94 protein-coding genes and 1 pseudogene (2 of these 95 running past the window's edge) are annotated in these 115343 nt (G+C 67.7%); 32 read left to right on the forward strand and 63 right to left on the reverse strand.

Features of this window, described 5'->3' with window-relative positions; translation table 11 throughout:
• From AB0M15_RS22015 to AB0M15_RS22030, 4 genes are all read left to right on the forward strand, one after another.
• A protein-coding gene (locus AB0M15_RS22015; RefSeq protein WP_363821907.1) for a thiolase family protein crosses the window boundary here: on the forward strand, positions 1 to 540 show its final stretch. It extends 666 nt beyond the left edge of the window; only the last 540 of its 1206 coding nucleotides appear in the window; the start codon falls outside the window, past its left edge; its stop codon occupies positions 538 to 540.
• Entirely contained in the window at positions 537 to 2654 is a 2118-nt protein-coding gene (locus AB0M15_RS22020) for a 3-hydroxyacyl-CoA dehydrogenase NAD-binding domain-containing protein (RefSeq protein ID WP_363821911.1), read from the forward strand. Before AB0M15_RS22015 ends, AB0M15_RS22020 begins: the two co-directional genes overlap by 4 nt.
• A gap of 144 nt (positions 2655 to 2798) precedes the next feature.
• Entirely contained in the window at positions 2799 to 3704 is a 906-nt protein-coding gene (locus tag AB0M15_RS22025; RefSeq protein ID WP_363821914.1) for a DUF929 family protein, read from the forward strand.
• A gap of 4 nt (positions 3705 to 3708) precedes the next feature.
• Positions 3709 to 4176, forward strand: coding sequence for a vitamin K epoxide reductase family protein (locus AB0M15_RS22030; RefSeq protein ID WP_363821918.1), 468 nt, complete (start codon positions 3709 to 3711; stop codon positions 4174 to 4176).
• On the opposite strand, the gene AB0M15_RS22035 is transcribed toward AB0M15_RS22030, so the two are convergent.
• The 5 genes from AB0M15_RS22035 to dxs all read right to left on the reverse strand — a co-directional run bounded on the left by AB0M15_RS22035 (position 4173) and on the right by dxs (position 11849).
• Positions 4173 to 5471, reverse strand: coding sequence for a hypothetical protein (locus tag AB0M15_RS22035; protein ID WP_363821921.1), 1299 nt, complete (start codon positions 5469 to 5471; stop codon positions 4173 to 4175). The two genes, AB0M15_RS22030 and AB0M15_RS22035, sit on opposite strands and share 4 nt — an antisense overlap.
• A gap of 116 nt (positions 5472 to 5587) precedes the next feature.
• Entirely contained in the window at positions 5588 to 7066 is a 1479-nt protein-coding gene (locus AB0M15_RS22040) for an amino acid permease (RefSeq protein ID WP_363821925.1), read from the reverse strand.
• A 72-nt stretch (positions 7067 to 7138) separates the two neighbouring features.
• The gene (locus AB0M15_RS22045) at positions 7139 to 8521 is read right to left on the reverse strand and encodes a hypothetical protein (protein ID WP_363821928.1); all 1383 of its coding nucleotides are present in this window, start codon (positions 8519 to 8521) and stop codon (positions 7139 to 7141) included.
• Between the two features lie 99 nt (positions 8522 to 8620).
• Positions 8621 to 9898, reverse strand: coding sequence for a hypothetical protein (locus AB0M15_RS22050; RefSeq protein WP_363821937.1), 1278 nt, complete (start codon positions 9896 to 9898; stop codon positions 8621 to 8623).
• Between the two features lie 58 nt (positions 9899 to 9956).
• Positions 9957 to 11849 carry a 1-deoxy-D-xylulose-5-phosphate synthase gene (gene dxs / locus AB0M15_RS22055; RefSeq protein ID WP_363821941.1) on the reverse strand — a complete coding sequence of 631 codons (1893 nt, stop codon included), beginning with the start codon at positions 11847 to 11849 and terminating at the stop codon, positions 9957 to 9959.
• A gap of 198 nt (positions 11850 to 12047) precedes the next feature.
• On the opposite strand from dxs, the gene AB0M15_RS22060 reads away from it, so the two are divergent.
• Positions 12048 to 12554, forward strand: coding sequence for a DUF402 domain-containing protein (locus AB0M15_RS22060; RefSeq protein ID WP_363821946.1), 507 nt, complete (start codon positions 12048 to 12050; stop codon positions 12552 to 12554).
• 413 nt (positions 12555 to 12967) lie between these two features.
• Here AB0M15_RS22060 and AB0M15_RS22065 read toward each other — a convergent pair whose 3' ends face one another.
• The 9 genes from AB0M15_RS22065 to rfbB all read right to left on the reverse strand — a co-directional run bounded on the left by AB0M15_RS22065 (position 12968) and on the right by rfbB (position 27049).
• A complete protein-coding gene (locus AB0M15_RS22065; RefSeq protein ID WP_363821949.1) occupies positions 12968 to 13405 on the reverse strand; it encodes an SUKH-3 domain-containing protein in 438 nt (145 codons plus the stop codon).
• 478 nt (positions 13406 to 13883) lie between these two features.
• Positions 13884 to 14222: a hypothetical protein gene (locus tag AB0M15_RS22070; RefSeq protein ID WP_363821953.1), complete on the reverse strand. Its 339-nt coding sequence runs from the start codon at positions 14220 to 14222 to the stop codon at positions 13884 to 13886.
• A gap of 45 nt (positions 14223 to 14267) precedes the next feature.
• A complete protein-coding gene (locus AB0M15_RS22075; protein ID WP_363821958.1) occupies positions 14268 to 14705 on the reverse strand; it encodes an SUKH-3 domain-containing protein in 438 nt (145 codons plus the stop codon).
• Positions 14706 to 14805: 100 nt separating this feature from the next.
• On the reverse strand, positions 14806 to 15168 hold the full coding sequence (locus AB0M15_RS22080; RefSeq protein ID WP_363821963.1) for a hypothetical protein: 363 nt from the start codon (positions 15166 to 15168) through the stop codon (positions 14806 to 14808).
• Positions 15161 to 18472: an RHS repeat-associated core domain-containing protein gene (locus tag AB0M15_RS22085; RefSeq protein WP_363821967.1), complete on the reverse strand. Its 3312-nt coding sequence runs from the start codon at positions 18470 to 18472 to the stop codon at positions 15161 to 15163. Before AB0M15_RS22085 ends, AB0M15_RS22080 begins: the two co-directional genes overlap by 8 nt.
• Positions 18469 to 21534, reverse strand: coding sequence for a hypothetical protein (locus AB0M15_RS22090; protein WP_363821971.1), 3066 nt, complete (start codon positions 21532 to 21534; stop codon positions 18469 to 18471). The genes AB0M15_RS22085 and AB0M15_RS22090 overlap by 4 nt, the downstream gene beginning before the upstream one ends.
• Positions 21535 to 21620: 86 nt before the next feature.
• Positions 21621 to 25121, reverse strand: a complete 3501-nt coding sequence (locus AB0M15_RS22095; protein ID WP_363821975.1) for a LamG-like jellyroll fold domain-containing protein — start codon at positions 25119 to 25121, stop codon at positions 21621 to 21623.
• A gap of 175 nt (positions 25122 to 25296) precedes the next feature.
• Positions 25297 to 25908 (reverse strand): hypothetical protein, encoded by a 612-nt coding sequence (locus AB0M15_RS22100; RefSeq protein ID WP_363821979.1) that lies wholly within the window; start codon positions 25906 to 25908, stop codon positions 25297 to 25299.
• A 145-nt stretch (positions 25909 to 26053) separates the two neighbouring features.
• Positions 26054 to 27049, reverse strand: coding sequence for a dTDP-glucose 4,6-dehydratase (gene rfbB, locus AB0M15_RS22105; RefSeq protein WP_363821983.1), 996 nt, complete (start codon positions 27047 to 27049; stop codon positions 26054 to 26056).
• A gap of 64 nt (positions 27050 to 27113) precedes the next feature.
• Between rfbB and AB0M15_RS22110 the strand changes: the two genes are divergently transcribed.
• Together AB0M15_RS22110 and AB0M15_RS22115 are read left to right on the forward strand one after the other, a co-directional pair.
• Positions 27114 to 27608, forward strand: a complete 495-nt coding sequence (locus tag AB0M15_RS22110) for a DUF402 domain-containing protein (protein ID WP_363821987.1) — start codon at positions 27114 to 27116, stop codon at positions 27606 to 27608.
• Between the two features lie 53 nt (positions 27609 to 27661).
• On the forward strand, positions 27662 to 29200 hold the full coding sequence (locus AB0M15_RS22115) for a hypothetical protein (RefSeq protein WP_363821991.1): 1539 nt from the start codon (positions 27662 to 27664) through the stop codon (positions 29198 to 29200).
• On the opposite strand, the gene AB0M15_RS22120 is transcribed toward AB0M15_RS22115, so the two are convergent.
• Entirely contained in the window at positions 29201 to 30697 is a 1497-nt protein-coding gene (locus AB0M15_RS22120; RefSeq protein WP_363821995.1) for a CocE/NonD family hydrolase, read from the reverse strand. It lies immediately after the preceding gene.
• Between the two features lie 129 nt (positions 30698 to 30826).
• Here AB0M15_RS22120 and AB0M15_RS22125 point away from each other — a divergent pair, with 129 nt between their 5' ends.
• Genes AB0M15_RS22125 through AB0M15_RS22140 form a run of 4 tightly spaced genes read left to right on the forward strand, consistent with a single transcriptional unit; the run spans position 30827 to position 36525 of the window.
• On the forward strand, positions 30827 to 32728 hold the full coding sequence (locus AB0M15_RS22125; RefSeq protein WP_363821999.1) for a Na+/H+ antiporter: 1902 nt from the start codon (positions 30827 to 30829) through the stop codon (positions 32726 to 32728).
• Complete coding sequence (locus tag AB0M15_RS22130) at positions 32728 to 33138, forward strand: HIT family protein (protein ID WP_363822003.1); 411 nt, start codon at positions 32728 to 32730, stop codon at positions 33136 to 33138. The genes AB0M15_RS22125 and AB0M15_RS22130 overlap by 1 nt, the downstream gene beginning before the upstream one ends.
• A gap of 60 nt (positions 33139 to 33198) precedes the next feature.
• Positions 33199 to 33468, forward strand: coding sequence for a hypothetical protein (locus AB0M15_RS22135; protein WP_363822007.1), 270 nt, complete (start codon positions 33199 to 33201; stop codon positions 33466 to 33468).
• 27 nt (positions 33469 to 33495) lie between these two features.
• Positions 33496 to 36525 carry a S8 family serine peptidase gene (locus AB0M15_RS22140; RefSeq protein ID WP_363822011.1) on the forward strand — a complete coding sequence of 1010 codons (3030 nt, stop codon included), beginning with the start codon at positions 33496 to 33498 and terminating at the stop codon, positions 36523 to 36525.
• 53 nt (positions 36526 to 36578) lie between these two features.
• On the opposite strand, the gene AB0M15_RS22145 is transcribed toward AB0M15_RS22140, so the two are convergent.
• The 7 genes and pseudogenes from AB0M15_RS22145 to AB0M15_RS22175 all read right to left on the reverse strand — a co-directional run bounded on the left by AB0M15_RS22145 (position 36579) and on the right by AB0M15_RS22175 (position 50325).
• Positions 36579 to 37133 (reverse strand): HEAT repeat domain-containing protein, encoded by a 555-nt coding sequence (locus AB0M15_RS22145; protein ID WP_363822015.1) that lies wholly within the window; start codon positions 37131 to 37133, stop codon positions 36579 to 36581.
• A gap of 33 nt (positions 37134 to 37166) precedes the next feature.
• A complete protein-coding gene (locus tag AB0M15_RS22150) occupies positions 37167 to 37757 on the reverse strand; it encodes a hypothetical protein (protein ID WP_363822019.1) in 591 nt (196 codons plus the stop codon).
• A gap of 148 nt (positions 37758 to 37905) precedes the next feature.
• Positions 37906 to 40692: an aconitate hydratase AcnA gene (acnA, locus tag AB0M15_RS22155; RefSeq protein WP_363822024.1), complete on the reverse strand. Its 2787-nt coding sequence runs from the start codon at positions 40690 to 40692 to the stop codon at positions 37906 to 37908.
• Positions 40693 to 40832: 140 nt separating this feature from the next.
• On the reverse strand, positions 40833 to 41762 hold the full coding sequence (locus AB0M15_RS22160) for an LLM class F420-dependent oxidoreductase (RefSeq protein WP_363822027.1): 930 nt from the start codon (positions 41760 to 41762) through the stop codon (positions 40833 to 40835).
• Positions 41763 to 41772: 10 nt separating this feature from the next.
• Positions 41773 to 46974, reverse strand: coding sequence for a hypothetical protein (locus AB0M15_RS22165; RefSeq protein WP_363822031.1), 5202 nt, complete (start codon positions 46972 to 46974; stop codon positions 41773 to 41775).
• A gap of 158 nt (positions 46975 to 47132) precedes the next feature.
• Positions 47133 to 48301, reverse strand: a pseudogene (locus AB0M15_RS22170) (TRAM domain-containing protein).
• A complete protein-coding gene (locus tag AB0M15_RS22175) occupies positions 48298 to 50325 on the reverse strand; it encodes an APC family permease (protein ID WP_363822035.1) in 2028 nt (675 codons plus the stop codon). Before AB0M15_RS22175 ends, AB0M15_RS22170 begins: the two are co-directional and overlap by 4 nt.
• Before the next feature lie 95 nt (positions 50326 to 50420).
• Here AB0M15_RS22175 and AB0M15_RS22180 point away from each other — a divergent pair, with 95 nt between their 5' ends.
• Together AB0M15_RS22180 and AB0M15_RS22185 are read left to right on the forward strand one after the other, a co-directional pair.
• Positions 50421 to 51083: a TrkA family potassium uptake protein gene (locus tag AB0M15_RS22180; RefSeq protein WP_363822039.1), complete on the forward strand. Its 663-nt coding sequence runs from the start codon at positions 50421 to 50423 to the stop codon at positions 51081 to 51083.
• On the forward strand, positions 51083 to 51751 hold the full coding sequence (locus AB0M15_RS22185; protein WP_328323076.1) for a TrkA family potassium uptake protein: 669 nt from the start codon (positions 51083 to 51085) through the stop codon (positions 51749 to 51751). Before AB0M15_RS22180 ends, AB0M15_RS22185 begins: the two co-directional genes overlap by 1 nt.
• 3 nt (positions 51752 to 51754) lie before the next feature.
• On the opposite strand, the gene AB0M15_RS22190 is transcribed toward AB0M15_RS22185, so the two are convergent.
• From AB0M15_RS22190 to AB0M15_RS22205, 4 genes are all read right to left on the reverse strand, one after another.
• Positions 51755 to 53104 (reverse strand): ferric reductase-like transmembrane domain-containing protein, encoded by a 1350-nt coding sequence (locus AB0M15_RS22190; RefSeq protein WP_363822045.1) that lies wholly within the window; start codon positions 53102 to 53104, stop codon positions 51755 to 51757.
• 157 nt (positions 53105 to 53261) lie between these two features.
• Entirely contained in the window at positions 53262 to 56870 is a 3609-nt protein-coding gene (locus AB0M15_RS22195; protein ID WP_363822047.1) for a S8 family serine peptidase, read from the reverse strand.
• A gap of 139 nt (positions 56871 to 57009) precedes the next feature.
• A complete protein-coding gene (locus AB0M15_RS22200; RefSeq protein ID WP_363822050.1) occupies positions 57010 to 58275 on the reverse strand; it encodes a hypothetical protein in 1266 nt (421 codons plus the stop codon).
• A 59-nt stretch (positions 58276 to 58334) separates the two neighbouring features.
• Positions 58335 to 59222, reverse strand: a complete 888-nt coding sequence (locus AB0M15_RS22205) for a LysR family transcriptional regulator (RefSeq protein WP_363822053.1) — start codon at positions 59220 to 59222, stop codon at positions 58335 to 58337.
• A gap of 74 nt (positions 59223 to 59296) precedes the next feature.
• Between AB0M15_RS22205 and dapA the strand changes: the two genes are divergently transcribed.
• Positions 59297 to 60160: a 4-hydroxy-tetrahydrodipicolinate synthase gene (dapA, locus tag AB0M15_RS22210; RefSeq protein ID WP_363822057.1), complete on the forward strand. Its 864-nt coding sequence runs from the start codon at positions 59297 to 59299 to the stop codon at positions 60158 to 60160.
• Here the strand turns inward: dapA and AB0M15_RS22215 are convergent.
• The 4 genes from AB0M15_RS22215 to dut form a co-directional block, all read right to left on the reverse strand.
• Positions 60129 to 60935 carry a DUF3159 domain-containing protein gene (locus AB0M15_RS22215; RefSeq protein ID WP_363822061.1) on the reverse strand — a complete coding sequence of 269 codons (807 nt, stop codon included), beginning with the start codon at positions 60933 to 60935 and terminating at the stop codon, positions 60129 to 60131. The genes dapA and AB0M15_RS22215 overlap by 32 nt on opposite strands.
• Positions 60928 to 61317, reverse strand: coding sequence for an OB-fold nucleic acid binding domain-containing protein (locus tag AB0M15_RS22220; protein ID WP_363822064.1), 390 nt, complete (start codon positions 61315 to 61317; stop codon positions 60928 to 60930). Before AB0M15_RS22220 ends, AB0M15_RS22215 begins: the two co-directional genes overlap by 8 nt.
• 54 nt (positions 61318 to 61371) lie before the next feature.
• Positions 61372 to 62055 (reverse strand): DUF3710 domain-containing protein, encoded by a 684-nt coding sequence (locus tag AB0M15_RS22225; RefSeq protein WP_363822067.1) that lies wholly within the window; start codon positions 62053 to 62055, stop codon positions 61372 to 61374.
• Between the two features lie 91 nt (positions 62056 to 62146).
• The gene (gene dut, locus AB0M15_RS22230; RefSeq protein WP_343978306.1) at positions 62147 to 62599 is read right to left on the reverse strand and encodes a dUTP diphosphatase; all 453 of its coding nucleotides are present in this window, start codon (positions 62597 to 62599) and stop codon (positions 62147 to 62149) included.
• A gap of 52 nt (positions 62600 to 62651) precedes the next feature.
• Between dut and AB0M15_RS22235 the strand changes: the two genes are divergently transcribed.
• Together AB0M15_RS22235 and AB0M15_RS22240 are read left to right on the forward strand one after the other, a co-directional pair.
• Positions 62652 to 63107, forward strand: a complete 456-nt coding sequence (locus AB0M15_RS22235; RefSeq protein ID WP_363822070.1) for a DUF3093 domain-containing protein — start codon at positions 62652 to 62654, stop codon at positions 63105 to 63107.
• A gap of 23 nt (positions 63108 to 63130) precedes the next feature.
• A complete protein-coding gene (locus AB0M15_RS22240) occupies positions 63131 to 63412 on the forward strand; it encodes a DUF4235 domain-containing protein (RefSeq protein WP_363693496.1) in 282 nt (93 codons plus the stop codon).
• On the opposite strand, the gene AB0M15_RS22245 is transcribed toward AB0M15_RS22240, so the two are convergent.
• The 4 genes from AB0M15_RS22245 to AB0M15_RS22260 form a co-directional block, all read right to left on the reverse strand.
• Positions 63388 to 64188 (reverse strand): DUF427 domain-containing protein, encoded by an 801-nt coding sequence (locus AB0M15_RS22245; RefSeq protein ID WP_363822073.1) that lies wholly within the window; start codon positions 64186 to 64188, stop codon positions 63388 to 63390. The genes AB0M15_RS22240 and AB0M15_RS22245 overlap by 25 nt on opposite strands.
• Positions 64189 to 64333: 145 nt before the next feature.
• Positions 64334 to 64633 (reverse strand): DUF4193 domain-containing protein, encoded by a 300-nt coding sequence (locus AB0M15_RS22250; protein ID WP_012921380.1) that lies wholly within the window; start codon positions 64631 to 64633, stop codon positions 64334 to 64336.
• Positions 64634 to 64911: 278 nt separating this feature from the next.
• Positions 64912 to 65712, reverse strand: coding sequence for an inositol monophosphatase family protein (locus AB0M15_RS22255; protein WP_363822076.1), 801 nt, complete (start codon positions 65710 to 65712; stop codon positions 64912 to 64914).
• Complete coding sequence (locus tag AB0M15_RS22260; RefSeq protein ID WP_363822079.1) at positions 65709 to 66833, reverse strand: ferrochelatase; 1125 nt, start codon at positions 66831 to 66833, stop codon at positions 65709 to 65711. Before AB0M15_RS22260 ends, AB0M15_RS22255 begins: the two co-directional genes overlap by 4 nt.
• A 77-nt stretch (positions 66834 to 66910) precedes the next feature.
• On the opposite strand from AB0M15_RS22260, the gene AB0M15_RS22265 reads away from it, so the two are divergent.
• Both AB0M15_RS22265 and AB0M15_RS22270 read left to right on the forward strand, forming a co-directional pair.
• Positions 66911 to 68110, forward strand: coding sequence for an MFS transporter (locus tag AB0M15_RS22265; protein WP_363822088.1), 1200 nt, complete (start codon positions 66911 to 66913; stop codon positions 68108 to 68110).
• Between the two features lie 40 nt (positions 68111 to 68150).
• Complete coding sequence (locus tag AB0M15_RS22270) at positions 68151 to 68876, forward strand: MerR family transcriptional regulator (protein WP_363822090.1); 726 nt, start codon at positions 68151 to 68153, stop codon at positions 68874 to 68876.
• Here the strand turns inward: AB0M15_RS22270 and AB0M15_RS22275 are convergent.
• Positions 68859 to 69476, reverse strand: a complete 618-nt coding sequence (locus tag AB0M15_RS22275; protein ID WP_363822298.1) for a trimeric intracellular cation channel family protein — start codon at positions 69474 to 69476, stop codon at positions 68859 to 68861. The two genes, AB0M15_RS22270 and AB0M15_RS22275, sit on opposite strands and share 18 nt — an antisense overlap.
• Before the next feature lie 74 nt (positions 69477 to 69550).
• Here AB0M15_RS22275 and AB0M15_RS22280 point away from each other — a divergent pair, with 74 nt between their 5' ends.
• The 4 genes from AB0M15_RS22280 to AB0M15_RS22295 all read left to right on the forward strand — a co-directional run bounded on the left by AB0M15_RS22280 (position 69551) and on the right by AB0M15_RS22295 (position 72909).
• Complete coding sequence (locus tag AB0M15_RS22280; protein ID WP_363822093.1) at positions 69551 to 70660, forward strand: phosphotransferase; 1110 nt, start codon at positions 69551 to 69553, stop codon at positions 70658 to 70660.
• A gap of 17 nt (positions 70661 to 70677) precedes the next feature.
• Positions 70678 to 71505 carry a formate dehydrogenase accessory sulfurtransferase FdhD gene (gene fdhD / locus AB0M15_RS22285; RefSeq protein ID WP_363822095.1) on the forward strand — a complete coding sequence of 276 codons (828 nt, stop codon included), beginning with the start codon at positions 70678 to 70680 and terminating at the stop codon, positions 71503 to 71505.
• Positions 71506 to 71572: 67 nt separating this feature from the next.
• Complete coding sequence (locus AB0M15_RS22290; protein ID WP_363822099.1) at positions 71573 to 72169, forward strand: sigma-70 family RNA polymerase sigma factor; 597 nt, start codon at positions 71573 to 71575, stop codon at positions 72167 to 72169.
• A 5-nt stretch (positions 72170 to 72174) separates the two neighbouring features.
• Positions 72175 to 72909, forward strand: coding sequence for an anti-sigma factor (locus AB0M15_RS22295; RefSeq protein WP_363822103.1), 735 nt, complete (start codon positions 72175 to 72177; stop codon positions 72907 to 72909).
• A 7-nt stretch (positions 72910 to 72916) separates the two neighbouring features.
• On the opposite strand, the gene AB0M15_RS22300 is transcribed toward AB0M15_RS22295, so the two are convergent.
• The 4 genes from AB0M15_RS22300 to AB0M15_RS22315 are packed head-to-tail and all read right to left on the reverse strand — an operon-like array spanning position 72917 to position 78277.
• The gene (locus tag AB0M15_RS22300; RefSeq protein ID WP_363822106.1) at positions 72917 to 73912 is read right to left on the reverse strand and encodes an aldo/keto reductase; all 996 of its coding nucleotides are present in this window, start codon (positions 73910 to 73912) and stop codon (positions 72917 to 72919) included.
• 15 nt (positions 73913 to 73927) lie between these two features.
• Positions 73928 to 74335, reverse strand: a complete 408-nt coding sequence (locus AB0M15_RS22305; RefSeq protein WP_363822110.1) for a MerR family transcriptional regulator — start codon at positions 74333 to 74335, stop codon at positions 73928 to 73930.
• Positions 74336 to 74378: 43 nt separating this feature from the next.
• A complete protein-coding gene (locus AB0M15_RS22310; protein WP_363822115.1) occupies positions 74379 to 77150 on the reverse strand; it encodes an AAA family ATPase in 2772 nt (923 codons plus the stop codon).
• Positions 77147 to 78277: a DNA repair exonuclease gene (locus tag AB0M15_RS22315; protein ID WP_363822120.1), complete on the reverse strand. Its 1131-nt coding sequence runs from the start codon at positions 78275 to 78277 to the stop codon at positions 77147 to 77149. Before AB0M15_RS22315 ends, AB0M15_RS22310 begins: the two co-directional genes overlap by 4 nt.
• A 126-nt stretch (positions 78278 to 78403) precedes the next feature.
• Between AB0M15_RS22315 and AB0M15_RS22320 the strand changes: the two genes are divergently transcribed.
• Together AB0M15_RS22320 and AB0M15_RS22325 are read left to right on the forward strand one after the other, a co-directional pair.
• A complete protein-coding gene (locus AB0M15_RS22320; protein ID WP_363822125.1) occupies positions 78404 to 78961 on the forward strand; it encodes a GNAT family N-acetyltransferase in 558 nt (185 codons plus the stop codon).
• Positions 78954 to 79451 carry an HAD family acid phosphatase gene (locus AB0M15_RS22325; protein ID WP_363822128.1) on the forward strand — a complete coding sequence of 166 codons (498 nt, stop codon included), beginning with the start codon at positions 78954 to 78956 and terminating at the stop codon, positions 79449 to 79451. Before AB0M15_RS22320 ends, AB0M15_RS22325 begins: the two co-directional genes overlap by 8 nt.
• Positions 79452 to 79455: 4 nt before the next feature.
• Here AB0M15_RS22325 and AB0M15_RS22330 read toward each other — a convergent pair whose 3' ends face one another.
• The 9 genes from AB0M15_RS22330 to hrpB all read right to left on the reverse strand — a co-directional run bounded on the left by AB0M15_RS22330 (position 79456) and on the right by hrpB (position 89812).
• Positions 79456 to 81129 carry an ABC transporter substrate-binding protein gene (locus AB0M15_RS22330; protein ID WP_363822131.1) on the reverse strand — a complete coding sequence of 558 codons (1674 nt, stop codon included), beginning with the start codon at positions 81127 to 81129 and terminating at the stop codon, positions 79456 to 79458.
• Entirely contained in the window at positions 81126 to 82142 is a 1017-nt protein-coding gene (locus AB0M15_RS22335; RefSeq protein ID WP_363822135.1) for an ABC transporter ATP-binding protein, read from the reverse strand. Before AB0M15_RS22335 ends, AB0M15_RS22330 begins: the two co-directional genes overlap by 4 nt.
• Complete coding sequence (locus AB0M15_RS22340; protein ID WP_363822138.1) at positions 82139 to 83140, reverse strand: ABC transporter ATP-binding protein; 1002 nt, start codon at positions 83138 to 83140, stop codon at positions 82139 to 82141. The genes AB0M15_RS22335 and AB0M15_RS22340 overlap by 4 nt, the downstream gene beginning before the upstream one ends.
• The gene (locus tag AB0M15_RS22345) at positions 83133 to 84131 is read right to left on the reverse strand and encodes an ABC transporter permease (RefSeq protein WP_363822141.1); all 999 of its coding nucleotides are present in this window, start codon (positions 84129 to 84131) and stop codon (positions 83133 to 83135) included. Before AB0M15_RS22345 ends, AB0M15_RS22340 begins: the two co-directional genes overlap by 8 nt.
• The gene (locus tag AB0M15_RS22350) at positions 84131 to 85060 is read right to left on the reverse strand and encodes an ABC transporter permease (protein WP_363822144.1); all 930 of its coding nucleotides are present in this window, start codon (positions 85058 to 85060) and stop codon (positions 84131 to 84133) included. The genes AB0M15_RS22345 and AB0M15_RS22350 overlap by 1 nt, the downstream gene beginning before the upstream one ends.
• Before the next feature lie 150 nt (positions 85061 to 85210).
• Positions 85211 to 85876, reverse strand: coding sequence for a hypothetical protein (locus tag AB0M15_RS22355; RefSeq protein WP_363822148.1), 666 nt, complete (start codon positions 85874 to 85876; stop codon positions 85211 to 85213).
• 58 nt (positions 85877 to 85934) lie between these two features.
• The gene (locus AB0M15_RS22360; RefSeq protein ID WP_363822153.1) at positions 85935 to 86624 is read right to left on the reverse strand and encodes a hypothetical protein; all 690 of its coding nucleotides are present in this window, start codon (positions 86622 to 86624) and stop codon (positions 85935 to 85937) included.
• A complete protein-coding gene (locus tag AB0M15_RS22365) occupies positions 86621 to 87130 on the reverse strand; it encodes a sigma-70 family RNA polymerase sigma factor (RefSeq protein WP_363822156.1) in 510 nt (169 codons plus the stop codon). The genes AB0M15_RS22360 and AB0M15_RS22365 overlap by 4 nt, the downstream gene beginning before the upstream one ends.
• 99 nt (positions 87131 to 87229) lie before the next feature.
• Positions 87230 to 89812, reverse strand: coding sequence for an ATP-dependent helicase HrpB (gene hrpB / locus AB0M15_RS22370; protein ID WP_363822159.1), 2583 nt, complete (start codon positions 89810 to 89812; stop codon positions 87230 to 87232).
• A gap of 73 nt (positions 89813 to 89885) precedes the next feature.
• Between hrpB and AB0M15_RS22375 the strand changes: the two genes are divergently transcribed.
• Both AB0M15_RS22375 and AB0M15_RS22380 read left to right on the forward strand, forming a co-directional pair.
• Entirely contained in the window at positions 89886 to 91403 is a 1518-nt protein-coding gene (locus AB0M15_RS22375; protein WP_363822161.1) for a TldD/PmbA family protein, read from the forward strand.
• Positions 91400 to 92809 carry a metallopeptidase TldD-related protein gene (locus AB0M15_RS22380; protein ID WP_363822164.1) on the forward strand — a complete coding sequence of 470 codons (1410 nt, stop codon included), beginning with the start codon at positions 91400 to 91402 and terminating at the stop codon, positions 92807 to 92809. The genes AB0M15_RS22375 and AB0M15_RS22380 overlap by 4 nt, the downstream gene beginning before the upstream one ends.
• A 55-nt stretch (positions 92810 to 92864) precedes the next feature.
• Here the strand turns inward: AB0M15_RS22380 and AB0M15_RS22385 are convergent, their stop codons facing one another.
• Both AB0M15_RS22385 and AB0M15_RS22390 read right to left on the reverse strand, forming a co-directional pair.
• Positions 92865 to 93302 (reverse strand): DUF805 domain-containing protein, encoded by a 438-nt coding sequence (locus AB0M15_RS22385; RefSeq protein WP_363822168.1) that lies wholly within the window; start codon positions 93300 to 93302, stop codon positions 92865 to 92867.
• A 119-nt stretch (positions 93303 to 93421) separates the two neighbouring features.
• On the reverse strand, positions 93422 to 94096 hold the full coding sequence (locus tag AB0M15_RS22390; RefSeq protein WP_363822171.1) for a class I SAM-dependent methyltransferase: 675 nt from the start codon (positions 94094 to 94096) through the stop codon (positions 93422 to 93424).
• Between the two features lie 357 nt (positions 94097 to 94453).
• Here AB0M15_RS22390 and AB0M15_RS22395 point away from each other — a divergent pair, with 357 nt between their 5' ends.
• From AB0M15_RS22395 to AB0M15_RS22420, 6 genes are all read left to right on the forward strand, one after another.
• Positions 94454 to 95119, forward strand: a complete 666-nt coding sequence (locus AB0M15_RS22395) for a hypothetical protein (protein WP_363822175.1) — start codon at positions 94454 to 94456, stop codon at positions 95117 to 95119.
• A gap of 75 nt (positions 95120 to 95194) precedes the next feature.
• Positions 95195 to 96064, forward strand: coding sequence for a hypothetical protein (locus AB0M15_RS22400; RefSeq protein WP_363822177.1), 870 nt, complete (start codon positions 95195 to 95197; stop codon positions 96062 to 96064).
• A 158-nt stretch (positions 96065 to 96222) separates the two neighbouring features.
• Positions 96223 to 97728 carry a PfkB family carbohydrate kinase gene (locus AB0M15_RS22405; RefSeq protein ID WP_363822180.1) on the forward strand — a complete coding sequence of 502 codons (1506 nt, stop codon included), beginning with the start codon at positions 96223 to 96225 and terminating at the stop codon, positions 97726 to 97728.
• A 271-nt stretch (positions 97729 to 97999) separates the two neighbouring features.
• Entirely contained in the window at positions 98000 to 98164 is a 165-nt protein-coding gene (locus tag AB0M15_RS22410; RefSeq protein ID WP_363822183.1) for a hypothetical protein, read from the forward strand.
• A 69-nt stretch (positions 98165 to 98233) separates the two neighbouring features.
• Entirely contained in the window at positions 98234 to 99751 is a 1518-nt protein-coding gene (locus AB0M15_RS22415; RefSeq protein ID WP_363822186.1) for a PfkB family carbohydrate kinase, read from the forward strand.
• Between the two features lie 159 nt (positions 99752 to 99910).
• The gene (locus tag AB0M15_RS22420; protein ID WP_363822189.1) at positions 99911 to 100066 is read left to right on the forward strand and encodes a hypothetical protein; all 156 of its coding nucleotides are present in this window, start codon (positions 99911 to 99913) and stop codon (positions 100064 to 100066) included.
• 14 nt (positions 100067 to 100080) lie between these two features.
• Here the strand turns inward: AB0M15_RS22420 and AB0M15_RS22425 are convergent, their stop codons facing one another.
• The 13 genes from AB0M15_RS22425 to AB0M15_RS22485 all read right to left on the reverse strand — a co-directional run.
• Complete coding sequence (locus tag AB0M15_RS22425) at positions 100081 to 100794, reverse strand: hypothetical protein (RefSeq protein WP_363822191.1); 714 nt, start codon at positions 100792 to 100794, stop codon at positions 100081 to 100083.
• A 239-nt stretch (positions 100795 to 101033) separates the two neighbouring features.
• Positions 101034 to 101585 (reverse strand): hypothetical protein, encoded by a 552-nt coding sequence (locus tag AB0M15_RS22430; RefSeq protein WP_363822194.1) that lies wholly within the window; start codon positions 101583 to 101585, stop codon positions 101034 to 101036.
• A gap of 106 nt (positions 101586 to 101691) precedes the next feature.
• Entirely contained in the window at positions 101692 to 102063 is a 372-nt protein-coding gene (locus AB0M15_RS22435; protein ID WP_363822197.1) for a hypothetical protein, read from the reverse strand.
• A 258-nt stretch (positions 102064 to 102321) separates the two neighbouring features.
• Positions 102322 to 104037 carry an IucA/IucC family protein gene (locus AB0M15_RS22440; protein ID WP_363822206.1) on the reverse strand — a complete coding sequence of 572 codons (1716 nt, stop codon included), beginning with the start codon at positions 104035 to 104037 and terminating at the stop codon, positions 102322 to 102324.
• Positions 104034 to 105326, reverse strand: coding sequence for a SidA/IucD/PvdA family monooxygenase (locus tag AB0M15_RS22445; RefSeq protein ID WP_363822211.1), 1293 nt, complete (start codon positions 105324 to 105326; stop codon positions 104034 to 104036). The genes AB0M15_RS22440 and AB0M15_RS22445 overlap by 4 nt, the downstream gene beginning before the upstream one ends.
• A 1-nt stretch (position 105327) precedes the next feature.
• The gene (locus AB0M15_RS22450) at positions 105328 to 105873 is read right to left on the reverse strand and encodes a GNAT family N-acetyltransferase (RefSeq protein WP_363822214.1); all 546 of its coding nucleotides are present in this window, start codon (positions 105871 to 105873) and stop codon (positions 105328 to 105330) included.
• On the reverse strand, positions 105863 to 107521 hold the full coding sequence (locus AB0M15_RS22455) for an IucA/IucC family protein (protein WP_363822219.1): 1659 nt from the start codon (positions 107519 to 107521) through the stop codon (positions 105863 to 105865). Before AB0M15_RS22455 ends, AB0M15_RS22450 begins: the two co-directional genes overlap by 11 nt.
• A complete protein-coding gene (locus tag AB0M15_RS22460; protein ID WP_363822221.1) occupies positions 107518 to 108924 on the reverse strand; it encodes a pyridoxal-dependent decarboxylase in 1407 nt (468 codons plus the stop codon). The genes AB0M15_RS22455 and AB0M15_RS22460 overlap by 4 nt, the downstream gene beginning before the upstream one ends.
• 229 nt (positions 108925 to 109153) lie before the next feature.
• Entirely contained in the window at positions 109154 to 111541 is a 2388-nt protein-coding gene (locus AB0M15_RS22465) for a tetratricopeptide repeat protein (protein ID WP_363822225.1), read from the reverse strand.
• A complete protein-coding gene (locus tag AB0M15_RS22470; RefSeq protein WP_363822228.1) occupies positions 111531 to 112832 on the reverse strand; it encodes a serine hydrolase domain-containing protein in 1302 nt (433 codons plus the stop codon). The genes AB0M15_RS22465 and AB0M15_RS22470 overlap by 11 nt, the downstream gene beginning before the upstream one ends.
• Positions 112829 to 113035, reverse strand: coding sequence for a lanthionine synthetase LanC family protein (locus AB0M15_RS22475; RefSeq protein ID WP_363822301.1), 207 nt, complete (start codon positions 113033 to 113035; stop codon positions 112829 to 112831). Before AB0M15_RS22475 ends, AB0M15_RS22470 begins: the two co-directional genes overlap by 4 nt.
• A gap of 61 nt (positions 113036 to 113096) precedes the next feature.
• Positions 113097 to 113273 carry a hypothetical protein gene (locus tag AB0M15_RS22480; protein WP_363822231.1) on the reverse strand — a complete coding sequence of 59 codons (177 nt, stop codon included), beginning with the start codon at positions 113271 to 113273 and terminating at the stop codon, positions 113097 to 113099.
• 281 nt (positions 113274 to 113554) lie between these two features.
• Positions 113555 to 115343 carry the 3' portion of a lantibiotic dehydratase gene (locus tag AB0M15_RS22485; RefSeq protein ID WP_363822234.1) on the reverse strand. It continues 1109 nt past the right edge of the window, so the window shows 1789 of its 2898 coding nt (coding positions 1110–2898); the start codon falls outside the window, past its right edge; it ends in the stop codon at positions 113555 to 113557.

The raw sequence follows: 115343 nt of genomic DNA on the forward strand, positions 1-115343 counted from the left end.
ACGCTGGAGGACCTCGCCAAGCTGAAGACTCCGTTCCGCCCGCACGGCCGGGTCACCGCGGGCAACGCGGCCGGAATCAACGACGGCGCCACGGCTGCCCTGCTGACGTCGGCCGAGGCGGCCGAGGAGCTCGGTCTCATCCCGAAGATGAAGCTGGTCTCGTACGGCTTCGTCGGCGTCGAGCCCGAGGTGATGGGCTTCGGCCCGGTACCGGCCACCGAGAAGGCGCTGAAGCAGGCCGGCCTGACCATCGACGACATCCAGGCCTTCGAGGTGAACGAGGCGTTCGCCGTCCAGGTGCTGGCGTTCCTCGAGCACTACGGCATCGCCGACGACGACCCGCGGGTCAACCCGTACGGCGGTGCGATCGCGTACGGCCACCCGCTGGCGTCGTCCGGCATCCGGCTGATGACCCAGCTGGCCAAGCAGTTCGAGCTGCGGCCCGAGGTCCGGTACGGCCTGACCACGATGTGCGTCGGCCTCGGCATGGGCGGAACCGTCATCTGGGAGAACCCGAACTTCGAGGGGAACAAGGCATGAGCGACTTGCAGGCGTTGATCGACGAGGCGCTCGCGATCGAGAACGACGAGCTCGTCACGCTGGCCCCGAGCCGCGACGTCGTACTGCCGAACAAGGCCGGCACGCTGGCCCTGATCACCCTCGACAACGGCCAGGACCACACCAAGCCGAACACCTTCGGCCCGAAGGGTCTGGCCGAGCTGAACAAGGCGATCGACGCCGCCCTCGCCCGTGAGGACATCGTCGCGATCGGGGTGACCGGCAAACCGTTCATCCTCGCGGCGGGTGCGGATCTCAGCGGCGTACCGAAGCTGGCCGGGCGGGAGCAGGCGCTCAACCTCGGCAAGATCGGGCACGGCGTCATGCGCAAGCTGCTCGACGGTGGCAAGCCGTCGTTCGCGTTCGTCAACGGGGTCGCTCTTGGTGGCGGCCTCGAAGTGGCGCTGCACGCGCAGTACCGGACGGTCTCGGTCGCGGCCGGGATGATCTCGACGCCCGAGGTGTTCCTCGGACTGCTGCCGGGCTGGGGTGGCAACTTCCTGCTGCCGAACCTGATCGGTGCGGACAAGGCCGTCAAGGTCGTCGTCGAGAACGCCCTGAACCAGAACAAGATGCTGAGCGGTCCCGAGGCGGTCAAGTTCGGCATCGGCGACGTGCTGCTGGATTCGGCCGACTTCCTCGAGCAGTCGCTGATCTGGGCGAGCAAGGTGCTGACCGGCGAGATCGTCGTCGAGCGGCCCGAGATCGACCGCGGCGAGGCCTGGGACGCGGCGGTTGCCCGTGGCAAGGCGTTCGCTGACCTCAAGGTGAGCGGGGCCGCGCCGGCGCCGTACCGGGCACTGGATCTGATCGCGGCAGCCAAGGACGACGACCGCGACCGTGGCTTCGCGGCCGAGGACGAGGCGCTCGCCGACCTGATCATGAGCGAGGAGCTGCGCAGCGGCCTCTACGCCTTCGACCTGGTCAACAAGCGCGCCAAGCGGCCCGCGGGCGCGCCGGACAAGTCGCTGGCCCGCAAGGTCAGCAAGGTGGGCGTCGTCGGCGCCGGCCTGATGGCCGGCCAGCTGGCACTGCTGTTCGTCCGCAGGCTGGAGGTTCCCGTGGTGCTCACGGACCTCGACCAGGAGCGTGTCGACCGCGGTGTCGGCTACGTGCACGGTGAGATCGACAAGCTGCTCGGCAAGGGCCGGATCCGGCCGGACAAGGCCAACCAGCTGAAGGCGCTCGTCACCGGCTCGGTCGATCGCTCGGTCTTCGCCGACGCCGACTTCGTGATCGAGGCCGTCTTCGAGGAGCTGCAGCTGAAGAAGACGATCTTCGCCGACCTGGAGAAGATCATCCGGCCGGACGCGATCCTCGCGACCAACACCAGCTCACTGTCGATCACCGAGATGGCGGCCGACCTGGAGCACCCGGAGCGGGTCGTCGGGTTCCACTTCTTCAACCCGGTCGCGGTGCTGCCGCTGCTGGAGATCATCCGCGCGGACCAGACCGACGATGCCTCGCTGGCGACCGCCTTCGCGGTCGGCAAGACGCTGAAGAAGTCCTGCGTGCTGGTCAAGGACGCGCCGGCCTTCGTGGTGAACCGGCTGCTGACCCGCTTCCTCGGTGAGGTCAGCGCGGCGGTCGACGAGGGCACGCCGATTCCCGAGGCGGACAAGGCGCTGTCGGCGCTCGGCCTGCCGATGCCGCCGTTCGTGCTGCTGCAGCTGGTCGGGCTGCCGGTCGCGCTGCACGTCGCGGAGACGATGAACCGGGCGTACCCGGATCGCTTCGCCGTCTCGGCGAACCTCGCCAAGGTCGTTGCTGCAGGCAAGAGTTCCTTCTACGTCTGGAGCGCCGAGGGCAAGCCGTCCGTCGACCCGGAGGTCGAGGCTCTGGTGACCGTCGGCGACAAGCCGTCGACCGCCGAGGAACTGCGCAGCCGGGTGCTGTCCGCGCTGGCCGAGGAGATCCAGATCATGCTCGACGAGGGCGTGGTCGCGGAGGCGCAGGACATCGACCTGTGCCTGCTGCTCGGTGCGGGCTGGCCGTTCCACCTCGGCGGAATCACGCCGTACCTGGACCGCAGCGGCATCGCCGAGAAGACCAACGGCAAGCGTTTCCTCCCCAAGGGCGTCGCGAGTATCGCCTGACGCCTCAGTCTGCTGGGGGTCGGTCCGGCGCCGGAAGCCCGGTCCGGCCCCCAGCAACCTTTTCGGGTTTGCAACATCCAGCGCGGAACTTCCACCCAGCGCCGTCAGTTGTCCTTCATGGACTGAACCAGAGCTGGGGAGAACATGAGCAAGCGCGTGGAACAGAAGTCTCAGGCTCGCGAGAAGGCGGCCTCGCTGGCCGCCGAGCAGGCGCGGGCCGAGCGCCGCCGGAAGCTGCTGATCGCGATCAGCGCCGTCGTGGTGGTCATCGTGGTGATCGGCGGCCTGGTCGCCGTCCGCCTCGCCGGCGGCGGCAAAAAGGACGAGGCGGCAGGCCCCTCGGGTACGGCGGACACGAACCTCGTCTCCACGCTGGCCAGCATCCCGCCGGCCACCTTCGCCGCGGTCGGCAGTGACGGCGTGAACGCTTCTCCCTCAGCCATCACCGCCCCGCCCCTGACCGCCGGCGGCAAGCCGAAGGTGCTCTACATCGGCGCCGAGTTCTGCCCGTACTGCGCCGCCGAGCGCTGGCCCGTCACGGTCGCGCTCTCCCGCTTCGGCACCTTCAAGAACCTCGGCACGACCCACTCGGCCTCCGCCGACGTCTTCCCGAACACGGCGACGCTGTCCTTCCACGGCGCCACCTACACCAGCCAGTACCTGGCCTTCACCGGTGTGGAGACGACGACGAACGAGCAGGTCAACGGCCAGTACAAGCCGCTGGACACGCCGACCGCCGAGGACCAGAAGACCTTCTCGACGTTCAACCAGCCGCCGTACGTGCAGAGCGGTGGCTCGATCCCGTTCATCGACCTCGGCGGCAAGTTCGTCGGCTCCGGCGCGACGTACTCGCCGGAGATCCTGGCCGGCAAGACGCAGGCCGAGATCGCCGACGCACTGAAGGACGCGAACAGCCCGATCGCGAAGGCGGTCGACGGCTCGGCGAACGTCTACAGCGCGGCCATCTGCGCACTCACCAACAACCAGCCCGCCGCGGTCTGCTCGACGGACGCGGTCAAGGCAGCGGCCGGCAAGCTCGGGAAGAGCTGACCCGGTGAGCGCCGGTGTCACGATGCAGCGCAAGTCGCTCGGCTGGCTCCCCTGGACGATCTTGGTGCTGTCCGTCGCAGGGGTCGCGGTCGCGGCGTACCTGACGTATGAGCACTACACCGCCGGTACGACGCTCGCCTGCCCGGACACCGGCGTCGTGAACTGCATGAAGGTAACCAGCAGCCAGTACTCCAAGCTCTTCGGCATCCCGGTCGCGCTGCTCGGCCTGCTGTTCTTCGTCGGGATGACAGCGCTGTCGTTGCCACCTCTGTGGCGGACGGCGTCCCCGTGGCCGAGCCGGCTCCGGCTGGCGGCAGTCGTCGTCGGAGTCGTCTTCGTCTGCTACCTGATCTGGGCCGAGCTCTTCCAGATCGACGCGATCTGCCTGTGGTGCACGGTCGTCCACGGACTGACGATCGTCCTGTTCGGCCTGGTCGTCATCCGGCAGGCGTTGCCGCCGCTGGAGGACTAGCCGCGGAACTTCTTCACCGCGGTGACCAGCTCGGCCGGCGTCCTGCCCGTGTGCTTCTTGATGATCGCGGCGTCGGCGGCCGGGCTGACACCGTGCTGGGCGAGGTCCGTGTAGAGCGCGGCCATCCCCTTCACGCCCTCGGTGGAGACCACGTACTCCGTGGCCCACCAGGACTGCCCGTACGAGCGGTCGCCGCTGGCGTCGAACTCCTTCTCCCCCGGCAGCACCTTCATCGACGGCAGGTACTTCGTCTTCACCATCGTGCGGTAGGGATCGACGGTCCAGCGCGGATCGTCCTCGATCGAGCGGCACCGGACGTACTCCGCGACGCCCTCGACCAGCCACATCGGCGTACCGAGGCCGATCGGCGTCGTGGCGACATGGGTCATCTCGTGGACGAGCAGATCCTCTTCGAGATCCTTGCGGACGGCCGGGTTGATCACGATCCTGCTGCCCACCGGCGCGGCCGCCTTCACGCTCAGCGGCTCACCGTCGTACAGGGTGACGGCCTTGGCCGCGATCGTCCAGCCGTCGCCGGTGCCGGCCGTCCAGTGCATCGACATCACCCGGGGTTCGGGCATCGCGATCACCATCACCTTGCCGTTCCAGGGACGCGGCCAGTGCCGGCGGACGGCGGCGACGGCGTCCTGCGAGATGCCGGCGATCTTCTTGCCCATCGGGATTTCCTTCTTGTCCACCACGACGGTGACGGTGCCGCGATGGACCACCTTGACCGGCTGGAAGTCCCATGGCTGGCGATGGCCGTCCTCGCTCAGCATCTCCTCGATCGCGTCGTCGGCGACCAGAATCCAGCGGCCGGAGCGGAGTACGAAGGTGTAGCCGAGGTCGGTCTGCACCGGCTTCGGGTCGAGCCCGGTGAGTTCGTAGCGCATCATCACCCGGGTGGTGAAAGCGGTCTTGCCGTATTTCGCGACCATCTTCGGCGCGGCCCGCTCGTCGGCGGCGAAGTACCGCAGATTGGTGAAGTCGAACTGCCGCAGGTTGCCGAACAGCACCCGCTGCTCGGCGACGAGCTTCGGCTGCTTGGGGTCGACCGAGGCGATGAAGGCCTTCTCGTCGTCTTTGAGAACGGCAGTCGCGCGCTTCGCCAGCAGTGCGTCCACCGCAGCCTTCCGGGACTTCGCCGAGGCGACCGAGGTGGTCGCCTCCGCGGCGACCGCAGTGCCGCCCGGGGTGCTGCCGCCGTCCGGCTTGGTCACCACGACGACGCCGACGGCGCTCGCCAGCACCAGCACGGTGGCGCCCGCGAAGAGGCGTCCGCGCTTCATCGTCATCTCGTGCTCCTCGCCCGCCCCGATCCGGCCGGACGGATATTACTCCCCAAATCCGTACTTCGGGGTTGCGAAGAGGCCGCACCCCGGGGGACACGGCCTCTTCATCGGGTGGACGACTACGCCCTGGTGCTCTCGCCAGTGCGCTCCGTCTCGCCGACACGGCTCTTGCGGTAGCCGTAGATGGCGTAGACGGCGAAGCCCAGCACCATCCAGACCAGGAACCGGATCCAGGTCTCCAGCGACAGGTTCAGCATCAGGTAGATGCAGATCACCGCTGCCAGGATCGGCACCACCGGGTTGCCCGGCACCTTGAACGAGCGCTCGATGTCGGGCCGGCTCCGGCGCAGCAGCGGCACCGCGATCGAGACCAGGGTGAACGCGGCCAGGGTGCCGATGTTCACCATCTCTTCCAGCTTGCCGATCGGGGTCACACCGGCCACGATCGCGACCACCACGCCGATGCCGATGGTGAGGCGGTACGGCGTACCGAACTTCGGGTGCGTCTTGCCCAGCGTCGCCGGCACCAGGTGGTCCCGGCTCATCGCGAAGACGACGCGCGCGGCGCCGATCATCAAGGTGAGCACGACGGTGGTCAGACCGGCGACCGCGCCGGCCGAGATCAGCGTCGCGAAGCCTGGCTTGCCGACCGATCGGAAGGCCTCCGCCAGCGCCGCTTCACCACTGATGTCGGTGTACTTGACCATGCCGGTGATGACGATGCAGACCAGCACGTAGAGCACCGTGCAGATCGCCAGCGAACCGAGGATGCCGCGGGGCAGGTCGCGCTGCGGGTTCTTCGCCTCTTCCGCGGTCGTCGCGACCACGTCGAAGCCGATGAACGCGAAGAACACCAGCGACGCACCGGAGACCAGGCCCATCACACCGAACGTCGACGGCGCCCCGAAGATCCACTGGACCAGCGGGGTGGTGATGGAGGCGTCGTCGTTCGCGGCCGGGATGCTCGGCGGGATGAACGGGGTCAGGTTCGAGCTCTTGATGTAGAACAGCCCGGCGATGATCACGAACAGCACGACGAACAGCTTGACCGCGACGAGCGCGAGGTTGACCCGCAGCGACTCCTTGATGCCGACCGTCGCCAGGATCGTCAGCACGATCACCAGCAGCATCGCCAGCACGTTGACGTTGGCGTCCGGCCCGATCGAGTCGGGCCAGCCCAGTCCTATCTCGTCGAGGAAGAGCTTCGCGTAGGTGGACCAGCCCTGTGACACGACGCTTGCCCCGAGCATCAGCTCGAGCAGCAGGTCCCAGCCGATGATCCAGGCGAAGATCTCGCCGAGCGAGAAGTACGAGAACGTGTACGCCGAACCGGAGACCGGCACGGTCGACGAGAACTCCGCGTAACACAGCGCCGCCAGCGCGCAGCAGATCGCCGCGAACACGAACGACAACGCGATACCCGGACCCGCGTAGGCCTTGGCGGCCCGGCCGGTCAGGGTGAAGATGCCGGCGCCGATGATGACGCCGATGCCGAAGACGGTCAGGTCGAGGGCGGTGAGGCGTTTCTTGAGCTGGTACTCCGGCTCGTCGGTGTCCGCGATCGATTGCTCGATCGTCTTGGTTCGCAACAGACTCATCTGTACGCCTCCTCAAACTCGGACGGAACCCTCCGAGCCTGCCAACCTGACGGGTTGAGGTCAAACCGCCACTCAGCGTTGAGGCTCGTAGGCCTTAAGGTAGATCCAGAGTGTCGCCTCGGTGAACCCGGTGCGAGTCAGCAGGATCCGGTCCCGCGACGCCTGATCGGTGCCATGCCTGGCCAGATCCTCGTACAGGTCCTCGACAGCCGCCAACCCGAGGCGTTTCACCAGGAACCGGACGGCCAGCCAGCTCACGCCGTACACGTCGGCGTTGTTGTTGTAGAAGCCCTGATCGGACGGCAATGCGCTGAGCAGCGGCAGGGCGTCGTCGATGACCTCCTGCTCCCACTTGCCGACCTCGCCGGGTCCGCTGATCGCCTCGATCCCCCGCCAGGACACGTACTCCGCCGCGCCCTCGGCCAGCCACAACGGTTCGTACCCGCCGAGGTCGGCGGTCGCGACGTGGGTGATCTCATGGGAGAGCAGGATCTCGTCGACGCGGTCGCGTTCCTTGGGGTTGACCACGATGTAGGCGCCGGCCACCGTACCGTCGGCGGTGTCCTGGCCGGGCAGCGACGAGAAGGTCGAGCCGGCGCTCGCGGCGGACTCCACGTCCTCGTCGTTGAACCGCGCGTCGCGGACGTCGGAGTCGTCCAACGCGGCGATCAGCACCGAGCCACGCCACTTGCGCGGCCAGTACGCGGTGACCTCGCCGAGCGCCTCGGTGGCTTCGGTGACGATCGAGCGACCGCGCTGGGTGTCGCCCTTGTCGACCAGTACGAGCACGCGCGGGCCGCGATGCACCTCGAACCGGCCGAGGTCCCAGGCTTCCTGATGCGCGCCTGGGCCGAGCTCGTCGTCGAGGTCGTTGTCGTCGGCCATGATCCAGCGGCCGCCGCGGTGCACGAACGTGTAGCCGAGCTCGGTCGTCACCGGCACCAGGTCGACCTCGTGGATCTGGTACCTCATCAGCACCCGGACCAGGTACGTCGAGGCGCCGTGCGCGCGGACCGCCTTCTGGTCGAACCGCTCCTCGGCCTGGCTGTAGCCGATCTCGTCGAGGCCGAGCTCGACCAGGTTGGCGAACAGCGCCTTCTGCTCCTGCCGCAACTTCTTGTTGGCCGGGTCGACGTCCTGCAGGAACATCTTCTCGTTGACGGTCCGGACGGCCTTGGCGCGGCGGAGCAGGATCGTGTCGACGGCCAGCCGGCGGGCAGCGACGGCCGCGGCCGTCTTGGAGGGTGGCTTGGTGCCGTTGTTCGGCTGGGTCGTCGGCGGCTTGGTGAGGGGCGCGCTGGGCCTGGCCCGGGCATCCTGCTCCCGGTCCTCGACCGCGTAGACGACGCCCGCGGAGACCACGGCCACGGCGACAAGCAGGCCCAGCCAGCGGCGGGGCCCGTGGGGCGGAACCTCAGTGCCGGACGGTGCGGCACTAGGTGGTGTCGAACTCACGTCGGGTCGATTCCTCCGGTCCGCCCGTCTGCTACAGCCCAGCTACCCTACTCGGTCCTGGAGTTTCCACCACCGACACGCCGGGTATACAACTTGCCCCTAAATGCCCGCCTCTTTTTTCAGGGCTAAGAAGAGGCGGCCCTCGGTCAGGTTGAGGTGCTCCAGCATGATCCGGTTGCGGTCAGGCTGGGTGCTTCCGAGTGAGGCCATCTCCTGGTAGAGGGTGCCGACCTCGATGCCGCCGAAGTGGCGGAACAGGTAGTCGACCGCGAGCCACGACATCGGGTACGAGCTGTTCGAGTCCTTGAAGAACACGTTGTCCGCGGGCAGCCCCTTCGCCTTGGCCAGGTACTTCGTCTGGACCTCTTTGCGGTACTTGTCCAGCGCCAGATTCTCCTCGCCGGCCATCGGCAGGAACTCGACGTACGTCGCCGCGCCCTCCACCAGCCAGCGCGGCGCGAAGGCCCCGTACGGCGCGGTCGCCACGTGGGTGAACTCGTGGGCCAGCGTCCGGGCGTCGACCTTGTCCCGGTTGCGCGGGTTGATCACGACATACGAGTCGGCCCGCTCCCCCATCGCCGTCACCTCGTCGGGCAGCGTCCGGTACACCCAGGTCGCCATCGCCAGCGCGTCCTCGGCGTTCTTCGGCACGGTGTAGTCGGCGCCGCGGACGATCTTGTCGTCCAGCGCGATCACCACGCCCGAGCCCGTCCAGCCACCCGGCCAGGCCTTGCTGACGGCCTCTACCGCGCTGACCGCCTTCGCCGCGAGGCTGTCGGCGAGCTTGGTCTGGCCGCGCTCGACCACGATCAGCACCCGCGGCACCCGCTTCACCAGGATCCGGCCGAGATCCCAGGCCTCCTGGTGCGATCCCCGCGGGAGCAGGTGGTCCATGTCGCTGTCGGAGACCAGCAGCCAGCTGCCGTCGGACTTCTGGGTGAAGGTGTAGCCGAGCATCGTCCGCACCGGCTGCGGGTCGATGCCCTTGATCTGGTACCTCATCACCACGCCGACCAGGTACGTCGACGGGCCGTACTTGTCCACCAGCCGCTGGTCGAACTGCTCCCTGAGCTGCTCGTACTGCAGGCTGGCGAACCCGAACTGCCGCAGGTTCTCGAACAGCTGCTTCTGCCCCTGGCGCAGCGTCTTGTTCGCCGGGGCGACGTCTTGCAGGAACTCCTGCTCGTTGTTGCGCTGGACCGCTTGGGCCCGACGGAGCAGCACCTTGTTCACCCCGGCCGTGCGGGCCGTCTCGTCGACGTCCGGCGGGCCGGACGTCTTCGGCGAGGCGATGGCCGGGTCGGCGTCAGCGCTGGACCGGTGCAGGGCAAGACCACCGGCGACGGCTCCGGCGACGAGAACCAGCGAGAGCAGCAACGGCCAGAGCCGTCGCTGCCGGGGAGCCGCTGAGTGCCGCCCCCTCGCCGGCCCCCCGTCAGGCCCCGCCCGGCCTGCCGCTCGCGGTGTCTGACTCACTGGTGATCGCGTCCCCTTGCTTGGCGATCATCTCTATCACGTCCCGGGCCAGCCCCTGGCCGGTCAAACCGATCTCCTGCAGGATCTTGTCCCGCTTGGCGTGCTCGAGGAACTCCTGCGGGATGCCGAAGTCGCGCACCGGGGTGGTCACACCCGCGTCGCGCAGGGTCTGCGAGATCGCCGCGCCACAGCCGCCGACCCGGCCGTTGTCCTCGATGACGACGACGAACTTGTGCTTGCCGGCCAGCTCGACCAGGGCCGGGTCGACCGGCTTGACCCAGCGCGGGTCGACCACGGTGACGCCGAAGCCTTGCTGTTGCAGGCGGCTGGAGACGTCGACCGCGGTGGCGGCCATCGAGCCGATGCCGATGATGAGGACGTCGGTGCCGGTGCGGACCAGGACGTCGCAGCCGCCGACCCGGTCGATGGCCTCGATGTCGGGGAAGACCTCGCCCTTGGCGTAGCGAAGTACCGTCGGGGCGTCGTCGACCTCGATCGCCTCGTTGAGCAGCTCACGGAGGCGGGAGCCGTCGCGGGGCGCGGCCAGCCGCAGGCCCGGGACGATCTGGAGGATCGACATGTCCCACATGCCGTTGTGGCTCGCGCCGTCGTCACCGGTCACGCCGGCCCGGTCGAGCACGAAGGTGACGCCGCACTTGTGCAGGGCGACGTCGAGCAGCAGTTGGTCGAAGGCGCGGTTGAGGAAGGTCGCGTAGAGGCCGACGACCGGGTGCAGGCCGCCCATCGCGAGCCCGGCGGCGCTCGTCACCGCGTGCTGCTCGGCGATACCGACGTCGAAGATGCGGTCGGGGAACTGCTCGGCGAACGCGGCCAGGCCGGTCGGGTGCAGCATCGCCGCGGTGATCGCGACGACGTCGGGCCGGCGGTGGCCGATCTCGATGATCTCGTCGGCGAACACGTCGGTCCAGCCGCGCGGCTTGCTCTTCGGCCGGACCTGGTGGAAGTTGTCCTCCTCGTCCTGCTCGGCAGCGGCGTACCCGAAGCCCTTCTGGGTGACCGCGTGCACGATCACCGGGCCGCCGAACGCCTTCGCCTTGGCGAGCGCGTCCTCCATCGCCTGCCGGTCGTGGCCGTCGACCGGGCCGACGTACTTGAGGCCGAGGTCCTCGAACATGCCCTGCGGGGCGAGCATGTCCTTCAGGCCCTTCTTGACGCCGTGCAGCACCTCGTACATCGGCGGGCCGACGTACGGCGTGCGGCCGAGGTTCTTCTTGACCAGGTCGAGGATCTTCTCGTACCGCGGGTTGGTGCGCAGGCTGGTCAGGTGCGTCGCCAGACCGCCGACGGTCGGGCTGTAGGAGCGGCCGTTGTCGTTGACGATGATGACGAGCTTGAGGTCCTTGGCCGCGGCGATGTTGTTGAGCGCCTCCCAGGCCATCCCGCCGGTCAGCCCGCCGTCGCCGATCAGCGCGACGACGTGGCGGTCTTCCTTTCTCAGCCGATACGCCTTCGCCAGCCCGTCGGCGTACGACAGGCTGGTCGACGCGTGGCTGTTCTCGACGACGTCGTGCTCGGACTCGGCTTGGCTCGGGTAGCCGGACAGGCCGCCCTCCTGACGGAGCGTGTCGAACTTCGTCGCCCGGCCGGTCAGCAGCTTGTGGACGTACGTCTGGTGCCCGGTATCGTAGACCAGCCGGTCCCGGGGCGAGTCGAACACCCGGTGCATCGCCAGGGTGATCTCGACCATGCCGAGGTTGGGCCCGAGATGCCCGCCCGTCCGCGACACCGTCTCGACCAGAACGTCACGGATCTCCGAGGCCAGCTCACGCAGCTGGGCGTCGGTCATCGCCTTGAGGTCCGCCGGGCCATCGACGGTCTCCAGAACGCGCATCGAGCTCCTCCGCAGGTTGTCCTCGAACGCTTGAGTCTATGCACGGACAGCGACGATTCCGAACTCAGCAGCCCCGCAGACGCGTTTCTCACACTCTCCCAGGCTCACCGGGTCAGCTTGCTCGCTTGTGATGCCACCCTCACCTACAGTGACGCGTATGGAGCCAGACCGGGGCGGTGGGGTGGGGCAGAGATGGACATGGTGAGGACACTCTTCTGCAAGTACGACGGCACGCCCCACCGCCTCCTCGAGTCGATCAACCTCGGCGAGGACGAACACGGCCTCTGGGTGGGCTCCCTCCCCGGCTCCCGCGGCCAGCGCGCCGACGGCACCTGGGTCACCATCGACCACCACCGGGTCCGCCTGTACCCCCGAGGCCAATGGTGGAGCGCCCTGTTCAACGACACCCCCCACCCCACCCAGATCTACTGCGACATCACCACCCCACCCGTCTTCGGCGTCGACTCCGTCACCACCATCGACCTCGACCTCGACATCCGCCTCCTCCGGGACGGCACCGTCAAAGTCATGGACGAAGACGAATTCCTCACCCACCAAAAGCTCTACGACTACCCACCCCAGATAGTCGCCACCGCCCAAGCCACCTGCGCCTGGGTAGTAGCCAACATAACCACCACCGAACCCTTCACCACCGTCTACAAGACCTACATGGAAAAGCTCCGCACCCTCACCTTCGAGTCCTAACGCCCACGGCGCGGTCAGAAACTGCCACCCCGAGCGGCAACGCCAGCCCATTCAGGGCAGGCTCTACATCCCGTACTGCGCACGCGAGTCCGGCCTGCGTCGCCTTCGCCTCAACTGGGCTGACCCGAACCGACTCGTCGATGAAGTCCAAGGTGGCGACCACCAGCTTCCCGGGGCCCAGCGCACCCTGACGCCCTCGCCCACCGTCAGCCGTCCGAGCTCTCTCCCCCGGCGCCACTCCGATCGGGTAGAGCCTCCGGTCGAGGAATTCCTCGTACTCCTCCACCCGCTGCTTGGTAGTCCCACAGCCCGCTGCCGATGGGTGTCCATCGCCACGGCCTGACTCAGCACCGGGAACGTACCCAACCTAGTTCCCGGCCAAAGACGCTCATCGGCCGGAATCGCATCACGACTTACCGCAATTTCCGTCCTGGACCGAGCGTTAGTCTCCCAAGCGCTTCGCGGAAACTCGCACCTAGGTAATCCAGTCCGTCATCGTAACCTCCACGGAAAGTTCCATCGGGACTGACCATCACAGTCAGAACACCTCTGGCCGCAACGCCGACCGGAAGTAGCTTCAAATTGAGAAACTCCTCATATTCCTCAACGCGATCTTTGTAGATGCCGGATATCGCCAACGCGGCGTCGACGGTCAGCACATCGCCAAAGTCCCCATAGCGCTTCCCGAAACTCAGCCCGCCGAACTCCGCCAACAGGGCCTCAACCAATTCCGACCATTCGTACCCATCAGCGAGGTAGGCGACTCGATCTCTGTCGACGGCCACCCGTCTACCCTCTCGCCATCCGGACACGGCGAGAGCCTTCGCACCCAACAGCTCGAACTCGTTCATCTATCTCCAAGCCACCTTGCAAGTGGCAGTGTGCACAGCTGCAGTGACTGCGGTCGGACGCTTTCTCACGCTTGGCGATACCTTGCGGGCCACCTCTGCGGCTCTGCCTGCCTCGATTGCTGCTTTCGCAATCGTCGACGCCGCCTCAAGTGCGGCTGCCGATTCTGTGTACGCGCGACAGTCGAGGCAAACGTACCGGCACCCTTTGCTGCCCAGGGGGATTTCGCCGCCGATCCAGGCATCTTGGCCGGCGGCCTCGCCTTTCTTGCCGACTTTGAGTTGATGAGGATTGGATCGGTGAGTCCGGATACCGCGGTTTGTCCCAGCGCCTGGGGAATTGCGGGTAGCGGCCACGAATTCTCCATCCCGCCAACCGCCGCCAACTCCACCCGAGGGCAAGGCAAGGATCTCCCCAGACCCGCAGCACTAGCCGCCTGACGAGCCCTGAGCAGCTCGGCATCCGATCTTGGGCCAGCGGTTACCCATCCAGGTCCCAGCGACCCTCTGCCCGAAGCGCTAGAACGCAGACCCCGTACTCATAGCGCTCCTCGACCACCAGGCGTCCTTGCTCGTCGAACTCTCGGCTCGTCCCATGAAGAACATTCTGGACATAGCGCGACTCGCCTTTCGGAACGCCAGACGGATACCAGTCCCGGGCCAGCCCTTCCTGCAGACCGTCACGGTAAGCAATCTCGGACCTGCCCAGTTCCGCCGACTCCTCGTAAGCGATGCCAGTGAAGGCCTCGCCGTCGAGCGTGAACACCAGATCCGAGTCGAATTCCAACTCGGAGTCCCGAACGAACTGCGGCTTGCTCACTCGAAACCATCCGGGAATCCCGAACTACTCATTCATCCGTCAATGCTAGCGAAGTTTCACGCCCCCCGCAGCGCTCAACCGTCCCAGCATCTCACGGACGTTATTCCCCAAGAACTCCAAGGAGTCGTCATAGCCCCCACGGAACGATCCATCCGGACTGAGCAAGACCACCAAGACACCCCCAGCTGCCACTCCGACCGGGAAGAGCTTCAGTTCCAGAAACTCCTCATACTCCTCGACCCGCTCTTTTGTGACCCCGCCGACAGCCAGTGCAGCATCCATTGTCAAGATGGCACCGAAGACTCCGAATTTCTCTCCGAAAATCAGCCCACCAAACTCTGAGGCCACTGCTTCGACAAAGTCTGGCCATTGGTACCCTTGGCGCAGATAGGCCTCGCAGGCATTACCGACCGCGACCCGCCGGCCTTCTTTCCAACCAGCCGCGACAAGCACCTCTGCACCCATTTCCTCGAACTCCGCCATTTGCTCCCGGCCAGAAACTACAGTTCGCACACACTAGAATCTCAAAATAAATCGGCGGGGCGGCGGCTGACGATACCAGGTTTCCCGAGTCAGTACAGCTTCACGGAATCGGATTCAGCAAGCTTTCGTCGAACCATACGTCCTCGTGGCCCGGCGCAATCAGAAACCGCCATCCTGACGGGAGGGCGAGGTATGGGAGAACCGCAGTAGACCATTTATGCAGATGACCAACATGCAAAGGAACGAAGAAATCGGAATCATCGGACAGTTCTTCGCCAGCCCAAATGTACCAACCAGTCGTATCGCCCTCAGCGGCATGCCTGAGTCCATTCAACGGCAACACCAGACCATTGCGTACATTTCTCGAGATACCGACCTTCAAATCCGCCGGCGCCGCCATTGGCGAAACATTAAACCGTCGACAAATATCGGCCTGCTCTGCCGATATGGCATCGTCACTCAAAGTCCCACACCTTCCGCATGCCGAGTGAATACTTCCTCATCTCGACACTTTGAATATTGGAGCAATAAAAACATTGCGATTGAACGGCGCCGATACTGCGCATCCTGACCAAGTCAATATTACCAGTTCCATACCATTCTTTAACTAGCGGGGTGATGTGATCGGCGACCATCTTCCCGCCTCGACCACAGTCGACACATGTCTGTCCTTGCACTGCTCGCCGTTGCGCGTCAGTGGTGGCACCCTTCGGCCGAGAGTACCGGCCGGGCGGCCGGATTCCATTCAAATCTGTCGCGACTCCTTGGCTGTCTACGGAGAAGCGCGAGGCAACCTTGGTTGCAGTTGTAGCGGCCTCCGGGGCCAGAGCTGTGGTGGTTTCCACGGTACGCGCGGCGGTGGAGGCCAGGGCGCCGGCGCCTTTGCTGCCCAGGAGGATTTCGCCGCCGATCCAGGTGGCCTGGCCGACCGCATCCCCCACGTTGCCGGCTTTGAGACTGATGAGGATTGGGTCGGTGAGTCCGGATACCACGGCCTGCCCCAGCGCCTGGGGGGTTCGGGTCACCGCTACCAGGCCTTGGACGTTGGCTGAGCAGACGGTGCCGGTGAAGTTGTTGACGCATTCGTAGGCGGCCTGAACCATATCGAAGCTGCCCTTGGCCGAGCTCAGCATCCCGGAGGCAATGCCGTGGTAGACCTGGCCCTGAAGGTCGTCTCCGTAGCTATTGTCGAGGTGCTTCTGGATCTTCTTGAATATGCCCTGGCCGCCACCGCCACCGTCGTTGCTGTTGTCGGATCCGCCGCCGCCAGGACTACCGTCCTGGTCGCCGCCTGCGTCGCCCTGGTTCGTTCCTTGCTGGTTGCCGCCGGTCCCGGTGCCGGTGTCCGGGCCGTCGTCGTCGCTGGAAGTCGGTGTGGACGGGGTGCCGCACTCGCACTTCACGATCAGGCCGCTGGGGTCTGACATCGAGGTCGGGTTGTCGTTGCCGTAGGTGTAGCCGAGCATTTGTTGCGGGTCACCTGTCGACATCAACGGGTCGACGCTGAGGAAGCGGCCGATCGTCGGGTCGTACTCGCGGGCGCCCAGGTGGGTCAGGCCGGTGGTCTTGTCGAGGGGCTTGCCCAGGAAGCCGTGGTCGTCGGGCCAGTTGGTCGGATCGAAGCCACGGGACTCGCCGAAGGGCGTGCTGTAGCGCGTGACGGTCGCCAGCGTGGCTGAGTCGACGGAGACCTGTGTGGTCCCGTGGTGGTCGGGGATCAGCCACTTGCGGTCGGTGACGGAAGACTTCACGGCGACTGCTTGGCCACCGATCGAGTACTCGCGCTTGGAGGTCAACGCCAGTGTCGTGGTATCGAGCGTCAGTTCCAGCGAACCGACGTACAGGGTGGTCTTTCCAGGGCTCTTGCGAAGGAGCAGACCGCCCTCGGCGTCATAGACGTATGACGTGTCGCCTGCGGTGGTGCTCAGCTTTTCGAGCTTGCTGTCCGCGTTCCAGGTCAAGGTCTGCGCAGGCGTCCCCACCGGCCCCGGCCTGGCGGTCGTGTTCCCGCCGACGTCGTAGGCGTAGGACGCCGCCGGCTTCGGCGCGGCACCCGTGGTCGCGATCGACTTCACCGTGTGGGGCTGGGTCATGTCGTAGGTGTAGGTCTCCAGCGTGTCGCCCAGCCGGGTGTGATCAGTTTGCGTCTTCCGCAGCCCGTTCTCCGTATAGCTCCACGACTGCCAGTACTCGGCGGGTCCGCCCAGCGCTGCCGTCGATTTTGCGGTGCCGCAGTCAGCGTCGGCCGGGGTCCACGCCTCGGTCAGGCGGCGGTGACCGTCATAGTCGAAGCACTGGGTGTCCCCACCGACCAGGTTCTTGTCCTTGAGCAGATTCCCGGCCGGGTCGTACTCGTAGTTGTGATTGGCAACGATATTCACGTCGCCGGCCAGCGTCTGCTTCAGCCTGCGGGAGCCCATCTCGAACGTGTTGACCACGTACATGTCCTCGTTCGACCCCAGCTCGTACCGCTCGGGATCGCCCAGCGCTGTGTACTTGAGGTCCTTCACATAGACCCCGTCGCCGCTCTTCATCGAGACCGGCTGACCCACCTGGTTGTAGGTGTAGTCGAGGATCTCGCTGCCGAGCGTGCCGCCCCCCGGGACATCGGCGAAGTCGACGGTCTCCTCGTCCGGTGCGTAGCCGATCCTCGTTTCGTAGATGCCGTCGAGCTCCCGGCCTTCCGCAGCCGGGATCACCACGCTGGTCACAGTCGGCTTGTACAGCACGTTGCGCTGGGAGATCTTCGACTTGTACACCGGCCCGGTCTTGCCGGTGGGATAGCGGGCGGACTGATACAGCTGCCCGAGGGCGCCCTCCGCGTCGTAGATCCAGTCCGACCTCAGGTTGGCGTCGGATTTCGATCCTTCGTACACCGCGACCTTACGGTTCAGGTTGTCGTACGCGGTGATTTGCTTCTTCTGGTTCGCGTTCGTCATCGAGGTGACCCGGTCCACGGCGTCGAACTCGTAGGTCGTGGTCCCCGAATCGGGATCGTTCACCGTCGTCTGACGGCCCAGGATGTCGTGCCCGTAGGTCCAGGTGGCGCCGGCGCTGGTCAGCGCGGTGAGCCTGCCTGCAACGTCATAGGTGTAGCTGCTCTTGACGAAGCCGGGAGTCTGGACATTGCTGTCGTATTCGCGCCGCTCGACCACATGGCCAACCGCGTCCTTGATCTCCGAGGTGGCAGCTGCACCACTTGGCGGCAAGGTGGTGATCGCGTCACCGCTGTAAAGGGTCCTGGTCGACCACTGCGGCTGCGCCGCGACGGCGAATGTCGACTGGATCACGCGGCCGGCGCCGTCGTACGTCGTCTGGGTCTCGTTAGGAACCTCGTTGTCGAGGACGCTGACCATCGTCCCGGCAGGAGCCGCCGAGTTCCACAAATCCTTGTTGTTGATGATGGCCAGTCCGCGCGAGTTGTACTTGGTCTCGCTGATCAGGCGACCGCCGTTCGCCGCGACTTCCTGACTCTGCCGGGGCCGCAGCAGTGAGTCGTAGATCGCGTAACCGGACAGGTAGCCGTTGGCCAGGATGTTGAGGGAGTCGGTTCGCACGTATGACGGTGCGGTACTCGACAGGCTGTAGGTGTACTTGGCGTTCGGCAGCTTGCTGGCCGATTTCGACTGATTCGGCAACCAGACGCTCGTCAGCCGTCCGAGGACGTCGTAGTCCAGACTGGTCAACTTGCCGTTCGGGTCGGTGACCTGCGACGTACTCCCCCACTCGGGCAGGTAGGTCGTCTTGGTTTCGAGGGCCTTGGTCACGCGTCAGGGGTGACGACGGATGGCGTCTTACTGATGATCTGTGTCAGCGCCCCGGCACCGGCAGGGGTATAGGCAACGCTCGAAACGCGTCCCAGCGCGTCGGTCGTGCCCGTGCTCCGCCCCAACGCGTCGTACGTCGACGTGGCGACCGTCTGGTATCTCGGCATGCCCTGGACGTATCCGTCCAAGCGCTGCGTCGAGGTCACCTCGCCTTTGGTCGGTGCCGAGCCGAAGGAGCCGCCGTCGTAGAAGGTCCGGTTGTCGGTCAGCGCCCGGCTCTCAGGCGGGTTGGCCGAGGCCGAGTCGCAGCGGCCCTCCGACGTGACGGTCCGCGATGGCACGACCATCCCGGTGGCGGCGTTCTTCGCATACGAGGTGATCGTGCACTTCTCGTCCACCTTCGCCGAGTCTCCCTGGTCCTCGACCTGGACCTCCAACCCTGTCGAAGGGTCGTACTCGGTGAGTGCTGCGTGGACCAGGTCGGTCCTGCCACCATCACGTGTGATTCGCGCTGCCACCGCCGACGGCTTGACGATCGAGGCGCGGCGTACCAGCCCGGTCTCGATCGACTGTGCGGCGGTCTCCTGAATCCAGTAGTCGGTCAGGTTGCCGGAGATTTCGGTGTTGCTGGTGTCCGACGCGTAGGTAATGGCCTCGCGGACGAGTCCGTTCAGCGCGGGCGCATCGGTACGGGTGCCGCCCAAGGTGTCAGCCACGGTGACTGACTTCGTCCCCCCTGCCTTGAGCTTGTCGCCGTTCATGCCGCGGAAGTACGACGTGACGACCCTCGACCGAGGGCCCGGCTGGAACGGATCACCGGAAGACGTGGTCACCGTGCGGAAGCCGCGCCAGTCGGACCAGTTGCGGTCCTTGGCCGGAACCAGCGGATTCTCCTCGTAGTGCCACGCGGCGCCGCCGCCATAGGTGTAGTTCGTGACCACCGCGTCCGCGCCGCCGGTGATGTCGTTGACCCGGACCTGGGCAACTACATGCCGGTGGAACCAGTCCTCGCGCTCGGCCGCCAGCGGGGGCGCCCACTTGACCGGGTAGCAGCGCATCGTGTTCGTGTCAGCAGATGCGGGCATGTGCCGGGCCACGGGCGGTGCCGCCACACATTCCGGGTCGGCGTAGTTCACCGTGATCTGGGCGCCGGTCTCGGTCCAGATATTGCCGACCCGGTTCTTGATCATCGGCCCGACGCCGTCGCTGTCGGTATCCACCCGGTTCGGCAATGGCATCTTCCCGAAGCTCACCACCAGCGGGGCCGCGGCAGTCGGTGCGACCGCCTTACCCGTGTGGGTGATGGACTGCAACCACAGTGCCCGGCCGGACATCGGGTCGCCTACCGACGGAAAGTCCTGGGCCAGGGTCCAGCCATCGACACTCTGGTAGGTCGTGCTCTTCAGCACCTGCGTCGTCACCTGCGTCAGTCGGCGCCGGGAGAAGAAGGTGGGAGCGACCTTCGTACAGGTCGCACCGGACGCGCAGATCTGGTCGAACGGAACGTCGGGCCAGTTTCCCTTGGTCGCGCTCGTCAGTGACGTGCAATTGCTCAGGCACCGTTCCTGGGTGTCGAACAGAACCTGCATCGGAGCCAGCGCGGTCATCGCGTCCGAACGCTGACCGTAGAGGATCTTCAGGAGGTAGCCGCCGCGGTCGTAGACCTTGGTCGCGGTGGTCGCGCCGTTCTTCGCGTAGTAGTTGGTCTCCTTGGCGTACCACAGCGACATCGCGTTGCCGTGTGGGTCGACGACATAGTCCAAGTTCCAGCGCCAGGCCTGGTTGTCGCAGAGCGAAGTGGCAAAGGTCGCCTTGTTACAGGGTTCGCCGGCGTCATCACCGGCCACCGGGACGGTCCACACCGAGTTCTGTCCGGTCAGCAACTCCCGGCCGAAGAAGTACTGCGTGCCATCGAGTGTCGTGACCTTCCAGGCTTCCTTGTCGTCGTCGCCGTTGGCGGTCGGGTTGGTGACCTTCTCGACCTTCGACCCGTCATCATTCTTCAGCCGCCAGCCGTTCGCGCCCTTGACCAGCTCGCTGGCCTGACCGTTCAGCACCACGGTCGCGTTCTCGTACTTCCAGCACAGGTCGTACTTCCCCGCCTGCCCGTCGTCCTTGCACGTGCCGTACTTGCGTTCGACGTACGACTCCGTCAGACCGAACCCCTCGCCGACCCACGACGATTGGTTGTTGGACGCGGCAGTCTTGCCGTCGACCGACTGTGCGGAGTAGTCGATGGAAAGCTTCGGGGTCGGACCTGCCGGCGCCGGAGGCACTCGCAGCGGGTAGTTCCAAGTGAAGTCACCGCTGGCCCGTCCGGCCGACCATGAGGCGGCCGGCGACAGCGAAGTCGCGGAGTAGTCGCCAGTACTCCCGCCTGAATCGGCGGTCACTGCCATCACCCGTTCGGTGTTTCCGACCCAGACCGGGGCAGTCAGGGTCTGCTTGTCCACGTTGTTGACCGACCCCACCGAGGCCGGGGTCAGGCAGCCCTCCACCCGCGGGGTGGTCAGCGCGCAGGCCGGAAGCGAGACGAGCTTCAGTCGCGAGGCCCAGTCGCCGCCAGACGCCTCGGCAAAGCCCGAGTAGTCGATGGTGAGCTGAGCCGGTGCCTCTCCCTTGCCCTGGTCCGCACGAGTCAGACCGAGCAAGAAGCCGGACACGTCCGCCGCCGTCGCCGTGTTCTGATCAAGTACCCGTACGCGGGCTTTCGCCGGCGCAACCGGTGCGCCCTTGGCCCGGGACAGCGGCGCGGCCACCTTGATCGCCCCGCTGGAGGCGACGCCCAAAGTGACTATCTGGTCGGCGGCGCTGGGCCAGATCGCCGGCTTGGGCTGCGGACCTCGGAGCATCTCACGGGCCCGTTCCGCCACCGACTTCTTGGCCTCCGCAACCTGGAGCGGGCTCACCTTCGTGTCCCGGGCCTTCGGCAGTGGCGGGATCTTCGAGTTCGTCGCGGCGGAGCTGGTCTGCGCACCGATGACGGGCAGGCCACCGGCCAGCAAGGCGCAGGCGGAGACCGTCACGAGGACCGCGCTACGAACGGCAACTGCTCTTCTCATCGCTCGGTTCCCCTTGTCAGCACCTTGACCTGATTGGTCCACGTCATCGTCGTGCTCCGTGCCTGTCGTGAGTCGGAGGTCATCGGTCAGCCGGCCGGAACAGGACAGTTGCCCTCGAGTTCGGGGAACTCGTCGCAGATCGCGTAGTCGAGCAATGGTCCCGAATACATCCGGAAGTCGTGGAGCTGTCCCGCGAGCTCAGCACCGGCAGTCCGGCCCTTGCCGATGACGGTGCTGCCCAGCCGGTACGGAGCGATGTAGCTGTCGCGGCCTTCGGCATCTGTCCGCTTGTTCACGGTGATCCTGACCTCCCCCAGCGCAGAACTGATCGCGTCTACGGCCGAAGCGTCGTAGGTCCCGACGATGAGCTGCCAGTAGTTGGTGACGGCGTCGATGTCGACCTCGAAGACGGCGGTGCTCGGTTCGGTCGAATTAGCCGGTGTTCGCGAGAAGATCCACTGTCCGCTCAGCGCGTTGACCGGCTTCCACTCCAGTCGCCAGGCATCGCGATCCGGCCCTGCCTGACGAGCGATCACCGCCGGTTTGGTGGCATCCTCGAGCTTCACCCAGACCGCCGCGGAGAAGCTTGTCCCGCCGTCGACCACTGCCCGCGGCAGGGTGAGCGACTCGCTTGCCGCACCGGAGAACTGGAGAACCCGGCCCATGTCGTCGTCCTCGACGAATGCCGTCGACTGGTCTGCACTGCCACCGAAGCCGGAGATCGCCAGGTTCGCACCGTAGATCGTGTCTTCGGTGCGCCACACCTGATCAGCATCCGGCGTCGCGCTGTTCAGCGGCCACACCGCCGCGCGGCCGGCAACCACCCGGTCGTTCTTGCGGATCTCGACCTCGGCCATCACCGCCTTGTCATTCAGCGGTCGCTGCCAGATCTTGACCGCGTCCACAGAGCCGGCGAACCGGTTGCCGAAGACGTCGTTGTACTGTCCGTGGCCGATGCTCAGCGGGCCGGTGGCCTTCCATGCGCTGTCCAGGTACTGAACATCGCCGGCCGACTGCAATCGCCCGTTGATGTACAACCTGAGCCGGCCCTTGTTCGGGGCCGCGTCGTACACGCCGGTCACCAACGTCCAGGCGCCGAGTACGGCCGGTTCGTCCGACAGTGCCTTCACGTTGGACGGCGCCGTGGTGTCGCTCTTGACTCGCATGAACACCCACCGGTTCAGCGATCCCGAGTAGTACAGCTCGAAGGCGCTCGAGATATTGCCTGCGGCACCGACCACGACCGCCTCCTTGACCGAGGTCAATCGCGCCCAGGCCGATACGGTGAAGCTCTGCGAGGTGTCCACCACCGGTGTCGCCGTCTGCGCGTAGTCGTCGGCGCCGTCCAGTTGGAGCGACCCGCCGTCGCGCCCCGCGTCATCGAAGGCCGCTCCCCCGGCCAGCGTCAGTGGATGGGACGGCGCTGCGGTATCCGCCGCTGTTGTCCCCGAACCATCGTCGAATGACCACGCGGCAACCGGTGGCGCCGCGCTCTTGAGATTGACCAGGAAATCGGCCGGCTTGCTGGTGCTGCCGGCGGCGTCGAAGCTCACCACGTGCAACAAGTTGTACCCGGTATCGCCGGGCACCAGATTGACGGTGACGGTGTTGCCGCTCACCTTCGAGCGGACTCTGGCCCCTTGGTAGTAGAACTCGTGACGTACGACGTCTGCTGCGGCGCCCTTGAACGTGTACGAGATCGCGGCGCCGTACGGAACTATCTCCTGGCAGGTGGTGGTCGCAGCGGCACAGTTCGGGACATTCGTGGTTCCGTACTTCGCAGTGACGATCGGCGGCGGTGGGGCGAGTCTGTCAACCTTGAAGTAGCACCAGATCGTGTAGGCGGAGTAGAGGGTTCCCGAGCCGTAGGCCGAGCTGTAGGGATAGAGCGTTCGGGCACGGAAGTGATAAGTGACCTGGTCTGGCAGGTCCTTACTGGGAATTGTCACCGTCAAAGCGGTATTGGGTAGGTCCAAGCCGGTGGCGTACGTCCTGAAGAGGTTGCCGGACGAGCTGAAGATCTCGATCTCTGCCTTGACTCGCGCTCCAGAATCAACCGGTGTCAATCTGGGAGTGACGCCGAACTGGATATTGACCGATCCCACGTTCTCCATGTCCGCAGGTTGCTGGCAGCCGATCTGCGGATCCGTCAGGCCGAGTCGGCCAGGCACTCCCGGCGGTGTGACGTAGGTGATCTGCAGTTCGCCTGTCGAGTTGAACTGCTTCCAGGCGACCTCGTCTGTCTCGTCCGTCGCCGCAAGCCGGAAGGTAGACGTGGTGTAGCCCTTGGCTGCGGTGTCAACGACAGAATTGGTGACCGGGAACTCGACGTAGTCGTCTGGGCAAGAGGAGTCGCGGCCGTTGGCGAAGCTCTTGCTGCCTGCTGCGAGCTGGACGGCCGGCTGGTTGTTCCAGGTTGTCGCGGCTGAAATTGGACCGGTACGGGTCACCGACACCGAGCGTGCCGCACAACTCGCCGAATGCGTCTCGAACGTTCGTAGCGTCGCCCCGAGGATCTTCTTGCCGGCGAACGCGCTCGTGCTGAACTGGAAGAATGACCGGACGATCTTGTGCTGCTCCCAGTCCTCGTTCCCCACCCCGAGGCTGTGGGTCGTCTTGTAGAACGAAGTCGTCGGGGAGGTCTGCCAGGCCGCTGCCCAGGCGGTCCTCGTCGGGGTGGACACCGATGGGTCGAGCACGACCGGATAGACGGTCGACAGGCCGTTGAGAACAGCCGGGTCCGGCGTCACCGTCAGACCGCTCGCGTCGCCTTTGAGGTCCATCGCCGCGACATGAGCACCGCTCGGTCCGTCGTCCACCGACTGAGCCGACGAAGCCGTCTTGGCGGCCTTGCCTTGTGGCCCTGGGCGGGCGGAGTCCCACATGATCGCGCCGCCTGCCATCATCGCCAGCCGACCGTCCTGGGCTACGTACGCCGGTCCACCGGGTCGGTCGGCGCGAAGCGACAGGCCGGAGGCGGAGACCGGGAAGTGGATCGATTTCAGAGCTGGATTGCCGGCGGCCTCCCTGCTCTTCACCACGAGGTTGTACGTGAACCCGTCCACCGTTGCCTCGGTTACCAGGTCCACGCCCGCGATCACGTCGGCGTAGGTGGCCTTCGAGCCGGACAGCGTCGGACGTGGGAGCTGCCAGGGAGAGCGCAGTTCCAGGCTGCCGTCCTTGACCTCGGCCTTGACCAGTAGACCAGAGCCGCCACCCGACAGGCTGATGTCCGATTTCGCCGCCTTCGGTCCGACTTTTCCGTCAGCCCGGAACTCCAGCGTCGTGTCTATCGCACGCCAGTTGTCGCCCTGCCGGACCCGAACAGGACTGTTCGCCAGCTTCGCAGTCTGCGACCCGTCCGGGTTGGCGAACGTCTGCGAGGTCTCCGTGGTGCGATCCGGGATCTCGACCGGTTCACCGGTCTGTGTAGCTCGCGCGAATGCATCGGCTCCGTCCGGACAGCTGTGACCGGCGCGGCCACCGCCTCGGTGGCGGGCAGCGCCCGCGCCCCTGCAAATGCGACGACGCCAAGCGCCACTACCAGGCCTAGAGCCCGCCGACCAGTCCCGTTCCCAGCGATCCAACGACTCACGATGCCCTCCCCGGCAATGCCAGCCGGGCCTCACGCCGGGCGGCGACTCATTGTTGGGGTGGGCATTACTCCGCGTCTACGTGACGAACACGACCTGCAACAAGCTGCAATCTCTGTAACGCCGGAGGCGTGAGAAGGAAATGGCGGGAGGGGCTCTTGACTACCGGCTACTCCGGCACGATCGAGTAGTTGGGTGGGTTGAGGGTTCCCCAGGGGGTGGTTCTGGCGTGGGGTGGGAGGGGGGCAGGGATCGGCATGGGGCCGGTTAGGCAGGTGTTGCACCAGAAGTAGGCGGTGCCGTGGGTCGCGCAGGGGTCCTTCACCTCGAACTCGAGGCGCAACTGGTGGGCGCCGCAGTTGGGGCAGGCGAGCGTGGCTACGGAGTCCGGCTGGTGGTGGGCGACGGTGTAGGCGTCCATCCAGCGTTGGTACGGGGTGTTGTTGGAGCAGAGGCGGATGAAGACCTGCCAGACGGCCCAGAGGTCGTCGGCGCGGCCGCGGGACTGGGCGTAGGTGTCGGCGGCGTCGACGGCGTCCTGCAGGTACGTCAGCAGCTGTTTTTCGCGGTCGCGGACGATGCCGGGTGGCAACGTGACCTCAACGCACAGTGAGCGGTGCTCGAGCGCGAGGACCCGGGTGCGGGGCAAGTTGCCGGGGCCCCGGAACAGCACTCTCAGGCTGAGACTGGAATCGAGCCCAGTCTCAGCCTCTTCGGCGCGGGTCTGCAGGTCGGCGATCTCCCGCTGCCACCCCTCGGCCGCGTCCACCAGCGCGAGCACGCGCTCACACGCTGCCATCGCGCCCGGCAATCAATCGAACTCTCATCGGACCATAAGAGGGTCTAGACCGCCCAGTTGTCGAGATCTGGGCGCATTTCCGGGATCGATTCCCGGTCGGGCCGGATTTTCGGCAGGTGCTCGAGGGTCAGCGGCCGAGGAGTTTGTAGCGGGCCTCGGTGGCGGACTTCTGGGGCTTCCACCAGGTGGGGTTCTCGCGGTACCAGGCGATGGTGGCGGTGAGGCCGGCGGTGAAGTCGTAGGTGGGGAGCCAGCCGAGTTCGGTGCGGAGTTTGGTGGTGTCGTTGGAGTAGCGCAGGTCGTGGCCGGGGCGGTCGGGGACGTGGTCGTAGGCGTCGGCCGGCTGGTCCATCAGGAGCAGGAGCTGTTCGATGATCTGCTTGTTGCTGCGTTCGTCGCCGGAGCCGATCAGGTAGGTCTCGCCGATCGTGCCGTTCGCGATGATCCGGTGGACGGCCTCGTTGTGGTCGTCGACGTGGGTCCATTCGCGGACGTTGTCGCCGGCACCGTAGAGCCTGGGCTTGTCGCCGAGCAGGACGTTGGTGATCTGGCGTGGGATCAGCTTCTCGACGTGCTGGTACGGGCCGTAGTTGTTGGCGCAGTTGGAGAGCGTGGCGGCGACGCCGTACGAGCGGACCCAGGCGCGGACGAGCATGTCGGAGCTCGCCTTGCTGGCGGAGTACGGGCTGGATGGGTCGTACGCCGTCTGCTCGGTGAACTGCTCCACGGAGTCCAGCGGGAGGTCGCCGAACACCTCGTCGGTGGAGATGTGATGCATCCGCTTGTCGTGCCGGCGGACCGCCTCGAGCAGGGTGAAGGTGCCGAGGATGTTGGTCCGGATGAACGGCGACGGGTCGTTCAGCGAGTTGTCGACGTGCGACTCGGCGGCGAAATGGACCAGTACGTCGGTATCGCGGACCAACCCGTCGACCAGCGCAGCGTCGCAGATGTCCCCGTGGACGAAGGTGATCCGGTCCGACACCTGGTCGAGGTTGCGCTGGCTGCCGGCGTACGTCAGCAGATCGAGCACGGTGATCGCCAGGTCCGGGAAGCGCCGGAGGGTGTCGAGGACGAAGTTCGAGCCGATGAATCCTGCCCCACCCGTGACGAGCATCCGCTGCATGCGGTCAGGATAGCCAGCCGATATCCAGCGGCTCGGTGACCGGGCGCGCCGGTACGGTGACGCCATGCGGAACGTCCGGGTGGTCTATCGCAAGTTCGACGAGAAGCTCCACTGGCACCAGTGGATGCAGTACCTGGGCGAGGACCAGTACGGCGTGTGGCTCGGTGCCCCGCCCAGCTCGGTCTCCCAGCGCGGCGACGAGCCCGAGGTGCATCACGAGCAGGCGCATGTCCAGTTGTTCCCGCGGGACCAGTGGTTCACCGCCATCTTCAACGACGAGCCGCGCTCGACCGAGATCTACTGCGACGTGACCACGCCGGTCGAGTTCGGCGAGGACGTGTTCACGATGATCGACCTCGACCTGGACGTCATCCGCAAGCGCGACGGCTCGATCTACATCGACGACGAGGACGAGTTCGCCGAGCATCAGGTGAAGTACAGCTACCCGCCCGACGTCATCGAGCAGGCCCAGGCGACGGCCGACTCGCTTGTGACGGCGGTGAAGACCGAAGAGCCTTTCCTCACCGTCTTCAAGACCTGGCTCGACCAAGTGCGCTGAGAGCGAACCAAGCGCCCTCCCCAGGCGTCAACCAGGAAAGCGACCTGGGGGCGATGATGGCGATGCGATGGATGGCGGCCGGGCTGGCCGCAGTACTGGTGACCACCGGCGGCGGCGTGTCGGCGACGGCGCAGGAGCCGGCGAAATATCAGTTGGCCTTCACGGTGATCGGCCCGGACGGCCGGCTCGCGCCCGAGGCCGAGCTGTTGTTGTCACCGCTCACCGAAGGGGGTGAGGACCCCGGCACCATCACCATCAGAAACGGTCATGCCACCGTCCGGGTGCCGAAGGCCGGTTACCTCCTCGACAGTCGCGTGTCGGTGGGCGGAGACAGCTACCGGATCATCCAGCCGTGGCTGCAGGTGAGGGGCCCCAAGCCCATCGTCGTGGATGCCCGGCTGGCCAAACAGGTGACCACCACGGTTCCGCGAAAGTCGGCGCGGGTGATGGACGGTATCGAGGTGGACTACATCGCGCGGCTCGGGGACGCCGGCGTGGCCGACTCGGCGCACGCGGACCCAGGGCACAGGTTGTTCACCGCGCAGGTCGGCCCGATCCCCGCCGGGATGAGCTTCCAAGCTCACATCAGTTCGCACTGGGCCGTGCCTGGGCCGAAGGGCGACTTCGCTGACACCCCCTTCAGCTACGACCTTTCGCAGCGGATCCCGGGTTTCCCGACCGGCTATCAGCGGGTCGTCCGCGAGGCCGGCCTGACGAAGGTCGCCTCACAGCACACCAGGACCTCCACCAGGCCGCTGCTGAAGGTGGTGTCCGCCTCGGCAGGCGACCTTCCCGGAGCGGTCGCGGAGTTCCGGTTCCGCCGGTCGGGCACGGTGACGCATTACATGGACCGAGTCCCCTGGGACGTCGAGCTCGTCGAGCTGGGCGGCGGCGATCGGAGCACCGATCTGTTCAGCCTCGACCAGCCCGCGGCCGACGGCCGCCGATGGAACACCGCACCCTTCTATCCGTCCTGGCGCCTACTCGGCCGGGCCGAGCGCCAGGCGAACCAGATGAGGTTCGATCTGATGTCCCACAGCGATCAGGACGGCCACCCCGGCTACTCCCCCCTCGACACCGAGGCGATGCGGCTGTACGCAGACGGCCGTCTCCTGAGATCGTCGGCCATTCTGAAACTCGAAGCAGCCGGCCTGCCCAGCAAGGCCACCACCTACCGCCTCGAAGCCGAGTACTCCCGGCCGAGCTGGTCACAGCTGTCTGTGCGAGGCTCGGCGGTCTGGACCTTCCCCTCGCAGACTGTCGTCGCGAACACGGACCTGCCCCTGCAGACAGTCCGTTTCCGGCCGCAGACCGATGCCGCGAACCTAGTACGCCGTACGCCGGTGACCGTCCTGCCCTTCCAGGCCGACTCGCGGGCCGGAGTACCGGCAGCCAGGTCAGCCAAGCTGCAGTACTCCGGTGACGACGGCCGGACCTGGCGTCAGGCGATCGTGATCCGCAAGCGGAACGGCACCTTCGTCGCGTACTTCCCCACCCCGAAGGGCAGGTATGTCTCCCTGCGGGCTCAGCTCACCGGGGCCGCCGGGAACACCGTCGACCAGACACTGATCCACGCCTACCAATTGAAGTAGTCAGCGAACTCGGTGCAGACGCAGCGTTACGTCGTTGAGTTGTAGGGAGCTGGGCACCTGACCGTTCTGCCCGGCGAACATGTCCGCGACCGGCGAGACGGTGAGGAAGAGCGTCTTGCCGGCCGGTACGTCGACCGCGATCCCCGGTAGATCGACCGTGCGCCGGGCGCCGTGAACCGGACGCTTCTCGCGGAGCGGCATCGTGTTGTTCTGAACGATCTTCGCGTCCAGCGGAGTCGTGCCGACGCTCAGTGCGAAGAAGGCGGCCGCGTTCGGCAGCAGACTGCTCACTCGGGCCCTCACCTGCGGCACCCCGGCCACCGTGATCGGCCCCCGCGCCACAGCAGTCGTGACAGCCTTGACCGACCCCAGCCGGTACTGCGCGTTGGCCCCCAATTGTCGTTGCGTAAGGCAACGGCCGTCCGCGGTCGCCAGGTGATAGCTGCCGAAGCCACTCAGCCCGCTCGCCTCGTGCTTCAGATTGAGCGCCATGAACCGTTGCTCCAGCGCCGCGAACGTCGGGCTGCCCAAAGCGATCGAGCACGGATCCCCGGGCGTCACGAACCCCGGCGGTACGACGCTCGGCAGCGTGTGACCCGCGTTGTAGCCGACGAAGATCGACTTCGACCGAGCCCGCGGGGTCAGCGCCTGGTCGAAGTTCTTCAGCCCCTGGTTGAGGTTGAACAGGTTGTCCGACAGTCCCTGCCCGATGATCACCGGGATGTCAAGCTTGCGCCCGTGCGCGACCTGCCAGGACGGCCCGTTCTTCCGGAAGAACGCATCCAGGTCGCGGCCCGCCTGACCAACAGGCCATTGCCCCGTGGTGATCAGAGCGACGAACCCGGCCTGCACCGCCGGTGGCAGATGCGTGCCACCACCCGCGTACAGCAAGGACAACCACATCGTCCGCGCCGCCTCCGACGGCGCCAGGCTCTCCTTGAGATCCCACCAGGTGATCTCGGGCGCCAACGCATCGAAACGAGTCCGGCCTCTCTCGCGCACCTCCGCAAAGGCGCCGGCGAACTGGTAGCCACCTCCGTACGACCCGCCGATCGCCCCGATCAGCGGATCACCGGGCCGTTGTTTCGTCACCCAGTCCAGCCCCGCGACGAGGTCGACCAATCGCACCACGTCACGGCCTTCGAGATCCGGGTTCATCACGTGCGCGACCCCGGTCGACTCCCCGAAACTGCGCTGGTCGAAGCTGAGTACGCCGTACCCCGCGTCCAGCCACGATTTGAAGGCGGCCGCGTCCTTCGTGCGGCTCCCGCCCCAGCCATGACTGTGGAAGATGAGCGGCACCGTGTTGGCGGCCGACGCACCGGCAGGTTGGAACAGCGAGTAGCAGATCCGCACCGGCGTCGTCGTACCAGGCTCTGGCACGCTCGCAACGCACCCGTTGGTCGTCACCGGTCCGGCCGCGTGGGCCGGTGCGGCCACGATCACCGACCCGAGGAGCGCAAGGCTGACGGCGGTACGAAGCAGGCGGCGGGACATATGACCCCCAGTGATCAGAGTGTGCCGGTGCGCACACGCTAGATGATGGCAGGCCGCTCGGACAGTTCTCGATCTCCGCTGTGGGCGAACCGCGCAACACCGGCGCGCGTGGCCTGCGACACTGTGCGCGTGGATATCGCGATCGAGATCGTTGCTCTCGTCGCCGTGGTCGCGGCCGGTGCCGCTCTCGCCCGGCGGATCGGGATCTCGGCTCCCCTCTTGCTCGTCGTCATCGGGATCGCGGCTTCGTACCTGCCGTTCGTCCCGCGGGTCGAACTGTCCCATGAGGTCGTCCTGGTCGGCTTCCTGCCGCCGCTGCTGTACTCCGCGGCGATCAAGACCAGCCTGGTCGACTTCTCCAAGCACCGCCGCTCGATCGGACTGCTGTCGGTCGGACTGGTCGCGTTCACGACCGCCGGAGTCGGCCTGGTCGCGTACTGGCTGCTCGGCCCGTCGATGGTCAGCGAGAACCCCCTGCCGCTGTGGGCGGCCTTCGCCATCGGCGCCGTCGTCGCGCCGCCCGACGCCGTCGCGGCCACCGCGATCGCCAAGAAGGTCGGCCTCCCCCGCCGGGTCGTCACGATCCTCGAGGGCGAGAGCCTGCTCAACGACGCGACTGCCCTGGTCTGCCTGCGGACCGCGATCGCCGCTGCCCTGATCACGCCGACCTTCCTGCACGTCGGCCTCGACTTCCTCCGCGCGGCCGGTGGTGGCGTCGCGATCGGCCTGGTGGTCGCATTCGTGCTCGCCAAGGTCCGCAAGCGCTTCACCGACCCGGTGCTGGACACGACACTCAGCCTGACTGCGCCGTTCATCGCGTACGTCGCCGCCGAGAACCACTACGTGCACGCGTCCGGCGTCCTCGCCGTCGTCGTGACCGGCCTGCTGCTCGGCCACAAGGCGCCGATCATCCAGTCGGCGGCCTCGCGGATCTCCGAGCGGACCAACTGGCGCACCTTCCAGTTCCTGCTCGAGAACACGGTCTTCCTGCTGATCGGCCTGCAGACCCGCTGGATCCTCGACGACCTCTCGCGCAGCCCGCTCTCGGCCTGGACCATCGCGACCGCCACCATCGGCGTCTTCGCTGCGACCGTCCTGCTCCGCCCGATCTGGCTGTTCCCGGTCACCTATCTGTCCCGGCGCATCCTCGGCCGCTCCCGGCCCGGCCCGGTCTCCGTCCAGGCGCTCGTCGTCGTCTCCTGGGCCGGCATGCGCGGTGTGGTCACGCTGGCGGCCGTCTTCGTACTTCCCGAAGACACCCCGCACCGCGAAGTACTGGTCTTCATGGCCCTCGTCGTCACGGCCGGGACGCTGCTGCTCCAGGGCTCGACGCTCCCCTGGCTGGTACGCCGGTTGCGCCTGCCCGGCCCCGACCCGGCCGAGGACGCGCTGCAGGAGGCCGCAGTACTGCAGGGCGCCCATCGCGCCGCCGAGGTGACACTCGACGAGCTCGTCACTCCGAACGACCCGCCGGAGGTCGTCAGCCTGCTGAGGCAACGCGGCGAATCCCGCGCCCTCGCCGCCTGGGAACGGCTCGGCCGGCCGGAGACCGATCTCGAGACGCCGAGCGAGGCGTACCGCCGGCTGCGGATGGCGATGCTGGAGACCGAGCGGGCGCACATCCTCAAGGTCCGCGACGACGGCCTGGTCGCCGACGAGGTGTTGCAGCGGGCCCAGATCGCGCTCGACATCGAGGAGTCGATCCTGGATCGCGCCGAGGCCGACGACGTCGGCGGTACGTCGGAGAACCTCAGCGCTCCCCCGTCGCCCGTCGCCGAGTGCGAGCACCTCGCCAGCGCACCCTGCGTGCTCACGCCGAAAACGCCCGACGGCTGCGAGGAGTGCCTGCGCGACGGCGGTACCTGGGTGCACCTGCGGTTGTGCCTGGGCTGCGGTCACGTCGGTTGCTGCGACTCGTCGCCCGCGCGGCATGCCAGCAAGCACTTCGACGAGACCGCGCACCCGGTGATGCGCAGCTTCGAACCGGGCGAGACTTGGCGCTGGTGCTTCGTAGACGAGAAGCTGGGCTGATGGCGGACTGTCTCTTCTGCTCGATCATCGCCGGCTCGACCCCGGCCCACATCGTCTACGACACCCCTGAGGTGCTCGGCTTCCTCGACATCAGGCCGGTCTTCAAGGGCCACACCCTGCTCGTCCCCCGCGAGCACATCCCGACCCTGGTCGAGCTGCCCGACGAGCTGATGGTGCCGCTCTTCAGCGCCGCTCGATCGGTCGCGGCCGCGGTCCGTACGGCGTACGACGCCCAGGGCTCCTTCGTTGCCGCCAACAACGTCGTCTCCCAGTCGGTCCCCCACCTGCACGTCCACGTCGTCCCCCGCACCAAGGGCGACGGCCTCCGCGGCTTCTTCTGGCCCCGCACCAAGTACGCCGACGACACCGAGGCAGCGCAGTACGCCGAAAGGTTGCGCAGCGCACTTTAAGACTTTCTGAAGGCATCTGCCGAGCATGTGAGAGACAAGGCAGATGACCGGGGGAACGTCATGCATTGGGTTCGTTGGGGTGTGCTCGTGGCCGCGTTGCTGCTGGCGGCATCCTGCTCGTCGGGGGTGAGCACGACGCCGTCGCCGGGCACACCTCAGACCACCCAGTTGACCGTGCCGCCTGGTGGGACGTTGCGCGTGATCGTGACGCTCGCTGGGTCGTTCGTGCCCGAGGGCGAGCTAGTCGACGCCGCTGCTCTTGATCGGCTGCTGCGCTCGCAGCGAGTGGTGGCAGTTCTGGAAGACACCGCCCAGTCTCAGAACGGCTGAGACACCAATCCCATGGGGGGAAACACCATGCAAACCCGAAGACTGTTGAGCGCCGGAGCCGCGGCTCTGGCCATGCTGGCGGCGATATCCGTCCAGCCTCCGGCGCAAGCCGCGTCGGATCCGACGACGCCCAATCCTGCCGAGCAGGCGCTGATCGACAAGGCTGGGCAGGAGGGGTCGACCCGGGTGATCGTTCAGGTCGATCAGCTCGGTGACAAGCAGGCTGTGCTCGACAACGTCGACGAGGGCACGGCGGATGTCAACCGGACGTATCGGTCGTTCCCGCTTCTGGCTTTGGATGCGGACCAGAAGGCGCTCGAGGAGCTCGCGGCCGATCCGAACGTCGTCTCGATCCAGGAGGACAAGGTCGGCTCGGCAACGGACGCCTCGAGCATCCCGTTCATCCACGCCGACAAGGTCCAGCAACTGGGGTTCACCGGCAGCGGCCAGACGGTCGCGATCCTCGACACTGGGATCGACCGCGACCACCCGTACTTCGGCAGCCGGATCGTTTCCGAGGCGTGCTACTCCAGCGTGAGCGACGCCAAGACCCAGGTCTCGCTGTGCCCGAACGGTACGGCGAGCCAGACCGGTGCCGGCGCAGCCGACGCCGAGACGGCCAACTGCCTCAACGGTGCCACCAACATCTGCCGCCACGGCAGCCATGTCGCGGGAATCGCCGCTGGCAGCGCCGCCGGCGTGACCGGGGCCCCGAGCAACGGCGTAGCACCGGGCGCGAACATCATCGCGATCCAGATCTACCACCGCGCCAATACCGGCTGCGACGGGAATCCGCCCTGCGCGCAGTTCTTCTACTCGGACTTCATCGCCGGCATGCAGCGCGTGTACGACCTGCGCAACTCGTTCACGATCGCCTCGGCCAACCTGAGCGGCGGCGACGACAGCAACCACACCGCAGCCTGCGACGGCAGCTCCACCAAGGCCTCGATCGACCTGCTGCTCTCGGTGGGCATCACGACGACGATCTCAGCCGGCAACGAGTCGCACCCGGCAGGCGTCGGCGAACCCGCCTGCGTCTCCACCGCCGTGACAGTCGGTGCGATCGACGCCGATGCCAGCGGCAACGACGTCGACACCGTGGCCGGCTATTCGAACCGCGGTGCGCTGCTCGACCTGTTCGCCCCCGGTACGTCGATCGACTCGTCGGTACCGGACGACACCTGGGCCAACTTCCAGGGCACCTCGATGGCCGCACCGCACGTCGCCGGATCGATCGCGGCCCTGCGCAGCGCCTACCCGACCGCGACGGCAGCGACCCTGCTCGGGTATCTGCGCGACACCGGCGTCGACATCACCTACGCGACGAGTCCGACCACCAATGTCACCACGCCGCGGATCGATCTGCTGGCGGCCCTGCAGCAGGGCAACAACCCGCCGTCGATCAGCTCCGATGCCAGCACGGTCAACGTCAACGAGGGATCCGTCGCCAGCAACGCAGGCGGCTTCAGCGATCCGGAAGGGCACGCGGTCGCACTGACCGCCTCCAGCGGCGTTGTCACCAACGCGGGTGGCGGCCGGTGGTCGTGGTCGCTCGGTACCAACGACGGCCCCACGCAGAGCGGTGACGTGACGATCACGGCAACCGACGACAAGGGCGAGACTGCGACCACGACCTTCCACGTCAACGTCGCGAACGTCGCCCCGAGCATCACCATCGACGCCGGCCAGCTCACCACGGCGGCCGAGGGCAGCACCTTCTCCGTGAAGGCTGCCTTCTCCGATCCCGGCTGGGCCGACACGTACAACGCTCAGGTCGACTGGGGAGACGGTTCGACGAGTACGCCGGCGGCAAGCGTCACGACTCAGGGACCGCCGGCGGATCTGGGCCAGATCACGGGTGACCACGCCTATGCGGACAACGGGAGCTACACCGTCAAGGTGACGGTGACCGATGACGACGGTGGTACGAGTTCGGCGGCGTTCGTAGTACAGGTGAGCAATGTCGCGCCGGTCGTGACGATCGATCCCGCGCAGGTGAAGACGATCACCGAGGGGTCGACCCTGGCGACGAAGGCTTCGTTCAGCGATCCGGGGTGGGGTGACACCTACGACGCTCAGCTCGACTGGGGGTTCGATGCTCCGACGTCCGGGTCGATCCTGCTGACCAACGACGGGCCGCCCGCGGATCAGGGCACTGTGACCGGGTCGCGTGCCTATGGAGACAACGGTGCGTTCACGGTCGGCGTCAAGGTGACGGATGACGACGGTGGTTCGCAGACGGCGTCGTTCCCCTTGCAGGTCACGAATGTCGCGCCGACGGCCGTGATCGACGAGACCGGCGCGACGGTGGTCAACGGCGTACCGACCTTCATCGCGCACAGTGGGCAGGCGGTGAACTTCAAGGCGCGGTCGACCGACCCGGGCAGCGATGACCTGGCGCTCAGCTGGAGTTGGGGTGACGGGCCGCCCGTACCGGACGTGACGACGAACTACCTCGTCAACCCGCCCGGCACGGATCCGGCGACGAGCCCGAGCCTGCAGCCGCGCGATGTCACGGACGCCAAGTCGCACACCTTCGGATCGGCGTGCAGCTACGACGTCGGCTTCGGCTCACGCGATGACGACGGTGGCAGCAGCGCCGACGCGGCCAAGGTGGTCGTGACCGGCAACGCCCACCTGACCCGGATCGCGCCGCTGTGGTTCCTGCAGACCCGCGCGGGTCTTCGGGTACCGCCGGTTGACCTGCCAGTGAGCACCATCAACTGCTACCTGCAGGTCGTCCAGCACATGAGCCCGGTCTTCTCGGAGGCCAAGGACGTCTCCACGATGGCCAAGGCGAACAGTGTGCTGAACATCCAGCTCCTCAACCCGAAGGCGGAGTTCGACCGCCAGGCGCTGGCGGCGTGGCTGAACTTCGCGGATGGTTCGTTCGACCTGGGCACCCGGGTCGACACCAACCTCGACCTTCGGCTGGACAGCACGTTCGGTGCGGTGATGGCCCAGGCCGAGGCGATCCGCCTCAACCCGGCCTCGACCAGCAACCAGATCCGCCAACAGACCGCCCTGCTGGAGAAACTGAACCTGCTGGGCAGCTGACACCCCGAGACTCGGCGGGCCCCGGCTCGGGGTCCGCCGAGTTTCTGCTGATCTCAGCCCAGTTCGCGGTCGAGCCTGCGTTGCAATCTCTCCAGCGCGCGCTCGACCGCGACCCGGACGGCATTGTCCGGATCATCGCGCAGCGCCTCGACGGCACGAGCGTGTTCGAACTCCCCCGCCGCGCCGACCGCTCGTACTGCGGCCGCCCGGACGCGAGGCAGTTCGTGATCGAGCATCGGCAGCAGCGCGTCGACCAGTTGGCCGAGCTCGCGTTGGGCGGTGATCCGGGCGACGTGTTCGCGGACCCGCCAGGCTGGGTCGTCGGCGACCACGGCCAGTGCCTCGACGGCGTCGTCGCGCCAGATGTAGAGGAAGGCTCGGGCCGCCCAGACCCGGATCCAGTAGAAGTTCACCGGGTCGACGGGGTGTGACCACCCGCCCGGGTTCGCCGAGCCGGTGATCGCCACCAGCTTCGGGAGGTCGGAGCCGTAGGCATCCTCGCCGGAGATCTCACCGGTCAGGAATGCGACGCACCAGTCGATCACCACGTCCTCGCCGTACTTCGCGCAGGCGGCGTTGATCACCTCACGCGGATGCTCCCGTTCCATGCGGTCCAGTAAATCGGACCGGACCGACAGTTTTCAGCCGCGGGCCAGGACCTCGATCATGAACGCCTTGATCGTGCCGACGCTCGAGTTGCTGCCCGCGCCGGAGATCTGCACCCCGGTCAGGACGCCGGCGTGCTCGACCGCGGCGTACCAGATCGGGATGCCGCTGACCGACGCGCCGATCGCGAAGCCCTGGTCGCCGACGCCTTCGAGCAGCTTCTTGCCGCGGGCCTTCTTCGCCTTCGCGTCGCTGATCATCTTCTGCGTGAACGCGCCGTACAGCGAGCCGTCACCGCGGGTGATCGTGACGACGCCGGGACCGTCCACCGGCTTCACCGTGTTCCAGGTGCAGGTGATGTACGGCCCGTTCTTGCTGGTCACGGCCTTGCGGACGGCGAGGCCGAGCGTCTTGGTGATCTCGGCCGTACTGAAGATCTCGCACAGCGGCTTCGGCGGCGCGGTGGACTCCTCCACGATCGGAGGCAGCGTCGATTCGTCCACCGGCGCGGTGGTTTTCGGCCGGATGGTCGGCCCGGCCGTGGTCGGCCCGTAGGTGGTCGGCTCCTCGGCCGCGCATCCCGCGACCAGCAGCACCGCCGCGAGCACAATCGCTGGGTAACGCACGTATCCCCCCGGATCTGAAACCCCGACCCGCCCGGCCGGAGCACCGACAGCTAACCAGGACATTGTTACGAAGAGCAACCTGTGCCATGAACAGACCGGTACGGCGCACCCCGGGCGGCTGCCCGGAGTACGCCGTACCAGGTGGTGCTCAGTTCGCGATCAGGCTCCGGAGGACGTACTGCAGGATGCCGCCGTTGCGGTAGTAGTCGGCCTCGCCGGGGGTGTCGATCCGGACCACGGCGTCGAACTCCTTGACCGAGCCGTCGGTGCCGGTGACCTTGACATGCACGGTCGGCGGTACCGGACCGTCGTTGAGCGCAGTGACCCCGGTGATGTCGAAGGTCTCCTCACCGGTCAGGCCGAGGGACTCCGCGTTCTCACCCTCGGGGTACTGCAGCGGCAGGACGCCCATGCCGATCAGGTTCGACCGGTGGATGCGCTCGAAGGACTCGGTGATGACGGCCTTCGCGCCGAGCAGTGCCGTGCCCTTCGCGGCCCAGTCGCGCGACGAACCCGAGCCGTACTCCTTGCCTGCCAGGATGACCAGCGGCGTACCGGCGGCCAGGTACGACTCCGAGGCCTCGTAGATCGAGGTGACGGGCGCGTCCGGCTTGGTGAAGTCGCGGGTGAAGCCGCCCTCGGTGCCCGGTGCGATCTGGTTGCGCAGCCGGATGTTGGCGAACGTGCCCCGGATCATCACCTCGTGGTTGCCGCGGCGGGAACCGTACGAGTTGTAGTCCTTGCGGTCCACGCCGTGCTCGGCCAGGTACTTGCCTGCCGGGCCGTCGGCCTTGATCGAACCGGCCGGGGAGATGTGGTCGGTGGTGACCGAGTCGCCGAGCTTGGCGAGCACCCGCGCGCCGGCGATGTCGGTGACCGGCGACGGCTCCTTGGCCATGCCCTCGAAGTACGGGGGCTTGCGCACGTAGGTCGACTCGGCGTCCCAGGCGAAGGTCTTGCCCTCGGGGGTCGGCAGCGACTGCCAGCGCTCGTCACCGGCGAAGACGTCGGCGTAGTCCTTGGTGAACATCTCCTTGTTGATCGAGGAGGCGATCACCTTCTCGACCTCGTCGGCCGCGGGCCAGATGTCCTTCAGGAACACGTCGTTGCCGTCGGTGTCCTGGCCGAGCGCGTCGGTCTCGAAGTCGAAGTCCATCGTGCCGGCCAGCGCGTAGGCGATCACCAGCGGCGGCGACGCCAGGTAGTTCATCTTCACGTCCGGGTTGATCCGGCCCTCGAAGTTGCGGTTGCCGGACAGTACGGAGACGACCGCGAGGTCGGCTTCCTGGACACCGGCCGAGACCTCCTCGGGCAGCGGGCCCGAGTTGCCGATGCAGGTGGTGCAGCCGTAGCCGACCAGGTGGAAGCCGAGCTTCTCCAGGTACGGCGTGACGCCGGCCTTGTCGTAGTAGTCGGTGACGACCTTCGAGCCCGGGGCGAGCGACGTCTTGACCCACGGCTTGCTGGTCAGGCCCTTGTCGACCGCGTTCTTGGCCAGCAGCGCGGCGGCCAGCATGACGGACGGGTTCGAGGTGTTCGTACAGGAGGTGATGCTGGCGATCACGACGTGGCCGTGGTCGAGCTCGACCTCCTGGCCGTTCAGACTGATCTTGGTCTTCTTCGACGGGCGGCCCTTGTCGCCCGCGCCGTGCGGCACGTGCGGGTCGTCGTTGGTGTGGCCGTGACCGTTCGGGGCGTCGCTGGCCGGGAAGCTGCCCAGCTCAGACGGGTCGACGTCGGCCTGGTCGTCATGCGACGCGTAGTCGGCCAGCGCGCCGCGGAAGCCTTCCTTGGCCTCGCTCAGCGCGACCCGGTCCTGCGGCCGCTTCGGGCCGGCGATCGACGGGACGACCGTCGACAGATCGAGCTCCAGGTACTCCGAGAAGCGCGGCTCGATGTCGGCGTTGTGCCACAGACCCTGCTCCTTGGCGTACGCCTCGACCAGGGCGACCTCGTCGTCGCCGCGGCCGGTGAGACGCAGGTACTCCAGGGTGACGTCGTCGATCGGGAAGATCGCGCAGGTGGAACCGAACTCCGGGCTCATGTTGCCGATCGTGGCGCGGTTGGCCAGCGGCACCGCCGCGACCCCGTCGCCGTAGAACTCGACGAACTTGCCGACCACACCGTGCTTGCGCAGCATCTGGGTGATCGTCAGCACGACGTCGGTCGCGGTCGCGCCGGCCGGGACGGACCCGGTCAGCTTGAAGCCGACGACCTTCGGGATCAGCATGCTGACCGGCTGGCCGAGCATCGCGGCCTCGGCCTCGATGCCGCCGACGCCCCAGCCGAGCACGCCCAGGCCGTTGACCATCGTGGTGTGGCTGTCGGTGCCGACGCAGGTGTCCGGGTAGGCCTGGCCGTTGCGGACCATCACCGTGCGGGCCAGGTGCTCGATGTTGACCTGGTGCACGATGCCGGTGCCCGGCGGTACCACCTTGAACTCGTCGAACGCGGTCTGGCCCCAGCGGAGGAACTGGTACCGCTCCTTGTTGCGGCCGTACTCCAGCTCGACGTTGCGCTCGAAGGCGTCCTGCCGGCCGAAGACGTCGATGATGACGGAGTGGTCGATGACGAGCTCGGCCGGCGCCAGCGGGTTGATCTTGGTCGGGTCGCCACCGAGCTCGGCGACGGCCTCCCGCATGGTGGCCAGGTCGACGACACACGGCACGCCGGTGAAGTCCTGCATGATCACCCGCGCCGGGGTGAACTGGATCTCGGTGTCGGGCGCCGCGCCTGCGTCCCAGTTGCCGAGCTTGCTGATGTGCTCGGCGGTGATGTTCGCGCCGTCCTCGGTGCGCAGCAGGTTCTCGAGCAGCACCTTGAGCGAGTACGGCAGCGTCTCAGCGCCCTCGATACCCGCCAACCTGAAGATCTCGTACGACGTTCCGTTGACCTCGAGTGCACCCTTGGCACCGAAGCTGTCGACGCTGGCCATCAACCTGCTCCTCTATCCGGTCCTGTATCCGCTGAACCCATCCTGCCGAGCCACCGGCCCGGCCGCGAGGTCAGGTTCCCCTAACCTCGCCTGCAAACTCTCTCGACATCAAGATACACGACATCGAGCCACTTCCGCCGCTACACCTGCGGCAGAATGTCCGATGCGATCAGGTCGAGGTGATCGAGGTCGGCGAGATCGAGGACCTGGAGGTAGTGGGTCTGCGAGCCGATTGCGCCGAGGCGTCCGAGGTGGTCGACGATCTGGGCCGGAGTACCGACGATCGAACCGTCGCCGGGGTTCTCCGGGTCGCGATCGATGACGGCTGCGCGCCGGCGTACCTCGGCGTCGTCCTTGCCGACGACAACGGTGTGCGCGGTCGACAGGGTGAGTGACCCGGGATCGCGCCCGATCGCCGCGCAGGCCGCTTGGACGCGGTCGAAGAGTGTCTTGGTCTCCTCGACGCTCCGGAAGCCGGCGTTGAACTCGGAGGCGTACTTCGCGGCCAGAGCCGGCGTGCGCTTCTTGCCGGCGCCGCCGATGATGACGGGCGGGTGCGGCTGCTGGATCGGCTTCGGGAGGGCCGGCGAGTTGACGAGCTGGTAGTGCTCGCCGTCGAAGTTGTACCTCTCCCCGACCTTTGTGGTCCACAGTCCCGTGATGACCTCGAGTTGTTCGGTCAACAGGTCGAAGCGGCCGAGCGTGTCGGGGAACTCGAGTCCATAGGCCTGGTGCTCGTCCTCGAACCAGCCGGCGCCGAGACCGAGCTCCACCCGTCCGCCGCTCATCTGGTCGACCTGGGCGACGGAGATCGCCAGCGGGCCGGGATGGCGGAAGGTGACCGGGCTGACCAACGTACCGAGCTTGATCCGGCTGGTCTCGCGGGCCAGTCCGGCCAGCGTGATCCATGCGTCGGTCGAGCCGGGCAGGCCGTCGGTGCTGCCGAACGCGACATAGTGATCGGACCGGAAGAACGCGTCGAAACCGCACTCCTCCGTCCTGCGGGCAACCGCCAGCAGATCGTCGTACGAGGCACCTTGCTGGGGTTCGGTGAAGATCCGGAGCTTCATGCCCGCAACGCTATCTCGCGCTGGTGTACAGCTTCTCCAGGTACGACGGTTGCCAGTCCGCGCCGCGTCCGTTGAGCCGCCGGACCAGTCCGTCGACGTCGAGCCGCGATTCGACCGGGTTGTCCCACCAGTCGGGCACGCTGTCGTACCACCGGTCGATCCTCAGCGTGCGGCCTGCTGCGTCCAGCCGCGCGAACAGCCAGCCACCCTGCTCACCTTGCGATTCCGCCAGCCAGAGGTCGCCTAGCAACTCCGTGAGCCTCTCAGCCCCGTACTCCGGGTCATCGACCTCCGGCGGCTCGAGGTCGAACCGGTAACTGGGCGCTGCCGGATCCAGCACCTGCACCTGAATCGTGAACCCGGAAGGCACCACCTTCGTTCGAGCCCGGCACCACTCACGCAATGCGTGGAAGGCTGCCGACTCCTTGGGCCGCGGCCTCGGCCGCTCCACCTCAGCCCGCATCGCTTCCTCAATCGATCCCGGCGGCGTCTCAACACGAGGCCCTTCCCCGCCAACCACCCCAACCCCCGGGATAGCAACAGCCCGCCCTTCATCCGGCACCACCAACTTCTCCGGCCGCTCACCCCCCGGAGCCTCAACCTGCCCGCCCCCTTCAGCCGCACCCGCACCCACAGCCCCAGCGCCACCCTCAACGGCGCCCGCGCCCGCAGCACCGGCCCCAGCGCCAACCTCAGCCGCACCCGCGCCCGCGCCCGCAGCACCGGCCCCAGCGCCAACCTCAGCCGCACCCGCGCTCGCGCTTGCAACTCCAGCCTCAGCCGCAACCGCAACCGCGGCACCGGCGCCAGCGCCAGCGCCAGCCGCACCCTCCGGCAAGCCTTGCGCCCGCTCCCCGGCCCCCTGCTCAACAGCCTGCCCAGCTACTAGCTCGGCCCGCTCCGCTGGCCGCTCGGGTGACCGCTCCTCGTCGTAGCGCGCGCCCTGATGCTCGTCGTACTGCCCACCCTGCTGCGAGTCATACTCGCCCGGCTCCGGCTCATCCTCCCGAACCGCCTCGAACTGAGCGGTGACCTCAGCCGCCCCCAACTCATCAACGTCCTGCGCCTCGCGCAACTCCTCCAACTCATGCGCAGCCTGCGGCTCCTGCTCATTCCCCCCGCGCAACGCTTCCGGGTCCTGCTCGTGCGCGCCACGCAACGCGCGCGGGTCCTGCTGCTCGTGCAAGGCTCGCGGGTCTTGCTGCTCGTACACAGCGTGTGGATCTTGCTGCTCGTGCGCAGCTTGGTGCTCATCCAGGTCCTGCGGGTTCTGCAGCTCTTGCGGGTGCTGCGGTTCGTGCAGGGCTTGCGGTTGTTGCGGGGTTTGGGATGACTGCTGGGGCTCGCCAAGCTGATCAGCGGTCCAGTCGGCGTCGCCGAGGATCTCGTCGTGGAAGTTCTCACCCAGCCGGTAGTCGAAATCCCCCAGCGGCTCAAGACTGCTGAACCCATTCGGCGGAATATCCCGCGCCTCCGGCACAAACGGCGAACGCTCGCCCGCGTAGTACTCCTCCTCAACCACAGCCGCAATCTCAGCCGTAGGAGCATCACCCTCAACCTCACCCTGAGCCTCACCCCCCGGCTCCCCACCCAGCTCACCACCCGGGTAGTCCTCGCCCGTCAGCCCATCCGCAGCCCGCTCCGCCTGAGCCTGTACTCCGCCCAACTGCTCGGCCGGTACTCCGGCCAACTGCTCGCCGACCGCCGCCTCGTCAGCGCCTCGAGCTGCCGCCCCAAACACCCGCTCAGCCGCCTGCTCGAACGGATTGACCCCGCGAACGCGCTCCTCGGTCGACGGCTCCTCGACATCCCAACCCTCTCCCGCACCCTGCGAGCCTCCACCGTCCACCGACTCCCCAGCCGGCACCTCCGCACCAGCCCGCTCAAACTCCCCATCCCGCCGCAAGCGCTCCTCGGCCGACGCGTCGGCCAATGCGTCCTCGCCCGACCGCTCGAACGAGTCGCCACCTCGAACCGACGGCTCTCCAGCCGGCCGCTCAAACGGATTGACCGCTCGGAGCTGATCCTCCGTCGGCGACTCCCCACCCGACCTCGCGAAGGGATTGACGCCGCGCGCCTGGTCCTCCGTCGACAGCTCCCGGTCGTCCTCGAGCCGTGCGACATCCGGGAACCGCTCCTCGCCCGGAGCGACCTCCGGTACGAAGTTCGCTGGATCCTCCTCAAGGCCAGCGAGCCCGAGAACCAGCTCCTCGGTCGGCGGATCCTCGGCGGCTTGCTCTTGCTGTGTGAGTCCGAGAACGCGTTCCTCGGTCGGCGGATCATCCGCAGCTTGGTCGTGCTGTGGGAGTCCGAGGACGTGTTCCTCGGTCGGGAAATCGTCAGCGGGCGGGAGTTGGCTGAAGTCTTCTGTGGGCAGCTCTTCTACCGCGGGAGCCTTCGCCGGACCGGCGGCATGCTGGGCCGCGAGGTAGGCGGCAACGTCCTCCACCCACTCACCATTGATCCAAGCGCCCCCGATCCACTCCGGTTTAGCCGGCTCAATCGGACCCTCCGCCACATACTCCGACTCCAGCGCCTGCTCCGGCCCACGCCGCTGCTCTGGCCCGCGCACCTGCTCCGGCCCATGCGGCTGGTCTGGCTCGCGCACCTGCTCCGGCTCTGGCTCGCGCATGGCCTCGGACGCGTCCTCACGGTCCGTCACCGCCTCCGACACGACCTCACGGTCCGCCGCGGCCTCGGACACGACTTCGCGGTCCGCCACTGGCTCGGACATGACCTCGTGGTCGGTGCCGGCCTCGGGCGCATTCCCGGGGTTGGCTCCGAACAGCTCCGGGCGAGCCTCGAAGGCTCCCCCGGCCCCACCCAGCCCTACCCCCGCGCCGCGACCGGCATCAAACGGCTCCAGGCCCTCTTCTGACAGCCCGAGATCGGCACCACCGGAGCCCGCACGCGTAGCAAGCCCGCCGTCGACGCTGGTGTCCGGCCGCTCGTGCTCGTGCTCAGGCGAGGTGCTCTCGGTAACACCGGTGCCTGCGGGCGCGGTCAGGTCGGCGTCCGTGAGCTGACCGGTGGCGATGGTTGATGGGGCTTCCGGTACTCCGGTGCCCATAGTCGGGCGGGAGTTCTGTGCCCACTCGGCGTCTGGAGCTGGCTCGGCGTCTGGCTTCGGTTCGGTAGCTGTGTCCGGCCAAGCGTCGGTGGCCCGGGCTCCAGCAGACGGCTGTGGGTGGGTGGCGAAGGGGTTCTGGGGTGCGCCGTCGTCAGTGGGTGATGGTGCGGTGGAGAGGTCTGCGGCCGTGGACGGGTGCGGGGCGAAGGGGTTCTGGGGAGCTGGGGGTGCGCCGTGGTCAGTGGGTGAGGGCGCGGTGGAGGGGTCTGGTGCCGTGGACTGATGTGGGGCGAAGGGGTTTTGGGGGGTTGGGAGTTCGTCTTCGGTGGCGGGGATTGGGGGGATTACGCCGGTGTCGTCGGAGGCGGAGACATCGGGGGTGAGGGGGGCTTCGCCGGTGTCGTCGGTGATTGCGGCGATTTCGTTGGTGGCGTCGTCGGCTGACCAGGTGTTGGGTTCGGCGGGGGTGTTGCGGGTTACGTCTGGTACGTAGGTTGCGGCGGCGGGGGCGTCGGCGAAGAGGCTTGCGTAGAAGTCCTCGCCGTCGTCGACCGGGCCGCCGACCCGCGGCTCGGATGATGGCAGCCGGGCCATCGACGGAGCGCTCGCGTCGGGGTGACTGGGGTGGTCGCCGGTTGGGCGCTGGTCGCCAGTCGGGCGCGGGTATTGGTCACCGGTCGAGCGTGCGTATTGGTCGCCTGCCTGCGGCGGGTATTGGTCGCCTGCTGGCGGCGGGTATTGGTCGCCGATGGGGCGTGCGTACTGGTCCGTTGGGGCGGGGGTGCGGGGGCCGTCGGTTGGTGAGGTGTAGGGCACGGGTGACCGATACGGGTCGCCGGGCGCTGGGGTGTGGGGCGGCGCGTCGGGCCCGCCGTACGGGGTTCCGGTGGCCGGGGGGAAGGGGGTGCCGGCGGGTGGCGTCGGCTGGGCGCCGGGCTGCTGTGGGTGGGGCTCTTCGTGTTTGCGGCGGCGGAAGAGGCGGGGTTTTTTGGCGACTACGCCGTAGTCGTCCGGGTGGGGTGCTGCGTCTTCTGGCTGGTACGGCGGGTCTGGGTCCGGCTCCGGGGTGAAGGGTGGCTCGGGGGCGAAGGGTGAGTCCGGGCGGAACGGGGGCTCGGGGTTGAGCGGGGGTTCCGGGGTGAAAGGGGGCTCGGACGCGACGGGAGTGAAGGGCGGTTCGGGGGTGTAGGGGGCGTTGCCGCCGATGATGAGGTTGGCGTCGTCGCCGATCGGCTGGCCGGTGAACGGGCTGATGCCGGGCGGGACCGCCACCGGCTCTTCGTCGTCCGGCTCGTCGACCAGCGCGGTCGAGTAGGCGTCGGGGTGCGCTGGCGGCACGGAATAACCGGCCGAGGTCGGGACTCCGGCCGGCGGTGAGGCTGGGGTGCCTGGTGAGGGCGTGGCCGGGGGCGGGCCGGCGGGTGGAGCTGTTGGGGCTGCGGTGCGGAGGGAAGCTGCGGAAGTACGGGGGGATGCGCCTTCGGGGGCGGGTTCGCTGACGGCATTACCAGCGAATGCCGCCGCGGCGGCCAGGGCGGCGCGTAGGTCGGGGTGTTGCGGGGACTGCGGGCCGATGCCGAGGCGGTCGAAGAGGTCGAGCAGCGACTCGGGTGTGATGCCGGTGGTCGCCGCAGTGCGGATCAGTTGGACGCCGACGGGCAGCAGCTCGTCCAGCCCGCCGAGATAGTCGGCCCACTCCGCCGCCCACTCGATCATCTCGCGGGCGGCCTCCTCGTCGGAGGTGACCCACTCGCCGATCGGCAGGAACCCGTCGTCCAGCGGCTGCCACGGGTCGCCCGGGTACGACGCCCGCGCCCACGTCCCGTTGAAGCTCCCGTAGACGAACCCCAGGTCCCCCGCCGCCATCCGGCGCTTGACCTCCGGCTGCCCGATCCAGGGCGGCGCACCGGCGAGCAGGTCGGCCTCAGCCGTCTGCGTGTGCTGCGTGTGGAATCCGAACAGCACCGCCCGCCCACCGTCGAGCCGGACCATCCGCAGGTCGCTACCGGTCTCATCCTGGTGGTACCAGCCGTGCTCGTCGGCGTACCAGCGCCGGTCGTAGCCGGTGGCATGGGCGACCGCGGCGAGGGCGCTCCAGCGGGCGCGCAACTCCTCCGGGTCGTCCAGGTCGACGAGCGGCATCGGTTCTCCTGCTCAAGTGCCAGATCCAGCGATTCAAGCCAGAACGGTACCCGAGAACCAGCGGCTAGTGTCCTGAGTCGGAAGTTCGCGCAGACAGCTCCGGTGGTCGGGTGCGTGCCTGGGCGCCGGAGATGTGCGCGAACTTCCGACTCAGGACACTAAGCAGGTCGCGGTTCGAGCACAGCCACGCACTCTATGTGATGCGTCATCCCGAACAAGTCGAACGCCCGCAGCGAGCTCACCCCGTACCCAGTCCCCCGAAGGTCTTGAGGTCCCGGGCCAGCGCTGCCGGGTCACACGCCACGTAGGCGATCCGCCGGGGCGAGAGCGCCGCGATCCGCCGTACGACGTCCTTGCCGGCGCCGGTCCGCGGTGGGTCGAGCACGACCAGGTCGACCGCCTCCAGCCCCTGCCCGGCCGCGTTGTTCAGCACCTTGGCCACGTCACCGGCCTCGAGCGTCACCGCCGGCAGGTCATGCAGGTTCCGCCGTGCGTTCTTCACGGCGTCCTTGCTGCCCTCCACAGCCAGCACTGCACACCCCGCCTCGGCCAGGAACGCAGCGAACAGCCCCACCCCCGAGTACAGATCCAACGCCGTCTCACCCGAGCGCGGCTCGAGCCCAGCCAGTACTGCGTCCACCAGCGTCTCGGGAGCGGCCGGGTGCGCCTGCCAGAACCCATTGGCCTCCACCCGGAAGCGCCGGTTCCGTACGACCTCCACCACCCGTCCACCGGAGTTGTCGTCGGTCAGTACCGCCGTCTTGCCTTCCGACGACACCACTGCCTTCACCGACGAGGCATCCGGCCACTGCTCATGCAGTACGTCCGGCGTCCCCGGATGGGCGATCAGGCACTTGTCGATCAGCACCAGGTCATGCGACCGATGCGCACGCATCCCGGGCCGGCCGTCGACGACGGCGTACCGCATCCGGGTCCGCCACCCCAGCCCGTCGTCGCCAGGCGACTCCATCACGATCGCGCGCTCGATCCCGCCGATCCGCCGCAGCGTGTCCGACACCACGGTCGCCTTCAGCCGCCGCTGCTCGACGATGTTGGCGTGCTGGAAGTCGCAGCCGCCGCACCGGCCCGGCCCGGAGAACGGGCAGGGCGGTTCGATCCGCTGCGGTGAGGGCGTCAGTACCTGTACTGCGTCCGCGCGGAGGTACTTCGTGGTCTGCTCGGTCACACGGGCGTGCACCAGCTCACCTGGGAGCGCATGCCGCACGAAGACCACCTGGCCCTCGTAGCGCGCGACACAGTGCCCGCCGTGAGCTACTGGCCCCACTTCCAGCTCCAGCAGCGTCCCGACGATCTGGTCTTCCGTCACCGGTCTCCTGAACTCTTGCGCGCGCCGCGCCGTACTTGGCCGGCTACGCGTTCCTCACGGTCCTGCCGCTCCTCAGCCGCCTGGGACGAGATCAGCTGGTACGGAACGGACGTAACCATCACACCAGGTGTGAACAAGAGCCGTCCCTTGAGCCGCAGCGCGCTCTGGTTGTGCAAGATGTGCTCCCACCAGTGCCCGACCACGTACTCGGGGATGTAGACCATGACCACGTCCCGCGGCGACTGCCGCCGGATGTCTCGAACGTACTGCACGATGGGGCGAGTGATCTCCCGGTACGGCGACGCGAGCCGCTTGAGGGGTACCGGGATGTCCCGCGCGTCCCACTCGGCCTGCAGCTGCTCCGACTCGTCCCGGTCGACATCCACCGTCACTGCCTCGAGCATGTACGGCCGGGCCGCCTTGGCGAAGGCCAGTGCCCGCAGGGTCGGCTTGTGGAGCTTGGAGACGAGCACTATCGAGTGCACCCGGGCCGGCAGCATCAGCGAGTCGTCGGCGTCGACCGCCATCTCGCGGCCGACCGTGTCGTAGTGCCGGCGGATGCCCTTCATCAGCAGGAACAGCACGGCCATCGCGATGATCGCGATGTAGGCGCCGTGGGTGAACTTGGTCAGCAACACGATCACCAGGACCAGCCCGGTCATCGTCAGGCCGATCGCGTTGATCACCCGCGAGCGCATCATCTGCGCGCGCTTGGCGCCGTTCGTCTCGGTCTTCAGGTGCCTGGTCCAGTGCCGGATCATGCCGAACTGGCTGAGCGTGAAGGAGACGAACACCCCGACGATGTAGAGCTGGATCAGCTTCGTCACCTCGGCGTTGAAGGCGATGATCAGGCCGACCGCACAGAGCGCCAGCAAGATGATGCCGTTGCTGTAGGCAAGCCGGTCGCCCCGGGTGTGCAGCTGCTTGGGCAGGAACCCGTCCTTGGCCAGGATCGAGGCCAGCACCGGGAAACCGTTGAACGCCGTGTTCGCCGCCAGCACCAGGATCAGCATGGTCGCGCCGATCACCAGGTAGAAGCCGGGCGAGAAGTTGGAGAAGACCGAGTCGCCGATCTGGCCGATCACCGTCTTCTGGGTGTAGCTGTCGCCGACCGGCCGGCCGTTCTGCAGCAGCTGGGTCGCCGGGTCCTCGGCGTACCGGAGCTTGATCTTGCTGGCCAGGAACAAGATGCTCATCAGCATCGTCACGGCGATCGTGCCGAGCAGCAGCAGCGTGGTCGCCGCGTTCTTGCTCTTCGGCTTGCGGAACGCCGGTACGCCGTTGCTGATCGCCTCGACCCCGGTCAACGCCGCGCAGCCCGACGAGAACGCCCGGGCGAGCAGGAACGCACCGGCCAGGCCACCGAAGATCTCGTGCCCCGCCTCGGGCGCGATGTCGAACTTGGCACTGTCGGCCATCGGCAGGTCGCCCGAGCTGAGCCGGATGAAGCCCCAGATCGCCATCCCGATGATCGAGGCCATGAAGATGTACGTCGGGATCGCGAACAGCGCCCCCGACTCGCGGACTCCGCGGAGGTTCAGCGCCGTCAGGATCAGCACCAGCGTCACCGCCAGCGGAGTCTCGTGGCCGGCCAGGAACGGCAGGGCCGACTTCGCGTTCTGTACCCCCGACGAGATCGATACCGCCACCGTCAGGACGTAGTCGACCATCAGCGCGCTGGCCACCGTCAGACCCGCGGTCGGCCCGATGTTGACCGTGGCGACCTCGTAGTCACCGCCGCCGGACGGGTAGGCGTGCACGTTCTGCCGGTACGACGCGACCACGACGAGCATCACGAAGACGACCAGCAGGCCGATCTTCCAGGAGAACGAGTAGGCCGCCAGACCGGCCACGGACAGGGTCAGGAAGATCTCGTCCGGTGCGTACGCGACCGATGACAGAGCGTCACTGGCGAACACGGGGAGCGCGATCTTCTTCGGGAGCAGCGTCTCGCCGAGCTGCGCGCTGCGCAGCTTGCGTCCGATGAGGATGCGTTTGCCGATGTCGCCTAGAGCGGGAGTCACACCGGTGATGTTAGAGGCAGCACCGGTCCGGTGTAGCGTCTATCCCTGCCGAGACCGATGCCAGCGGCCCCAGTGGGGCAAGGAGTGATCACGGAGTGCACGTCGTCATCATGGGCTGCGGCCGCGTCGGGTCGACGCTCGCCCGGACGCTGGAGAAGCGCGGTCATACCGTCGCGATCATCGACCAGTCCGCCGACTCTTTCCGCCGGCTGAGCCCCAACTTCTCCGGTCGTACCGTGACCGGGATGGGCTTCGACCGCGACGTCCTGACCGAGGCCGGGATCGAGGACGCCGAGGCGTTCGCGGCGGTCTCCAACGGCGACAACTCCAACATCCTGGCCGCGCGCGTCGCCCGGGAGAACTTCGGCGTCGGCAACGTCGTCGCCCGGATCTACGACCCCGGCCGCGCCGAGGTCTACCAGCGGCTCGGCATCCCCACCGTCGGCACGGTGAGGTGGACCGTCGATCAGATGATCCGGCGGTTGCTGCCGAGCGGTTCGGAGCCCGAGTGGCGCGACCCGTCCGGCACCGTCCGGCTGGCCGAGGTGTACGTGAGCCCCGGCTGGGTCGGCCGGCTCGCGGTCGACATCGAGAAGGCCACCGGCGCGAAGGTCGCGTTCCTGACCCGGCTCGGCGAAGGCTTCATGCCCAAGCACGACACGGTGATCCAGGAGGGCGACTTGGTGCACGTGGTCATGCTGGAGAGGGACGCCGCCGCCATCGAGTCCCAACTAGGTACCAAGCCTGAGGAGCTGTGATGCGGGTAGCCATCGCCGGCGCGGGCAACGTCGGGCGATCGATCGCGGCAGAACTGCTGGAGAACGGTCACGAGGTCCTGCTGATCGACAAGGACCCCCGGGCGATCAAGGCCGAGTCCGTACCGCGGGCCGAGTGGCTGCTCGCGGACGCCTGCGAGCTGTCCTCGCTGGAGGAGGCCGCGCTGCAGCGGTGCCAGGTGGCGATCGCGAGCACCGGCGACGACAAGACCAACCTGGTCGTGTCGCTGCTGGCCAAGACCGAGTTCGGCGTACCGCGGACCGTTGCCCGGGTCAACCACCCACGCAACGAGTGGATGTTCAACGAGGCCTGGGGTGTCGACGTCTCGGTGTCGACGCCGCGGATCATGTCGGCCCTGGTCGAGGAGGCCGTCTCGGTCGGTGACCTGGTACGCCTGTTCACCTTCCGTCAGGGCGACGCCAACCTGGTCGAGCTGACCCTGCCCGAGGACTCCCCGATGATCGGCCTCCGGGTCGGCGACATCGATTGGCCGGTCGACACCGCCCTGGTGACGATCATCCGCGAGGGCCGCGTCCTGCGCCCCGACCCGGAAGGCACCCTCGAACTCAACGACGAACTCCTCTTCGTCGCAGCCGACGAAACCGAGGAACAACTCGAGGACATGCTCTCCCCCCACCACCGCAAGTAGCTGTCAGGCGGCACCGAAGCGTTCGGTGTGGATGCGGCGCAGTGGGATGCCACGAGCAGCGAGCTCGTGGCTGACTGTGTGGACCATGGGTGTTGGGCCGCAGAGGAAGTAGTTGAGGTGGGCGGGGTTGCGGGGTAGGTGGCGGGTGAGTAGGTCGCCGCTGATTCGGCCGACCTCGCCGGTCCAGTCCGCGTCCGGCTTGCTGAGGACCTCGACGACCTTCAGGTTGAGGCGCCGGCGTACGTCTTCGATCTCCGGCCGGAGCATCATCTCGTCTACCGTCCGGGACGCGACGATCAGCCAGTGCCGGCGGTTGTCGTGGCGGTCGGCCAGGGTGCGGAGCATGCTCAGCATCGGGGTGATGCCGACGCCGGCCGCGATCATCATGAAGCCGGCCGAGCCGTCGTAGCCCTCGATCGTGAAACCGCCGTACGGGCCGTCGAGGAACACCCGCCGGCCCGGGCGGAGCGCACCGAGCAGCTCGGTGAAGTCGCCGAGCGCCTTGATCGTGAACTGTTTGCGGTACGGGCGAACCGCGGTCGAGGAGATGCTGAACGGATGCTCCTCGAAGACGAACGCGGTCGAGCCGAACTTCAGCCAGGCGAACTGCCCGGCGTTGAACGGTACGCCGTGATGCCGATCCGCCCGGATCGTCAGGGTGACGCCGTCGCCAGGCTCACGCCGTACCTCCTCCAGCAGGTATGACCGCCGCCTTGCCCGCAAGGGCAACCACAGCCAGCGGCGTACCGTCAGCCCCAGCACCAGCAGCCCGGTACCGAAGAACCAGGCCGCCAGCAACGGCATCGACATCAGGTGCCGCAACCACCAGACATGCAACCAGGCCGTCAGCAGCACGATCCAGGCGAGCGCGTTGTGGACGAGGCGCCAGCCTTCGTACCGTGGCTGGCGGCGCGATCTGGTGAGCGCGAGGGCGACCATCAGCAGCAGGGCCGCCGTCGAGCAGGTGGCGGCCCGAGCGGCCCAGGTCGTGTGCGCCAGATCGAAGATGGCCAATCCGCGTGGATCCTCGATCAGCACCGCGAGCAGGTGCAGCAGCACCAGGATCGTTGCGGTCTTGGCGATCGATCGATGGATCCTGAGGATCGTCTCGATCCCGAACGCGGCGATCAGCGGCGACACCCTGGCCGGCAGGATCGCCGCGACCACCAGGGCCGAGAAGGCGACCAGTCCGAGGCTCAGCGCGACGGCCTCGCCGGCGTTCAGATCGTTGGGGCCGAGTGACAGCCAGGTGAGGACGAGCGGCACCAGCAGTGCCTCGAGATAGAGCAGGAACCAGCCGGCTCGCGCGGCCGGTCCGTGGACATGCGTGGTGACGGTTCTCCGATGGATCATTCCTGATTCCCATCGCTTCCGTGGGGGCGGTGACTGGGAATTTACGCCCGGTGACAGCGCTTCGAGATCCACGGCCGGGAGACTTGCCACGGTCTTACATTCCGATTCCTTATGGAGCTGCCGGGCGGAGCTGCTACTCCGCCCGGCAGCGGCTTGACTACTTCAGCCCGAAGGCCTTGGTGATGGTCTGGTCGACCGCGGCGCCCTTGCCGTCGTCGACATGCGTCCGCAGGCTGACGAAGCCGTCCCGCGGTCCGTCCAGCCGGGTGGTCCAGCCCTGGGCGGTACTACGAAGCGCCGCCCGCTGCCACGTGTTGCCGTCGTCATAAGAGATGTCGAGCGAAGGCTGACGCAGCCCCGCGGCCGTCGAGCTGACCGACCACTTCGGCGAGATGGTCAGGTCGTCGTGCCGGCCGGCCTTGCCGTCGACATCCGTGTCGATCGCATAGTCGACCTGGATCAGCGACACCGGCGCAGCGTCGGCGGTCGAGGCGGAGTCGAAGGTCCACTCCGTGCGGGTCGCCGTCGAGTACGGGCTCGGGTAGGTGCCCCGCGTGTTGTCGACGACCATCCGGTACGGCTGCGACTCCGGCTTGAGGCCGCTGACGGTCAGCTGGTCGCGGTCGGCTTCGGCGACCAGAGTCGACCCCTGGTACAGGCTCAGCTTCTGGGTCAGGTCGAAGTTGCCGAACGCCGTGCCGGTGTGGTTCCCGCCGCCGTCGCTCCAGCCGGGCGCGACCATCGCGAGCCCGTCCTGCAACCTCACCGGCGACAGTCCCTTGCTCAACCGCGGCCGCTGGATCGGCCCGAACCACTTCACATCGGTTCGGCTGCCCGCGGAGTACGTCGTCCACTCCGGCTCGGCCTGCTGCACCTCGCGAGTGATCTCAGCCTTCGCCTGGTACGGCATGCCGGCCATCACGTAGTCCGCGCGCTCGGCGACCAGCGGCATCCCGGTCGTGTTCATCGCCGACTCCCAGTCGACGTTCCAGATGTCGAACCGGTTCTCGATGCCGGTCCCCTGCCGGAAGTTCCGGTACGAGACGTTGAGCCGGGCAAGGTCGCCCGTCCGCGCCCGGTACGACAGATCGGTCGGCAGGTGATCCCAGTACTTCGACAAGTCGTACGTGTACTCCAACGTCGGGTTGGAGTTGACCGTGAGACTCCCCCGGCCCTTCTCCACCTCGGCGATCAGCGCCACGCCCTCGTCATGCGTCAGCGTCACCACCGTCAGCGGCACCGGCTGCACCCAGTAGATCGAGTCAGTCCAAGGCGCCAGCCTGCCGACACCGTCGTTGACCACGACGAGGAGTTTCGCACCGGCTGCCGCAGCGGCCGCGGCCTGCTCCTCCAGCGAGCCGTCATCCCGTACGACGACCGCCTTGCCACGCTGGTCCTTCGCATCGGCGAGCACCGCGTCGAGTTGGTGCTTCCCCTTCGACAGTGGGGTGTCGCCCCGGCGTACCCGGAGGTCGTCGAAGGTCTGCTTCGACGAGCTCATCGTCAACGCGGGCTGCTCCAGCCGCCACCGCGCGCCGGTCGTGAAGGTCCCACTCTTCGCCTTGCCGGTCGGCAGCTCCCAGACGCTGTCGTAGCTCCCGTCCGGCCACCGCGACGATCCGACCGAGAAGACGTCGCGCCCGAAGTCGCGGTAATTGTTCACCCGTACTTCGCCGAGCGTCGTCGCCTGCGGAGCCGCCACCGTGAGCTGCTTCGCCTTGCGGGCGTCGTAGGTGACCGTACGGTCCTTGTCGAGGTGGATGTCGAGCAGAGTCAGTACTGCGAGCCCGCGCGACGACGGCCCATGCGTACCCTCCACATCCGTGGTGAGCCAGGTCGTGTAGTCGCCAGGCGGCAGGCTGATCGTCGTACCGCCTTCCTCGACGATGAACTGCCCATAGCTCGTGCCGCCGATCAGGATGGCGTCGCCGGCCAGCGGGCGCCCACTGCGGTCCTTGGCGTCGAGGGTCAACTGGTAGCGCTCGCCGTCACGGCCGATGCCGATCATGGTGCTCAGCTGGGTGCCGTCGGACTTCTTGGCAATCAGCTGGCCGGACAGCTGCCGGTCGACAGGTGCGACGTCGACCTTGGCGGTCAGCGTGACAGTGGCGGTCCCATGGGCGGGCACAGTCACCGTCGGGCTCGACAGCGCGAACAGGCCGGCCGGTGCGTCCGCGACCTTGGTGGTGAGGTCGAGGGTGACCGGTGCGTCGCCAGTGTTGGTGTAGGTCACCGTGTTGTCGGCAACCTTGCCGGGCTCGACCGGCCAGCCGAAGTGGCCGGAGTACGCGCTGGAGGTCGCGAAGACGGTCGCCTTGCTCGTCGCGGCGATGTCGAGGCGTCCGTTGCCACCCTGGTACGGGTTGTAGGCGGGGGTCGGCTTCGCAGTACTGACGATCGCGGCCTTGAGCTGCTGGCCGGTCCAGTCCGGGTGCTCAGCGGCGAGCAGCGCGACCGCGCCCGCGACGTGCGGCGTCGCCATCGAGGTACCGCTCATCAGCTGGTACGAACCGCTGCCTTCCGGCGAGTACTGCGACCGCGCGGCGAGGATGTCGACGCCCGGCGCGGTGATGTCGGGCTTGAGCCCGCCGTCTCCGACACGCGGACCCCAGCTCGAGAAGTCGGCGAGCTGGTCGGCGCCGTCGACAGCGCCGACGGTCAGCGCCGCCTCCGCGATGCCCGGCGCGCTGGCGGTGTAGTAGCCCGGACCAGCGTTGCCTGCGGCAACGGTGAAGAGCGCGCCGGTCTCGGCGGACAGCTCGTTGAGCGACTGGCTGATCGGATCGGTACCGTCGGTCGGCCCGCCTCCGAGGCTCATGCTGACGACCTTGGCGTGCTGGTCGCGCGCGGCCCACTCCATCCCGGCGATGATCCAGGACTCCTGGCCGCTGCCGGCGTCGTCGAGCACCTTGCCGATGTGCAGCTTGGCCCCTGGCGCGACACCGCGCTCGACCCCGCCCGACGCATCACCGGTACCGGCGATCGTGGAGGCGACATGGGTGCCGTGGCCGTGCCGGTCGATGACGTCGAGGCCGGGCACGAAGCTGCTCGACGCTGTCACCCGGTCATCGAGGTCCGGGTGTTCCAGGTCGACGCCGGTGTCCAGCACGGCGACGTCGACGCCCTCGCCGATGTTGCCGCCGCGCCAGACCTCGGGCGCGCCGATCTGCGCGGTGCTGTCGGCCAGGTCGGCCTTGAGCTTGCCGTCCAGCCAGACCTTCTTGATGCCGGCCGTGAACGCTGCCCGGCCCTTCGAACCAGCACTCGGCGAGCCGGCCGTCAGTGAGCGCCAGAAGTCGCCGGTGCGGTCGACCGTCAGCGCGGCGCCTTGGATGCTGCTGAGCGTGCTCTGCTTGCGGGCACCGGCCGGGACGGCCTGGGTGCGCGCCTTCGCGGCGGCGTCGGTGTAGGTGACGATCAACGGCAGGCCGTCGTCGTACCCGTCGGCCAGCAGCTTGGTGACGTTGAACAGGTCCTCGTCGAGCAGTTTCGCCGCCAGGAAGCGTGCGGCGGATCGCGGGTAGACGTAGGTGTCCTTCCCGTCGACCCGTACGTCGTTGTCGACGAGCCGGCCGTCCGGACCGGTGACGAGATAGCTCTTCTTGCCGTCGGCGCCGATGCTGACCTTGACCAGATCCCCAGTGATCAAGGTGACGGACTGTTCAGCGTGGCCGGCCTCGGCGGCGTACGAGCCGGATACAGCGTTGGGCGGTGCAGCAGCGGCGTACCCGCCGGTCACGGATGCGGCGGCGGCCAACAGCGCCACCGCAAGGACCGAGAGTCTTCGGCCGCGGCCAGGACGTGGAGTCACGAATGCCTCACAGGGGGTCTACGAATGAGTCGCCAGATCGTAGGCCTGGAATTCCGTCCTTTTTCAGCGATTCAGCTGGCCACAACCAGCCGTGTCACGTTTGCGACACTCCGGAAAGTAAAGCCGGGTAGCGGGTGTCGGGGAGGCCGAGGTTGCGCCAGACGAAGCGCGGGACGCGGGCCAGGAAGCCGTTCAGGAAGGCCGACGAGTGCTCGATCACCTCGTGGCTGTGCTGTCCTGGGCTGAACCAGACCCAGTCGCCGTCGAACTCGAAGGGCGCCGGCGGATCGGCCATCAGGTACTCCATCTGGCGCGGGTGGATCACGTCGTAGGCGAACTTGGTGTCGTCCGCGGTCACCTTGAACTTCTCGTTGAAGGCACCGCTCTCGAAGCTGATCCCGCGCCCGAAGCCGCGCCGGCCGACCGACAGCGCCGGCATCCGGACGGGGAGCTGGAACCCGAGCACCGCCTCGCTGTGGCTCTCGGTCACCTGCCGGGTCTGGCTGCGGCCCTCGCTGTCGGTGTACGACTCGGTGCGGGTCGTCTTCCACTCGTGCGTGAACGCGACGAACGGCGGGCCGTTGCCGTCGCGGCCGCGGATCACGTCCGACGTGCTGTGGCTGTGGCCGGACCTGGTCACCCGGGTGGTCTGCAGCAGGTTGTCGTCGACGCCGACCCAGTACCACTCCGGGTGCTGGTAGAACGTCAACCGCGACGGCCGGGCCGGCTGGATCCATTGATCCAAAGGCATTGCGTCGATCGCGGCAGCGATGCCGGCGAGCTGCTCCAGCCACTCGGCGAGCACAGCAGGGTCCTTGCGCGGCGGATCCAGTACTACGAGTTGGTCCCCGTCGATACTGAGGTTCAGCCCGGGTTGCTTCGCGGCCATCACGGTCAGCCGCTCGCACAGCTGCGGCGTCATCACCTCCGTGCCGAACGCCTGGTCGAGCGCACCGACCTTCCACCCCGGGCCGAGTTGCTGCGGGGCCGGCACGCTCGTCGCGGTCACGCCGTACCGGAGTTGCGTCTGGCCGCCGATGATCCACAGCTCGGGTAGCCGGCGGGACAGGGTGACCATGCCGACCCAGCCCTTCCAGTGCTCGGCGCCGTACTCGATCACCTGGAACGGCCGGCCCGTGCTCGTCGAGCCGGTGATCTGGTCGTCCGGCTTCCGCACGAACCCCAGGCCGAACGGCGGGTTCGCGAGTTGGGCGACGGCGTCCCAGGTCGGGCTCCCCTCGAAGGTCCAGCCGCGCTCCCGCAGCGAGCTGACGTAGCGCTGCCGGCGGACGATCGCGTAGACGCCGATGGCAACGCCGATACCGGCAATCGCCAGGACGATCCAGATGGTCGGGCTCACGCACTCCCCCTTGGTTCGCGGCTTGTCCGCGGGGCTCGAATTGTTCCCTATGACGCGGGTTACCCCCGGGTCAGTTCCCTCAGCACGGCTTGAATCGCCGGGCTCGCGTCGGCACTCCGCCGCCACGCAGCCCGTACTTCGCGCGTCGGCCGCCGGGCCAGCGGCCTGGCGACCAGCTCGCCCAGCGGCGGTCGTGCAAGCCGCGGGATCAAAGCGATCACGTCACCGGCGGCGACCAGCGCAAGCTGGGTGGCGAAGTCGTCGACGAGGTGACGTACGTCAGGTTCCTCAGGCGAGTCAGCGAACAGCCGCCGGAACCATTGATGACAGACGGTTCCAGGCGGACTGGTCACCCACGCATGCCCCGCAAGGTCGGCAGCGGTCAACGGCTCGTTGTGTGCCAGGGGGTGGGTGGAACTCATGACGACGTCGCCGGTGTCGGTGTGGATGTGGCGTTGGGTCAGGGATGGCGGTAGCGGGGCCGGGAGACCGTCGGCGTCGTGGACGAGGGCGAGGTCCGCAGTACCGGCTTCGACGCTGTGTAGCGCCTGGTCCGGGTCCTGCTCGGTGAGATGTACTCGGAGCTCGGGGGCTGTCTTGGCGAGTTGCCTCAAGGTCGGCGCGAGCAGCCCGCGGATGGCGGTCGAGAACGCGACTACTCGCAGTACGCCGCGCGGCGTCCCCTCCGACACCGACTGAGCCGCCTCAGCACACCGCTCCAGCGCCTGGAACACCTCACCCGCCGAGTCGACGATCGCCTGCCCAGCCGGCGTGAGCACCACCCCACGGCCAGCCGGCGCGATCACCGGTACTCCGACCTGCCGCTCCAACCGCTTGAGCTGCTGCGACACCGCCGAAGCCGTGAACCCCAACTCGTCCGCCGCCCGCGCCAGCGTCCCCAGCCCAGCCACCGCCCGCAGCGCTCTCAACGCACCCACCTCGATCATGAAGCCACACTAAGCAATACCGATGAAAAAGCATCGCTAGACCGCATCGATCACCCTCGACCACGATCAATCCCATGACCGCAGCAGAGCTCTTCGGCATCAACCTCGTCGCCATGGTGACCCCGATGAACCCCGACGGCTCGATCAGCCTCCCCGGCCTCGCCAGCCTCGTCGACCACCTCCTCACCACCGGCGCCGACGGCCTCGTCGTAGCCGGCACCACCGGCGAATCCCCCACCCTCACCGACGCCGAAACCACCCAACTAGTCAAAGCCGTGGCAACCCAGGCAGCCGGCCGCGCCAAAGTCATCGCCGGCATCGGCACCTACGACACGGCCACCACCATCCGCCGCGCCCACGAAGCCGAAGCAGCCGGCGCCGACGGCCTCCTACTGGTCACCCCGTACTACTCCAAGCCGACCCAAGCAGGCGTGACAGCCCACTGCCGAGCAGTAGCCGACGCCACCACCCTCCCCGTCATGCTCTACGACGTCCCCCACCGCACCGGCCTGGCCATGGCCCCGGCAACCATCACCGAACTAGCCGCCCACCCCAACATCCACGCCATCAAAGACGCGAAGGGCGACCTGGCCGAAGCAATGAGCCTCATGTCCACCACGGCCCTCGCCTACTACTGCGGCACAGACGACCTGAACCTCCCCTACCTAGCCACCGGCGCCACTGGCCTAGTCAGCGTCACCGGCAACCTCACAGCCGCCCCCAACGCCGACCTCATCCAGGCCATCCGCACCGGAGACCTCGACACTGCCCAAGCGGTCCACCGCTCCCAGATCCCCATCACCACAGCCCTGACTGCCGACTCTCAAGGCGCCCCCAACACCAAGGCTGCCCTGGCCGAGCTGGGGATCATCCCCCACGCCTCGGTCCGCCTCCCCCTGATGATGACTACTTCTTGCCGCCGCGGAGGAGGCCGGTGACGTGATCGCGGGTCTCGTCCCATTTGTCGGCCGGGAGAGAACCGCGGAGGACGGAGTAGGCGAGCCAGAGCGCGAGCGCGTAGCAGGGCAGGCCGAGGCCGATCTTGGCGATTCCCAGGGCGTTCAGTTGGTGGGTCAGGTACAGGGGAATCTGGATCGCCAGGCGGCCGGCGAAGAGGCCGGCGAAGACCAGGGTGGCTCGGTTGAAACCTCGGTACATGTCCGGGTCTCGGCGCCACTCGCCGCCGGTTTGGGTGATCACGCCGTACAGGGCACCGAAGAGAGGCCAGCGGACGATGATCGAGAGGCCGTAGATCAGCAGGTAGCCGCCGCTGAGGATCATGCCGGGCAGGTAGACGTTCTCGGCCTTGCCGCTGCGGTTCGCCACCCACGCGGAGAACGCGACGCCGATGAAGCCGCCGATCACGTTGCGCAGCGGCTGCTTGCGCAGCAGCCGGAGCAGCGCGACCGCGCCGCCGCAGGCGACCGCGACGATCAGGGCGAGCTTGAGGTCGTGGTCGGAGGCCGCGTACACGATCATGAACGCGATCCACGGCAGCCCGACGTCGAGCAGGGCTCCCCAGCCGCCGAGCGCCTGGAAGAAGTCCTTGTCGGTGGTCGCCTCCGGCTTGGCCGGCGCCCCCTCCTCGGCCTGCACCGTCTCGGCCGGCGGCGCTGTCTCAGCCGCCTCGAACTCGGGTTTCAGAATCTCGACCAGCTTCTCGTTCAGGTCCTCGTCGAGCTGGTCACGCTGTGTTCCGTGCGGCTCAGCCATGCGCAGCCGCAGGACGGAGCTCGTACTTCGGGTTGAACATCACCCGGTCCCCGTCCACGACACCGATCCGCCCGGACGCGGTCAGCTCCGAACCCGGGTGGATGCCGGCGATCTTGCGCCGGCCCAGCCAGACCAGCTTGACCGTGCCGGTGCCGTCGTACAGCTCACCCTCCAGCGCCGGTACGCCGCCGCGCGGGCTGAAGGTGATCGTGCGCAGCGTGCCGTACAGCGTCACCATCTCCCGGTCATGACAGCCGGTGATGGACCGCGCGCCACAACCGCTCGCGTAGTCCTTCAGTACTTCGGCGTCCTGCTCGTCCCGGTCGCCGGCCAGTCCCTTGAAGGCGCGCTTCCACAGCCCCCCGGGTTTATCACTACCCATGAGCCCAGTGTAAGCCGTTCGTGAGCGTGCTCGGCCGGTATCCGGACATGTCTGTCAGGCCTCTTCCTCGGTGGCTGCCTGGGCGCCCGCGGGCAGCCGCAGGGCCAGCGACTCGCGCGGTGCCATCGGCTCCGGGCCGCGGACGACGACGACGTTGCGCAGCGACTGCTCCATCGGCGGCGCGGCGTCCGGCTCGACCGCGGCGCGGCCCAGCACGGTGGCCCGCAGCAGCCAGCGCGGACCGTCCACGCCGATGACGCGCGAGGTCTGGCTGAAGATCTGTCCTTCGGGGTCCTCGACCGGTACGACGAGCACGAGCTCGGTGCCGAACGGCCCCTCGGTCTCGGACGCCGTGCCACCCATCCGGGTCGCCTCGGCGGCGATCTCGCGTCGTACCTCCGACCAGATGCCGCTCGTCTTGGGCGCCGCGAACGCACGCAGCTCCAGCGCGGAGTCCTCCAGCACCAGCAGGACCGCCTGGACGTCGCCGCTGGCCTCGTCGACCTGCAGCCGCAGCTCCATCCCGGGCAGCCCGGTGACCACCAGCGCGCCGAGGTCGATCCGGTCCTCGGCCTCGAGCGACTCCGGGTCGATCTCGGTGGAGTCGAACGGGCCGGCGCTGCGCCCGACCGGCGCGGCCTCCTCGGCGTCATCGCCCTCGACGACGTCTTCCTCGTCGCCGAAGAAACCGCCGGTGGTCGGCTCGTCGTCGTTCTTGCCCTTGCGACGGAAGATCACTGCTCAAGCCCTACTTCCATAGTCATCTGGCGGCCGTGAAATCAGCCCGCCGTAGTCTCGCGCATCGCGCAGGTCAATCGCGTGCACCTGATCAGCGTGTCACACCGCCGAAGCCGCCGGTCGAGCCGTGGCCTCCCTCGCCGCGATCCGACCCCGGCAGCTTCGTCACCTCGACGAACCGGGCCCGCTCGACCCGCTGGATGATCAGCTGCGCGATCCGGTCGCCACGCTTCAGGGTGATCTCGGCAGCCGGGTCCAGATTGATCAGGCACACCTTGATCTCGCCACGGTAACCCGCATCCACAGTGCCCGGCGCGTTGACGATCGACACCCCGTGTTTCGCGGCCAGCCCGGAGCGCGGGTGCACGAACGCGGCGTACCCGTCCTGCAGCGCGATCGCGATCCCGGTACCGACCAGTCCCCGCTCCCCTGGCTTCAAGGTGATGTCACTGGCCGCCACCAGGTCGGCACCCGCGTCGCCAGGGTGCGCGTACGCCGGTACCGGCAGGTCCTCGTCTAGCCGCTGGATCAGTACCTCAGTCATGGGAGAGGACCCTACCGACGCCGCCGGACACCGGGCGTGCCAGGCTGGTGTCGTGGAGCAATACCGGGAACGGCTGAGCGTGCCAGTGAGCTGGTGGGTCATCGCCACTGCGGCAGTGATCACCTTGTACGTCATCACTGCTGTCCCTGCCGGCGTCATAGCGGGCGCAGCGGTCGGCGGGATCGCTGCTGTCCTCCTGCTCACCCTGTTCACCCGGTACGGCGGTGCTGTGGTCGCCGTCGACTCCGCGAAGCTCCGGGCCGGCCGTGCCGCGATCGAGCGGCAGTACCTCGGCAAGGTCGAGCCCTTGTCCGGCGAGGACGCCCGCAACGCGTTCGGCCGCGACTGCGACCCTGCTGCCTTCCTGGTACTACGCAGCTACCTGCCGGGCGCAGTACGAGTCGAGATCACCGACCCGCGCGACCCGGCACCGTACTGGCTGATCGGCACGCGACACCCTGATCGGCTGGCAGCGGCGCTCACCGCCGACAGCGTGGCAAGATCCTGAACAACGGGACCTAGGAGGTAGTCGTGGTCGGAGCCAAGATCGGCTGGAAGCTCGTGCTGATGGCGTTCACCATCGTGGTGTCGCTGGTCGCCAACAAGGCGGTGACGACGGCCTGGAAGATCGGGTCCGGCGGCAAGCCACCCAAGGGCAACCAAGCCGGCTACATCGAGATCGTCACCTGGGCGGTCGCCAGTGGCGCCTCGGCCGCGGCTGCCAAGCGGTTCGCCGAGGACCGTGCAGCGAAGTACTGGCTGAAGTCCACCGGCAGCCTGCCTCCCGGCTACGAGGACAAGCCGAACTCCTGACGCAGCGCCTCGGCCACCGGGCCACCTGGGCGCTCACGGAGCTTCCCGTCGACGTACACCTCCAGTAGGTCGTCGTAGAACGACACCAGCCCCGCGAGCCCCTTGACCTCCTTGAGCGGTTCCAGATAGCTCCACATGAGGTTGTCGACGTAGTAGGTGGCCTTGCCTTTGTAGGCGCAGGAGGTCACCAGATCGGTCGGCTCAAGGGCGGCGAGGACGTCCTCCCGCGGTAGGTAGAACCGCGTCGGAAGACTCGTCTCGAACACCAGCGTCGGCCTACTGCTCTCAGCGAGCACCTGACCGTCTCGCTCGACCCGGACCGTCCGCGAACTCGGCCTGACCGCGACGGTGTGGTACGGCTCCCGGGCGTGCGCCACCAACCGCTCGTCCTCCTCGTACCACTCGTCGAACGCCTTGAAGTCCAGTACTACGTACTCCGCCAGGTCCAGGTCATCCGGCCGGAAGGCCGCTCCTGCCAACCCGTCGACGTCCATCACCTGCCCGGCCGTCGAGTGCGCCAGGAACGGGATGCCCGGGTGCAGGATGCCCGCCGGCGGCGGTACCGGCTCCACCGACGATGGGGTCAGCGGAGCGTGCAGCTCGGTCGCCGGTACGGCATACGAGGGGACCACCCGGCGCGGTTCCCAGACCAGGATCGCCCTGACCGTGTCCACCAGCTCATGACCGTCGTGCCGGATCCGTACCCGCATCTCGGTCGGTTCGTGGCGCAGCAGCCCCAGCCCCTCCGCCCAAAGGTCTCGCATCTGCTTGCTCATACGGCCAGGCTAGGAGCCTCGCGGCCCTCTGGACATCGGTAAGAGCTACCTATCCGAAGACATGACAACGGGACCGTCCCCCTCGAAAGGGGACGGTCCCGTGAGTCGGTACGGACTCAGCCGAGCAGGGCGACGATGCTGTGGTTCAGGCAGCGCAGTCGCGGCAGATCAGCTGTCCGTTCTTGCTGTTCGCGAGCTGGCTGCGGTGGTGAACCAGGAAGCAGCTCGAACAGGTGAACTCGTCGGCCTGGCGCGGGAGCACCCGCACCGCCAGCTCTTCGTGGCTCAGGTCCGCGCCGGGCAGCTCGAAGCTTTCAGCAGCTTCCGCCTCGTCCTCGTCGACCTTGCCGGAGTTCTTGTCGTGACGGCGAGTCTTCAGTTCCTCGATCGACTCTTCGCTGGAGTCCTCGTCCGTCTTGCGCGGGGCGTCGTAATCAGTCGCCATGGTGTTCCCTGCCCTCTTCGTACCCGTGGTGTTGCCTGCTGAGCCCTTGAACGGGTAAAGCGGCCGAGAAATTCCGCGATGGAAGCTCTCGTCCCCCGAAACCCTTGACAGACAGGCTGGCAGCGGTGTCAGTACCGCCCCCGAGGCAGGGATTGTGCCCTATCAACGGGCCTTCGCGCGCGTCGGGGTCCATCTTCCGGCCCGCGTGTCGCAGATTGAGACAGGACCGAACAGCCGAATGCTCATTAATGCGTACTAGCGCGCACTAACGAGCAGTTTTACGATCTGAGTGGGTTGGCGGCAGCGAGCGCATCGTGCAGCGCGCTGAACACGGCCGGGGTCGCCGCGATCGACATCTCGGGCGAAACCGGCGCTCCGCCGATACCGCCGACGGTCGCACCCGCCTCCGCCGCGATCAGGGCGCCCGCGCCGTAATCCCACGGGTTCAGCCCCCGCTCGTAGACCGCGTCCAGCCGGCCGCAGGCGACGTAGCAGAGGTCGATCGCGCCGACACCGATCCGGCGGATGTCCCGGACCTTGGCGATCAGCGATTGCACAACTTCGGCCTGCACCAGGCGGCGGTCCGGGTCATACCCGAAGCCCGTCCCGACAAGCGCCTTGCTCAGGTCCGGGCAGTCCGAGACCCGGATCGGCTTGCCATCGAGGAAGGCCCCGCCACCGAGCGTCGCGGTGAACATCTCCCCCTTGGGCGCGTCGACGACCACCCCGGCGACCGTCTGCCCGTCCACCTCGACAGCGATCGACACGGCGTACGTCGGGATGTCGTACAGGTAGTTGACCGTCCCGTCGATCGGGTCCACGACCCAGCGGACGCCGCTGGAGCCGTTGACGTCGTCGCCCTCCTCGCCGAGGAACGAGTCGTCCGGCCGGGCCGCCAGCACCCGGGCCCGGATCTGCTCCTCCGACTCCCGGTCGACGGCGGTGACGATGTCCGTCGCGGTGCTCTTCGTGTCGGCCACTGTGACCGTGCCCCGGCGTCGCTCGACGATCAGCTGGGCTGCCTCGGCGGCGACCTCGACCGCCAGCTTCAGCAGGTCCTGGGGGTTCTCGGAGCTCATACGGATTCCTTAGCTGCCGGTGCGGCGGGTTCGTTGGAGGTAGGCGCTCCGGGGCGGCGGAGGGCAGGACAGCAGTCAGGGCGGCAGTCGTCCCACCCGGGGCCGAGCTTGCCGAGGCAGGGGCGGGCAGGCTGCTCGCCGCGCTCGGCGGCGGCCCGCTCGAGGATCAGGTCGCGCAGCATCGTCACGAATCGCGGGTCGGTACCAGGGGTGGCAGCACGCGCCATCGGCAGCCGGAGCTTCTCCGCAGTCGCCAGTGCCTCGGTATCGAGGTCGTAGATGACCTCCATGTGGTCACTGACGAACCCGATCGGCACTACGGCGACACCCGGCACCCCGTCGGCCGCCAGCGCCTCCAGGTGCTCGTTGACGTCCGGCTCCAGCCACGGCACCTGCGGCGGGCCGGAGCGCGAGCAGTAGACCAGGTCGGTCCGGCGCTCGACCCCTGTACGCCGCTGCAGCTCCGCGGTGATCTCGGCGGCTACGTCCAGGTGCCAGCTCACGTACCCGTCGCCCTGGGGGCCACTGGTCTCGTTCATCTTGTTCGGAATGGAGTGCGTCACATATGCGATCGCGGAGCCCTCGGGCAGCTTGCTCAGCGCCTCGGCGGTGGATTCGACGAAGGAGCCGACGAAGCCGGGGTGGTTCGCATAGTGCCGCAGCTTGTCGATCCTTGGCGCCCCCTCGACCGCTGCGGTCGCATCGGCCAGGTTCTCCCGGTACTGCCGGCAGCCGGAGTACGAGGGGTAGGCGCTGGTGACGATCACCACAGCCCGGCGTACGCCGTCGGCCGTCATCTGGCGCAGCGTGTCGGTCAGGTACGGATCCCAGTTGCGGTTGCCCCAGTACAGCGGCAGGTCCAGGCCCACCTCGTCGAAGGACTCACGCAACGCTTTCAGCAGCTCACGGTTCTGGTCGTTGATCGGGCTGCGGCCGCCGAACGAGTAGTAGTGCTCACCGACCTCCACCAGCCGCTCGTCGGGGATACCGCGGCCGCGGGTGACGTTCTGCAGGAAGGGCAGTACGTCCGCGGGCTTCTCGGGACCACCGAAGGAGAGCAGCAGCACGGCGTCGTACGGGGTGGCGTCAAAGGCTGGATCAGGCGTCGGTTCGACGGGCATACCCCGATGATCCCAGGCGCGCTGCAAGCGGATGCGTGTGGTCCCCTCGCGGCGAGTTAGGGTGAAGCCGATTTCCTATGCTGAAGCCCTACGTACACCTCATGCGCCGCCCCGGCGCCCGTGCTTTCTTCGTTGCCGCGATCATCGGCCGGATGCCGATCTCGATGCTCGGCCTCGGCACGGTGATCCTGATCGCCCGGGAGAGCGGTTCGTACGGGTTGGCCGGCGCGGTCTCCGCCGCCGGGGTGATCGCGGGAGCACTGACCGGACCGATCCAGGGCCGGCTGGTGGACCGCTGGGGCCAGCGGTCGCTGCTCCTGGCCGGCACGACGCTCTGCACGATCGCACTGGGCGGCCTGCTCGTCGCCGTCCGTGCCGACGCGCCGTCCTGGGTGCTGTACGTCATCTCGTTCGTTGCCGGAGGCACCCGTCCTCAGGTCGGCTCGTTCGTCCGGGCCCGCTGGACCCATCTGCTCGGCCGGGGACGCGCCCTGCAGACCGCCTTCGCGCTGGAAGCCGTCGGCGACGAGGTCGTCTTCATCGTCGGCCCGGTCCTCGTCACCGCCCTGGCCACCCAGATCAGCCCGTACGCCGGCCTGGCGGCAGCCGGACTCCTCGGGCTTGGTGGCGGCATCTGGCTGGCCTCGTTGCGCGCCTCCGACCCGCCTGGTCGCGGCAGCGCGAACGGTACCGAGAAGGCACCACTCCCCTGGCTCTCCCTGCTCCTGCTGAGCATCATCGGGCTCGGTCTCGGCGCCACGCTGGGAAGCGCTGAGGTCGTCACCGTCGCGTTCACCGCCTCCGAGGGCAAGCCGGGCATGTCCGGCGTCGTACTGGCCGTGTGGGCGCTCGGGTCGCTGCTGGCGGGGCTCTGGTACGGATCGGTCCACTGGAAGGCACCGGTGGAGCGACGACTACTGCTCGGCACGATCGCCCTGGCCATCACGCTCGCGCCGCTGCCGTGGGTCGGCAACATCCTCGTACTCGGCGTCGTGCTGTTCGGCGCCGGCCTGACGATCGCGCCGACGATGGTCGCCGTCACCGCGTGCGTCGAGGAATGGGTACCGCCGCAACGGCTCACCGAGGCGATCACCTGGACCGTCACCGGCCTGCTGCTCGGCGTTGCGCCAGGCAACGCGGCGGCCGGACATGCGGTCGACGTCTGGGGCGCCTCGGACGCGTACTGGGTGCCGGTCACCGTCGGCATCACGTGCGCCCTGATCGCCAGCGTCTCAGTCACCTTCGCCCGCCCGAAAACCCGCTTCGCCCACAACTGAGGTTGACTCTCCCCTGACGGGAGACCCGAGGGTGGTTGGCATGGACGAACTCTTCTCGATCGGCGAACTGGCGCGGCGGACCGGCTGGACGGTCAAGGCGATCCGGTTCTACTCCGATCGCGGGCTCGTACCACCGACCGACCGCAGCCCTGCCGGTTACCGCCGCTATGACCTCGCTGCCGTCGCCCGCCTGGAACTGATCCGCTCGTTGCGTGAGCTCGGCCTCGATCTCGGCACCATCCGCCGGGTCCTGGATCGCGAGATCGCGCTCTCCGACGTCGCGACGGCCCATGCCGAAGCGCTCGGGGTCCAGATCCAGACCTTGCGGTTGCGGCGCGCGATCCTGATGGTGGCTGCCGAGCGTGGCTCGACCCCCGAGGAGCTGAACCTCATGCACCGCCTGGCCCGACTCTCCGAAACCGAACGGCAGCAACTGCTCGACGACTTCCTTGCCAGCACCTTCGGACCCGATCCCGTGTTCGCAGGCATCCGGCAGACGCTCACCGCGGAGCTCCCGGACAACCCGTCGGCGGAGCAGGTCGAGGCCTGGATCGAGCTGGCCGAGCTCTCGCAGAGCGCTGACTTCCGGACGGTCGTCCGTTCCATGGCCGCCGAGTACTCCGCGGCTATGTCCCGGCCGGGAACGCTCCGTGAACGTGCTGCCGGGTTGCAGCAGGCAGCCGTCGATCCGCGCTGGAACCGCTACGTGGAACTGCTTGCCGTGGTCAACGGTTGGGAGCCGCCCGCGCTAAGTCATGCGGGGTAGTGGGGCGTTCCAGCCTCGGCGGATGGCGATGAAGCGGATGAGGAAGCAGACGACGGCTGCCGCGAGGGTGGTCCAGGGGGCGTCGTAGTGGAGGGCGTTGACGACGACCACGATGCCGGCGCCGAGGAATGCCGGGGTGGCGTAGATCTCGCTGCGCAGTACGACGGGGACGCGGCCGGACAGCAGGTCGCGGATGACGCCGCCGCCGATGCCGGAGATCGTGCCGACCAGCGCGGCCGACAGCGGCGGCAGGCCGTACTCCAGCGCTTTGCGGGCGCCGGTCACGCAGAACAGGGCGAGGCCGGCCGCGTCGAAGATGTTCACCAGGCGCTCGACCCGGCCGATCCCGGGATGCAGGAAGAACGTGATCAGCCCGGCGGCCACCGGCACCACGAGGTACCGCCAGTCGACCAGCGCGGCCGGCGGGGTCGCGCCGATCAGTACGTCGCGGATGAACCCACCACCGAGCCCGGTCACCAGCGCCAGCACCTGGATCCCGAACACGTCCAGCTTCTTGCGTACTCCGACCAGCGCTCCGGTGATCCCGAACACGAAGATCCCCACCAGATCGAGCACATGCAAAGCCCATCCACTCACCACCGCACCGTAACCGCCCACCCCGGCCCGCACGAAAACCCAAGGCACCGCCACGCCGACCGCCCTACGCTTCCCCCATGAGCGGACCACCCGAAGTCGACTACACCGCCACCTCCGCCCGCCCCGCGTGGAGCGCTCTCCCACCGTCCCTCCGCTCAGCCCTAGAAGTTGCCTTAGGCACCAAAGTCCTAACAGCCGCCCCCTCCGTCGGCTCCGGCTTCACCGGCGGCTTCGCGGCTCCCGTCCAACTAGCCGACGGCCGCCAAATCTTCGTCAAAGCCGCCGACGACTCCCAACACCCCTACAAGGCCTACCAACGCGAAGCCAACCTGGTCCCCCGCCTCCCCAGCAGCATCCGCGTCCCCCGCATCCTGGCCACAGCCCACGCGACAGCGCCCCGCACCACCGGCGGCACGGCGGGCGCCACCGCCGGTGGCACGTCGGCCGTCGCCACCGGACCGGCCGACGCCTCCACCAAGGGCGCGACAGCTTCCTCCTCCACCCCCGCGACCGAGGGCGAAGCCCGATGGTTCGCGGTTGCTTCGGAGCGGATCGAGGCTCGGATGCCCGGGATGCCGTGGACTCCAGAAGACTTCGCGACGGTGACTGCGACTCTCGAGCAGATGGCCGTGGTGCTCACTCCGAGTCCGTTCGACGGGCTCGAGCCCTTCAGCGCCACGATCGAGGGGAGCGGCTTCCCGCGGTACCGACCGGCCGAGATTTTGGCCGGGAAGGAGCCGATGCCCGAGGGATTCCAGCCGTGGTTGCCGGATCGGCTCCAGGAACTTCAGGAGTTGGTCGAGTTGTACCCGACCGCCCTGGCACCCACCTCCGCGATCCACACCGACATCCGGCCGGACAACCTTCTGATCGACGCCGGTAACACCTGCTGGACCGTCGACTGGAACTGGCTGTCGCTCGGCCCCGCCTGGTTCGACTGGGTCGGGCTGCTCCCGCTCGCCCACCGCCACGGCATCGACACCCTCGCCGCCGTCAAAGCCAGCCCGCTGACCGCCGACGTACCGCCGGAGCACCTCGACTGCTTCGCCGCCGTCCTCGCCGTCTACTTCATCAACCGGCTCGACGCCCCACCGCCGCCCGGCTGCACCCCGGAGATCCGCCGCCACCAGCGCCTCTACGCCTGGGCCTACTTCGATTGGCTCGCCATCAGGCGCGACTGGGCATAAAGCCCTAGATTGTATACATGAGCAAAGGACCCACGACCCGGTTCAAGGTCGAGGTGCAGGACGGCACCAAGACGTCCCGCCGCGAGGACGTGGTGGTCACCGAGGAACCGCTCGAGCTCCGCCTCGAGTGGCCCGGCCGCCCGCCCGAGCCGCTCGTCATCACCATGCGCACCCCCGGCTCCGACTTCGAGCTGGCCGCCGGCTTCTGCCTGGGCGAGGGCTTCGCGGTACGCCCCGACGCGATCAGCACGGTCGCGTACTGCACCGACGTGAAGCTCACCCGCGAGCAGCAGTTCAACACCGTCACCGTCACCTTCGACGGCCCGCCCGACCGCGAACCACCCCAGCGGTACGGCGTCACCTCGGCCGCCTGTGGCGTCTGCGGCCAGCAGAGCCTCGACGAGCTCGCCGAGCGCCAGTACGACCCAGTCGACCCGGTTGAGGTCCCACTGGACGTAGTACTGCGCCTGCCCGACCTCCTCCGCGAGGCACAGCCCACCTTCGGCCGTACCGGCGGACTGCACGCGGCAGGCCTCTTCACCCCCGACGGCCAGAAGGTAGTGGTCCGGGAGGACGTCGGCCGCCACAACGCGGTCGACAAGGTCGTCGGCTGGACCGTGCTCAACCAGCGCAGCCGCAAGGGCCTCGTGCTCGTCGTGAGCGGCCGGATGGGCTACGAGCTGATCCAGAAGGCGGTAGCGGCCGGCATCGGCATGATGGTTGCCGTCGGCGCGCCGTCCAGCCTCGCCGTCGATCTCGCCCGGCGGTTCGGCGTCACCCTCGTCGGCTTCACCCGGGGTGACCGCTGTGTGATCTACAGCTCACCGGACCGGGTGCTGCGCTGACCCATCCGATGGCCATCGCGCTCCGAAGTACAGGCGACCGTTCCAACCGAGTCGGAGGAAGCGCCTTGTGAGCGAGGAGACGGCCTTACCGTGGCCGCGGGTGGTCAACGCGTCCGCCGGCAGCCCGGCTGACCTGATGGCCCGGGTGGCACGCGGCGACACCGACGCGTTCGCCGAGCTGTACGACCAGATGGCACCTCGCGTCTACGGCCTGATCCGGCGCGTCCTGCGCAACCCGGCCCAGTCGGAGGAGGTGACCCAAGAGGTGATGGTGGAGATCTGGCGCACGGCGACCCGGTACGACGCCGACCGCGGCTCGCTCACCTCGTGGGTCCTGACGATGGCGCACCGCCGGGCGATCGACCGGGTCCGCTCGGAACAGTCGTCGACAGATCGGGAACAAGCGGTCGCGGCGGCGAGTTCGACCACGGAGTACGACGAGGTCGCGGAGGCCGTGACCACGAACCTCGAGGTCGAGCAGGTCCGGCACTGTCTGTCCTCGCTGACCGAGCTGCAGCGGGAATCGGTGACGCTGGCCTACTACGGCGGATACTCGTACCGGGAAGTGGCGGAGTTGCTCGACGCCAAGCTAGCGACGATCAAAGCACGCATGCGCGACGGCCTGATCCGGCTGCGCGACTGCCTGGGTGTGACGGGGAGGTGAGGGCCATGACGACACCGGAAGTGCACGCGCTGACCGGTCCCTACGTATTGAACGCACTGCCCGAGGACGAGCGGATCAACTTCGAGGAACACCTCGCCGATTGCCAGTCCTGCAGCGCGGAGGTCGCCGAGCTGCGCGAAGCGGCCAACAAGCTCGGTACTGCGGTCGCCACCCAGCCACCGCCCGCCCTCAGGGCCCGGGTCCTCGCCGAGATCGCCGGCACCCGGCAACTGCCGCCGCTGGTGCGTGCCGAAGTACAGGTCGAACTCCCCGCGCCGGTACGCCGCAGGTCCTTCAACCGTCGCTCGCTGTTCAGCCTGGCCGCGGCCGGGATCCTCGTCGCCGGGGCCGGTGGCATCGCCGTCGACCAGTACCGCGACAGCTCCCGCGAGCACCAGCAGAACCAGCAACTGGCCGCCCTGCTGGCCGAGCCGGACGCCAAGACCGTCCACGGCAACCTGAAGGACGGCGGCCAGGCTGCCGTCGTGATGTCGCCCAGCAAGGACACCGCGATCGTCCTGCTCAACAACCTGCCGAAGTTGCCCAGCGGCAAGACCTACCAACTCTGGCTGAGCGACAAGTCCCAGGTGATGCACTCGGTCGGCGTGACCACCAGCGACGGTCAACAGGTCATCCGCGGCGGCGTGGTCGACAAGATCGCCTTCGGCCTGACCGTCGAGAACAAGCCCGGCGCCACCGAGCCAACCCTCAGCACGGCCAGCGTCATTCCGATGGTCTGACCAGAACTCAGCGGCGTTCCGGGGAGTCGGCGAGCAGCTCGTCGATCTCCTGGCGCGCCGACTCGGGCAGCGGGCCGAAGTCGATGGCTGCCGCGTGTTCGGTGACCTGCTCCGGGGTTCGGGCCCCTGGCAACGGGATGATGATCGGGTCCAGCGCCCAGAGGTAGGCGAGCGCGCCCTGGGTCAGGGTGCGGCCGTCCGTCGTGAGGATCTCCCGGACGGATTCGAGGCGGCGCAGCCAGTCGGCCATCGCGTCGTCGTCGAAGTAGGTCCACCAAGGAGTGTCGCGACGGACGTCGGTCTCGGCAGGCCGGTTCGACAGGTCGTACTTGCCGGTCAGCAGGCCCATGGCCAGCGGCGTGCGGGCCAGTACTGCGAGGTCGTACTCGTGGGCCGTCGCCAGCACCTCGGGGTCGTGGCCGAAGACGTTGAGCTGGGACTGTGCGCTGATCGCCGACGACTTGCCGTACGCCGCGATCACCTCGGGCTTGTCGACGCTCGTGCCGAACGCCTTGAGCTTGCCCTCGGCAACGAGTTCCTCGAGAGTCGCCACCACGACCTCGGCCTCGGCCGCCGTGTCGGCGCCACCGTGCATCTGCGTGAGGTCGAGCGCCTCGACCCCGAGCCGCCGCAGGCTTCCCTCGGTGGCGGCCCGGATCGCGGCCGGCGAGACGTCCTGCCCCTCGGCTACCCGGGTCGTCTCGTCGAAGACGTTCCCGAACTTGGTCGCCACGATCACCTCGTCGCGCACGCTGGCCGGCAACCGCCGCAACGCCTGACCGACCACCTCGCTGTGCCCAGCGCCGTACACGTCAGCCGTGTCCAGCAACCGGATCCCGGCCTCGATGGCCGTGTGGATCATCCGGATGCTGACCTCGTCATCCACCTCACCCCACCCAGCCTGCCGACCGGACGCCACCCACGGCCCACCGATCGCCCAGCATCCAACTCCCAGCGCGCTCGTACTACGCCCGCCGAGCTCCCTACTCATTGACTCAGTCATCAGCTTCCTCAAAGTTCAGTCGCGAGGCGGCGGGTCGATGCCGTCCTCGGCGGCCTGGTAGGCCGCAATCTTCCAGTCGATGACCTCGAGGTCGGCCTCCAGTTGCTGCAGATCGGCGAACACCTTGATCCGGTGCTCCCGCAACAACGCCAGCCGCCCGGCCCGATCCCGGTCGCCCTCGCGCACATGCCGCGTGAACCGCCGTACCTGCTCGATCGGCATCCCCGTCCGCCGCAACCGGATCAGCACATCCAGCAACCCGATACTGAGCTGATCGAACCGTCGCCGCCCACCACCGTCGCGCGGCAGCTCCCCGAGCAGCCCCTCACGGTCGTAGTACCGCAACGTGTCGATGGACAGCCCGGTCAACCGAGCCGCCGCACCGATGGTCACCCCACCATCCGGCACCTGAATCGAGGTCATGCCCTTAGCCAACTACCTGGAGTCCACTCCAGGTCAAGCCGATTCAGGACTCGAGTTTGATGTACGTCGCGCGCGGAACGTACTCGTACCGGTCCGGCATGCAGGTGAGGATGATGACCTGGCCGTGGTCGCCGGCCCGCCCGAGCAATGCGCCCATGTCCCGTAGCCGTGCCTTGTCGGACCAGCCGAGAGCGTCGTCGAAGATGATCGGAACGCTGCCTTCACCCGTGCTCACCAAGTGGCTGATGGCGAGGCGCGTGATGATGGCTAGCTGCTCCTGAGCGCCCGTCGACAACGCTTCGACGCGGAGCCGGGCGCCGTCCAACTCGCGCTCGGCGACGGCGAGGTCGTCGTCCAGCCAGACCCGGAACGACGGGCCGTAGACGCTGCGGCCAAGCGCCTCGATCCTGGTCTGCAACGGCTCCGAGTACTTCGTCTGCGCCTCCGCGCGATGCCGGCCAAGGGTCTCGTAGACCCGGTGGGCCGCGTCCGCGCGACGTTTCAGGCTCTCGTGTTCGGAGCGGATAGCGGCCAGATCCAGCTCGGCCGTGTCGCGCCGGGTCGCCAACCCGTCCCGCCCGGACTGCTCCAGCCTGCCCTCGGTCGTGCGCAGTGAATCACGCAGTACGTCCCGCTCACCCTGCAGCCGCGTCGCAACGGCCAGCGCATCCGCCAACTCACCGGCGACCCGATCGGCGCCGGCAGCGTCGACCTGCTCCTGTACCGCGGTCAGCTCCTCGAGCACCGCCTCAACCTCACCGGTGGCCTCAACCTCGGCCCCCTCGACGTCGTCATCAGCGAGCAACGAACGAGCAGCCTCCAGCGACTCGATGGCGGCAGCCAACCGCTCCCCCGCCAACTCGGCCCGCGCCCGCGCCTGCTGCGCCTCCGACCGGTCCTCGTCGGCCGCCTTCCGCGCCTGCGCCGCCGCGTACTCCGCGTCCGCCAGCAGCGACTCCGCCTCGGCCAGCCCGCTCCGCGCGTTCTCCAACCGCCGTTGCGCGACCGCCAACTCGCCGACATCCATCGGCTCGGGGATCTCCAGATCCTCGAAATCGAAGGCGTTCTCATCCGGTTCGAACTGCTCGAACAGCGACATCTGCCCGGGCACGCTCACATCAGCGACCTGCTTCGGCGCCGGCTCCTCGACCGACTCACCCTCGACGAACCCGAGGCGCGAAGTCAGCAACGCGATCCGCTCAGCCGGATCCCCGCCCGACGTCAACGACCGCTCGGTACGCCGGGCCTCCTGCAACTCCGCCGACGCCAGATCCCCCTTGCGCAACAACTCCCGCGCGGCCGGCAGGTCCTTGACCCGGGCCTTCTTCAGCAGATCCTTCTCACGCCGGACAGCCTCATCCACCGCGGCCCTCAGGGTCGCTGCCTCGCCACCCGCGCGCACCCGAACCTCGACAGCACCCGGTACGCCGACCACCAACTCGCCAGACACCAGCAGCTCGACGACACCATCTTCAGCTACAGACGAAGGCACCTTCCCAGCCCCGGCATCCAACCCGGTCCCCGACAACTCGACGGCCTCGCCACCAAGCCGCCGTACCGAAACTTCCGGCACTCCGGCCGCCAACGCCGCCCGAGCCTCGACAACCTTCGCCCGTGCATCCTCCAACGCGGTGACCAACGCGTCGTCAACCAGAATCGCGTCGAGCACAGCCCCAGCAGCAGCGATCCGGGCCCGCACGTCGACCAGTTCAGCCTGCTGCCCCAGCAACCGATCCAGCTCGGCCCGGTCCATCAGCGACGAGACCAGCCGCTCCACATCCTGGACCTCGCCACGCCGCTCGTCCTTGAGCTCGACCACCTCGGCGAGCGCGGCCTCCGCAGCGTGAACAGTCTCGGCCGCCTTGCGAGCAGTCTGGTCGGCGTGCTTCCACCGCTCGGCCAGCTCCTCGTCGGCCTTGGTGAATCGCTCGACATCGGCCAGCAGCCGCTCGCGTTCGAGCCGGGTGCGGGTGTGGTTCTCCAACCGCGCGCGGGCAGTCTCCGCACGACTCCTGATCGAGTCCCGCCGGAGCAGGATCTCGTCGGTCGCCTTCTTCTTCTCGCGCAGCTCCTCGACCGAGACGAGGTGCGTGTCGAGCCGGCCCGAGAGGTCGGCCAGGTCGAGCGCGAGCCGCTCGGCGCGACGGATGTCGGCGAGCACCTCGTCCATCGCCTTCAACGCCTGCTCGGCGGCGAGCTCGGCCGCCGCGACGTGCTGCGCCGACTTGGCGAAGTCGCCGGTCGGGCGTCCACCACGGGTCCAGTAGCGCAGGTACTCGTGCTCGACGGCGGTGACCAATGGCATCGAGGCGCCGTCGACCGGCGTACCGGATTCCGCGGTGACCGCGGTGATCAGCGGCTCGGCGTCGGCGGGCGTCGGAAGTACCAGCGACTGTCCTTGGCCGACCATCAAGGTCTGCCACAGCACGGGATCGACGTTCTCGGCGAACAGCCGCTCGGCCTCGTTGTGCGCCTCGCGTCCGGTGAAAGTCTGCCGGCGGCCATCGGGGTCGACGACGGACAGCTCGGTGGAGCGGTTCTTCAGCCAGCGCTTCGTGTACGTCAGTTCGCGCCCGCCCAGCGTCAACTCGACCGTCACCTCGGGCGCCACGTCCTGACCGACCGGCTGGATGTCGCGGATCCGGGTGGACTTGGAGTCGTCGGGGAAGTCGAAGACCAGCGCGAACGCCTCGACCAGGCTCGACTTGCCGACCTCGTTGTCGCCGACGATCACGGTGGTACCGATGCCAGGCAGGTCGACGGTACGGTCCTTGACGCCACGGAAGTTCCGCAGCGTCAGTCGATGCAGCCTCATCCCGCGTCCCGCGCCAGTCTGTGCATCAACGTGAGGGCCGCGCCGGCACCCTCGTCGCCACCGGCCAGCGCCTGCCGCAACTCCTCCATCGCCGCCCGGGCCGGACCGCTCAGTTGCAGCGCGTCCAGATCCGCGGCATCGGGCGCCGGGCGGACGGTCCAGAACTTCGCCCACCGCTCGACACTGGCGAAGACCTCGCCCTGCGCGTCGACCATCGCGTCCAGCCGGCTCAGCAGCGGCAACGGCAACGACCCGTCGGCGGCGAGCCGGACGTAGGTCCGCTCCTTCTCGGGCAGCTCCGCGAAGAAGTCCTCCAGCGCGGTCAGCGACTCCTCGTCGTACAGCTCCGCGTGGTGCTCGACCATGTGCCAGGCACCGACCCGAATCGGCTCGACCTCGATCGTTTTGGCATCGAGCGTCACCTTCAAGACGTTGCCCGGATGCGTCTCCTCCGGCGCGGTGACCTCCTGCGTCCCGGAGAACCAGATCCGCTCGGTCACCTCGGTGGTCGAGTGCCGGTCGCCCAGCCCGACATAGTGCAACCGCCCGTCGGCGACAGCGGCTTCGAGCGCCGCCTGGTCGATCGTCGGTACGTCGGACATACCGCCGCTCAGGCTGGTCAGCTGCCCGTGCGCGAGCAGGATCCGCGTCGTTCCGGCCGGCGCGGGCTTCAGCTCGGCGTACCCAGGAGCTGCCGGATCGGACACCGGCCGCCGCGAGCGCCACGGCGCCCCGACGATCTCGACCCCCGGCACGATCTCGATCGGCCGGCTGTCCGTCACGACGACCACCTGATCCGGCGCATGCCCCAACCACTGCGCCGACGACCAGAGCGACCCCGGCTCGAGCGCGTCATGGTTGCCCGGCAACAACACCACCGGTACTTCGATCCGCTTCAGCGCTTCACAAGCGCGCAGGATCGTCTGCCGCTCCACCTGGTTGTGCTCGAACACGTCCCCGGTGACGACCACGAAGGCCGCGCCGGTCTCCTTGGCGACGTCCCCGATCCGCATGACGGCGTCCAGCCGCGCCTGGGCCCACCGAGCCTGACCGTCCGGCCCCAGGAACCGGCGCATCATGCCCAGCTGCCAGTCCGAGCTGTGCAGAAAGGTGATCGAGTCGTTCATCGCGCGAGAACGCTAACCCGGCGTGCTCACCTGCACCCAATCAACACACCCACAACCGCCCGAGTGCCCGCCATTCGAACACCAAATCGAGTTGAAGCGGCCGATCAGGGTCGCGAGGATCACTCCATGGACACCTATCTCGAGACCGGGCGGTTGGTACTGCGCCGTTTCACGGCCGGGGACGCCGAGTTGCTGGTGGAGCTGGACGCCGACCCCGAGGTGATGCGGTACCTGACCGGTGAGCCGACGCCGCGGGACGAGATCGAGCGGAAGGTGCTGCCCGAGATCCTGGCGCGGTACGAGACGCATCCGGGGCTGGGCAGCTTCGCCGCGCACGAGAAGTCGAGTGGGCGGTTCGTCGGGTGGTTCGGGTTGCAGCCGACCAGCGAGGCGGGGACGGTCGACGTCGGCTATCGGCTGAACCGCTCGGCCTGGGGTCAGGGGTACGCGACCGAGGGCACCCGGGCGCTGATCGACCAGGCGTTCGGTGCGCTGGGGATGACTCGCGTGATCGCGGACACGATGGCGGTCAACACCCGGTCGCGGCGGGTGATGGCGAAGTCGGGGCTCCGGTTCGTCCGGGTCTTCCACGTGGACTTCGACGATCCGCTGCCGGGGACGGAGTACGGCGAGGTCGAGTACGCGCTCTATCGCAGTACCTGGGAAGCTGGCGGACGTGCCTGACGACCAACGCCCGTACGCCGTACTGGACATCGACGCGACCCTGTCCGACACCAGTCAGCGGATCAAGTACCTGGAGAAGAAGCCGAAGGACTGGGACTCGTTCTTCGCGCACGCCAAGGACGACGCCGTACTGGACGAAGGGCTCGCGGTGGCGACGACGCTGGCCGCGGATCACGAGATCGTCTATCTGACCGGCCGGCCCGAGCGGCTGCGGCGGGAGACGCTGAAGTGGTTCAAGGACAACGGCTTCCCCGAGGGCAAGCTGCTGATGCGCGGCAACAACGACCGCCGCCCGTCGGCCATGATGAAACTGGCCCGGCTCCGGACCCTCGCCCAGGAGCGGCGGGTCGCAGTCCTGGTCGACGACGACGTCAAGGTCTGCGCCGCCGCGGAAAAGGCCGGCTACCCAGTGATGAGGGCCGACTGGGGACTCGATGCCGAGACCCAGCCGACCCTCTTCGAAGCTCAGGAAACCGAAGGACGTACCTGAGTTACTACTTGCTCAGTCCGACGATCAGTGTGTTCGGGTAGGGCGGGTAGGCCGGCAGGTAGAAGTTCTGCACCTTCGAGCCGTGCAGGAACGCGTTGCGGGCGTAGAGCAGCGGGACGACCGGGGCGTCGGCCATGATCTGCTTGTCCAACGCACCCCACATACCGGCCGCCTTGGCCCGGTCCTGCTCGCCGGTCGCGGCCGCGATCGCGGTGTCGACCGCCGGGTTGGAGTAGCGGGCCAGGTTGTACCCGCCGTTGCCGATCTCCGTCGATCCGAACAGCGGCTGGATGTTGCCGATCGCGCTCGGGAAGTCCGGCAGCCAGCTGGACACGTTCAGGTCGTAGTCGCCCTTGGGTCCGGTGACCCAGTCGAACAGCGCCTCGGACGGGATCGGCTTGATCGTCACGGTGATCCCGGCCCGCTTCAGGCCCTGCTGGATCGCCTGCGCTACCGGCGTACCGGACTCGGAGTCCGCGACGATGGTGAGCTTCAGGTTGCCGACCCCGGCCGCGGCGAGCATCGACTTGGCCTTCTCCGGGTCACCCTGCGGCGGCGCCTCGTACTGGTCGTACTTGCTGTAGCCGTCGATCCCCGGCGTGATCAGCGTCGTCGCGATCTCACCACCGAACTCCGGGCCACCCTCGGCCACCTGGACGGCCTGCTTGTCCACGGCGTACTCGATCGCCTTGCGGACCGCCGGGTTGGCCAGCGCCGGGCGCTTGTTGTTCATCGCCAGGAACATCAGCGCACCGGACGGCGAGGTGGCGACGCGCGCCTTCACGGCCGGGTTGCCGGTGACGCTCGGGATCAGCGCGGCCGGTACCGAGGTGCCGGTGGTGGCGGCGAACTTGTCGTCGCCGGAGTCCGAGATCAGCCGCTGGTTGATCACGTCGCCCTGCAGACCCATGTCGTAGACGACCGAGTCCGGCAGGCCGGTGCGCGCCTGGTCGGTGGACTTGTCCCAGTTCGGGTTGCGCTCCAGCTCGAGCTTCGAGCCCGGCGCGTACGACTTGACCTGGTACGGACCGCTGGCGGCCGGCTTCTCGCCGTAGTGCGCGGGGTCGGTGTCGGCCTTCTTCGGTACCGGCGCGAAGGCCGGCATGCTGGCGATCCAGGGCCAGTCACCGAAGGGCTTGTCCAGCTTGAAGACGATGGTCGACTCGTCCGGCGTCTCGATCGAAGCGAGCTCGCCGCCCTTGTAGGGACCGGTGTACTTCCGGCCGCCGGCCAGCAGCGACTTGTGGTAACCCAGACCGCCGGACAGCTCGGGGGCGAAGGACCGCTCGACGCCGTACTTGATGTCGGCCGCGACGATCGGCGAGCCGTCGGCGTACTTCAGGCCGGGCTTCAGCTTGTACGTCCAGGTCTTGCCGCCGTCGCTGGGCTGACCGATGTCGGTGGCCAGGTCGGGGACGAGCTCGGTGGACTTGTCCGGGCTGGTCTTCCACGACGTCAGGCCGCGCAGGACCAGGTGGATCGCGCTGATCCCCAGGCTCTGGCTCTTGGCCGGCTCGAGGCTGAGTTCCTTGCTGGTGGTGAGGATGTGGAACGTGCCACCCGGCCCGGCCGCCGCTGTGTCGGCGCCGCTCGGGGTGGATTTGTCATTGGCGTTGCAGGCGGTGACCGCCAACGCCAGTACGGCCGCGGCCGCGACCGCTCGGGTGGTGCGCTTCATGGTGTCCTCTCAGACAATGGGGGGTTCGAGAGTTCGAGATTTTCAGGGAAGTAGCAGGCGACCCGATGGGCGCCGCCGGCCACTGGTTCGAGTACCGGCCGGGTCGTCGCGCAGATGTCCTCGGCCTTGTAACACCGGGTCCGGAACGGGCACCCGGAGGGCGGATCGATCGGCGTCGGCACATCGCCCTTCAACACGATCCGGTCCCGGACCGCACCTGGGTCGGGGACCGGTACGGCGGACAGCAACGCGCGCGTGTAGGGATGCGCCGGCGACGAGTACACCTCCGCGGCCGGCCCCTCCTCCACGATCGTGCCGAGGTACATCACCGCAAGCCGGTCGGCGACCTGGCGAACGACCGCCAGGTCGTGCGCCACCAGCACGTAGGACAGGCCGAGCTCGTCGCGCAGGTCGGCCAGCAGATTGAGCACCTGGGCCTGCACGGAGACATCGAGCGCGGACACCGGTTCGTCGCAGACGAGCAGATCGGGCTTCACCGCCAGGGCCCGAGCAATCCCGATCCGCTGCCGCTGGCCGCCGGAGAACTCGTGCGGATAGCGCTCGAGGTGCTCCTCGGAGAGGCCGACCTGGTTGACCAGCTCGACCAGTTGCGCGCGGGTGGGACGAACTCCCTGCGCCCGGAACGGAGTAGTGAGGATCGTGCCCACGGACTGGCGCGGATTGAGCGAGGCCTGCGGATCCTGGAAGACCATCTGGATCTTCCGGCGGACCGGGCGGAGCTTGCGGCCACGCCACGTGGTCACGTTCTGGCCGCCGATGAACACCTTTCCTGCGGTCGGGTCGAGCAGCCGGGTCGAGAGCCGGGCCAGCGTCGACTTGCCGGAGCCCGATTCGCCCACCAGGCCGACGGTTTCACCGCGACGTACCACCAGGTCGACGCCGTCTACGGCCTTCACCGACTGCGAGCGCTGCCAGGGCGCGGTGCCGAGACCGAAGTACTTCTTCACGCCGTCGAGGCGGAGCAGTTCGTCCTGCGTGGCCGGCTCGGTCATGGGGTCACCTCCGGTCGGCGGCCGAGATGGCAGGCCGCCTCGTGATAGCCCTCGCCGGGCCGCGGGGTGAGCTCGGGCCGCTCGGTGACGCAGCGCTCCCCCACCCGCTCCGCATAGGCGCAGCGCGGCTGGAACGCACAGCCCGTCTTGATCGACCCGGGCGACGGCGGGCTGCCCGGAATCGTCGTGAGCCGGTGCCGGGGTGGTACGTCGACCCGTGGCATCGCGCCGAGCAGCCCGAGGCTGTACGGATGCGCCGCGCGGTAGAAGAGGTCCTTGACCGAACCACGCTCGGCCGCGCGTCCGGCGTACATGACCAGCACGTCGTCCGCGACCTCGGCCACCACTCCGAGGTCGTGCGAGATGAGGACGAGCGCGGTACCGAACTCCTTCTGTACGTCCTCCAGCAGCCGCATGATCTGGGCCTGCACGGTGACGTCGAGCGCGGTGGTCGGCTCGTCGGCGATCAGCACCTTCGGATCGTTGATCAGCGCCATCGCGATCACCACCCGCTGCCGCATCCCGCCGGAGAACTCGTGCGGATAGTCCTTCGCCCGTTGCGCCGCCGCCGGAATCCCGACCAGGTCGAGCATCCGGATCGCCCGCTGGAAGGCGTCCTTCTTCGAGACGTCGTGATGCAGCCGGTATGCCTCGGCGACCTGCCAGCCGACGGAGTAGTACGGATTGAGTGCGGACAGTGCGTCCTGGAAGACGAGCGCGATGTCGTTGCCGCGGATCCGGCGCAGTTCATCGGCAGGCAGGCCGACCAGCTCGCGCCCGCCCAGCAGCACTTCGCCGCGGACCTCGGCGTTGCTGGGCAGCAGGCCCATCACCGCGGCCGACGAGACACTCTTGCCCGAACCGGACTCGCCGACGATCGCCAGCGTCTGTCCGGGCGCGACCGCGAAGTCGATCCCCGCCACGGCAGGGACGGGGCCGCCTTCGGTACTGAAGGTGACGTGGAGGTCGTGGACCTCCAGAACGGGACGGTCAGCCATGAGTCACCCTCGGGTCCAGTACGCCGTGCAACAGGTCAACCACGAGATTGGCGAGGATCACCAGGAACGCCGCGAACAGCGTCACGCCGACCACCACCGCGACATCGAGCTGGCTGACACCACTGATCAGCAACTCGCCCAGGCCCTGCATGCTGAACACCTTCTCGGTCAGGATCGCACCGCCGAGCAGGCCACCGAGGTCCAGGCCGAAGATGGTGACGATCGGCACCAGTACACCGCGCAGGCCGTGCACGTAGACGACCCGGCGCTCGCCGGCACCCTTCGCCCGGGCGGTGGTGATGTGGTCGAGGTTCATCTCCTCGAGCATCTGCGAGCGGGTCAGCCGGATGTAGGACGAGGCCGAGATCGCGGCCAGTACCAACCAGGGTGTGACCAGGTGCCAGGCCCAGTCGACCGGGCTCTCGGTCAGCGGCACATAGCCGTTGACCGGGACCATGTTCAGCCAGAACCCGAAGACGAGGATGGCGAGCAGACCGACCAGGAACGCCGGGGACGCGACACCGATCAGCGCGGCGCCGACGGCGAGCCGGTCGAACAGCTTGCCCCGGCGCAGCGCCGCGCCGACACCGAGTGAGACGCCGACGATCAGCCAGATCACCGCGGCGCCGATCGCGATCGACGCGGTCACCGGAAGACGCTGCAGGATCAGCGTCGTCACCGGCCGGGCCAGCGGGAACGAGTACCCGAAGCAGGGCGCGTTGCACTGCACGGCGGCACCGCCCTCACCGAAGGTCCGGCCGGCCACGATGCCCTTCAGGAACGCGAGGTACTGCTGGATGGTGCTCTGGTCCAGCTGCATGAAGTGGCGTGCTTGCTCGAGCCGGTCCGGCGTACAGGGCTTGCCGCAGCCGAGCGTCGCCGGGTCGGCCGGGAGGGCGTAGAAGATCAGGAAGACGGCGAGGCTGAGGGCGAGCAGGACGAGCACGGTCGAGAACAGCCGGCGGATCAGGAACCAGGCGAGGTCGGGCATCAGTTCGTCCTCCGCAGCCGTACGTCGAAGGCGTCGCGCACGCCGTCACCGAGCAGGGTGAAGCCGAGGACCGCGATGAACAGCACGGCGCCGGGGAACAACAGCAGCCACGGGTCCGTACCGGTGTAGACCCAGACGATCGAGTCGGAGATCGATCGGCCGAGGTCCGGAGTCGGCGGTGGGATGCCGACGCCGAGGAACGACAGGCCGGCCTCCAGGCCGATGTAGCCGGGGACCGACATGGTCGCGACGACCAGGACCGGGCCGAGCAGGTTCGGCAGCAACTCCCGGGTGATCACGTGCCAGCCGCCCGACCCGACGCTACGGGCCGCCTCGACGAACTCCCGCGTCACCAGGGACCTGGCCTGGTTGCGGATCAGCCGTGCCAGGCCGGCCCACCCGAAGACACTGATCACCAGGATGAGCAGCAGCCAGCGCGGGAAGCCGGTCGGCACGATGATGCCGAGGGCAATCATGAAGACGAGCGACGGGAAGCCGAAGAGGAAGTCCAGCAGGCGGGACACGATCGCGTCGTACCAGCCGCCGAAGTACGCGGCGCTGATCCCGACCAGGGTGCCGAGCACGGTCGTGATGAGGGTGCAGGCGAGCGCGATGAACAGCGAGGTCCGCAGGCCGAGGACGACGATCGAGAACAGGTCGCGGCCGGTCAGTGGCTCCACGCCGAACCAGTGGTCGGCACTGAGGCCGCCGACCGCGCCTCGCGGGGCGTTGCCGCGAGCCGGGTCGAGCAGCCCGATGTTGTAGGTGTAGGCGTCCTGACCGGCCAGCTTCACCAGCAACGGCGCGGCGGCGGCGACCAGCACCAGGACGAGCACCAGCCATGCCCCCAACCGCGCACTCCGATCCCGTCGCACGCGACGCAACGCCTGACGGGTCGGTGAGACGGCCGCAGCGACCGAGGAACTCACTAGCACTCCTGACAACGATGGACTTAACCCCAAGCCGAATGACGGTAGGCCAGAGTCTCCCACCATCCACACCACATCTTGAATGATGAGAATGTCAGTCCACGCACAAGGGTTTCGTTAAGCCTCGCCGATCGCTGCGTTACCGGCGTGCTACTCCTCGTCGATCAGTTGCCAGTTGCGTCGCGGGAGGAGGCGGATCAGGAGGTAGGCGGCGGCTGCCCCGACCAGGAATCCAGGGATCGACCAGCGCCAGCCGAGCAGCGGCTTCTGCTCTGTTTTGAGGACTGTGGTGGTGGGGGTGTCGTCGACTGCGGCGACCTCGGCGGGGGTTTGGGGGGCGGCGGGGAGAAGCGTCGGGCCGCCGACCGCGTCGTTGTGGCCCTTGCCGTGCAGGAGGCCGAGGTCGACCAGGAGCTTCACCAGCTTCACGTCGTCGGTGGCGCGGTGCCAGACCGGCTTGTCGGGGAGTTTGCCGGTGCTGAGGTCGGATTGGGTGGTCGCGATCCAGGGGCCGCCCGGTGCGTCGGGGTAGATGATGTCGAGCCGCCACGGCGTCATGTCGTGGATCAGCCAGGTCGCCCGGACGAAGGTGCCGCTGGAGTGCTCCACATCGTCGGCGGGGCCTTTGGGCTCGGTGTCGAGCAGCGTCTGCAGTTGCCCGTAGATCTTGTCCTCGTAGCCGGTGGCAACGACCTTGCCGTTGTCGGGTGAGCTCAGCAGCACGCTGGTCGGGCCACCGGCGTGGGCCGGGAGGGTGCCCACACCTGCGACAGCCAGGACGATCAGCAGGACGGTTCGGCGTACCCAGTGCAACATGGCGGTCTCCTCAGTCGACTGCCCTTGATACACCGCAACCAGCCGGCCGGTTCCCGCATCAGCGGGCCAGCTCGACCGCACGGTCCTTCTCCGGCACACCCTCGAGGCGGAACGTCACCCCGTCCCGCACCCAGACCAGTGTCGGCCCAGCCACCCGCACTGTCTGCTCGACACCGGTCTTCTTCACCAGTACGAGCTCATGCGGCGTACTGAACCAGAAGCCGTCGATCTCCTGCACATGCTCCGGCCCCATGTAGAACTTCTTGATGTACATCGGCGAGGGCTCGGCCAGGATCTGCTCCAGCCGTACTACGCCAGTCCCTGTCGTCCAGCTCATCGCCACAAACCCAGCCGATGCTTGGACATGCTCTGGCGTCCCCAGCGCCTCGGGCACCACCGGTACGAACCCAGCAGTCTTGGCAGCCTGAGCCACCGTCTGGTCCCCAGTCACCTCGCGGGCCTCCGGTGCACTCGTCGGCCCACTAGGCACCTGCACCGCCTCGACTCCCCCGATGTTCAGCCACTCAGCCACCTGGGCTCTCACCGGCTCGGCGATGAGCGCCCCGGCCAGCAACACGGCTAGTAGAGCGAGGAGCGACCGCCAGCGACTCCGGACGGCTTCGCCGAAGGTACGGCGTACAGGCGGCTCTGCGATCCGCTCAAGCACCTTGGCGGCCAGCCCGTCGGCGACAGGGGGCACTGCGGCGCCACGGCCGAGCGCACGGAGCTCCTCTTCCAAAGACGTCATCGCTGCACCTCCCTGTGAGGTAGTTGCGTCCGTAGTCGCCCCAGCGCCCGGTGCAGCCGCGACTTCACAGTCCCCCGCGGCCAGCCCAGCACAGTGGCCGTCTCCTGCTCATCCAGCTCCAGCAGGTACCGGCACGTCACCACTAGCCGGTACTGCTCAGGCAGACCCCGTACCGCCGCCAGCAACTCTGCACGGCGCTCAGCGGAGGCCGCCTGATCCGCCGGATCGAGCACCTCGTCCGGTAGTACCGCCAACTCCTCGCGCCTCGCTCGACGCCCGCGCGAGCGCTGCAGGTTGCGCGTCTCGTTGGTCACGATCCGCAGCAGCCAAGGCCGGAACGCAGCCCCGTCCCGGAAGCTCCCCAACGCCCGGAACGCCTTGACGAACGACTCCTGCACGACATCGTCCGCCTCCGACCCGGCCCCCAGAAACACCGCGGTCCGCTTCGCCACCGAGGCATGCATCAGCACCAACTCGCCGTACGCGGCAGTCTCCCCACCACGCACCCGAGCCAGAATCTCCGCCTCGTCCGAACCGCCGATCCCGGCCTCCCATCCACTGCCTACGCCCTCACTACACCTCCGCCGGGCCGTTGGTTCCAGCTCTTACTGGCGAGGTTTGACCCGTTTGGTCGGGGGCGCCGTCAGCGGATCTTCCGGCCAGGGATGGCGGGGGTAGCGGGCTCGCAGGTCGGCGCGAACCTGTGGATAGCCCTGCTGCCAGAAAGACGCGAGGTCGCTGGTGATCGCGACCGGGCGTCGTGCGGGCGAGAGCAGATGCAGCACCACCGGCACCCGGCCATCCGCCACCACCGGTGTCGTCGTCCACCCGAAGACCTCCTGCAGCTTGACCGCGAGCACCGGCGGCTCGACACCGTCGTACGCGAGCCGCACCTGGGATCCGGACGGCACCTGGATCCGCTCCGGCGCAAGCTCTCCGAACCGCGTCGCGGCCGGCCAAGGAAGCAGTCGTCTGAGCCCGGACCCAACATCAAGCTGGGCCAGGTCCCGCGAGCCCCGCACCGATGACAGCTCGAGCCAGTCGTCGAGGTTCGCCAGCAACGCCGCGTCATCCACCGCCGGCCACGGAGCTCCGAGATGCGCATGACAGAACGCGAGCCGCTCCCGCAACGAGACAGCTGCCTCCGACCACCGCAGTACGCCGAGACCGCTCTTCCTCAGCCCATCGCGAACAGCCGCCTGAACCAGCAACGGATCCGGCTTCACCAATGGCACATCGCTGAGCACGATCGCCCCCAACGCCTCCACCCGCCGCGTCACCACCCGCCCGTCCTCCCAGCGAATCACCTCGCTGGAAAACACCAGCTCCCCGGCAACCTCTCGAGCTGTCCCCTCATCAAGAGGCGCCGCCAACCGAATCCGCGCATCCGCCCGCCCCGGCCCCCGATCAGCAACCGCAACGGCCAACCACCGTGTACTCCGCAACCCCGACTGCGCATCCAGCGCAGCCCCCGTCCCACCCGACATCTGATAGCTCGCCGAGTCCACCTCACGAGCCCGAGCAATCCGATCCGGATAAGCCAGCCCGACCACAACCCCAGCAGCCAAATCATCCGGCACCCCACGCCCCGCACCTCCGGCCTCCCCAGCGCGGCCCGTCGTCGAGCGGAGTGCTCCACCGCCTGGTTCGGCGCCGCGGCTCAGGCGTTTCGTTTCTTCTCGCCAGCGTGCGGTGGCTGCGCGGTCGGTGCCTCGGCGAAGCGAGCGCCAGCGGGCCGGGAGGTCGTCGGTGAAGTAGCCGGCGGAATCGTCGGAGAGCATCGCGACGATCTCGCGAGCCCGCTCGGCGCCGACCCGCGACGTCCCGTCCAGCAGCGCGCGAGCCAACCGCGGATGGGCACCGATCGCGGCCATCTGACGCCCCCGCGAAGTGATCCGTCCGTTGTCGTCGATCGCGTCCAGCCGACGCAACAGCTCGGTCGCCGCCGTCATCGCCACCACCGGCGGCGCCTCCAGCAACGCCAGCCCCTCACCCCCAGGCGCACCCCACGCAGCAAGATCCAGCGCGAACCCGGCCAGATCAGCAGTAGCAATCTCCGGCGCAGGGTGATCGTCGAGATGCGAATGATCGGTCGCCGACCAACACCGATAGACCCGACCAGGCGCCTCCCGCCCAGCACGCCCCGCCCGCTGATCCGCCGACGACTTCGAAACCCGGCAAGTAACCAGCGCCCCAAGCCCCCGCGACTGATCAGTTCGAGGTTCCCGAGCCAACCCCGAATCAACCACAACCCGAACCCCCGGCACAGTCAGCGAACTCTCCGCCACCGACGTAGTCACCACGATCCGACGCCCATCGCCCGGCGCCAACGCCCGCTCCTGCTCGGCCCGCGACTGTCGCCCGAACAACGGCAACACGTTCTGCCCACCCAACCGGCGGGTCACGGCATTGATCTCGGCCTCACCCGGGACGAACACCAAGATGTCGCCCTCGTTCTCACCCAACGCCCGCAGCACCACCGCCGCGACGTGATCCAGCAACCGCGGATCAACCCGCCCACCCGGCAAGATCGGCACCGGGACAGCAGGCGGCACCCACTCAACCTCCACCCCGAACATCGCGACCGACGCAGTCACAACCGACGCCACCCCACCTCCGACGCCCGAGCCACCGCCACCCACGCCACCGCCCGCGCCGCCGCCCAGTACGCGGCTCAGCCGGGCTGCTTCCGCGGTGGCCGAGGTCGCAACGATCGCCAGATCGTCACGCAGATTCGTGCGGACGTCGACGCAGAGCGCCAGCAGCAGATCCGCATCGAGATGCCGCTCATGGCACTCGTCGATGACGATCGCGGCGACCCCAGGCAGCTCCGGGTTCTGCTGCAACCGGCGTACCAACAGCCCGGTCGTCACCACCTCGACCCGGACGTCCTTGCCACCACTGCGCTCACCACGCATCGCATACCCGACCCGCCGCCCCAGCGGCTCTCCCACCAGCATCGCCAACCGGCTGGCGGCAGCCCGCGTCGCCATCCTCCGGGGCTCGGCGACAACCACCACACCACCCAGCGCATCGGCGAGAGCCAGCGGCAGCAACGAAGTCTTCCCCGACCCCGGCGGCGCCACCAACACCGCAGTACCGTGCCGACGCACCGCATCGACAGTCACGGGCAGCACCGCCCGTACAGGCAGGTCGGCCCCCGGCACAGACACATCAGGCAACAACACAGCGCCGACGCTAGCCGACCCACCTCTGCCCACCGGCCGCCGAGCGCACCGGTGGGGCATTAAGGTCGAAGGCGTGCCCGAAGTCGATGCTTCCTTTCTAGCCCTCCCCCGACACGAACTGGCCGACGCCGCGTTGCAGCGGGCCAAGGATCTGGGGGCCACCTTTGCCGAGTTCCGGTTGGAGCGGATCCGGTCCGAGTCGATCAACGTGCGCGACGGCGTCCTCGAGAGCGCCCGCGACGACGAGGACCTCGGGCTCGCCGTCCGGGTGATCCACGACGGGACCTGGGGCTTCGCCGCCGGTGTCGCGCTGACGATCGACGAGGCCGTCCGGGTCGCCGAGCAGGCCGTGCACCTGGCGCAGGTCTCTCGGCCGATCAACTCCGAGCCGATCGAGCTGGCCGACGAGCCGATCTACGACGACGTCACCTGGACTTCGGCGTACGAGATCGACCCACTGAGCCTCCCCCGAGCCGACAAGGTCGCCCTGCTCGTTGACTGGAGCAACCGACTGCTCCAGGCCGACGCCGTCACCCACGTCACCGCGCACGTCTCCTCGGTCAACGAGTGCAAGTTCTACTCGAACTCCGAAGGCACCTCCACCACGCAGCAGCGCGTCCGGATCGGCCCGAAGATCCGGGCGACCGCAGTGGATCCCGAGACCGGCCGGTTCGACACTATGGCCAGCTGCGCGCCGCCTGCCGGCCGCGGCTGGGAGTACCTGACCGGTACCGGCTGGAACTGGGATGAGGAGCTCGCTCAGATCCCCGGCTGGCTGGCCGACAAGATGAGCGCCCCGAGCGTCGAGGCCGGCACCTACGACCTGGTGATCGACCCGACCAACCTGTGGCTCACCATCCACGAGTCGATCGGTCATGCGACCGAGCTGGACCGCGCACTCGGCTATGAGGCCAACTACGCCGGTACGAGCTTCGCCACCCTCGACAAGCTGGGCAGCCTCAAGTACGGCTCCCCCGTCATGCACGTGACGGGCGACCGTACCCAGGTGAACGGCCTGTCCACCGTCGGGTACGACGACGAGGGCGTGGCCGGGCAGCAGTGGGACCTGGTCAAGGACGGGATCCTGGTCGGGTACCAGGTCGACCGCCGGATGGCGAAGGTCAACCAGGACGTACTGGGCACCGAGCGCTCCAACGGCTGCGCGTACGCCGACTCCTCCGGGCACATCCCCATCCAGCGGATGGCCAACGTGTCCCTGCAGCCCGCTGCGGACGGCCCCTCGACCGAGGAGCTGATCAGCCGGGTCAAGAACGGCATCTACATCGTCGGCGACAAGTCCTGGTCGATCGACATGCAGCGGTACAACTTCCAGTTCACCGGTCAGCGGTTCTTCAAGATCACCGACGGCAAGCTGGACGGCCAGCTGCGCGATGTCGCGTACCAGGCCACCACTACCGACTTCTGGGGCTCCATGGAGGCAGTCGGCGGCCCCGAGACGTATGTGCTCGGTGGCGCCCTCAACTGCGGCAAGGCGCAGCCCTCCCAGTCCGGCGCGGTCACCCACGGCTGCCCGTCCGCCCTGTTCCGCGACGTCCGCATTCTCAACACCACGCAGGAGGCCGGCCGGTGACGTCCACCATTCAGCTCAGCCCACAGGACACCATCGAGCGCGGCCTACAGCTGGCTGCGGCCGCAGGGGCGTCGGGTTGCGTAGTACTGGTCTCTGAGACCTCCAGTGCCAACCTGCGCTGGGCTAACAACACCCTGACCACCAACGGCGCCATGCGCGGCTCTCGGGTCACAGTGATCGCCACTGTCGGCGCAGGCGAAGGTACTGCCGCCGGCGTGGTCGGTCGCTCGTCCGCTACCGACGCCGGCCTCCAGGACCTCGTCTCGGCCGCCGTAGCAGCCGCACGCGAGGCCGACCCCGCCGAGGACGCCCGGCCACTAGTCGAGGGCACTGTCGGCGCTGGCTGGGACGACGAGCCCGACGAGACATCTGTCAACGTGTACGCCGACTTCGCACCCGCACTAGGCGAGACGCTCACCCGGGCGACCAAGGAGAGCCGCTGGCTCTACGGCTTCGCCGACCACGAGGTAGTCACCCTGTACGTCGGATCCTCCACGGGACTCCGGTTGCGGCACAGCCTGCCCCGGGGATTCGTCTCGGCGACAGGCAAGTCAGGCGACCTGAGTCAGTCGGCCTGGGCCGGCGCCGCCACGCGTGACTTCCGCGACATCGACCCGCTCGCGATCGACGCCGAACTCACCCGCCGACTCGGCTGGGCGTCCCGTACAGTCTCCGTCGAGGCCGGCCGGCACCCGACCGTGCTTCCGCCCGCGGCGGTGGCCGACCTGACGACTTTCCTCTTCTGGGAGCTCGACGGCCGCGACGCCCATGAGGGCCGCAGCGTCTTCTCGAAGCCCTCGGGCGGTACCCGGATCGGCGAGACGCTGTTCCCGCAGCCGGTCGCACTGCACTCGGATCCTCGGCTGACCGGGCTCGAGACGTTGCCGTTCGCGGTCGCGAGGGCATCGGGCGGTTCGTCCAGCGTCTTCGACAACGGCCTCGCCCTCGGCCCGACCGACTGGATCCGCGGCGGAAGGCTCGAGAACCTGATGCAGAGCCGCTTCACCGCCGACCTCACCGGTGCGTCAGCGGTCACCCCGGCGATCGAGAACTACGTGCTCTCGGTCGACGGCGCCTCCGGTAGTACGGAAGACCTCGTCGCCGGACTCGACCGGGGCCTGCTGCTCACGTCGCTGTGGTACATCCGCCCGGTCGACCAGCAGACGCTGCTGCTCACCGGCCTGACCCGGGACGGCGTCTACCTGGTCGAGAACGGCGAGGTGACCGGTGCCGTGAACAACTTCCGTTTCAACGAGAGCCCGGTCGACGTGCTCGCCCGCTTCACGGCGGCCGGCGCGACCGTACCGACCCTCTCCCGCGAGTGGGGCGACGACTTCTCCCGCACGGCGACCCCGCCGCTGCTCGTCCCCGACTTCAACATGTCCAGCGTCAGCCAGGCGTCCTGACCGAACGCCAGAGGCCCGGCACCCCGTAGTACGGGATGCCGGGCCTCTGTCTTGATCAGGCCTGCGGGGCCGGCGGGTAGCCCGGGTAACCCGGCTCGCCACCGGCGCCCGGACCGCCGAAGCGCTCAGCGGCCTTCGGGTCCGGACCGTACGCGTTGTCGCCCGCGTTGCCCTCCTGGATGGCGAAGACCAGGAAGACGATCCAGCCGACACAGGGAACGAGGTTGATCAGATACCACCAGCCGCTGCGGCCCGTGTCGTGCAGCCGCCGCCAGCTCACGGCGAGTCCAGGCACGAGCACCGCGAGGCTGTAGAGCCCGCTCAGCACGCCGACGGAGTCGTTCGGCCCGAACTTGGTGCCGATGACCAGATCGATGATGCTCAGGACGATCCCGATGATCGCGTTGAACAACACGAACATCCAGTATTCCTTGCGCCGCGCGCGGCCGCTGAATTCGGCGTACTTCTTGATGACATCTGTGTACCACTGCATGGGTGTTTCTCCGATGGTCGAATGTGAACGCGGACCGAGCCTGTCGGTACCCACTAGGTTCGTCAATGCAAGGTTTCGCTTCGGTGACCAGATCGCAACACGGCACGCCGTAGTTCGAGTCAACTTGAGATCAACGGAGCCGGTTTCGCCTGGGTGACCCGCCACAACCGGCGGCCGTTCTCCTCGTACGGATCGGCGCCGCCGAGCTCCCACCGGTCGGCCAGTTCGTGCACCAGCTCGAGGTCGAAGAACCGGCCGGCGAACCCGTCCTTGGCATACAGTCCGTCGCCGATCTCGGCACATTTGCCGAAACGGCTGTCATCGGTCGACCACACGGTGTAAACGAAAAGCCCGCCAGGGCGTAGTACCCGGCGGATCTCGTTGACCAGGGTGCGGAGTTCGGTTCGCGAGAAAGCCATGTTCAGCAGGACGTTCGCGTACACCGCCCCGACCGTCGCGTCGGCCGGCGGCAACGGATCGCGGACGTCGTGCAACGCCGCCGTCACCCGGTCGTCCAGCCCTTCGCGCTGCGCGTCCAGCCGCAGCCGGTGCAGCGCCGACTCACTGAAGTCGGTGGCATGCACGCTGAATCCCTGCCTGGCAAGGTAAAACGCGTCCCGCCCCTGCCCGGCACCCAGCTCCAGCACATCATCGATGCCCGCAGCACCGAACAACTTCGCCGTCCACCGCGCCGCCGCCGAAGCCTCCGCACCATGAAGGCTCGGATGCTGCTCGTAAGCCGCCTGCCACCGCTCTTGCTGAGCCCTCGCGAGCTCCACATACCCAGTCTTCATCTTGCTCCCCGTGTACGCCTCGCCAGTCTTTTCCCAACCAGCAGACCCCAGCACCCTACGCGACGAAGTGAGTAGACGTACTCAAGCGCCCGCCCGTTCCACCTAGCGATAGTGAGGTGAACGATCGAGGAGGACGCCAGATGAACGCCCACGCCACTGACTTCCAGTGCCCCGTCTGCCACACCCAGCTCCACCTGGACGTCCGGGCAGCCACCGCACCGCCACCACCGGTAGTCCCTATGCCTGTCCACAAACCCCCAGGTCAGCAAGGCCCTCTGCGCCCACCGCCACTGCCGAAGCCGCGCCGGGCACCTCGCCGCGCAGGCCTCGATCATCGCCACCCTCGCCGCCATCTCCTTGACCGCTTCCGTCCCGGCCGCCCGCCACAAGCTCGCCGGTACCGCCGAAGCGCTCGCCATCCTCGGCAGCGGCCTGCTCACCGTCGACCTGTACGGCGCCCGCGCCCTCGGCCTGATCGGCCCCGACACCATCGACGGCCTCACCTACTTCGGCCTGGCCGCCGCGATAGTTGCCGCGACCAACCTCTTGATGTCGCGGATCGCGCCCACGGTGATCACGTACGGTGTCGCCGCCGTCATCATCGGTCAGCTCCCGCTGCCCTTCCTGGTGGCCGACCGCGTCGCCCTCGCCCCGTTTCTGCTAGGCCTGCTCATCCAGGTGGCGATCACCCTGTACTGGACGTCAAAGGGAACCAAGGTCGTCCGCACCACCGGCGCGATCTGCTCCGCCATCGTCTTCTGGGCCCTGATGATCACCGGCTCTGTCCGCGTCCTCATCAGCCTGGTCGCCCACCACTCGGTCCAGTCCCGCCCAGCCCTAAACGACTTCGTCGACGGTCCAGCGACTGCCCTGTCCCCCGTCCTCGCCACGACAGCCATCCTCTGCCTGTCCGCCTTAGTGGGCATCGTCCTACTCCGCAAGATCGCCCTTCCCCTAGCCATGCCACCAGCGGTCGGCGAATCAGCCTGTACAGCCGCCGCCGCATTCGCCTTGGCGACCTAGCTCCCCCAGCTCCCCACCACCGGCCGCTGGCTCGACACGGCCCTAGCGGCGTCACTCGCCCTGGCGGCCCTCCTGATGCCCAAGCGGACCGGCACCATGCCCTGGACCGCCGCCGCAGTTGTTGCCGTCATCAACTTCTTCGTCTGCGCCGCCACTGACGACATCGTGCAACTAGGCCTGATCTCCGCCGCCATCTCAGCCCTGGCCCTAGTCGCCGCCCGGCGCAACCGCCTGACCCCGCCGGCCGCAGCAATCACCGCCGGCTTCGCCGCCCAACTCGCGATCGTCCTGACCACCTACGACGGCCTCTTCACCCTCTGGACCGGCGCCATCCTGCTCGCCCTCACCGGCGCAACATCGATCTCCACCGCCTGCCTAGTCAATAACCACGACCTAAACCGCGCACTCCTCCTACCCGCAACCTGCGCAACAGCCATCGCCGAGTCCATCGCCCTCATCGACGGCAACCCCACGATCACCGGCATCACCCCCACCATCGCCGCCGCCCCACTAGTTGCCTACGGCATGCGCCCCACCCGCCGCCCCGCCCTACTCCTATCCGGCTTCCTACTAACCCTCGCCAACACAGCCTTCGTCCTGGGAACCAACGCCACCACCCTCGAATGGTTCACCCTGCCCCCCCGCCGCCGTCATCCTCGCCATCGGCATCTACGCCTACCGCACCCAATCCAGCTGGATCTACCTAGGCCCCGGCCTCCTACTAGCCCTGGCCCCCTCCGCTTTAGTTGCCAACAGCAACACCGACTACCTCCGCACCACCTTCGTAGTAGCCGCCGCCCTCCTGACAATCCTGATCGGCACCCGCTACGCCCTACAGGCCCCCTTCATCATCGGCGCCACCGTCCTCCTCAAAATCGCCCTCTGGCAATTCCTCCAGGTAGCCCCTCTGATCCCCCTGGATCACCCTGGCCACCGCCGGCCTAATCCTCCTCACCGTAGGCGCCACCTACGAACGCCGCCCACAAAACGCCAAACAAGCAGCCCACTGGCTAACCTCCCTGCGCTAGCCAGACACCCAAGCTGTTGCTGGTCCACGAACGTCCGCATAACCTCAGCTCTCACCGGGCGGAGGAGTGTGCGCGATGACGAATCGACCAGTTCACCCTCTGTACAGCGACGTACGTGAAGCACTCGAGACGCTGCGGAAGGGGGCAGGCATCCCCACCTCCAAGAGGCTCACCGACAAGAGGACCGTGGCGCGGCCCATCCTCGACCTACCTCTCGTTCGGCAGATCATGCGATCCGGCAAGGACGACAGCACCGCAGCACATGAGGTCATCGAGCGATGCGTCGCCGGGCTGGAGGACAAGACCTCTCAAGTCGTGATCCAGGTGGCGCTGGCCCTAGACGCAACGAGGGTCGTCGACCGGCTGATACTGGCACAACAGACGGTCGGAGCCCGTAGAGAGTCCCTTCTCGGTCACTGGGCGGAGTACTTTCCCACGGGCCAGGCGGCGCCGACCATCAATCAGCTCCGGCACAGGTTCGAAGATCGGGCTTTCGACCAACTCACCCAGCTGATCCTGTCTCCCAGAGCTCGCGACCTCTGCTCACCGACCGCAGCCGGAGCGATCGGCGGCAAAGGCCGCGTCCTCGTCGTCGGAGGTGTGGTCAACGACATCACCTTCAGAGTTCCCGAGTACCCCGAGCACGAGATGGCCACCGAAGCCGCAGGCTGCCGGATCACGCCCGGCGGCAAGGGATACATGCAGGCGGTCGCCGCCGCCCGTCTCGGACTCGACGTGACCTTGCTCGCGGCTGTCGGCGACGACCGCGATCCGCAGCCGACTCTGGACAGGTTGGCCGTCGCCGGCGTCGATGTCTCGCAGGTGAAGGTGCGTCCTGGCGAGATGTCGAGCTGGACCGGGATCCTCGAGTTGCCGAGCAGCGCCAGTCAGGCAGTGAACTTCCGCGGACGGGCTGCACTGACCACCGCGGACATCGACGACAGCGCTGCCGAGCTAGCCGCCTGCGACGTGGTCCTGGCCACCTTCGAGATACCCAGTGAGGTGATGGCACACCTGCTGGGTGTGCTGTCAGAGCTACCGGATCCACGGCCGACGGTCATCATCACGCCGGCCCAGCCATACACGACGAGGATCGACCGGCATCTGCTGAAGGCGGCGGACTTCCTCGTTGCCCGGCAGTGGGAGTTTCTCCGGTTGTTCCCGGAGGGCAACCGGAACTTCCCGGGCGACGAGCTCTACGAGAATCTTCTCGACCTCGACATCGGTCACATCTGCCTGATGAACGACGACGGCTCGACGATCTACTCGAACGCCGGCGACATCGAGGGCCGGAAATTCAGCTATTCACCACCTGGTGTCACCAATTTCCCCAGCTCGGCGATCTCGAGAGATGCGTTCTGCGCTGCCCTCGCCTGGCACCTGGTCGAGGACCGGTCCGCGAAACTGACGGACGCGGTGAAGTGGTCCGCTGCCGCCATGGCGGCAGCCGCTGCGGCGTACGCGACATTGACCGACGGACCAAAATCCGACGCCACTATGGAATCTTTGCCGGATCGTAACCAGATTGCACGCCGCGCATCACGCCAGCAACCTGACCAGGTCACGCCCAGCGATCAGTGATTGACCGCCTGACGGCCGTCAAATCAACCGCTAGCTGGCCAAACTCCGTCAATGACGGTCAAAACAGGACTTCTGACGATGCATTCGGCTTGGCCTGTCGAAACACGGCCGACAAGCGCCCGACGCCAGTCAAAGAAGCACCCTGCCGCCGCCAGAACGCCGTGCCTTGACGGCAGAACTCTGCGCGCTTGACTGGTAATGGCGGCCGCCACTCTAATCCATCGGTGTTTTGCGAGATCCTCTCTGCGAGCGGATCTCCGGCGGAGAGGACGTGATTCCGATGCTGGCAAACAGTGCGGCGCTACTGATTCTGGCCATGATCATCGGCACCCTTCTGGTGTCCTACTGGAAGCAGATCATCCGCTGTCTCGCGATCATCACGACCACAGTTCTCTGCTTCGGCCTCCTTGAACTCATCGCTCTATTCAACAACTGAAGTGATGCCGAGGAGATCTCGATCCCGTAGGATCATGGCGCGGGGTAGGTCGACAATTCGGAGGGGCGAATGGCCAACCGCGAGGATCCGGACTCCCCCGACGCCGTCGTGCTGACTCATACGCTGGAGAAACTCCGGGCCCGAGATGGGCTGGTCCTGCAGCGGTTGCAGACGATCAGGAGAAGCGATGTTGCGTCGCTGCTCGGGTTGCCTTCGGTTCAGAACCTCGCCGGCTCGCAGGACATCGATCCATACCTGGCTGCGCTGCAGGTGGTGGCCCAGTGCGTGCGGGACCTACTCGACGGAACGCATCAGATCGTCGCCGACGCCGTCCTCGGGCTCGGAGTTCTCGACGATGCCTACTTGCGGCATGGCCTGGACCAGAAGGTCATTCAGGCCCTCCGCGCTGACTCGCTCGGACGTCGCCGGGCCACTCTGCTGAGCCATTGGAGAGCCCTGCATCTGGCGATCGGAGTCCCTTCCGGTGACCCGCCGAGTGACCGTACATTGCGCGGAACGCTCGAGTTCGACGTGTTGCGGCAGCTGGCTCGGCAATTGCTGCAGCCGGCGAACCAGCCGCTCGCACTTCCGGCACCGACCTCTGAAGAGACGGGACGGCCACCGGCGACGGTCGGGCGCGTCATCATCGTCGGCGGCGCGGTGATGGACGTCATCTTCCGGACCAAAGTGATTCCCCAGCATGAGACCTCGATGCTCGCGGACTACTGCTTGCTCACCCCGGGCGGCAAGGGCGTGAGTCAAGCCGTCGCGGCTGCGCGCCTGGGTCTCAGGGTCAGCCTGGTCGCGGCCCTGGGCGACGATCAGTTCGGCCAGGAGATCGTCGGGTACCTCCGCGCCGAGAACGTCGACACGTCGCTGCTCAAGGTCGTCCGTGGCGCCCGCACGCCGATCACCGGAGTCTTCGAGCTGCGGCTGGGCGACAGCATCGCGGCGGTCTGGCGCAACGACAAGGAGATCAATCTCGGCGTCCGCGACGTCGACCTGCTTTCCGGCCAGATCGCCGGCTGCGACGCGGTCCTGCTGACCTTCGAGATCCCGCGCGAGACGTTCCAGCGCGCCGTCGACCTTGCTCACCGCGACGACCACTCACGCCCCATCGTGATCGTCACGCCGGGCCAGCCGTACGCCGATGGCGGCATCTCCCGGCAGGCCCTGTCCCGGATCGACTACCTCGTCGCCCACGCCTGGGAGCTGGAGCAGTACACCCCGGCCGGGCACGACCGTTTCGACCCGGACAGAGTCGGCGAGCACCTGCTCGAACGAGGCGTGGGCACCGTCTGCCTCCTCGGCTACGGCGGCGGCCTGATCTACTCCCAAACCGCACCCCGCATCGACCGCCTCCCGACGGTCTCCTCTCCCTTCAAGGAGTCCTCGACCACCCGCGACGCTTTCTGCGCCGCCCTGGCAGCCAAACTGATCGACGACGGCACTTTCAGCGAGAGTGTGGCCGAATGGGCGACGGCCGCGATGGCCTGCGTCGCCGAGGACCACGTGCACTCGACCACGATGCCTGATCGGGATCGGATCGAGCGAAAGCTGCGCGACACGAGGTCCCGTAACCACTAGCGCCGGAGTCGCTGCCAACTGGGCGACCACGGCTGCCAGTTGGTAGGGCGCGTGCCGGCGACAGCCCCGAATCGACGCCAATAAAGCGGATTGACACCCAATTGCCGTGCTGTTCACTGAACGCAAAGGGCGTTCTAGAGCACGGAATGAGGGATGGCGATGAGCGAAAATCATGGCCTGGCACTGATTCTGATGGGAGTGGCGGCCATCATTCTGTACCACTTCTGGAAGCAGATCCTTTTGCTGCTCCTGATGGTGGTGATCACGCTCCTCTGCTTCGGGATCTACAGCGTCGCGGTCGTCGTGGTGAGCTGAGGCGGCGCGGCGGGTCAGCGGCGGAGCCGGCGCTGCCCCTCGACGGGCAGCAACTCCGTCTCGCCCCTGAGGCGGCAGCAGAAGATCGTGGAGTCGAGCAGGCTTGCCCGGCTCAGCTCGACAACGCCGCCGGAGTAAGTCCGGACCGCCGCGAGGTTGGCGGTTCCGTACTCCTCGCGAAGTTGGCGCGGACTGATATACCGGCCGTCGAGGTAGAAGTATGGCCGCGCGCGGACCGACATCCAGCGTTGCCAGTTCGCTGCTCGGTAACTCGAGCCGGTGAAGCCGAGGTTCGCGTCTACCGCTGTCGTCAGCAGGTCGAGCTCCGGCTCGGTCCGGCGCAGCGCGGCGCGAACCTTGGCCAGCAGGAAGGAGATGGCGTTGCTCGGCGCGATGTCGAACGAATAGACCCGGGACACCTCCCAGACTCGCTCCGGCAGTACGCCGAACTGCTGACGCAACTGTCGTCCGACCACCGACCACTCAAGCGGGGAAACGCTGCACAACGTCACCGGACGACCCTCAGGATCGATCAGAGCGTAGTTCATCGAATTGCTGCGAGCACTGCGCAGATAGTGCAGGTGACTGAAGATCCGGCCGGCGCTCCGCGTGTCGTAGGGGACGAATCGCAACTCCTGCAGCCGGTGCTTGCCGGTCGGTATCAGTTCCAGGACCTCGGCCTGGTCGGCGCGCAGAGCGACGGTGCAGTTGCCGAGTTCCCTCTGCAATTGCCACCGAGTCAAACGACCGTCGTGTCCTGCGACGCGAGGCAGGTGCAGCAGGGTCCGGATGGCCAGCGCGCGCGGTTCGACATCGTGGGCAACTGCTGACTGGGCGACCAATTCAGCAAAGCGGGAACCGGCGTCGCGACAATCGTCGAGCGACAGAGTCAGTTGCCGTCCAGCTGGCCCATGCGCTCTGCTGCCCGCCCTGATCGCAAGTGCATCCAAGCTCCGGCCTCCTGTCATCAGCTTATGACCGGCAGATACGTCTTCAGAATGGCGAGCCGGGCCTGCACCCGATCGGACTTCAGCTGCCGCGGAGTCAGTCGCTTGCGCGGGCGATAATCGACGTGGTGCTGCGATGCCAGCTCGTCGTGCCATCCGTACAGCACTTGGTGCTGCCGGAGTATCTCTGCCTGATCACCGGTCAGGTCGACGACCAGCCGATGGCGTTCGTAGCCGACTTCGATCCAGCAATGGAGCTCCACCTCGATCCGCTCGGGCTCAAGGGCGGAATAGACGTCGCCGTAGCAATAGCTGAGGTTCGGCACCTGGTGGCCGGCAAGTGTCTCCACCAGCCAGGCGGAACTGACACCACACTGTCCGCGGGACGACGGTACGTCCGCGCCGGCCGGGCCGATGAAACTCTCATGGACCGTTTCGTTGGTCCAGGCATCCTGCAGGAGCTTTCGGTAACCCGCGAGGTCAGCGACCCAGCGTGGGAAGGGTGGACGGTACCCCTGCGGCGGGCGGGCGGCGTCGCCATGGCGACGGCTGGTTGCGCCGGTCAACGACAAGCTAAGACGTCCTTCTGTGCGTTGACTGCCGAACGACGATCACTGCGACCTTCGCTCCATAGTGCACGTTGACCCGGCAATGCGCTACCGGACCGTCAGCCCGCCGTCAGCGGTTGGCCTTCAGGTTTTGGTCGAGGATGGCCAGGCGGGTCCGGACCGGGTCGTACTGGAGTTGCAACCGGGTGAGCCGGTGCTTCGGACGGTAGTCGACGCGTAGGGCGGTCTGTAGTTCGTCATGCCAGCCGTACACGACCGGATGCGCCCGGAGGAGTTCCGACTGGTCGCCGGTCACGTCTACGACCAGGCGGTCGCCCCCATGAGACACCTCGACCCAGCAGTGCTGCTCGACCTCGATGCGGCCGGGGTCGTCCATCGAATGGAGGTCGCCGGAGCAGTAGCTGAGATCCCGGACATGAGCGGCAGCCAATGCCTCTACGAGCCAGGCCGAGCTGACGGCGCCCTGGCCGTGTGAAGGCATGACCTGTACACCGGCAGGGCTTCTGAAATTCTCATCCAGAGTAGTTGCGGACCAGGCGTCCTGGAGGCGCTTTCGGAGGCCTGGGAGGTCGTCGGTCCAGCGGGGGTAGGAGCGGCTGTGGAGCGACGGGGTGGTGGAGGCGAGGGGGCGGCTCAGGCTGCCGGTGAACGACACTGTTCGGGACCTTCTGTGGGGTGGTATGTGGCGTGCGTGTGTGGCGCACGCCACAAAGTATCCAACGAGGCGTTGGATCGCCAGTTACCACTCGCGAGCTGGTCTGATGCCTTTCACGGAGTACAGAGGGTTCGGCATGCGGCCGGTGACGGGGATCGGGGGGCGGGTGTCGAGGTCGGTGTAGCCGAGGGTTAGGCGGTAGCCGTTCAAGGGGTAGCGGGCGAAGGTTTCGCCTAGTAGGGCGGTGGCTTCGAGGCGGTCTTGGTACTGGGGGTGGGCGCGGGTGTACTCCTCGATTTCGCCGCGGAGGATTGCCCAAACTTGGTCGGAAGGGATCAGGTGCAGGTCTGCCAAAGGGTTGAGGACGCCTAGGAAGAGGGCGTCGACCAGGTACTGGCGGAGGATGTGCCAGGGCTTGCGAGGGAGGACTCGGTCGTGGGAGTCGGGTTCGGGGCCGCGGGCGGGGATGGGGGTGGTGGAGATGTTGACGTCGTCGATGAGGTCTTTGATGACCAGGCGGGTCGGTAGGCCTTCGGGGTTGCAGATGATGGAGAGGTTTTCGCCGTGGGGGTTCACCGTGATGCCGTAGTGATGCAATAGGTGGAGTAGTGGGCGGATGAGGGTCGAGATGAGTTCGGCGAGCCAGACCGTGGCATCGCAAGAGCCGATCAGCGCTGCTACCAACGGCTCGCCGTTCACGTCTCGGTGCAGTACTGCGGCCAGCGGCCAGGCCGTCTCGCCGGGGGCGATCACTAGCGGGTCACGCCAGATGCAGCCGAGGGTCTCGGTCCATTGGTACGGGACGCCGGTGGACAGCTGTGGGTGGTGGACGGTTACCGACGCGACTTCGCCGAGCAGTACGGTGCCGAGGCGGTTGAGGACCTCGTCGCGGGACCAGAGGCCACGGAGCCATTGGGTGACCATGGGGGCGGCCAGTGAGCAGTGGGCGGGGATGCCTCGGTAGACGGAGGTGTTGAGGATCTTCAGTGGCAGTTTGACCTGGTCGCGCTCAGGTTGGGAGAGGTTGACCATCGTCCGGATGGACTGGGTCGGGAGGTAGTCGTCGGGCCCCTCCCCCAGGACGACGATCTCCCCGGTGGCCAGCTCACGTGCCCACTGGGTCGCCACTACGTGGTCTAGCTGCCACGGGTGGCAAGGGAGCCACACGTACGAGTCCGGGTCGACCAATTGGGCTCGGAAGGTGTCCCAGGTCGAGCCGAGCTCCCGCTTGAGTACTGCGTGCTCCGACAGCTCCGGAGTACCCCGGAACTCGGCTAGCCCCCGTCGCACGGCCAGCCAGACCAGGCGGAGCGGAGTACGGGCCTCTGGGGTGTAGCGGAGGCTGTCGGCGGCTGAGAAGCCCAGCCGGCCCTTGTTGGCGACCAGCAGTGGATGGCCGGTCAGGTGACCTTCGAGGTCTGTATGCGACAGCCCCACCAAATCGCCAACAGGCACAGCAGTAGAAGCCATCCGTACGTCGGCAGCCAACGTGCTGGACAGTTCGGCCACATACCCGGCGACAGTCGACCCAGAGATGCCCAGAGCGTCCGCCGCGTCGACCAGGAACTGCACCGGGTCGACAGCCTCCTCGCTCTCGTCATTGCCGAGGATGCCGGCCGCTGTACGGCGTACCGACCCAGGAACCACCTGATAGCTGCCAAACCCACCACGTGTCGAGGTGAACGTGTAGGTAGCCGCACCGAACACCAAGCGATCCCCGTCAGGCTGCAGCAGATCCTCCGTGCAGAGCTGCGAGATCAGCTTGGCCAGGAGCGAGGCGGAGCTCCCAGTCCAGCTCATCCCGGGATGGAGAAGGTAGTGAACGCAGTGGACTTGGGCAGCCGGAAGATCTCCCTCCCGGCGACACTGTTGAGGATGGTGGCATTGCGGATCGCGCCGATCCCCAGGTCCGGTGCCGCTACCCCATGGCTGTGCAGGTCCGCGTTGGCGACGAACAGCCGGCCGGTCAGTGGGTCATCGGTACTGATGCTGTGATCCCTGTTGACCACCCACCGCCCGGCAGCGTCCCTGTGCACCAGCGGGTCCAGTGCCGTGAAGAAGGGCAAGGGTCGATTGCGGTAGCCAGTAGCGGCCACAACGGCGTCCGTCACGTGCTGGAAGGTCCGCCCGCTGTCAGCGTGCCGCATGGTCAGCTCGATGCCGTCAGCGCGAGCAACCGCGGACTCCACGGCCACTCCCACCTGCAACTCCACAGGTGCCACCGCCGAAGCGTTGAGGTCGCGCTGGTAAAGCACATCGTGGATCTCCTCCAAGGTGTCCGAGGAGATGCCCTTGTAGTGCCGCCACTGATCCTTGACCAGCCGATCGCGCGTCGACTCGGCCAGCTCATGGAAGTAGTCCACGTACGAAGGCGTAGTCATCTCCAGCACCAGCTTGGAGTAGTCCAGAGGCGTGTACGCCGCTGTGCGGGTCAGCCAGGCCACGCCCGGCCCACCCTCTGCGTTGGCCCGCAGCAGGTCCAGCGCGCACTCGGCGCCCGACTGGCCAGAACCCACCACCGTCACGCGCCCAGCCCGCAGGAGATCATCCCGGCGGTACAAGTAGTCGGACGAGTGCAGGAACCGCTCCGAAGGCAGGTCGGCGAGCGCAGCCGGCACTGCGGGCTCTGTGCCAACCCCTACCACCAGGTGGCGGGCCTTGAACACCTCTACCGACCCAGCGCGCTCCACTGTCAGTACAAAGGCATCACCGTCGAAAACCACCTCCGACACGTGATGTCCGAAGTGCAGCGAGTCCAACTGCGCCGCACACCAGCGCAGATAGGCCTCGTACTCCCGCCGCGTCGGGTGGAACTTCTCCCGCACGTAGAACTGGTAGAGCCGGTCGTTGTCCCGCAGGTACGACAGGAACGACAGCGGATGCGCCGGCTCCACCAGACTGACCAGGTCAGCCATGAACGACACCTGCAGCATCGCGTCGCCGAACATCAGGCCGCGGTGCCAGGTGAACTCGGGCCGGCTGTCCAGCACCGCCAGCTTCAGGTCGTCCAGGCCACTGGCCAGTGCGGCCAGGCCCAGGTTGAACGGGCCACACCCGATCGCGATCACGTCGTACGGCTCGGTACTCATCTCAGGCCTCCACGGTCCGGGTGTGGACCATCAGTAGTGCTTTCTTCTCGGGTAGCTCCAGCTCCGCGTGGGTGACGAAACCAGCAGCCTCGAATGCGCGGATGGATGGAAGATTCGTGACATCGGGCTCAGCGACCACGCGCCGGCTCAGCGGGTCGGCACGGAACAGGGCATCTGCCAGCGCTCGCAGCAGCCGGCGACCCAGTCCCCGGCCGAGCCGCTCGGTATCGCCGATGGCCACATGGACGCCCCAGTCGTGCTCCTGCCAGGCGTAGTACTCCGCCAGCCGGTCGTGCCGGACCCGGTACAACTCGACGTACCCGAAGTCCTCGCCGTCGACAGCGGTCAGGCACGGGATCGAGTGCTCGCCGGCGAGCTGCTCCTCGATCGCCTGCGCCCATCGCTCGACCGACCAGTCCTGCTCCCACCACTTCTGGATGTGCGGCTGCGCCATCCACCAGGCGATGGTCGGCGCGTCAGACGAAGCGGCAGGCCGCAGGTCGAAGCCGCTGTCCAGGTGGAGCAGCAGCGTGACATCACACCTCACTGCGCGCGCCCAATCGCAGGGGATTCGGTATGTCCAGATAGACCGACTGTGCGTCGAGCGGAGCGACTACCTCGTCGATACCGCGCAGCCGGGTCATCATGTTCGCCTTGCAAGGCAGCTGCGCAGCAGACAGCCAACGTCGGGCCAGGCGGTCACCGCTAGGCCCAGCAGCCTTCAATGCCGGCAGTGCCTCGGACAACCGGTCGCGGACGACCTCAAGCAACGCATCCTCGTCAGCGAGCCCGTCCACCGCCAGGGAGCCCACCACAGCGAGCGCCTGGTTGTGCAGCAGGTAGTAGGTCAGCCGGTCGTCAACGATCGCGTCATCCACCACCGCCAGCGTCGAGTCACTCAACCCGGTCACGTCCAGCAGTCCCCGCAGGTACGACGAGGCGAGGTAGTAGCCCTGGTTGTCGCGATAGGCCCCACCAGCAACCCGCCCTGCGTCATCCAGCCGCACCAGGGTGTTCTGCTGATGCGCCTCCAGCCCGATCCCCGTCTCGGCGTACAGGTGGAGCATCGGGACCAGTACTTCGTCCACGTACGACGCCACCCACGCCTCTGCCCCACCGTCGCCATGACCAGCGACGGCAGTACCGAGCCGACTGGGCTGTCCCGGCCGCGGCGCCACCAGCCCGGCCAGACACGCGTAGCTGTCAACACCATCCGGTACTTCGCGCACAGCGACGTCCAACCCGGTCAACAGCGGGCCACCCTCGTCCAGCGCGACCCAGGCCGGGTCGCGGACAATGGAGAACCGGGGGTGCGCCGTCGCAGTACCGGCGTTGTAAGCCGCGTCGAGCAGCCGGTTGATCTCCAGGCCTCGCCGCAGCTCGGTCGGAGTCGACTCACGGCGAGAGTTGGTGATGCGCAATCCAAGAGACAGCTTGAGCATCACCGGCAGGTCTGGGTGGTAGACCGTGCGCAGGCTCGAGGTCGGATACCACTTCGCACCCAACGGCCCCAGTGCCTCCATCCGGCCAGCAGCGATGAGCGAGGCGATCCGTGGCCGCTTCAGTACATCAGCGGCCTGCCAGGGATGGGCCGGCACCAGCACCCGGCCGTCCGGCGGCGTGATTCCGGCCAGCGCGGCCATCAGCTGCAAGGCGTCCAGTCCCTGCAGTGATGGCGCGCCGGCCACCTGGTCCGAGGACACCAGTTCGGCGTCCACTGCGAACCAGTGCACCGCGAAGCGGCCGCCCAGCTCCGGCGAGTACGCCGACAGCTCGGCACCGCTCAACCCATCTCGACTCTTCGGAGCCGGGTGGTTCAGATGGCCGAACAGCAACGCCTGCTCAGCCTCGAGAAAACGTCCGGGTCCACCGTCACCAGCGCCGGCCACGAAGGCCGCGACATTGCGCACGGACTCCGCCGTACGGGCTGCGAGGTCGTCGATCTCGGCCGGGTCGGCGTCGACCGACAGCAGTCGCACGAGCTGCTCCGGACTGACAGACACACCGTCCACCCGGACCTCGGCAAAGCCGTGCAGCCCCGTTCTGGATGCGTGCACCACGGTCGCCGTCAAGGTCGACGAGCCGACCTCCAGCGACAGCGGGCCGGCTGCGACCGGCACGGAGGTCTCCCGTGTGTAGCACCGCAGGATGGCGTCGAGATGAGCTTCTACCGCCACTGAGGTGGGTGAGATCACGCTGCTCCTTCGCGAGGCAGGACGTCGTGACCGGTGGCCACGACCTGGTCGAGCAGTTCCTCGATGTCCGTGGCGGTGGCATTCGGGTTCAGCAGCGTCAACTTCAACGCGACCGCCGCCGGGCGGCCGCCGCGAGCCGGGATCCTGGTCCGGCCGATCAGCACCCGTCCCGACGTCAGCAACCGGCGCCGGACCTCACCCTGGACAGCGTCCAGCTCGGCCGCCGCCAGCCCCTGCCCGGCGACCCGGAACAACACCGTGGTCAGGGTCACCGGCGCCAGCAACTCGAGGTTGCTGTCGGCAACGACCCGGGCCGCGGCGGCGTGCGCGAGCTCGTGACAGGTGTCGAGCATCCTGCCCAGTCCGGCCCGGCCGTATGCCGTCAGCGTGGTGGCGACTTTCACCGCATCGGGCCGGCGAGTTGTCTGCAGGCTGCGGCCGAGCAGCCCGTCCAGTCCGGAGTCGATGTCGTCGGCCGGGTTGAGGTACTCCACCGACCGCCCGAGCGAGGCGAACCGCTCCCGGTCGGCGACGAGCAGCATGCTGGTCGCGGCGGGCTGCCAGCCGATCTTGTGCAGGTCCAGCGTCACCGAGTCGGCGGCCGGCAACTCGGCCAGCAGCGGCGCGAGCCGGTCCGAGAACAAAGCACCGAACCCGTACGCCGCGTCGACGTGCACCCAGGCTCCGTACTGCCGCGCCAGATCGGCGATCTCCCCGATCGGATCGATCGAGCCGTAGTCCGTCGTACCGGCCGTGGCGACCACCGCGAGCGGCGTACGGCCGGGCTTGTCCAGCTCGCCGGCCAGGATGTCCGAGCGCATCCGGAAGTCACCGTCGGCCGGGATCGTGATGGCCGCGTCCTCCCCCAGACCGAGTGCCGCGCACGCACGCTGCACGGAGAAGTGCGCGAGCTCCGAGCAGAACACGACCGGCTTCTCCAAGCCACCAAGGCCGTTGCGCCGGACGTCGATACCGAGCGCCGCAGCCGCATTGTCCCGGGCGATCAGCATCGCGAGCAGGTTCGAGATCGAGCCACCAGGCGTCAGCACACCATCCGCAGACGGCCCGAATCCGGCCATCGTCGCCAGCGCCCGGACCACCCAACGCTCGATCTCCAACGTCACCGGACCGGAGTCGTACGTGTCCATCGACGCGTTGCTCGCGGACGCCAGCGCATCGGCGTCGACCGCGACCTGGAGCACCGGCGGCTGCAGATGCGCGGCCGCCTGCGGGTGACTGAGATCGATGCCGTCCCGATCGAGCAGACCGGCGATCAGGTCCAGCGCGGCGGACTCGCCGACTCCCGTCGACGGCACCCGCGGAGCCCCCAGCGATTCGGCCGTCCGCTGCTGCACGGCAGCCGGAGTACCGGCCGGCAGCGGCCCCCGTTTACTGTCCCGCACCGTCGTTGCCAAGGGCCAGCGATGCAGCTCCACCACCCGCTGATCGCGATCGAAGGGACTATAGGGAGCGTCGAGGGACGACATCCAGCTTCTCCTGGGAAAGTTGTCGAGTAAGGCAGCCCTTACTTAGGTAGCCCTAACTTACTAACCTCGAAGCTGTGAGTGTCAACCGGGGGCCGTCGATGGTGAACGAGTCAGCCGCCGGATGAGGTACGGGTCACACCGAAAGTCATGCCGGTCGGCCGGTAGGCAACGCCTGCAAGAGGTTGCGGACCTCATCGGCGGCCGGATCCGCGACATGGTCGTAGAGCGCGATCGCGCGCTCCCAGTGCGGCCGCGCCAGGCCCGGCCGGCCCGCCTCGACCTCGATCGACCCGAGAAGGTGACGGATGCCGGCTTCCCGGTTGTCCCCTGGGTGGCGAACAGCAATCGCGAGGGCGAGTTCGAGGTACTCCGCTGCCTTCGGCAGATCGCCGAAGCTCCACCAGGCCCGTCCCAGGTGCTCGAGCGCGTCGAACTCCGCCATCACCGGGCCCTCGACCCGCGACCGCTCCAGTACGCCGGTCAGCATCGCGAGCCCCCGCTCGTACTGACCGCTCTCGGCCAGCGAGAACCCCATGTACATCAGGTGCATCAACGGCCCGTCCCCCGCGCCGCGGGCCCGGTGGTTGGCCAGCACGGCATCGAAGGCAGCCTGCTGACCGGCCAGATCGCCGATCGCACCGGCGGCCATCCCGCCGACGAGATTCGCGTTGGACTCCGCCAGTACGAAATCCACCTGCGGCGCCAGCGCCAGTGCCTCGGCCGCGAGTTCGACAGCTTCGGTGGCGGCGCCTGTCCGCACCAGCACGGTCCCCAGCTCGACCAGGCAGCAGGCCACCTGCATCGGATCCCGCCGCGCTCGGGCGAGCGGCAGCGCCAACCGCAAGTAGCCCTCCGCGCGGTCGTGCTGACCGAGTGCCAGACAGATCTGTCCCAACGCGGTCCACAACCGGTCGGCCTCGGCCTCCGGGGCGAGATCGCAGTCCAGAGCGGCGAGCAAGGCGTCTCGCGCCTCGGCGAACTGCATGCGGACGAGCGAGAGCCGATGGACGCCCCAGGCCATCCGGGCGGCGATCAGGCGTTCCTCGCGATCGCCACCCGCCGCAGCGCGAATCACCCGGAGCACATTGCCCAGCTCGCTCTCGAGCCAGGCCAGCACGGCACGCGGATCGGTGACATCCTCGGCGCCGGCCGACCAGCCCGCCGCCTCGACCGGATGCTTCTTCGACGGCTGCAGCTCGCTCGACCGCCACACCATGGCGAAGTAGCACTGCAGTTCGCGCCGCCGGATCCGATCGCGCTCCGCACTGGTCAGCTCCAGGTCAGCCTGTTCACGGCCGACATCGCGAACCAGGTCGTGCATCCGGTACTGCTGCAGTGCCGGTGTCTCCAGCAGGTGTACGTCGACCAGCCGCTCCAGCAGGTCCTCGGTCTCCTCCAGCGGCAGATCCAGCACCGCGGCCGCCACCCGCAACGGAAACCGGTCACCCTCCAAGACGGCGAGCACGGGGAGAGCCAGCGCGCAGGCGGTGTCGCCGGCCCGGCCGCTCGCGCCAAGAGCCTGGATCGACAAGCCGATGCTCGCGCCGACTCCCCTGCCAGGTGCGCTCAGTACCTTCAGCCGCTTGTCCCCATCAGCCAGCAGCCCGGCCAGAACCGCCAGCCCGCCGACCTCCTGGCTACTTGGATGGCTCCCTGCGATCCGTACCGCCAGCGGCAGCAGTCCACACAGCCGGACTACATCCAGTGCCGCATCAGGGTCAGCCTGCACCTGCTCGCGCCCGGCCACCTCACCCAGCAGTGCGACCGCCTCGACCTCGCTCAGCACTTCGAGGTCGAGGTAACGGACACCCGGTACGGTCGTGAGCTGATTCCTGCTGGTGATGACGACGGCCGACCCCGACGTACCGGGAATCAATGGAGTCACCTGCTCCGCACTGACCGCGTCGTCGAGCAACACCAGCATCCGCCGGCCGGCGATCGAAGTACGGTATCGATTGGTCGCCGCCTGCACATCCGACGGGTCGTCCGCAGGCGGCACCTCCATCGCCGCCAGCACTGTCGCCAGCGCGTCGGCCACCGGTACCGGCTGGCTGCCACCACCCAGATTGAGATAGAGCTGCCCGTCGGGGTAGTGCTCCGCCGCCAGCCGGCCGGCCTCGACCGCCAGCGTGGTCTTGCCGATTCCTCCCATCCCGCCGACGGCCGAGATCACCACACTCGGCGCGACCACCTCCGCCTCCCGAAGCAGCCGCACCAGGTCGTCCAGTTCCTTCGTCCGGCCGGTGAAGTCGTCCAGACCAGGAGGTAGCTGCCGGGGAGTCCTCGAGGGCTCGTCGCGGCTACGGCTCGCGGCCGCCGCCAACTGCTCCTGCTCCGCCGCCGACAGTTCGAAGGCTGCCGCCAGCTGGTGCAACGTCGACTCTCGTGGGTACCGCCGGCGACCACCTTCCAGCGTCCGGATCGCGCGCACGCTGAGCTGGGCCCGCTCTGCCAGCGCTTCCTGGGTGAGCCCGGCCCGGCGCCGGAACCCCTTCATCAACTGGGCAACGCTCAACGCATGGTCAGCTGCCATAGGGCGTGCGGGTCAGGGTGAAGGTGGCGAGGTCGAGGTGGGTGATCCGGTCACCGTCGCGGATCACTCGCAGGCGTTCGCCGGCGAAGTAGCCGTCGCGGCCGCGGTAGAGGTCTGGGCCGATGGGTGAGAAACGACATGGATAACCGGTGGTGAGCTGGAGGATGCCGCCGGCGACGGACATGGTCATCTCGGTGTTGCCCCAGTACCAATGGCCGAGCAACTCCGAGCCCTGGGCGAGTTCCGGCTCGGGCACCCATTCCACCGGCAACGGCGGCTCGTACGACGCGAGGATGCGCATCAGGTCGAGTGGTACCGGCGCAACCCGCCCGTACGTCGAATTGCCCAGCGTCACGGCCCCGATCCGCCGCGCGCGGTCGACGAACAGGCCGGCCATGAAGCCCGGCATCGAACCGGTGTGGCCGACGAAGAGGTGGGGATCGTCCGCGTGCATCCGCAGGCCCAGCCCGTACGACGCGGTCAGCGCCTCGCGTGGATCGCCGGCCGTCGGAGCGGCCATCTCGTCGACGGTGTCGCGGCTGAGCACCTCGTAGCCGGGGTCGATCCAGAACGCGGCGTACTTCGCCAGGTCCTCGATCGTGCTCCACAGCTGTCCGGCGGGCGCCATCGCACCGGAGTCGTACGCCGGCTCCAGATCGAGCCGCCCGCTGAACGGATGCACCGAGAACCCCTTGGCGGCGGGCGCCACCGGGAAGTACGTCGTACGCCGCATCTCCAGCGGGTCGAGGATCCGCGCGGCCACCAACTCCATCCACGCGGCACCCCGCAACCGCGCGACGACCTCACCCAGCAACGCGTAGCCGAGGTTGGAGTAGTGATGCCGCCGATCGGCCTTGCCAGCTGCTTGCGACTCGTCCATCGCCGCCGTCAGTGCCTCGAACGAGACGCCCGGATTGCGTTCCCACCAAGGGCCTTCGGGCTCGGCGTTCATCCCACCCGAGTGCGCGAGCAACTGCCGGATGGTCAGGTCGCCGAACGCGATCCCGGGCAGATGCTTGCCCACGGCATCATTCAACGCGAGCAACCCGTCGTCGCGGCACTGCATCACCAGGATCGCCGTCATCGTCTTGGTGATCGACCCGATCCGGTACTGCACGTCCGGCCCGGGCGCCAGCCCTTCACCGTCCGCGATCTGCCCGCGCGACCCGGTCCACGCCAGTGCACCGTCCTTCAGCACACCGGCCGCGATCGACGGCAGCTTGGTCTCACTCTGGGCCGCCGCGATCTCGGCGTAGAGAGCCGCCGCGGTATCAGCACGTACGTCAGTCACTCGCCCAAGTATGCCTCAGCTGAGCAGGAGGACCCGGTCCCAAACCGGCTCGCACCGGGTACTGCTGCCTCGGTGAACACGGGCTCGCCAGTGTCGTCAGCGAACCGCAGCGTGATTTGCAGCAGCCCAGCGACACCGTGGCAGAGCCCGGGCGAGTCCCCGATCTGCCGCGCCGACCACGGCCTGCGATAGACAGCCGCCATCGCACCCCACTCGTCGTCGGACCGCTGTGCTGTCAGCCCCTCGGCCACGCGGGCGATGGCTTCAGCCTGACCCGGTACGGAGTACCCCCTTGCTGTAGGCAATCGACAGCAACGCAAGCGGTGCCGGTACGCCGTGGGCGAGGCCGCAGTTGTAGACATCACCGGAGTAGACGGCATCGAACGTTTCGAACGGCTGGTTCGCGGGCGACTCAGCGAGCCGCGCCGACCGCTCCACCACGCCCGCGGCGAGCCCGCGTCGAGTTTGGCGAGCAGGCCGCCGTACCGGCTGCCGTTCCGGGACAGGAACGAAGCGACGAAGGCCAGGCCGCCGACCCCACCGAACAGCGCAGAGGCTGGTCGGGTCGCAGAAGTCGGTGCAGCAGATATCCGACCAGGGCCGGGTCGCGCTCCGGCCCACCGTCGGGGCGGGAACCGCCGACTGCGCTCCCGCTACTCGAACGCCTCGGGCTTGATCGCGATCATCGCCACCCGCCACGTCGACACCAACCAGCGGTCGCGTCACCACGGCGCCCGCGCCAGGCTCTCCCGCGTCCGCACCAGAAGCCCCCGCACCCGCTGCTCCGGCGGATGCCCACACCCCAGCAGCCGGTTGCAGTGCATGTGCACGTAGCTCTGCGTCAGCAGGTCCTTGTTCAGCTCGGCCGCATCCACCTGGCGCGCGATGGCGGCGATCTGCTCGGTCCACAGCGCCACCGCAGGCCGCGCCGACTCCGGCAGCCAGTCCGGATCCCCAAGCACACCACGCAAGGCGTTCTGCTCCTTGCGGTACTCCTCGGCCGTTGCCTTGCGGTCCTGCACGCCCTGTTGGCTCAGTACGCGCCGCCGCTCCTCGTCGTACCCGAGCGCACCCAACAGCGAGTCAACGGTGTAGACCCCCAGCAACGACATATCGAGGCTGCGCCCCATCCGCAGCAGTTGCGTGACCAGCTCACTATCCGCATGGAACAGTTCCTCGGCCAACGCCATACCGACCGGACCGCCGTACCGCTCGACCTCTTGGTCGTAGGTGTCGAGAGCAAACCGCTTCAGGTACCCGCCCTCCACCAGCTCCGCACCCCACTCCAGGACGCGTTTCACGTCCACGTCTCCACGCCACCGCACCCGCAGATGCGGATCCGGATCGACGTGCCGCATGAAGAACCACGACTCCGCCCCGAAGTCAGTGAGCGCCTGCCGGATCAGATCGTCCTCAAACGCCGGCACGTGGTACAGCTTGGCGAACAGCCACTCACTCCCCGGCGGATGCAACCGCCGTACTGCCGCCATCCGGCCCACCACCTTCCGCCGTGGCGTTTGCGGCGCAGGCTCGCTACGAACCAGCGGCACCACCAGCTCACTCAGATAGCTGCCATCCGGCCCGTCGATCCACGCATCCCCTGGCCCCGGCAACGCCTCATGGAGGTCGGTTCGCTCGCGGATCTGCTCACGCAACTGGTCAACGTGCGCCGGGTGGTCGAGGTCCAGCAACATGCGGTAGTCCTTGACAGCCAAGTACACGTATCGCGGCACCTGCCAACGTGCTCGCCAGGCCGCGAAGTCCGTCAGGTCGTCAGGGTCGAGCCGCCAGGTGGCCGGCGACAGGACGAGCCGCCCACGCTGGACCCGCGGCAGGAACACGAACCCGGCCGCAGGCCCCCAGCCGAAGGAGACATTCGCGACCCGGCCGTCGTGGTACAGCTGCTCCAAGAACTGAACGACCTGCGGTGCCCCAATGGTGTTGAGCATGTGACCGGCACAGGGCACGACCTCGCGGCCATCACCCGACCATCGCAACACGAACCTGTCTCCGCTGACCCCGACAAGCAACTCGCTCGGCGGCAGCTGATGCTCGCCGGGCGTGGTCGTCAGCGCGATCTCCCGTTCCCGAACCAGCGGCCGGATGGTCAGGTTCGCCGCACGGACATGACGGGCGAGGTAGCTCACCTCGGCATGCAACACTCCAGGGTGCGCTGCGGCTTCGGCAGCCGCGGCGGTGTGCAGCGGCTCGGTACCGACCAGATCGGCGAACCGGCCGAGTACCCGGCCTGCCGCGCCACCGCCGAGGTTGGGTCCGAGCACCAACTGGAAGTCGCCGGCGTCCACGGCGGCAGCGGACCCGGCGACCAGGAACACCGCCAGGTCCAGCGAGTCGGTCGCCTGCCCTGGACCCAGCGTCAGCTTGGCCAGGGTGGCATCGTCAAGTTCCACCACCGTCCGGCCATCCTTGATCGCGCCCAGCGCGAGGTCGGTCAACGTCCGGTCGCGCAGCTTTCGTTCGTCCGTCGGTCGATCAGGACACTCCGGCAGC

Origin of the sequence: Kribbella sp. NPDC051718 (genome assembly GCF_040681515.1) — a bacterium.
Classification (GTDB): Bacteria; Actinomycetota; Actinomycetes; order Propionibacteriales; family Kribbellaceae; genus Kribbella.

Bases quoted from the DNA above. Each gene is read 5' to 3' on its own strand.
- AB0M15_RS22205 (WP_363822053.1), bottom strand. From the start codon at position 59,222: ATGATCGAGGTGGGTGCGTTGAGAGCGCTGCGGGCGGTGGCTGGGCTG.
- AB0M15_RS22255 (WP_363822076.1), bottom strand. From the start codon at position 65,712: ATGAGCTCCGAGAACCCCCAGGACCTGCTGAAGCTGGCGGTCGAGGTC.
- AB0M15_RS22265 (WP_363822088.1), top strand. From the start codon at position 66,911: ATGCTGAAGCCCTACGTACACCTCATGCGCCGCCCCGGCGCCCGTGCT.
- AB0M15_RS22335 (WP_363822135.1), bottom strand. From the start codon at position 82,142: ATGACCGAGCCGGCCACGCAGGACGAACTGCTCCGCCTCGACGGCGTG.
- AB0M15_RS22445 (WP_363822211.1), bottom strand. From the start codon at position 105,326: ATGAGTACCGAGCCGTACGACGTGATCGCGATCGGGTGTGGCCCGTTC.
- AB0M15_RS22090 (WP_363821971.1), bottom strand. From the start codon at position 21,534: ATGAGAAGAGCAGTTGCCGTTCGTAGCGCGGTCCTCGTGACGGTCTCC.
- AB0M15_RS22065 (WP_363821949.1), bottom strand. From the start codon at position 13,405: ATGAACGAGTTCGAGCTGTTGGGTGCGAAGGCTCTCGCCGTGTCCGGA.
- AB0M15_RS22340 (WP_363822138.1), bottom strand. From the start codon at position 83,140: ATGGCTGACCGTCCCGTTCTGGAGGTCCACGACCTCCACGTCACCTTC.
- dxs (WP_363821941.1), bottom strand. From the start codon at position 11,849: ATGCGCGTTCTGGAGACCGTCGATGGCCCGGCGGACCTCAAGGCGATG.
- AB0M15_RS22035 (WP_363821921.1), bottom strand. From the start codon at position 5,471: ATGACGATGAAGCGCGGACGCCTCTTCGCGGGCGCCACCGTGCTGGTG.
- AB0M15_RS22360 (WP_363822153.1), bottom strand. From the start codon at position 86,624: ATGACGTCTTTGGAAGAGGAGCTCCGTGCGCTCGGCCGTGGCGCCGCA.
- AB0M15_RS22060 (WP_363821946.1), top strand. From the start codon at position 12,048: ATGGTGAGGACACTCTTCTGCAAGTACGACGGCACGCCCCACCGCCTC.
- AB0M15_RS22165 (WP_363822031.1), bottom strand. From the start codon at position 46,974: ATGCCGCTCGTCGACCTGGACGACCCGGAGGAGTTGCGCGCCCGCTGG.
- AB0M15_RS22270 (WP_363822090.1), top strand. From the start codon at position 68,151: ATGGACGAACTCTTCTCGATCGGCGAACTGGCGCGGCGGACCGGCTGG.
- AB0M15_RS22120 (WP_363821995.1), bottom strand. From the start codon at position 30,697: ATGTCCCGCCGCCTGCTTCGTACCGCCGTCAGCCTTGCGCTCCTCGGG.
- fdhD (WP_363822095.1), top strand. From the start codon at position 70,678: ATGAGCAAAGGACCCACGACCCGGTTCAAGGTCGAGGTGCAGGACGGC.
- AB0M15_RS22415 (WP_363822186.1), top strand. From the start codon at position 98,234: ATGGCCAACCGCGAGGATCCGGACTCCCCCGACGCCGTCGTGCTGACT.
- AB0M15_RS22190 (WP_363822045.1), bottom strand. From the start codon at position 53,104: ATGATCCATCGGAGAACCGTCACCACGCATGTCCACGGACCGGCCGCG.
- AB0M15_RS22110 (WP_363821987.1), top strand. From the start codon at position 27,114: ATGCGGAACGTCCGGGTGGTCTATCGCAAGTTCGACGAGAAGCTCCAC.
- AB0M15_RS22135 (WP_363822007.1), top strand. From the start codon at position 33,199: ATGCATTGGGTTCGTTGGGGTGTGCTCGTGGCCGCGTTGCTGCTGGCG.
- AB0M15_RS22315 (WP_363822120.1), bottom strand. From the start codon at position 78,277: ATGAACGACTCGATCACCTTTCTGCACAGCTCGGACTGGCAGCTGGGC.
- AB0M15_RS22260 (WP_363822079.1), bottom strand. From the start codon at position 66,833: ATGCCCGTCGAACCGACGCCTGATCCAGCCTTTGACGCCACCCCGTAC.
- AB0M15_RS22465 (WP_363822225.1), bottom strand. From the start codon at position 111,541: ATGGCAGCTGACCATGCGTTGAGCGTTGCCCAGTTGATGAAGGGGTTC.
- AB0M15_RS22245 (WP_363822073.1), bottom strand. From the start codon at position 64,188: ATGAGCAAGCAGATGCGAGACCTTTGGGCGGAGGGGCTGGGGCTGCTG.
- AB0M15_RS22020 (WP_363821911.1), top strand. From the start codon at position 537: ATGAGCGACTTGCAGGCGTTGATCGACGAGGCGCTCGCGATCGAGAAC.
- AB0M15_RS22320 (WP_363822125.1), top strand. From the start codon at position 78,404: ATGGACACCTATCTCGAGACCGGGCGGTTGGTACTGCGCCGTTTCACG.
- acnA (WP_363822024.1), bottom strand. From the start codon at position 40,692: ATGGCCAGCGTCGACAGCTTCGGTGCCAAGGGTGCACTCGAGGTCAAC.
- AB0M15_RS22040 (WP_363821925.1), bottom strand. From the start codon at position 7,066: ATGAGTCTGTTGCGAACCAAGACGATCGAGCAATCGATCGCGGACACC.
- AB0M15_RS22215 (WP_363822061.1), bottom strand. From the start codon at position 60,935: ATGGCTGAGCCGCACGGAACACAGCGTGACCAGCTCGACGAGGACCTG.
- AB0M15_RS22160 (WP_363822027.1), bottom strand. From the start codon at position 41,762: ATGAAGCTCCGGATCTTCACCGAACCCCAGCAAGGTGCCTCGTACGAC.
- AB0M15_RS22185 (WP_328323076.1), top strand. From the start codon at position 51,083: ATGCGGGTAGCCATCGCCGGCGCGGGCAACGTCGGGCGATCGATCGCG.
- AB0M15_RS22300 (WP_363822106.1), bottom strand. From the start codon at position 73,912: ATGACTGAGTCAATGAGTAGGGAGCTCGGCGGGCGTAGTACGAGCGCG.
- AB0M15_RS22330 (WP_363822131.1), bottom strand. From the start codon at position 81,129: ATGAAGCGCACCACCCGAGCGGTCGCGGCCGCGGCCGTACTGGCGTTG.
- dut (WP_343978306.1), bottom strand. From the start codon at position 62,599: ATGACTGAGGTACTGATCCAGCGGCTAGACGAGGACCTGCCGGTACCG.
- AB0M15_RS22475 (WP_363822301.1), bottom strand. From the start codon at position 113,035: ATGGCGGCTGTCTATCGCAGGCCGTGGTCGGCGCGGCAGATCGGGGAC.
- AB0M15_RS22295 (WP_363822103.1), top strand. From the start codon at position 72,175: ATGACGACACCGGAAGTGCACGCGCTGACCGGTCCCTACGTATTGAAC.
- AB0M15_RS22130 (WP_363822003.1), top strand. From the start codon at position 32,728: ATGGCGGACTGTCTCTTCTGCTCGATCATCGCCGGCTCGACCCCGGCC.
- AB0M15_RS22280 (WP_363822093.1), top strand. From the start codon at position 69,551: ATGAGCGGACCACCCGAAGTCGACTACACCGCCACCTCCGCCCGCCCC.
- AB0M15_RS22075 (WP_363821958.1), bottom strand. From the start codon at position 14,705: ATGGCGGAGTTCGAGGAAATGGGTGCAGAGGTGCTTGTCGCGGCTGGT.
- dapA (WP_363822057.1), top strand. From the start codon at position 59,297: ATGACCGCAGCAGAGCTCTTCGGCATCAACCTCGTCGCCATGGTGACC.
- AB0M15_RS22400 (WP_363822177.1), top strand. From the start codon at position 95,195: ATGCCCAAGCGGACCGGCACCATGCCCTGGACCGCCGCCGCAGTTGTT.
- AB0M15_RS22140 (WP_363822011.1), top strand. From the start codon at position 33,496: ATGCAAACCCGAAGACTGTTGAGCGCCGGAGCCGCGGCTCTGGCCATG.
- AB0M15_RS22115 (WP_363821991.1), top strand. From the start codon at position 27,662: ATGATGGCGATGCGATGGATGGCGGCCGGGCTGGCCGCAGTACTGGTG.
- AB0M15_RS22305 (WP_363822110.1), bottom strand. From the start codon at position 74,335: ATGACCTCGATTCAGGTGCCGGATGGTGGGGTGACCATCGGTGCGGCG.
- AB0M15_RS22435 (WP_363822197.1), bottom strand. From the start codon at position 102,063: ATGCCTTCACACGGCCAGGGCGCCGTCAGCTCGGCCTGGCTCGTAGAG.
- AB0M15_RS22355 (WP_363822148.1), bottom strand. From the start codon at position 85,876: ATGTTGCACTGGGTACGCCGAACCGTCCTGCTGATCGTCCTGGCTGTC.
- AB0M15_RS22145 (WP_363822015.1), bottom strand. From the start codon at position 37,133: ATGGAACGGGAGCATCCGCGTGAGGTGATCAACGCCGCCTGCGCGAAG.
- AB0M15_RS22420 (WP_363822189.1), top strand. From the start codon at position 99,911: ATGAGCGAAAATCATGGCCTGGCACTGATTCTGATGGGAGTGGCGGCC.
- AB0M15_RS22310 (WP_363822115.1), bottom strand. From the start codon at position 77,150: ATGAGGCTGCATCGACTGACGCTGCGGAACTTCCGTGGCGTCAAGGAC.
- rfbB (WP_363821983.1), bottom strand. From the start codon at position 27,049: ATGCAGCGGATGCTCGTCACGGGTGGGGCAGGATTCATCGGCTCGAAC.
- AB0M15_RS22385 (WP_363822168.1), bottom strand. From the start codon at position 93,302: ATGCAGTGGTACACAGATGTCATCAAGAAGTACGCCGAATTCAGCGGC.
- AB0M15_RS22025 (WP_363821914.1), top strand. From the start codon at position 2,799: ATGAGCAAGCGCGTGGAACAGAAGTCTCAGGCTCGCGAGAAGGCGGCC.
- AB0M15_RS22405 (WP_363822180.1), top strand. From the start codon at position 96,223: ATGACGAATCGACCAGTTCACCCTCTGTACAGCGACGTACGTGAAGCA.
- AB0M15_RS22440 (WP_363822206.1), bottom strand. From the start codon at position 104,037: ATGAGCTGGACTGGGAGCTCCGCCTCGCTCCTGGCCAAGCTGATCTCG.
- AB0M15_RS22250 (WP_012921380.1), bottom strand. From the start codon at position 64,633: ATGGCGACTGATTACGACGCCCCGCGCAAGACGGACGAGGACTCCAGC.
- AB0M15_RS22390 (WP_363822171.1), bottom strand. From the start codon at position 94,096: ATGAAGACTGGGTATGTGGAGCTCGCGAGGGCTCAGCAAGAGCGGTGG.
- AB0M15_RS22220 (WP_363822064.1), bottom strand. From the start codon at position 61,317: ATGGGTAGTGATAAACCCGGGGGGCTGTGGAAGCGCGCCTTCAAGGGA.
- AB0M15_RS22345 (WP_363822141.1), bottom strand. From the start codon at position 84,131: ATGCCCGACCTCGCCTGGTTCCTGATCCGCCGGCTGTTCTCGACCGTG.